At 68.6% G+C, this 112,968-nt stretch carries 105 protein-coding genes, 1 tRNA gene, 1 pseudogene and 2 riboswitches (1 of these 109 only partly in view); of the genes and pseudogenes, 57 read left to right on the top strand and 50 right to left on the bottom strand.

What is annotated here, in order from left to right:
* Both rlmKL and ML342_RS05435 read right to left on the bottom strand, forming a co-directional pair.
* On the bottom strand, positions 1 to 468 hold the 5' portion of the coding sequence (gene rlmKL / locus ML342_RS05440) for a bifunctional 23S rRNA (guanine(2069)-N(7))-methyltransferase RlmK/23S rRNA (guanine(2445)-N(2))-methyltransferase RlmL (RefSeq protein WP_240125976.1). The gene continues 1,692 nt to the left of window position 1, outside the view; the window shows 468 of its 2,160 coding nt (coding positions 1-468); it begins with the start codon at positions 466 to 468; its stop codon lies off the left edge, out of view.
* 4 nt (positions 469 to 472) lie between these two features.
* Positions 473 to 997, bottom strand: a complete 525-nt coding sequence (locus tag ML342_RS05435; protein ID WP_240125975.1) for a hypothetical protein — start codon at positions 995 to 997, stop codon at positions 473 to 475.
* A gap of 22 nt (positions 998 to 1,019) precedes the next feature.
* On the opposite strand from ML342_RS05435, the gene ML342_RS05430 reads away from it, so the two are divergent.
* The 3 genes from ML342_RS05430 to ML342_RS05420 are packed head-to-tail and all read left to right on the top strand — an operon-like array spanning position 1,020 to position 3,284.
* The gene (locus ML342_RS05430) at positions 1,020 to 1,604 is read left to right on the top strand and encodes an N-acetylmuramoyl-L-alanine amidase (RefSeq protein WP_240125973.1); all 585 of its coding nucleotides are present in this window, start codon (positions 1,020 to 1,022) and stop codon (positions 1,602 to 1,604) included.
* A 7-nt stretch (positions 1,605 to 1,611) separates the two neighbouring features.
* On the top strand, positions 1,612 to 2,487 hold the full coding sequence (tesB, locus tag ML342_RS05425; protein WP_240125971.1) for an acyl-CoA thioesterase II: 876 nt from the start codon (positions 1,612 to 1,614) through the stop codon (positions 2,485 to 2,487).
* Complete coding sequence (locus ML342_RS05420) at positions 2,484 to 3,284, top strand: putative signal transducing protein (RefSeq protein WP_240125969.1); 801 nt, start codon at positions 2,484 to 2,486, stop codon at positions 3,282 to 3,284. Before tesB ends, ML342_RS05420 begins: the two co-directional genes overlap by 4 nt.
* A gap of 49 nt (positions 3,285 to 3,333) precedes the next feature.
* Here ML342_RS05420 and ML342_RS05415 read toward each other — a convergent pair whose 3' ends face one another.
* On the bottom strand, positions 3,334 to 3,804 hold the full coding sequence (locus tag ML342_RS05415) for an EF-hand domain-containing protein (protein ID WP_240125967.1): 471 nt from the start codon (positions 3,802 to 3,804) through the stop codon (positions 3,334 to 3,336).
* A gap of 111 nt (positions 3,805 to 3,915) precedes the next feature.
* Between ML342_RS05415 and ML342_RS05410 the strand changes: the two genes are divergently transcribed.
* From ML342_RS05410 to ML342_RS05380, 7 genes are all read left to right on the top strand, one after another.
* Positions 3,916 to 4,638: an arginyltransferase gene (locus tag ML342_RS05410; RefSeq protein WP_240125965.1), complete on the top strand. Its 723-nt coding sequence runs from the start codon at positions 3,916 to 3,918 to the stop codon at positions 4,636 to 4,638.
* Between the two features lie 57 nt (positions 4,639 to 4,695).
* The gene (locus ML342_RS05405; RefSeq protein WP_240125963.1) at positions 4,696 to 5,607 is read left to right on the top strand and encodes a hypothetical protein; all 912 of its coding nucleotides are present in this window, start codon (positions 4,696 to 4,698) and stop codon (positions 5,605 to 5,607) included.
* A gap of 101 nt (positions 5,608 to 5,708) precedes the next feature.
* Positions 5,709 to 6,572: an SPFH domain-containing protein gene (locus ML342_RS05400; RefSeq protein WP_240125961.1), complete on the top strand. Its 864-nt coding sequence runs from the start codon at positions 5,709 to 5,711 to the stop codon at positions 6,570 to 6,572.
* Between the two features lie 18 nt (positions 6,573 to 6,590).
* Positions 6,591 to 6,773 (top strand): type II toxin-antitoxin system antitoxin, encoded by a 183-nt coding sequence (locus tag ML342_RS05395; protein WP_240125959.1) that lies wholly within the window; start codon positions 6,591 to 6,593, stop codon positions 6,771 to 6,773.
* Positions 6,770 to 8,104: an alpha/beta hydrolase gene (locus ML342_RS05390; RefSeq protein WP_240125957.1), complete on the top strand. Its 1,335-nt coding sequence runs from the start codon at positions 6,770 to 6,772 to the stop codon at positions 8,102 to 8,104. The genes ML342_RS05395 and ML342_RS05390 overlap by 4 nt, the downstream gene beginning before the upstream one ends.
* A gap of 2 nt (positions 8,105 to 8,106) precedes the next feature.
* Positions 8,107 to 8,646 (top strand): PH domain-containing protein, encoded by a 540-nt coding sequence (locus tag ML342_RS05385; RefSeq protein WP_240125955.1) that lies wholly within the window; start codon positions 8,107 to 8,109, stop codon positions 8,644 to 8,646.
* A 35-nt stretch (positions 8,647 to 8,681) separates the two neighbouring features.
* The gene (locus ML342_RS05380) at positions 8,682 to 9,500 is read left to right on the top strand and encodes a M15 family metallopeptidase (RefSeq protein ID WP_240125954.1); all 819 of its coding nucleotides are present in this window, start codon (positions 8,682 to 8,684) and stop codon (positions 9,498 to 9,500) included.
* A 5-nt stretch (positions 9,501 to 9,505) separates the two neighbouring features.
* Here ML342_RS05380 and rfbD read toward each other — a convergent pair whose 3' ends face one another.
* The 3 genes and pseudogenes from rfbD to ML342_RS05365 form a co-directional block, all read right to left on the bottom strand.
* On the bottom strand, positions 9,506 to 10,396 hold the full coding sequence (gene rfbD, locus ML342_RS05375) for a dTDP-4-dehydrorhamnose reductase (protein ID WP_240125953.1): 891 nt from the start codon (positions 10,394 to 10,396) through the stop codon (positions 9,506 to 9,508).
* The gene (gene rfbC, locus ML342_RS05370) at positions 10,393 to 10,953 is read right to left on the bottom strand and encodes a dTDP-4-dehydrorhamnose 3,5-epimerase (RefSeq protein WP_240126293.1); all 561 of its coding nucleotides are present in this window, start codon (positions 10,951 to 10,953) and stop codon (positions 10,393 to 10,395) included. The genes rfbD and rfbC overlap by 4 nt, the downstream gene beginning before the upstream one ends.
* A 54-nt stretch (positions 10,954 to 11,007) precedes the next feature.
* Positions 11,008 to 11,163: pseudogene (locus ML342_RS05365) on the bottom strand (transposase); the annotation flags it as partial.
* Positions 11,164 to 11,227: 64 nt separating this feature from the next.
* Between ML342_RS05365 and ML342_RS05360 the strand changes: the two are divergent.
* A complete protein-coding gene (locus ML342_RS05360) occupies positions 11,228 to 12,442 on the top strand; it encodes a phage minor head protein (protein WP_240125951.1) in 1,215 nt (404 codons plus the stop codon).
* A 417-nt stretch (positions 12,443 to 12,859) separates the two neighbouring features.
* The gene (locus ML342_RS05355) at positions 12,860 to 13,000 is read left to right on the top strand and encodes a hypothetical protein (protein WP_240125949.1); all 141 of its coding nucleotides are present in this window, start codon (positions 12,860 to 12,862) and stop codon (positions 12,998 to 13,000) included.
* A gap of 6 nt (positions 13,001 to 13,006) precedes the next feature.
* Here ML342_RS05355 and ML342_RS05350 read toward each other — a convergent pair whose 3' ends face one another.
* Positions 13,007 to 13,219 (bottom strand): hypothetical protein, encoded by a 213-nt coding sequence (locus ML342_RS05350; protein ID WP_240125947.1) that lies wholly within the window; start codon positions 13,217 to 13,219, stop codon positions 13,007 to 13,009.
* Between ML342_RS05350 and ML342_RS05345 the strand changes: the two genes are divergently transcribed.
* Together ML342_RS05345 and ML342_RS05340 are read left to right on the top strand one after the other, a co-directional pair.
* Positions 13,218 to 13,721 carry a hypothetical protein gene (locus tag ML342_RS05345; protein WP_240125946.1) on the top strand — a complete coding sequence of 168 codons (504 nt, stop codon included), beginning with the start codon at positions 13,218 to 13,220 and terminating at the stop codon, positions 13,719 to 13,721. The two genes, ML342_RS05350 and ML342_RS05345, sit on opposite strands and share 2 nt — an antisense overlap.
* Before the next feature lie 131 nt (positions 13,722 to 13,852).
* Complete coding sequence (locus tag ML342_RS05340) at positions 13,853 to 14,911, top strand: hypothetical protein (protein WP_240125944.1); 1,059 nt, start codon at positions 13,853 to 13,855, stop codon at positions 14,909 to 14,911.
* Between the two features lie 26 nt (positions 14,912 to 14,937).
* Here ML342_RS05340 and rlmH read toward each other — a convergent pair whose 3' ends face one another.
* The 6 genes from rlmH to leuS form a co-directional block, all read right to left on the bottom strand.
* The gene (gene rlmH / locus ML342_RS05335; RefSeq protein ID WP_240125943.1) at positions 14,938 to 15,408 is read right to left on the bottom strand and encodes a 23S rRNA (pseudouridine(1915)-N(3))-methyltransferase RlmH; all 471 of its coding nucleotides are present in this window, start codon (positions 15,406 to 15,408) and stop codon (positions 14,938 to 14,940) included.
* Positions 15,409 to 15,492: 84 nt separating this feature from the next.
* The gene (gene rsfS, locus ML342_RS05330; protein ID WP_240125941.1) at positions 15,493 to 15,900 is read right to left on the bottom strand and encodes a ribosome silencing factor; all 408 of its coding nucleotides are present in this window, start codon (positions 15,898 to 15,900) and stop codon (positions 15,493 to 15,495) included.
* A complete protein-coding gene (gene nadD, locus ML342_RS05325) occupies positions 15,897 to 16,589 on the bottom strand; it encodes a nicotinate-nucleotide adenylyltransferase (protein WP_240126292.1) in 693 nt (230 codons plus the stop codon). The genes rsfS and nadD overlap by 4 nt, the downstream gene beginning before the upstream one ends.
* Positions 16,590 to 16,594: 5 nt before the next feature.
* On the bottom strand, positions 16,595 to 17,632 hold the full coding sequence (gene holA / locus ML342_RS05320) for a DNA polymerase III subunit delta (RefSeq protein WP_240126291.1): 1,038 nt from the start codon (positions 17,630 to 17,632) through the stop codon (positions 16,595 to 16,597).
* A 22-nt stretch (positions 17,633 to 17,654) separates the two neighbouring features.
* Positions 17,655 to 18,167 carry an LPS-assembly lipoprotein LptE gene (locus ML342_RS05315; RefSeq protein ID WP_240125940.1) on the bottom strand — a complete coding sequence of 171 codons (513 nt, stop codon included), beginning with the start codon at positions 18,165 to 18,167 and terminating at the stop codon, positions 17,655 to 17,657.
* Between the two features lie 113 nt (positions 18,168 to 18,280).
* Entirely contained in the window at positions 18,281 to 21,013 is a 2,733-nt protein-coding gene (gene leuS / locus ML342_RS05310; protein ID WP_439655163.1) for a leucine--tRNA ligase, read from the bottom strand.
* A gap of 110 nt (positions 21,014 to 21,123) precedes the next feature.
* Between leuS and ML342_RS05305 the strand changes: the two genes are divergently transcribed.
* Both ML342_RS05305 and ML342_RS05300 read left to right on the top strand, forming a co-directional pair.
* Positions 21,124 to 22,428 carry a metal-dependent hydrolase family protein gene (locus ML342_RS05305; RefSeq protein ID WP_240125936.1) on the top strand — a complete coding sequence of 435 codons (1,305 nt, stop codon included), beginning with the start codon at positions 21,124 to 21,126 and terminating at the stop codon, positions 22,426 to 22,428.
* Complete coding sequence (locus tag ML342_RS05300; protein WP_240125935.1) at positions 22,425 to 22,679, top strand: SemiSWEET transporter; 255 nt, start codon at positions 22,425 to 22,427, stop codon at positions 22,677 to 22,679. Before ML342_RS05305 ends, ML342_RS05300 begins: the two co-directional genes overlap by 4 nt.
* Here the strand turns inward: ML342_RS05300 and ML342_RS05295 are convergent.
* A complete protein-coding gene (locus ML342_RS05295; RefSeq protein ID WP_240125933.1) occupies positions 22,660 to 23,250 on the bottom strand; it encodes a DUF998 domain-containing protein in 591 nt (196 codons plus the stop codon). The genes ML342_RS05300 and ML342_RS05295 overlap by 20 nt on opposite strands.
* A gap of 40 nt (positions 23,251 to 23,290) precedes the next feature.
* On the opposite strand from ML342_RS05295, the gene trxA reads away from it, so the two are divergent.
* From trxA to ML342_RS05280, 3 genes are all read left to right on the top strand, one after another.
* Entirely contained in the window at positions 23,291 to 24,160 is an 870-nt protein-coding gene (trxA, locus tag ML342_RS05290; RefSeq protein WP_240125932.1) for a thioredoxin, read from the top strand.
* 3 nt (positions 24,161 to 24,163) lie between these two features.
* Positions 24,164 to 24,613 carry a DUF4442 domain-containing protein gene (locus tag ML342_RS05285; RefSeq protein WP_240125930.1) on the top strand — a complete coding sequence of 150 codons (450 nt, stop codon included), beginning with the start codon at positions 24,164 to 24,166 and terminating at the stop codon, positions 24,611 to 24,613.
* Between the two features lie 94 nt (positions 24,614 to 24,707).
* Positions 24,708 to 26,711 (top strand): serine/threonine-protein kinase, encoded by a 2,004-nt coding sequence (locus ML342_RS05280; RefSeq protein WP_240125928.1) that lies wholly within the window; start codon positions 24,708 to 24,710, stop codon positions 26,709 to 26,711.
* Between the two features lie 6 nt (positions 26,712 to 26,717).
* Here the strand turns inward: ML342_RS05280 and ML342_RS11885 are convergent, their stop codons facing one another.
* Complete coding sequence (locus ML342_RS11885) at positions 26,718 to 28,991, bottom strand: methyl-accepting chemotaxis protein (protein WP_275672394.1); 2,274 nt, start codon at positions 28,989 to 28,991, stop codon at positions 26,718 to 26,720.
* Between the two features lie 93 nt (positions 28,992 to 29,084).
* Here ML342_RS11885 and ML342_RS05265 point away from each other — a divergent pair, with 93 nt between their 5' ends.
* From ML342_RS05265 to dxs, 3 genes are all read left to right on the top strand, one after another.
* A complete protein-coding gene (locus ML342_RS05265; RefSeq protein ID WP_240125927.1) occupies positions 29,085 to 29,753 on the top strand; it encodes a DUF502 domain-containing protein in 669 nt (222 codons plus the stop codon).
* Positions 29,754 to 29,756: 3 nt separating this feature from the next.
* Entirely contained in the window at positions 29,757 to 30,557 is an 801-nt protein-coding gene (locus tag ML342_RS05260) for a queuosine precursor transporter (RefSeq protein ID WP_240125925.1), read from the top strand.
* A gap of 75 nt (positions 30,558 to 30,632) precedes the next feature.
* Positions 30,633 to 32,540: a 1-deoxy-D-xylulose-5-phosphate synthase gene (dxs, locus tag ML342_RS05255; protein WP_240125923.1), complete on the top strand. Its 1,908-nt coding sequence runs from the start codon at positions 30,633 to 30,635 to the stop codon at positions 32,538 to 32,540.
* A gap of 18 nt (positions 32,541 to 32,558) precedes the next feature.
* On the opposite strand, the gene ML342_RS05250 is transcribed toward dxs, so the two are convergent.
* The gene (locus ML342_RS05250) at positions 32,559 to 33,563 is read right to left on the bottom strand and encodes a TraB/GumN family protein (RefSeq protein ID WP_240125921.1); all 1,005 of its coding nucleotides are present in this window, start codon (positions 33,561 to 33,563) and stop codon (positions 32,559 to 32,561) included.
* A gap of 150 nt (positions 33,564 to 33,713) precedes the next feature.
* On the opposite strand from ML342_RS05250, the gene ML342_RS05245 reads away from it, so the two are divergent.
* Positions 33,714 to 34,103, top strand: a complete 390-nt coding sequence (locus ML342_RS05245; RefSeq protein ID WP_240125920.1) for a DUF488 domain-containing protein — start codon at positions 33,714 to 33,716, stop codon at positions 34,101 to 34,103.
* Positions 34,104 to 34,110: 7 nt separating this feature from the next.
* On the opposite strand, the gene ML342_RS05240 is transcribed toward ML342_RS05245, so the two are convergent.
* The 5 genes from ML342_RS05240 to ML342_RS05220 form a co-directional block, all read right to left on the bottom strand.
* Positions 34,111 to 34,785, bottom strand: coding sequence for a DNA-3-methyladenine glycosylase family protein (locus ML342_RS05240; RefSeq protein ID WP_240126289.1), 675 nt, complete (start codon positions 34,783 to 34,785; stop codon positions 34,111 to 34,113).
* An 11-nt stretch (positions 34,786 to 34,796) separates the two neighbouring features.
* A complete protein-coding gene (locus ML342_RS05235) occupies positions 34,797 to 35,180 on the bottom strand; it encodes a DUF423 domain-containing protein (RefSeq protein WP_240125918.1) in 384 nt (127 codons plus the stop codon).
* Between the two features lie 90 nt (positions 35,181 to 35,270).
* Positions 35,271 to 36,332, bottom strand: a complete 1,062-nt coding sequence (locus ML342_RS05230; RefSeq protein ID WP_240125917.1) for a GyrI-like domain-containing protein — start codon at positions 36,330 to 36,332, stop codon at positions 35,271 to 35,273.
* A gap of 153 nt (positions 36,333 to 36,485) precedes the next feature.
* Positions 36,486 to 37,142: a response regulator gene (locus ML342_RS05225; RefSeq protein WP_240125915.1), complete on the bottom strand. Its 657-nt coding sequence runs from the start codon at positions 37,140 to 37,142 to the stop codon at positions 36,486 to 36,488.
* Complete coding sequence (locus ML342_RS05220; RefSeq protein ID WP_240125914.1) at positions 37,139 to 38,341, bottom strand: sensor histidine kinase; 1,203 nt, start codon at positions 38,339 to 38,341, stop codon at positions 37,139 to 37,141. Before ML342_RS05220 ends, ML342_RS05225 begins: the two co-directional genes overlap by 4 nt.
* A gap of 133 nt (positions 38,342 to 38,474) precedes the next feature.
* Between ML342_RS05220 and ML342_RS05215 the strand changes: the two genes are divergently transcribed.
* The 9 genes from ML342_RS05215 (at position 38,475) to ML342_RS05175 (ending at position 47,745) form a co-directional block, all read left to right on the top strand.
* Positions 38,475 to 39,074 carry a GNAT family N-acetyltransferase gene (locus ML342_RS05215; protein WP_240125912.1) on the top strand — a complete coding sequence of 200 codons (600 nt, stop codon included), beginning with the start codon at positions 38,475 to 38,477 and terminating at the stop codon, positions 39,072 to 39,074.
* Complete coding sequence (gene minC, locus ML342_RS05210; protein WP_240125910.1) at positions 39,071 to 39,841, top strand: septum site-determining protein MinC; 771 nt, start codon at positions 39,071 to 39,073, stop codon at positions 39,839 to 39,841. The genes ML342_RS05215 and minC overlap by 4 nt, the downstream gene beginning before the upstream one ends.
* Before the next feature lie 32 nt (positions 39,842 to 39,873).
* Positions 39,874 to 40,686 (top strand): septum site-determining protein MinD, encoded by an 813-nt coding sequence (gene minD, locus ML342_RS05205; RefSeq protein WP_240125909.1) that lies wholly within the window; start codon positions 39,874 to 39,876, stop codon positions 40,684 to 40,686.
* A 3-nt stretch (positions 40,687 to 40,689) separates the two neighbouring features.
* Positions 40,690 to 40,959 carry a cell division topological specificity factor MinE gene (minE, locus tag ML342_RS05200; RefSeq protein ID WP_240125907.1) on the top strand — a complete coding sequence of 90 codons (270 nt, stop codon included), beginning with the start codon at positions 40,690 to 40,692 and terminating at the stop codon, positions 40,957 to 40,959.
* Positions 40,960 to 41,007: 48 nt separating this feature from the next.
* A complete protein-coding gene (locus ML342_RS05195) occupies positions 41,008 to 41,529 on the top strand; it encodes a hypothetical protein (RefSeq protein WP_439655162.1) in 522 nt (173 codons plus the stop codon).
* A 90-nt stretch (positions 41,530 to 41,619) separates the two neighbouring features.
* Positions 41,620 to 42,687: an aromatic ring-hydroxylating oxygenase subunit alpha gene (locus ML342_RS05190; RefSeq protein WP_240125905.1), complete on the top strand. Its 1,068-nt coding sequence runs from the start codon at positions 41,620 to 41,622 to the stop codon at positions 42,685 to 42,687.
* Positions 42,684 to 43,952 (top strand): amino acid permease, encoded by a 1,269-nt coding sequence (locus ML342_RS05185; protein WP_240125904.1) that lies wholly within the window; start codon positions 42,684 to 42,686, stop codon positions 43,950 to 43,952. The genes ML342_RS05190 and ML342_RS05185 overlap by 4 nt, the downstream gene beginning before the upstream one ends.
* Before the next feature lie 123 nt (positions 43,953 to 44,075).
* A riboswitch (glycine riboswitch) is annotated at positions 44,076 to 44,209 on the top strand.
* Positions 44,210 to 44,243: 34 nt separating this feature from the next.
* Entirely contained in the window at positions 44,244 to 47,150 is a 2,907-nt protein-coding gene (gene gcvP, locus ML342_RS05180) for an aminomethyl-transferring glycine dehydrogenase (RefSeq protein WP_240125902.1), read from the top strand.
* Between the two features lie 163 nt (positions 47,151 to 47,313).
* Positions 47,314 to 47,745: a hypothetical protein gene (locus ML342_RS05175; protein ID WP_240125901.1), complete on the top strand. Its 432-nt coding sequence runs from the start codon at positions 47,314 to 47,316 to the stop codon at positions 47,743 to 47,745.
* A 72-nt stretch (positions 47,746 to 47,817) separates the two neighbouring features.
* On the opposite strand, the gene ML342_RS05170 is transcribed toward ML342_RS05175, so the two are convergent.
* Both ML342_RS05170 and trhA read right to left on the bottom strand, forming a co-directional pair.
* Positions 47,818 to 50,475, bottom strand: a complete 2,658-nt coding sequence (locus ML342_RS05170; RefSeq protein WP_240125900.1) for a M1 family metallopeptidase — start codon at positions 50,473 to 50,475, stop codon at positions 47,818 to 47,820.
* Positions 50,476 to 50,562: 87 nt separating this feature from the next.
* Entirely contained in the window at positions 50,563 to 51,219 is a 657-nt protein-coding gene (trhA, locus tag ML342_RS05165) for a PAQR family membrane homeostasis protein TrhA (protein ID WP_240125899.1), read from the bottom strand.
* Positions 51,220 to 51,351: 132 nt separating this feature from the next.
* Between trhA and ML342_RS05160 the strand changes: the two genes are divergently transcribed.
* Complete coding sequence (locus ML342_RS05160; RefSeq protein WP_240125897.1) at positions 51,352 to 51,672, top strand: hypothetical protein; 321 nt, start codon at positions 51,352 to 51,354, stop codon at positions 51,670 to 51,672.
* Between the two features lie 67 nt (positions 51,673 to 51,739).
* Here the strand turns inward: ML342_RS05160 and ML342_RS05155 are convergent, their stop codons facing one another.
* The 3 genes from ML342_RS05155 to ML342_RS05145 form a co-directional block, all read right to left on the bottom strand.
* On the bottom strand, positions 51,740 to 53,032 hold the full coding sequence (locus ML342_RS05155) for an adenylosuccinate synthase (protein WP_240125887.1): 1,293 nt from the start codon (positions 53,030 to 53,032) through the stop codon (positions 51,740 to 51,742).
* A gap of 186 nt (positions 53,033 to 53,218) precedes the next feature.
* The gene (locus ML342_RS05150; RefSeq protein WP_240125886.1) at positions 53,219 to 53,980 is read right to left on the bottom strand and encodes a flagellar brake protein; all 762 of its coding nucleotides are present in this window, start codon (positions 53,978 to 53,980) and stop codon (positions 53,219 to 53,221) included.
* Between the two features lie 44 nt (positions 53,981 to 54,024).
* Positions 54,025 to 55,371: a dicarboxylate/amino acid:cation symporter gene (locus ML342_RS05145; protein ID WP_439655161.1), complete on the bottom strand. Its 1,347-nt coding sequence runs from the start codon at positions 55,369 to 55,371 to the stop codon at positions 54,025 to 54,027.
* A 102-nt stretch (positions 55,372 to 55,473) separates the two neighbouring features.
* Between ML342_RS05145 and ML342_RS05140 the strand changes: the two genes are divergently transcribed.
* Positions 55,474 to 57,249 carry an alkaline phosphatase gene (locus tag ML342_RS05140; protein WP_240125884.1) on the top strand — a complete coding sequence of 592 codons (1,776 nt, stop codon included), beginning with the start codon at positions 55,474 to 55,476 and terminating at the stop codon, positions 57,247 to 57,249.
* A gap of 75 nt (positions 57,250 to 57,324) precedes the next feature.
* Here the strand turns inward: ML342_RS05140 and ML342_RS05135 are convergent, their stop codons facing one another.
* Together ML342_RS05135 and ML342_RS05130 are read right to left on the bottom strand one after the other, a co-directional pair.
* Entirely contained in the window at positions 57,325 to 57,945 is a 621-nt protein-coding gene (locus ML342_RS05135) for a hypothetical protein (RefSeq protein WP_240125882.1), read from the bottom strand.
* A 209-nt stretch (positions 57,946 to 58,154) separates the two neighbouring features.
* The gene (locus ML342_RS05130) at positions 58,155 to 58,574 is read right to left on the bottom strand and encodes a CopD family protein (protein WP_240125881.1); all 420 of its coding nucleotides are present in this window, start codon (positions 58,572 to 58,574) and stop codon (positions 58,155 to 58,157) included.
* Between the two features lie 41 nt (positions 58,575 to 58,615).
* On the opposite strand from ML342_RS05130, the gene ML342_RS05125 reads away from it, so the two are divergent.
* From ML342_RS05125 to ML342_RS05115, 3 genes are all read left to right on the top strand, one after another.
* Positions 58,616 to 59,209, top strand: a complete 594-nt coding sequence (locus ML342_RS05125; protein ID WP_240125880.1) for a class I SAM-dependent methyltransferase — start codon at positions 58,616 to 58,618, stop codon at positions 59,207 to 59,209.
* Between the two features lie 86 nt (positions 59,210 to 59,295).
* Positions 59,296 to 60,636 carry a polyhydroxyalkanoate depolymerase gene (locus ML342_RS05120; protein WP_240126286.1) on the top strand — a complete coding sequence of 447 codons (1,341 nt, stop codon included), beginning with the start codon at positions 59,296 to 59,298 and terminating at the stop codon, positions 60,634 to 60,636.
* A complete protein-coding gene (locus ML342_RS05115; protein WP_240125878.1) occupies positions 60,633 to 61,562 on the top strand; it encodes a peptidylprolyl isomerase in 930 nt (309 codons plus the stop codon). Before ML342_RS05120 ends, ML342_RS05115 begins: the two co-directional genes overlap by 4 nt.
* Positions 61,563 to 61,690: 128 nt before the next feature.
* Here the strand turns inward: ML342_RS05115 and ML342_RS05110 are convergent, their stop codons facing one another.
* Positions 61,691 to 64,246, bottom strand: coding sequence for a TonB-dependent receptor (locus ML342_RS05110; RefSeq protein WP_240125876.1), 2,556 nt, complete (start codon positions 64,244 to 64,246; stop codon positions 61,691 to 61,693).
* Positions 64,247 to 64,317: 71 nt separating this feature from the next.
* Complete coding sequence (locus ML342_RS05105; protein WP_240125874.1) at positions 64,318 to 66,357, bottom strand: tetratricopeptide repeat-containing sulfotransferase family protein; 2,040 nt, start codon at positions 66,355 to 66,357, stop codon at positions 64,318 to 64,320.
* A gap of 136 nt (positions 66,358 to 66,493) precedes the next feature.
* Between ML342_RS05105 and ML342_RS05100 the strand changes: the two genes are divergently transcribed.
* Genes ML342_RS05100 through ML342_RS05090 form a run of 3 tightly spaced genes read left to right on the top strand, consistent with a single transcriptional unit; the run spans position 66,494 to position 70,269 of the window.
* Positions 66,494 to 68,689, top strand: a complete 2,196-nt coding sequence (locus ML342_RS05100) for a M1 family metallopeptidase (RefSeq protein ID WP_240125872.1) — start codon at positions 66,494 to 66,496, stop codon at positions 68,687 to 68,689.
* Between the two features lie 14 nt (positions 68,690 to 68,703).
* Positions 68,704 to 69,594, top strand: coding sequence for a hypothetical protein (locus tag ML342_RS05095; protein ID WP_240125871.1), 891 nt, complete (start codon positions 68,704 to 68,706; stop codon positions 69,592 to 69,594).
* Positions 69,595 to 69,648: 54 nt separating this feature from the next.
* Positions 69,649 to 70,269 carry a response regulator gene (locus ML342_RS05090; RefSeq protein ID WP_439655160.1) on the top strand — a complete coding sequence of 207 codons (621 nt, stop codon included), beginning with the start codon at positions 69,649 to 69,651 and terminating at the stop codon, positions 70,267 to 70,269.
* 88 nt (positions 70,270 to 70,357) lie between these two features.
* Here ML342_RS05090 and ML342_RS05085 read toward each other — a convergent pair whose 3' ends face one another.
* Positions 70,358 to 71,014 (bottom strand): glycine zipper 2TM domain-containing protein, encoded by a 657-nt coding sequence (locus tag ML342_RS05085; protein ID WP_240125869.1) that lies wholly within the window; start codon positions 71,012 to 71,014, stop codon positions 70,358 to 70,360.
* Between the two features lie 272 nt (positions 71,015 to 71,286).
* Between ML342_RS05085 and fusA the strand changes: the two genes are divergently transcribed.
* Complete coding sequence (fusA, locus tag ML342_RS05080; protein WP_240125867.1) at positions 71,287 to 73,335, top strand: elongation factor G; 2,049 nt, start codon at positions 71,287 to 71,289, stop codon at positions 73,333 to 73,335.
* Between the two features lie 35 nt (positions 73,336 to 73,370).
* Here fusA and ML342_RS05075 read toward each other — a convergent pair whose 3' ends face one another.
* Positions 73,371 to 73,838 (bottom strand): SET domain-containing protein, encoded by a 468-nt coding sequence (locus ML342_RS05075; RefSeq protein WP_240125865.1) that lies wholly within the window; start codon positions 73,836 to 73,838, stop codon positions 73,371 to 73,373.
* Between the two features lie 355 nt (positions 73,839 to 74,193).
* On the bottom strand, positions 74,194 to 74,403 hold the full coding sequence (locus ML342_RS05070; RefSeq protein WP_240125864.1) for a hypothetical protein: 210 nt from the start codon (positions 74,401 to 74,403) through the stop codon (positions 74,194 to 74,196).
* 190 nt (positions 74,404 to 74,593) lie between these two features.
* Between ML342_RS05070 and ML342_RS05065 the strand changes: the two genes are divergently transcribed.
* The 6 genes from ML342_RS05065 to pnuC all read left to right on the top strand — a co-directional run bounded on the left by ML342_RS05065 (position 74,594) and on the right by pnuC (position 81,708).
* Positions 74,594 to 75,901: a diguanylate cyclase gene (locus ML342_RS05065; protein WP_439655159.1), complete on the top strand. Its 1,308-nt coding sequence runs from the start codon at positions 74,594 to 74,596 to the stop codon at positions 75,899 to 75,901.
* A gap of 32 nt (positions 75,902 to 75,933) precedes the next feature.
* Positions 75,934 to 76,245 (top strand): penicillin acylase family protein, encoded by a 312-nt coding sequence (locus ML342_RS05060; RefSeq protein WP_240125863.1) that lies wholly within the window; start codon positions 75,934 to 75,936, stop codon positions 76,243 to 76,245.
* A 170-nt stretch (positions 76,246 to 76,415) separates the two neighbouring features.
* The gene (locus ML342_RS05055; RefSeq protein ID WP_240125862.1) at positions 76,416 to 77,378 is read left to right on the top strand and encodes an IS110 family RNA-guided transposase; all 963 of its coding nucleotides are present in this window, start codon (positions 76,416 to 76,418) and stop codon (positions 77,376 to 77,378) included.
* Between the two features lie 280 nt (positions 77,379 to 77,658).
* Positions 77,659 to 78,792, top strand: a complete 1,134-nt coding sequence (locus ML342_RS05045; protein ID WP_240125861.1) for a phosphotransferase enzyme family protein — start codon at positions 77,659 to 77,661, stop codon at positions 78,790 to 78,792.
* A 38-nt stretch (positions 78,793 to 78,830) separates the two neighbouring features.
* A riboswitch (TPP riboswitch) is annotated at positions 78,831 to 78,928 on the top strand.
* Positions 78,929 to 78,982: 54 nt separating this feature from the next.
* The gene (locus ML342_RS05040) at positions 78,983 to 81,139 is read left to right on the top strand and encodes a TonB-dependent siderophore receptor (RefSeq protein ID WP_240125860.1); all 2,157 of its coding nucleotides are present in this window, start codon (positions 78,983 to 78,985) and stop codon (positions 81,137 to 81,139) included.
* Positions 81,136 to 81,708, top strand: a complete 573-nt coding sequence (gene pnuC / locus ML342_RS05035; RefSeq protein WP_338064991.1) for a nicotinamide riboside transporter PnuC — start codon at positions 81,136 to 81,138, stop codon at positions 81,706 to 81,708. Before ML342_RS05040 ends, pnuC begins: the two co-directional genes overlap by 4 nt.
* Before the next feature lie 116 nt (positions 81,709 to 81,824).
* Here the strand turns inward: pnuC and ML342_RS05030 are convergent.
* The 3 genes from ML342_RS05030 to tpiA form a co-directional block, all read right to left on the bottom strand.
* Positions 81,825 to 81,909 (bottom strand) — tRNA-Leu (locus ML342_RS05030).
* Between the two features lie 34 nt (positions 81,910 to 81,943).
* A complete protein-coding gene (gene secG, locus ML342_RS05025; protein WP_240125859.1) occupies positions 81,944 to 82,327 on the bottom strand; it encodes a preprotein translocase subunit SecG in 384 nt (127 codons plus the stop codon).
* 11 nt (positions 82,328 to 82,338) lie between these two features.
* Entirely contained in the window at positions 82,339 to 83,094 is a 756-nt protein-coding gene (gene tpiA / locus ML342_RS05020; protein WP_240125858.1) for a triose-phosphate isomerase, read from the bottom strand.
* 68 nt (positions 83,095 to 83,162) lie between these two features.
* Between tpiA and ML342_RS05015 the strand changes: the two genes are divergently transcribed.
* Positions 83,163 to 83,834 carry a DUF6445 family protein gene (locus ML342_RS05015; RefSeq protein ID WP_240125857.1) on the top strand — a complete coding sequence of 224 codons (672 nt, stop codon included), beginning with the start codon at positions 83,163 to 83,165 and terminating at the stop codon, positions 83,832 to 83,834.
* A gap of 61 nt (positions 83,835 to 83,895) precedes the next feature.
* Here ML342_RS05015 and ML342_RS05010 read toward each other — a convergent pair whose 3' ends face one another.
* The 11 genes from ML342_RS05010 to aroC all read right to left on the bottom strand — a co-directional run bounded on the left by ML342_RS05010 (position 83,896) and on the right by aroC (position 95,878).
* A complete protein-coding gene (locus tag ML342_RS05010; protein ID WP_240125856.1) occupies positions 83,896 to 84,834 on the bottom strand; it encodes an isopenicillin N synthase family dioxygenase in 939 nt (312 codons plus the stop codon).
* Between the two features lie 70 nt (positions 84,835 to 84,904).
* Positions 84,905 to 86,266 carry a phosphoglucosamine mutase gene (gene glmM / locus ML342_RS05005; protein ID WP_240125855.1) on the bottom strand — a complete coding sequence of 454 codons (1,362 nt, stop codon included), beginning with the start codon at positions 86,264 to 86,266 and terminating at the stop codon, positions 84,905 to 84,907.
* Complete coding sequence (gene accD / locus ML342_RS05000; RefSeq protein ID WP_240125853.1) at positions 86,263 to 87,153, bottom strand: acetyl-CoA carboxylase, carboxyltransferase subunit beta; 891 nt, start codon at positions 87,151 to 87,153, stop codon at positions 86,263 to 86,265. Before accD ends, glmM begins: the two co-directional genes overlap by 4 nt.
* Positions 87,154 to 87,283: 130 nt before the next feature.
* Positions 87,284 to 88,096 (bottom strand): tryptophan synthase subunit alpha, encoded by an 813-nt coding sequence (gene trpA / locus ML342_RS04995; protein ID WP_240125852.1) that lies wholly within the window; start codon positions 88,094 to 88,096, stop codon positions 87,284 to 87,286.
* Positions 88,093 to 88,527, bottom strand: coding sequence for a DUF3144 domain-containing protein (locus ML342_RS04990; RefSeq protein ID WP_240125842.1), 435 nt, complete (start codon positions 88,525 to 88,527; stop codon positions 88,093 to 88,095). The genes trpA and ML342_RS04990 overlap by 4 nt, the downstream gene beginning before the upstream one ends.
* 95 nt (positions 88,528 to 88,622) lie before the next feature.
* Positions 88,623 to 89,822 (bottom strand): tryptophan synthase subunit beta, encoded by a 1,200-nt coding sequence (gene trpB / locus ML342_RS04985; RefSeq protein WP_439655172.1) that lies wholly within the window; start codon positions 89,820 to 89,822, stop codon positions 88,623 to 88,625.
* 240 nt (positions 89,823 to 90,062) lie between these two features.
* Positions 90,063 to 90,743: a phosphoribosylanthranilate isomerase gene (locus ML342_RS04980; RefSeq protein ID WP_240125838.1), complete on the bottom strand. Its 681-nt coding sequence runs from the start codon at positions 90,741 to 90,743 to the stop codon at positions 90,063 to 90,065.
* On the bottom strand, positions 90,736 to 91,527 hold the full coding sequence (truA, locus tag ML342_RS04975) for a tRNA pseudouridine(38-40) synthase TruA (protein WP_240125836.1): 792 nt from the start codon (positions 91,525 to 91,527) through the stop codon (positions 90,736 to 90,738). Before truA ends, ML342_RS04980 begins: the two co-directional genes overlap by 8 nt.
* A 17-nt stretch (positions 91,528 to 91,544) precedes the next feature.
* The gene (locus ML342_RS04970) at positions 91,545 to 93,569 is read right to left on the bottom strand and encodes a FimV/HubP family polar landmark protein (RefSeq protein WP_240125835.1); all 2,025 of its coding nucleotides are present in this window, start codon (positions 93,567 to 93,569) and stop codon (positions 91,545 to 91,547) included.
* Positions 93,570 to 93,601: 32 nt separating this feature from the next.
* A complete protein-coding gene (locus ML342_RS04965) occupies positions 93,602 to 94,642 on the bottom strand; it encodes an aspartate-semialdehyde dehydrogenase (protein WP_240125833.1) in 1,041 nt (346 codons plus the stop codon).
* A 108-nt stretch (positions 94,643 to 94,750) separates the two neighbouring features.
* Entirely contained in the window at positions 94,751 to 95,878 is a 1,128-nt protein-coding gene (gene aroC, locus ML342_RS04960; RefSeq protein ID WP_439655171.1) for a chorismate synthase, read from the bottom strand.
* Positions 95,879 to 96,369: 491 nt separating this feature from the next.
* On the opposite strand from aroC, the gene ML342_RS04955 reads away from it, so the two are divergent.
* The gene (locus ML342_RS04955) at positions 96,370 to 96,879 is read left to right on the top strand and encodes a hypothetical protein (RefSeq protein ID WP_240125830.1); all 510 of its coding nucleotides are present in this window, start codon (positions 96,370 to 96,372) and stop codon (positions 96,877 to 96,879) included.
* Positions 96,880 to 97,282: 403 nt separating this feature from the next.
* On the opposite strand, the gene ML342_RS04950 is transcribed toward ML342_RS04955, so the two are convergent.
* On the bottom strand, positions 97,283 to 97,792 hold the full coding sequence (locus tag ML342_RS04950; RefSeq protein ID WP_240125829.1) for a hypothetical protein: 510 nt from the start codon (positions 97,790 to 97,792) through the stop codon (positions 97,283 to 97,285).
* A gap of 89 nt (positions 97,793 to 97,881) precedes the next feature.
* Here ML342_RS04950 and ML342_RS04945 point away from each other — a divergent pair, with 89 nt between their 5' ends.
* The 8 genes from ML342_RS04945 (at position 97,882) to ML342_RS04910 (ending at position 112,166) form a co-directional block, all read left to right on the top strand.
* On the top strand, positions 97,882 to 99,708 hold the full coding sequence (locus ML342_RS04945; protein WP_240125827.1) for an N-6 DNA methylase: 1,827 nt from the start codon (positions 97,882 to 97,884) through the stop codon (positions 99,706 to 99,708).
* Positions 99,705 to 100,991: a restriction endonuclease subunit S gene (locus ML342_RS04940; RefSeq protein WP_240125826.1), complete on the top strand. Its 1,287-nt coding sequence runs from the start codon at positions 99,705 to 99,707 to the stop codon at positions 100,989 to 100,991. The genes ML342_RS04945 and ML342_RS04940 overlap by 4 nt, the downstream gene beginning before the upstream one ends.
* Positions 100,992 to 101,011: 20 nt before the next feature.
* Positions 101,012 to 101,830 carry an NYN domain-containing protein gene (locus ML342_RS04935; protein ID WP_240125825.1) on the top strand — a complete coding sequence of 273 codons (819 nt, stop codon included), beginning with the start codon at positions 101,012 to 101,014 and terminating at the stop codon, positions 101,828 to 101,830.
* On the top strand, positions 101,827 to 104,769 hold the full coding sequence (locus tag ML342_RS04930; RefSeq protein WP_240125824.1) for a type I restriction endonuclease subunit R: 2,943 nt from the start codon (positions 101,827 to 101,829) through the stop codon (positions 104,767 to 104,769). Before ML342_RS04935 ends, ML342_RS04930 begins: the two co-directional genes overlap by 4 nt.
* Complete coding sequence (locus ML342_RS04925; protein WP_240125823.1) at positions 104,766 to 105,068, top strand: M48 metallopeptidase family protein; 303 nt, start codon at positions 104,766 to 104,768, stop codon at positions 105,066 to 105,068. The genes ML342_RS04930 and ML342_RS04925 overlap by 4 nt, the downstream gene beginning before the upstream one ends.
* A gap of 110 nt (positions 105,069 to 105,178) precedes the next feature.
* Positions 105,179 to 108,844, top strand: a complete 3,666-nt coding sequence (locus tag ML342_RS04920; RefSeq protein WP_240125822.1) for a hypothetical protein — start codon at positions 105,179 to 105,181, stop codon at positions 108,842 to 108,844.
* Between the two features lie 11 nt (positions 108,845 to 108,855).
* Positions 108,856 to 110,721, top strand: coding sequence for an SIR2 family protein (locus tag ML342_RS04915; protein ID WP_240125821.1), 1,866 nt, complete (start codon positions 108,856 to 108,858; stop codon positions 110,719 to 110,721).
* Positions 110,718 to 112,166, top strand: coding sequence for an argonaute/piwi family protein (locus ML342_RS04910; RefSeq protein WP_240125820.1), 1,449 nt, complete (start codon positions 110,718 to 110,720; stop codon positions 112,164 to 112,166). The genes ML342_RS04915 and ML342_RS04910 overlap by 4 nt, the downstream gene beginning before the upstream one ends.
* 20 nt (positions 112,167 to 112,186) lie before the next feature.
* On the opposite strand, the gene ML342_RS04905 is transcribed toward ML342_RS04910, so the two are convergent.
* Positions 112,187 to 112,705, bottom strand: coding sequence for a lysozyme (locus ML342_RS04905; protein WP_240125819.1), 519 nt, complete (start codon positions 112,703 to 112,705; stop codon positions 112,187 to 112,189).
* Positions 112,702 to 112,872 (bottom strand): hypothetical protein, encoded by a 171-nt coding sequence (locus tag ML342_RS04900; RefSeq protein ID WP_240125818.1) that lies wholly within the window; start codon positions 112,870 to 112,872, stop codon positions 112,702 to 112,704. Before ML342_RS04900 ends, ML342_RS04905 begins: the two co-directional genes overlap by 4 nt.
* Positions 112,873 to 112,968: the final 96 nt, after the last annotated feature.

The raw sequence follows: 112,968 nt of genomic DNA, 5'->3' as shown, positions 1-112,968 counted from the left end.
CCCGCCGGACAGGTCGATCGACAGCGTGGCGTGCCCCTTGCGCACGACCAGGTGGATGCGGACATCCGGCGATTCCACGTCGACGTCCGGCCGCTGGCCAGTGCGGGCGCGCAGGGTATCGACGATGGCGTCCTTGACCCGCTGCGCGGCGTAGCGCGCATGGGTGAGGCCGCTACCGGAGACGTGCGCGTCGATGGCGATCGTGTGGCCGGGCGAGAGGTGGCCGGACCAGTCCACCGCGGCCGCGCCGGCGTAGAGCGCGTGCTCGTCGGCGCACGCGAACTCGGCGATCGGCCACAGGATGCGGCTGGCCAGCCGCGACCACAGCACCGCGCGCTGGGCATCCAGCAGCGTGCCTTCCACGTTGACGCCGGCCAGCGTGGCGGTGGCGCGCGCGCAGCCGAGCGCGAGCAGTTCGTCGGCCAGCAGATATTCCAGCCCTTTGCCGCAGGAGGCGAAGAACTTCATGGCGCTACAGGGACGCCAGCAGCGCGGCGAATGCCTCGGCGCTGGCCTGCACGTGATCGGACAAACGATGGGAATCGTTCACCAGCAGCAGCCGCGCATCGCGCGCCGCCGCCCAGTCCACCACCTGCGCGGCAGGGATCAGCTCGTCGTGCCAGCCATGCAGGACCGAGGTCGGCACGCGCGCCGCCGGCATCGGCGGTGCGCCCTCCATCACCACCGGCGGCGCCATCAGGAACAGGCCGGCGACCGGCACCTGCATCGATACATGACCGCTGATATAAGCACCGAGGCTGGAGCCGGCCAGCACCAGCGGGCCGCGCGCGGCAGCCGCCTGCGCCAGCCCGAGCAGGCGGGCGATGCGCGCCGGCACGTCGCCCAGCGGGGTCACCTCGCGGCGAGCGTCGAGGTCGGTGTAGTCGGGGCGCTCGTGGGTCCAGCCCATGCGCTCGGCGACCTCGGCCAGCGCGGTCACCTTGGTCGCATCCGGGCCGCTTTCGAACCCGTGGGAGAGAATGCAGTGTCCTTTCATGCGCGAATGCTAGCATCGCCGCATGTCCGCCCCTCCGGTCCATCCGCATCCCCTGCCCTACGTCGGCCTGCTGCAAGCGCGCGCGCTGGAGACGGTGGATACCGTGGTCATCCATTGCACCGAACTGCCCGACCTCGCCACTGCGCGGACCTACGGGGAGCGGGTGCTCTACGACTCCGGCACCGGTAACAGCGGCCACTACTACATCGACCGCGACGGGCGCATCGAGGAATACGTGCCGCCGTGCCGCATCGCTCACCACACCCGCGGCTGGAACGCGCGCAGCGTGGGCATCGAGCTGGTCAACACCGGACGCTTTCCGGACTGGCTGGACTCGCGTCACCAGACAATGCGCGAGCCCTATACCCCCGCCCAGATCGAGGCGCTGATCGCCCTGCTGCACTGGCTGCGCGGACAGCTGCCGCAACTGGCCCAGATCGCCGGGCACGAGGACCTCGACGGCGAGCGCGTTCCCGCCAGCGACGACCCGACCCTTCGCGTGCAACGCAAGCGCGATCCCGGGCCGCTGTTCCCCTGGCCGCAGGTGCTGGCCGCCGTTCCCCTGGCCCGCCTATGCGCCGAGGCGGCGCCAGCCCCGTCCGTATAATCACGGCATGACTTCGCCTGTTTCCGAGCTGATTGAGCTCCTCTCGCTGGAACGCCTGGAGGAGGACCTGTTCCGTGGCCAAAGCCGCGACATCGGCACCAAATACGTGTTCGGCGGGCAGGTGCTGGGGCAGGCGCTGTCGGCCGCGCAGGCCACTCTCACCCAGCCGCGCGCGGCGCATTCGCTGCACGCCTATTTCCTGCGCGCCGGTGACATCGAGGCGCCGATCGTCTATCACGTCGATCGCACCCGCGACGGCGGCAGCTTCTCGGTGCGGCGGGTCACCGCGATCCAGCACGGCAAGGTGATCTTCTTCTGCGCGGCCTCGTTCCAGAAGGAAGAAGCCGGCGCCGAACACCAGCTTTCGATGCCGGAGGTGCCCAAGCCGGAAGACCTGGAGCCGGCGCCCGCACTGCCGCCCGAGCGCCTGGCACAGCTGCCGACCATGGTTCAGCGCTGGCTCAACCGCGCCGGCCCGTTCGAGTCCCGCCACGTCTATCCGCGCGACGAGCTGAATCCTCCCAAGCGCCCGCCCTTCCAGCAGGTGTGGTTTCGCCTGACCGAAAAGGTGGGCGATTCGCCGGAGCTGCACCGCGCGCTGCTGGCCTATGCCAGCGACTTCCACCTGCTCGGCACCGCCACCCTCCCGCACGGCATCAGCTACTACCAGCCGAACGTGCAGATGGCCTCGCTGGATCACGCGCTGTGGTTCCACCGCCCCTTCCGCGCCGACGAATGGCTGCTGTATTCGATCGACAGCCCCAGCGCCCAGGGCGCACGCGGCCTGGCGCGCGGCCAGATCTTCGACCGCAGCGGACGGCTGGTGGCCAGCACCGCGCAGGAAGGCATGATCCGGGTGCTGCCGGATGCGCATACGCCATGAGAAAAGTATTTTCGAGCCCGCGCCTGGAAAACGTGGAGGCGGTGGCGCAGCTGCTGCGCGACGCCGGGATCGAGGTCAAGATCGAACATGGCCGCAGCTATCGCGGCTACCGCCGCGGAAACTTCAGCTATGACGCCCGCAAGGCACCCAAGGAGATACCGGCGGTATGGATCGTGCGCGCCGAGGATCAGCCGCGCGGCCGCCAGATCCTGCGTGAACTCGGCCTGCTGGAAGGCGCGCGCGAAGAACCGCCGAGCTATCTGCCCGCGCCCTCCCGTGACGATGGCAGGGCGGCCCGCGCGACCTTCGGCAAGCGCCTGAAGCTGGCCCTGCTCGCCCTGATCGCAGTGGTCATCGGGCTGGCGGCGCTACGCTCGCACACACCGCCCAAACCGGTTTCGTCGGCGAAGCCGGAAACACGTCCCGCACCGCCGGTGGAAGCGATCACCGACGTCCAGGTGTTCCAGATCGATGTCCCTGCTGCGCTCGCCGCGCACCTGGCCGAGCATGCGCTGCAGCAGCGCAAGCCTGCGCTGGCCTGCCTGAGCGTGGACGGCCACGACCCGAAGCCGGGCGTGCTGGAGGCGATGGCCGTGCCGCCGCGCACCCGCGTGCTGGCTGCTTCGGCCTGCACCGGCAAGGACGGGCTTGCGATCGCGGTGCGCGACTACATGACCGACGGCAGCGGCCGCGGCGAGGTCACGCTTGAGGTGGCCGGGCAACCCGCGCAGATCCTCACGGTGGAACGCCAGGGCCACCGCTGGGACATCCTCGCAACAGCGCAAGGCGCACGCTAGCCAGACCGCGCCAGCACGCGCCCGCAGCCGATGATCGCGCGGTCCGCCGTTACTTTTTCGCCGGCGGCACCGGTGCGGCGGGCGGCGGCGGTGGTGCCGCCGGAGGCATCGGTGGGCGGTGCATGCCGCCATGCAGCGGCCGGCACACCTCGCCCAGCTTGGCGAACTCATCGCGGCTGAGCTGGCCATCCTTGTTGGTGTCGGCCTTGTCGAAGCACTCGGCACGCATCCTCTCCATCGTTTCCTTCCGCTGGGGATCCATCCCGCGACCGCCATCCTCGCCACGGCCGCGCCAGGCCGGCAGCTCGTCCGCGCTCAGCTTGCCGTCCTTGTTCCTATCGAGCTGGTCGAACCTGGCCGCCAGCCGCGGATACTTGGCCGCTTCCTCGCGGCTGATCACGCCATCACCGTTGGCATCGGCCCGCATCATCGGCGAGCCGGGCGGCGGCGCGCTCTGCGCCAAGGCCAGACCAGAGACGGCGGTAGTCGCCAAGACCAGCAAACGCAATGTTGTCTTCATGGGAGTTCCTCCGCCCGGTACCAGTTCCGGGGCGTCCTCTAAAACGCACCATCCGCACAGCGGTTGACTTGCCCGCTGCGCGCGCACGAAGGCCGGCGCTATGCTGAGGGCATGGGCGGCGACGACGACAACCTGCGGCTGTTCCACAGCGCGCCGCATCCCTGCGGCTACTGGCCGGGACGCCAGGCGCGCGACCTGGTGCTGGACCCGCGCGATCCGCGCCTGCCCGCGCTGTATCCGATGGCGCTGCAATGGGGCTTCCGCCGCTCTGGCGACATCCTGTATCGCCCCAGCTGCGACGGCTGCCGCGCCTGCGTGCCGGTACGGATCGCGGTCGCCGCATTCCGCCCGAATCGCAGCCAGCGCCGCTGCCTGGCGCGCAATGCGGACATCGAGGCGCACATCGTGACGCCCGCGTGCAGCGACGAATACCTGCGCCTGTACCAGCGCTACCTGGCGTTCCGCCATCCCGGCGGCGGCATGGACGGCCATGGCGCGCACGAGTTCGAGCAGTTCCTGATCGGCCGCTGGAACGAAAGCCGGTTCCTGGAACTGCGCCAGCGCGACAGCCACCGGCTGCTGGCGGTGGCGGTCACCGATCTGACCGAGGAGGCATTGTCGGCGGTCTATACCTTCTACGACCCCGACCAGGCCGCGCGTGGGCTGGGCACCCTGGGCATCCTGCAGCAGCTGGAGTGGGCGCGCCGCAGCGGCCGCGATCATCTGTACCTGGGCTACTGGATCGCCGGGCACCCCAAGATGGACTACAAGCGCCGCTTCCAGCCGCTGGAGGCGTTCGACGGGCACCGCTGGCAGCCACTGCCCGCCGTCTGAACGTGGCGTGTCGCCCGGGCATCGCGCCATCCCGGGGTGGCGTGCGATCCTGTGCCGATGCCGCGCCTTCTCCCCCATCGGCTGCTGCCGGCCCTGCTGTCGCTGGTTCTGGCCGCCTGCTCGCCGCTGTCGCTGCCGTTCGCACGCCTGGCCGGGCTGGTGACCGATCCGGAGCTGGACGAGATCAGCGGGCTGGCGGCCTCGCACGTACACGAAGGCGTGCTGTGGGTGCACAACGACAGCGGCAACCCGGCGCGGCTGTACGCCATCAACACCCGCGGCCGGCTGCTGGCGCGGTTCAACGTGGCCGGCGCGCGCAACATCGACTGGGAGGACATCGCCAGCTTCACGCTGCGCGGCCGTCACTACCTGCTGCTGGCCGACACCGGCGACAACGGCGGCCACCGCCGCGATTTCGTGCTACACGTGTTCGAGGAGCCCGCGGTGCTGGCCGACGGCACCCTGACCCCGGCCTGGTCGATCCCGGCGCACTGGCCGGACGGCTCGCGCGACTGCGAAGCGGCGGCGGTGGACCCGGTACGCGGCCAGGTGCTGCTGATCTCGAAGAAACGCACGCCACCGGAGCTGTTCAGCCTGCCGCTGGCCAACCCGCACGGGCGGGTGCAGGAAGCGCGTCGGATCGGGCGTCTGGCCGACGTGCCGCAAGTCGGGCCGGAGCTGCGCAGGAAAGATCCGACGCTGGCCGCGCTGTTCTCGCAGGTGACCGCCGCCGACATCTCACCCGACCGCCGCACGCTGGCGGTGCTGACCTACGGCAGCGTGCTGTTCTACCGGCGCGAGGCGGGCGAAGACTGGGCCGCGGCGGTGGCGCGCGCGCCGGAAGCCCACGACGTGCCGCTGATCCCGCAGGCCGAGGCGCTGGGCTGGAGCGCTGGCGGCGCCGGGCTGTACGCCAGCGGTGAATCCCGCCCAGCCCCGCTGTACTACCTCGTCCCGCAGCAACCCTGAGCGCGCCCGCCGCCGGACCCCGGTGACCGTTCGTCGGCAGGATCTTGCATGATTGATATCAAGTTGATATCAATCTACTCAAAACCCCGACGAGCACACCCATGAAAGAGATCCCGCTGCGTTCCCTGCCCGGCATCCCGATGCTGCTGATCCTGCTGCTGGCCACCGGCGCCGGCGGCTGGCTGCTGCTCACCGCCCTGCAGTTCCAGCTGTGGCCGCAGTTCATCGGCGGCGCGCTGCTCTCCGCCGGCGCCTTGCTGTGCCTGGGAGGGCTGTACATGGTCGAACCCAACCAGGCGGCGGTACTCAGCCTGTTCGGCCGCTACGTCGGCACCGTCAAGGACAGCGGCCTGCGCTGGAACAACCCCTTCTACTCGAAGAAGAAAGTGTCCCTGCGCGTGCGCAACTTCGAATCCGGCAAGCTCAAGGTCAACGACCTGGACGGCAGCCCGATCGAGATCGCCGCGGTCATCGTGTGGCAGGTGGTAGACGCCTCGGAGGCGGTCTACAACGTGGACGACTACGAGAGCTTCGTGCACATCCAGTCCGAATCCGCGCTGCGCACGATGGCCACCAGCTATCCGTATGACCAGCACGAGGACGGCCAGATCGCACTGCGCAGCCACGCCGCGGAAGTCTCGCAGCACCTGCGCGACGAGCTCGCCGAGCGCCTGGCCGATGCCGGCGTGCAGGTGCTGGACGCGCGCATCAGCCATCTCGCCTACGCCCCGGAGATCGCCCAGGCCATGCTGCAGCGGCAGCAGGCGAACGCGATCATCGCCGCGCGCACCCGCATCGTCGCCGGCGCGGTGGGCATGGTCGAGATGGCGCTGGCCGAACTGCAGAAGAACGGCGTGGTCGAGCTGGACCAGGAGCGCAAGGCGCAGATGGTCAGCAACCTGCTGGTCGTGCTGTGCGGCGAGCGCGCCACCCAGCCGATCGTCAATGCCGGCACGCTGTACTGATCCGGGCCGCTACGCGCCGTGAGCGAGAAGAAGGCCTATCCGCTGCGCATCAACGCCGAGATCCTGGCGGCGGCGCAGCGCTGGGCCGACGACGAGCTGCGCAGCCTCAACGCGCAGATCGAATACGTGCTGCGCGACGCGCTGCGCAAGGCCGGGCGGCTGCCGTCGCCACGCACTCCCTCCGAGGACGACCCCAAATGAACCGCCCCGCACCTCCCCGCCGCCCCCTCCACCGCGCGCTGCTGGCCGGCGCGCTCGCCCTGGCCGGCGCGGCCCACGCGCAGACCGCCGATCCCGCCGCGCTCGCCCGCCAGGCGCTGGACCTGATGGATGCCGGCGATTACGCCAAGGTCGAAGGGCTGTTCACGCCGCGCATGGCCGAGGCGGTCCCCGCCGACAAACTCAAGGCGGCCTGGGAGTCGCTGCCCGTGCAGATGGGCAAGGCCACCGGGCGCGGCAAAGCCACCACCACCATGCAGGGCAAGGTCGCCGTGGTGCAGGTGCCGCTGCATTTCGAGAAGGCCGAACTGGTGGCGAAGTTCGCCATCGACGCCGACGGCAGGATCGCCGGCTTCCTGGTGCAGCCCGCGCAGGCGGCCCCCGCCCCCGCTCCCGCCGTCGCGGCGGATGCGCCCTACGCCGAGCATGACATGGTGATCGGCGACGGCGCGCGCGCCCTGCCGGCCACCCTGGCCATGCCCAAGGGCGCAGGCCCGTTCCCGGCGGTGGTGCTGGTGCACGGCTCCGGCGCGCACGACCGCGACGAGACCATCGGCCCGAACAAGCCTTTCCTCGACCTCGCCCGCGGCCTCGCCGCGCAGGGCATCGCCGTGCTGCGCTACGAAAAGCGCACCAAGGCGCATCCGCAGGAGTTCGCGGGCGGCGACTTCGGCGTGGACGATGAAACTACCTTCGATGCCGTGCTGGCAGTGGACGCGCTGCGCAAGACCGACGGCATCGACCCCGAGCGCGTGTTCGTGCTCGGCCACAGCCAGGGCGGAATGATGGCACCGCGGATCGCCGCGTTGTCCGGCCACGTCCGCGGCCTGGTGCTGCTGGCGGCGCCGGCGCGCCCGCTGCTGGACATCGTGATCGAACAGAACCGGCGCATGGCGGTGCTGGACGACGGCAAGATCAGCGATACCGAACGCACGGCGATCAACGCGCTGATCGCGCAGGTGCGGCAGACCCGCGACCCCGCCACGCCGGCCACGACCCGCACCGTGATGGGCCAGCCGGCCGGCTACTGGCGCAGCATCGACAGCGTGGATGCGGTGGCCGAGGCGCGCCGGGTAGCACTGCCGATGCTGGTGCTGCAGGGCGGGCGCGACATCCAGGTGGTGGACGCCGACTGGCAGGCCTGGCGCGAGGCGTTCGACGGCGACCCCAAGGTCGCCTTCAAGCTGTATCCCGCGCTCAACCACCTCGGCATCGCCGGCGAAGGCGAAGGCTCGCTGGCCGAATACGCGCAGCCGGGGCATGTCGATCCCAAGCTGATCGATGACGTCGCCGCCTGGGTCAAGGCGCACTGACGATGAAGCCACCGGCTGCCAGGCAGGATTTTCCGCTCGCGCCGATGGCGCCGTGGACATGGCCGGCCCTGCTCGGGTTATGGGCCTTGCTGCTGCTCTTCGCCTTCCTCGGCGGAACGCACGTGCAATCCCCCACGAACCCCGTGCCGTGGTGGCTTATGACACTGTTCGGCACGGCGCTGCTGCCTGCTGGCCTGCTGTCGATGCTTGCGCACCGGCAGATCCGCATCGAACACGACAGGCTGCTGGTCGCCGGGGCGTTGCTGTTCGCGCGGAAAATCGCGATCAGCGATCTCGGGCTCGATAAGGCCCGGATCGTGAACCTCGACGAACACACGGAATACAAGCCGATGCTGCGCCTGCTCGGCTTCAATTTCCCCGGGCTCACCGTGGGCATCTGCCTCCTGCGCAACCGCAGCCGTGCGTTCTGCCTGCTGACGTCGCAACCCCAGGCCTTGCTGCTGCCGCAACGCAACGGCGGCCTGATCCTGGTCAGCCCAGAAAAACCGCAGGCGTTGCTGGACGCCCTGCGCGCGGCGTGATGCCGGCCGCGCGGCGGCTGCGCTACCCTGCGCGCATGCCACGCCTGCCCGCCATCCCGCTGAAGACGGTCCTGCGCAATACCGCGGAGATCGAACTGTGGCCGGCCGCGCTGCTGCAGGCGCGCGGCAATGCCCACGCGCGGTTGCTGGCGCGCGCCCGACACGTACTGCGGCGCAAGCGCGACGGCCGCTACCTGGCGGCTGAACTCGAAGGCGGCCTGCATCCACTGGTGCCCGCGCTGGCGCGCGAACCGGGGCTGGACGCCGCCCGCCGCGCCCTGCGCGCACCGCCGCCGCACGTCCGCAATGGCCTCGAACACCCCGGCGCGCTGCCGCTGCATCGCCTGCACGAACGCCTGCACGCGCTGGGGCTGGATGCGGATGCCTATGCCGCGCGCAGCGGGCTGGCGCTGGTGCCGGAGCCCCGCTGGCTGCTGCTGGCCGGCTTCGACCGCTGGCGCCGGCCGCTATGGCTGCATCCGCAGGCCGCCCACGCCTGGCACCGGATGCAGGCCGCGGCGCGGGCCGACGGCATCGCGCTGGAGGCGATCTCCGGCTACCGCAGCCATGACTACCAGCTGGGCATCTTCGAACGGAAACTGGCGCGCGGCCACTCCGTGGATGCAATCCTCGCGGTCAACGCCGCGCCGGGATTCTCCGAGCACCACTCCGGGCTGGCGCTGGACATCGGCGCGCCCGGCGAGCCGCCGGCCGAGGAGACGTTCGAACGCACGCCCGCCTTCGCCTGGCTGCAGGCGCATGCGCCCGCGCACGGCTTTGCGATGAGCTATCCGCGCGACAACCCGCACGGGATCGTGTACGAGCCCTGGCACTGGCGCTTTGCGCCCGCCTGAGGACTTCAGCGCGCCTTCGCCAGTTCGCGCAGGGTGGCGCGCAGTCCGGCGCGCCAGTCGGGCGGGGCGAGCCCGAACTCCCGCTGCGCTTTCGTGGTGTCCAGAACCGAATAGGCCGGCCTGCGGGCCGGCGTCGGGTAGTCCGCGGTGGCAATCGGCAGGACGCGCGGACGCCGCGCCAGCAGGCCCGCCGCCAATGCCTCGTCCATGATCGCCTCGGCGAACCCGTGCCAGCTGGTCTGGCCGGCGGCGACCAGGTGCCAGGTCCCGGACGCGGCCAATCCGCGCCGCAGGATGTGCGCGGTCGCCTCCGCGATCCAGGCCGCCGGGGTCGGCGTGCCGATCTGGTCGGCCACCACCCGCAGTTCTTCGCGCTCGGCGGCCAGGCGCAGCATGGTGTGCAGGAAGTTCCGGCCGTGCGCGGCGTACACCCAGGCCGTGCGCAGGATCGCGTGGCGCGCGCCGCTTGCGCGGATCGCCTCCTCGCCGGCCAGCTTGCTGGCGCCATACACACCGAGCGGCGCGGTAGCGTCGTCCTCGCGATACGGCCGGGTCCCGCGGCCGTCGAACACATAGTCCGTGGAGTACTGCACCAATAGCGCGCCGGTCACGGCACAGCCGCGGGCCAACGCGGCGGGAGCCTCGGCATTCGCGCGGAAGGCCGCCTCGGGTTCAGCCTCCGCACGATCCACGGCGGTATGCGCGGCGGCATTCACCACCACGTCGGGCGCGATCCGCGCCACCAGCCCCGGCAGCGCCTGCGGTGCGTCGAAATCGGCGACCACGTCGGCATCGGCACCATCGCGGGTCGCCACGACCAACTCACCCAGCGCTGGCAGAGTCCGCCGCAGCGCGCGGCCGACCTGGCCGTTGCCGCCCAGCAGCAAGATCCTCATGGCCGGCAGCGCGGCAGGCGCTCGCGCGGGATCGCGTCGAGGAACGGCGCGGCCGCATCCTTGTCCGACAGCCGCACCTCCGCCAATGGCCAGTCGATCGCCAGCTGCGGGTCGTCCCAGCGCAGCGCATTCTCGCTGGCGCGGTCATAGGGCGCGGTGCACATGTAGCTGACCAGCGCGGTTTCGCTGAGGGCCAAGAAGCCGTGGGCGAAGCCTTCGGGGATCCATAGCTGGCGCCGGTTTTCCGCGCTGAGGATCACCGCCGCGTGCTGGCCGAAGGTCGGTGAATCCCGGCGCAGGTCCACCGCCACGTCGTACACCTCGCCCTCCAGCACCGTCACCAGCTTGCCCTGCGGATGCTCCGGCCACTGGTAGTGCAGGCCGCGCAGGACCCCGCGCCGCGAGCGGCTGACATTATGCTGCACGAACTGCGTGGGCAGCCCGTGCGCGGCGAAGCGCGCGGCATTCCACGCTTCAAAGAAGAAACCGCGCGCATCGGCATGCACGTCCGGCTCGATGGCTACACAGCCAGGAAGACGGGTTTGCAGGATTTTCAAAGGGGGCGTGGGATGTGAAGGTCTGGCGATGATACCCTCCTCGTGAAATGCACGATGCACGCGGCTCTTGATGATCTTGCGCAACCGCGCATGCACGCTCTCGATGGCATTGGCGGTGTAGATGATCCGCCGCGCCTCGGGCGGGAAGGCGAAGAACGGAATCACCCGGCTCCAGACCCGCCGCCAGGCCGCCATGACGCTCGGGCGCGATGCGACACAGCCGTGGGTAGCTCGTAAGCGCGCCGCCATCTTCCGCTAACCCTTCGCCGAGCAAGTGGCGTTCTTCCGCGGCAAGCTGGGCAACCTGGTGCCCACGGCGAAGTGGGACGACCTGTGGAAGAGCCAGCACGACCGCGCCTTCATGGTGGCGGGCGCAGCCAAGGCGGATTTGCTCGCAGACCTGGCCGAAGCAGTGGACAAGGCCATCGCCGAGGGCGAGACCTTGCAGGACTTCCGCAAGCGCTTCGCCGAGATCGTGGACAGGCGCGGCTGGCACGGCTGGACGGGGGAAGCTACGCGCGCCGGCCGCGCCTGGCGCACGCGCATCATCTACCAGACCAATCTGGCCACCAGCTACGCCGCCGGGCGGCTCGCGCAGCTCAAGGAGGCCGGCTTCAAGCTCTGGATCTACCGTCACTCCCGGGCCGAGCACCCGCGCCTGCAGCATCTGGCCTGGGACGGGCTGACGCTGCCTGCCGACCACCCCTTCTGGCAAACGCACTACCCGCCCAGCGGCTGGGGCTGCCGCTGCCGCGTGGTTGGCGCGGATGGGCCCAAGAGCGCGGCGCGGCTGGGCGGCAAGCCCGGCTACACCGCGCCGCCCGCCGGCTGGGACGCCATCGACCCCAAGACCGGCGAGCAGGTCGGGATCGACAAGGGCTGGGGGTACATGCCGGGGGCGACGGTGGTGGACACCGTGCGGGCGCTGGCGCGTAAGACAGTGGCGTGGCCTTACGAGCTGGCCAAGGCGTACATGGGCGGCGTGCCAGAAGACGTGCGCGATGCGCTGGCTTTAGCCGTGCGTAGCCAGCCGGAGACGGGCGAGGCCGTGCGCCGCTACGCCCAGGCCGCGCTCGCCGGGCGCAGCGTCGATCCGTACCGCACCATGGGTCTGCTCACCACTGCAGAGGCCGAGACCATCGCGGCCATGACCGGCGTGGACGCGATCCGGCGGGAAATGTATGACTGGGCGGTTGACGCTTCCACCGTGCGCAAGGTGCGCAAGGATCATGGCGACGATGCCGCCGAGGCCATGCAGGGGCAGACAGGCGTCGTTGTGGAGGACTACGCGCTTCTGCCACGCATCATCGCCGAGGCAGATCGCATCGAGTACGGCGGCATGTCCGACGTTGGGCGGCCCGTCGTGCGCGTGGTCAAACGCATTGGGGAGATGGAATACTGGGCGGTGTTTGAGGTGCGCGGCCGGCGCCGCATGCTGGCCCTGCAAACGATGTGGATACGGGGCCGTCCCCCCATCATACGCCCGTAGCGCTTCGTGGTATGAGCACGACGATGGGATGCACCCGGCCCCGCTTGCACAGTATAGCCTACCCCGCCCGCGCATCGAATCGGGCGGCTTCCTTGACCCGCGCCAACTTTTCGCGCAGCAGTCCGAAGGCGAGAGAATGAGGCCGCGCCGGATCGGCCTCGCGGGGCTGGCGTGGTGGCTCCCCTCCCCACCACGAGGGCCTTGCGGCCCCGGCGGGTCAATGTCCCCGCCAACCTTCGGTGTCCGGCGCACCTTCAGCATCTGCCGGGAGATTTTGCCGCCAGCCCTTGCAATCCAGATATAGCCTACCCCGCCTTTCCCGAAAAGCGGCAGGCGGATCGGACACTGTCGAGCTTCTCGCGCAGCAGGCGAAGAACGCGACGGCGAACGCGTCGCCGCGCGCGCGAAGGAGAGCGCATGATCCAGTCCACCGCCTGGCGTTCGGCGGCGCGGCTGGAGCGCGACCGGATGCTGCAGGCGGCGGTGGCCGCCCGCGCGGCGCAGGCGGATGCGAAGGAGTGGAAGGCGTGGGTCAAGGAGATGTGCCGTGGCGATTGAGCGCCTTCAGCGCGAGTTCGGCCAGAACAGCACGGTGCGAACGCGCTTGGCCCATCGCGCACCAAGCCCTTCGGCCACGCCCAGCACCACGCACAGCACCAGAAAGGCCGCCATCAGCACCAGCCACCATCGCGGCATGAGGAACACTGCCAGCACGGCAGCGAACGCCAGGCCGAGATAGAAGAAGTACCGCACGAAGAGCGCCAGGACGTCCGCCATGACCAGAGACCTCGAAGTCGCGCTGCGCATCACGGCCAAGGATAGCACCCAGGGGGTGCTCGGCAAGACGCGCGCCGGTCTGGAGTCGATCTCGCGTCAGCTGGAGGTGGCGCGGAACGCCTTTGTGGCGTTCCAGGGCGCACTTCAGCTCAGGGCCGGGATCGCCGGCCTGGCGGCGCTGGCCGACCAGGTGCAGCAGGTCAATGCGCGGCTCAAGCTTGCGACCAGTTCCGTTCAGGAGTTTGCCGCCGCGCAGGCACTGGCCTATCGCGTGGCGGCGCAGACGGGCGCCGGCTATGAGGCCGTCTCGACGCTCTATGCCCGCCTGGCGCAGGCGCTGGCCGATGGTCTCGGCCTGCCCCTGGGCCGGCTGCGTGAGCTCGCCGAAGCGGGCTTGCTGACAGGAGTAGCGCCCCAGGCCGGTGGGCTGGCCTACATCGAGGACGAGGCCAAGCTCTCGGCTTACGCGCCCACCGGCTGGAGCGCGTGCGCCGCCGTCTGAAACTGCCTCAAATCAGGCGCACAGATAGTCTCCAGTGCATGCAGCACGCCCAGTCCCTACCCGCCGCAGGCGATTGACGCGCGCGCGACAGGCGGCAACACTCGCCACTGGACAGCAGGAGAGACATCGCGATGGCGCTGACCCTGGGCATCACCGGCATGGAACGCCACACCGAAACCGAAGTCACGGCGGCCTTCAAGGTCGCCAACGCCGAGATCGGCGGCCTCTGGACGCTGACGGACAGCGAGCACGCCGACTACGTCATCATCGACATGGACAGCCTGTACGGGCCGATGAGCTGGCTGCGCCTGCACGCGATGGGGCGCAAGGTGATCGGCCTGACATCGGTGGACCGCCAGCAGACCGACTACCGGCTGCCGCACCCGATCAGCGCCAGCGACCTGGCGGTGCTGCTCAGCGAGATCGCCACCGACACCCCGCTGCTGACGCAAGCGGCCGTCGAGATTCCGTCCACCGCATCCGCCAGCGATGAAGTCGCGCCAGCCGCGCCGACGGTCGCGCCGCCTGCCTCCCCCGCTGCAGAGGCCTCCGAGTCCCTCGACGCCCCCGCGACGCCCGGGCCTGCGCCAACGGCTGGCCAACAGACCACGGAAACTCCCGCTCTGCCAGCAGCGCAAGCACCGCAGGCCAGGCCGCTGCGCGACTGGCTGGCCGCCGGGCGGCCGGCCTACCGGGTCCGCTTGCAGCCTCCCGAAGCGCCAGCGCTGCTGCTGGATCTGCCCAACGGCCAGTGGTACGGCCCATCCGCGCTCAAACCGCTGGCGGCGCATTTCTCGGCGCCGCTTCTGGAATCCGACTTCACCGCCCTGGATGAAGCCGCCTGGGCCGCGGAAAGTGCCCGCCTCGGCCCACCGCAACCAGTGACCCGCCTGCTGTGGCTGGGCGGCCTGCTCTCGGGCGCGCCCGTGGCGGGGCCTTACGTGCTGAAGAAGTGGCCGCAGACCGAGCGCGAATATCCGCGCCATTTCCGCATCGCCACCGTGATGATGAAAGGCCCGGCCGATGCCGACGCGATTGCCGCCGCCGCGGGGGTCTCGCGCGAGGAGGTGGTCGAGTTCATCAACGCCAACCTGGCCACCGGCTACGCTGAACCTGTACGCTCGGCGCCGCCGCCGGAGCCAGCCTCCAGCAAGCCCGCCGGGCTGTTCGGCCGCTTGCGCGGACACTGACCCGCGGCCCCTGCCGCAGCGCGCGGCTACGCGCGGTGGTAGGGATGGTTGGCCAGCATCGCGGCGGCGCGGTAGAGCTGTTCGGCAAGCACCAGCCGCACCAGCATGTGCGGCAGGGTCAGCGGCCCCAGTGACCAGGTTTCGTCGGCGCGCGCCAGCACGTCGGGCGCCTGCCCGTCCGGGCCTCCGATCACGAAAGCGAGGTCGCGCCCCAACCCGCGCCAGTGCTCCAGGCGCTGCGCGAGCTGCTCGGAGGAATGCATCCGACCGCGTCCATCCAGCGCCACCACCTGCGCATTCTTCGGCAGCGCGGCCAGCACCCGCGCGCCCTCGTCGCTGATCGCGCGCGCGGTGTCGCGCCCCTTGCCGCGGATGCCGGGCTCGATCTCCACCAGCTCCAGCGGTAGCCAGTGCGACAGTCGCTTCTGGTATTCGGCGAAGCCCTGCGCCACCCAGCCGGGCGCGCGCTCACCCACCGCGATCAGGCGGCCCTTCATGGCAACGGAATCGCGCGTGGGAACGCGCGCGCGGGGTGAAGGCGCTGCGGCATCGACTCAGGACGCCGGCTCACCCCGTTTCCCTCATTCCTGCGCCTGGGGGCTATCCACAGGCGGCTGGTCGCCCACCGACCACAGGCGCTCCAGCGCGTAGAACTCGCGCACGCGCGGCAGCATGACGTGAACCACCACGTCGCCCAGATCCACCAGTACCCATTCGGCCTCGCGCTCGCCTTCCACTCCCAGCGGGATCACGTCGAGCCGCTTGGCGAACTTGATCACTTCATCGGCGACGGCTTTCACATGCCGGGTGGAGGTGCCAGAGGCCACCACCATGAAATCAAAAACGCTGCTCTTGCCCCGGACATCGATTTCCACCACGTCCCTGGCTTTGAGTTCCTCCAGCCCGGCGTGCACGGCCTTCAGCAAGGCCTCCACGGACGGCGGTGGAGTGGGCAGGCTGGTCTTGATGACGTGGGCAGGAGTGCTCAAGGGCGATCGCTCTGGGAAGGGGTGGTCAGTATAACGGCCGGGTCGCGGTACAGCTGTAGGCGCTCGATCTCCGCCGCCACCGCCGCCGGCACCCAGTCCCGCCAGGGAGCGCCTGCACCGATCCGGCGCCGCAACTCGGTGGAAGACTCCGGGCGCAGCGGCACCAGCGGCAGCAGACACACCGCACCGGCTGGGCTTTCCGTGAGCGCAGCAGGGGGCCGCCAGCGCGGGGCGACCAGCGCCTGCACCTCCGGCGCCGCCGCCGCCAGCGCCGCCGCATCCACGGGCGCTTGCGGACGCGCGACCACCAGTAGATGCGCCAGCGTCGGCAGCTCGCGCCAGCGGTGCCAGGTATGCAGCTGGCGCAGCGAATCGGCGCCGATCAGCCATGCGATCGGCGCCTGCGGGCCGAGCTCGGCGCGCAGTTGCCGCAAGGTCTCCACGGTGTAGGACGGACCAATGCGCCGCAATTCACGCCGGTCCAGATGCAGACCCGGCTGACCGGCGATTGCCAGTTCCAGCAGATGGGCGCGCATTTCGGCGGTCGCGTGGGTGGCCGTTTTGTGCGGCGGATCGCCGGCCGGCAGCAGGAAGACCTCGGCGCCGAGGTGGTCGCGGGCGGCGCAAGCGACCGCCAGATGCCCGTTGTGCACCGGATCGAAGCTGCCACCGTAATAGACCCGCAGCATGGCGCTCACGAGGCCAGCAGGCGATGCGCCTTGGGCTCGGCCACGGCCAGCAGCAGGCGCTCCAGCTGCAGCCAGGCGTCGTGCGACTCCTGCCCGGGCCTCCCCCGGCCTTTGGCGATGCGATCCACCCGACCGGCCTCGGCCAGCAGCCACTGCCAGCGCTCCGGCGGGTGGCGGGCGAGCGCGCGCTTGTAGGTGGCCTGACGCGACTCCCAGATCCCCAGCGCCTTGCACTGGCTGGCAAAGTTGGCTGTCTGCGCCAGCGCCGCGAGGATGCCGAGCTCCCTGACCACCATCCCCATCAGCGCCGGGACCGCCTCGCCTTCCGCGCGTAGCCCAGCCAGCACGCGCGCCACCTGTGCCGGCTGCCCGTTCAATGCGGCCTCCATCAGTCGGAACACGTCGAAGCGCGCGGAATCCGCCACCAGCGCCTGCATCCGCGCGACATCGAGCCTCTCCCCACGCTCCACCAGCAGGGCCAGCTTGTCCACTTCCTGCGCCGCCGCCAGCAGGTTGCCTTCCACCCGCTGCGCCAGCAGCGCCAGCGCCTCCGGCGTCGCCTGCAGGCCGGCCCGACGCAGGCGCGCCCCCAGCCAGCCGGCCAGTTCGTGCGGCTTGACCGGCCAGGCGATGGCCACGTGCCCGACCTTGGCGATGGCCTGGCTCCACTTTCCGGCATGCGCCTTGGACCACTCGCCGGCGACGACCAGCAGGACCACGTCCGCCGGCGGCGCCTCGCAGTAGGCGGCGATGACCTTGGCGCCCTCGGCGCCGGGCTTGCCCGAAGGCAGGCGCACTTCCAGCAGGCGGCGGCTGGCGAACAGGCTGGGCGCGTGCAGGGAGGCCTGCAGCGCGTTCCAGTCGGCCTCGCGCCCGTCCATCTCGTGCACCTCGCGCTCGCCCACGCCCTGCGCGCGTGCGGTCGCGCGCACGGCATCGGCCGCCTCGAGCACCAGCAGCGGCTCGCTGCCGGCGACCAGGTAGGCCGGCCGCAGGGATTCCTTGGCCAGCTGCTCCGCCAGGCGATCGGCACTCAGCTCCATCGCGGCGCCCGCGCCTTGCTTCTCAATGCGCGCCGGCAGGCGCGGAGGCGGCATCCACCCGGCGCAGGATCGAAGCCGCCATGTCCCGCTGCAGCTCGCGCACCAGCAGCTCGCGCTCGCTGGCCTTGCCGATCGAGCCCGCCGCGGGTGCCAGGTAGTCGCGCGAGAGCTCTACCGACTGCTGCGGCACCGCCACGCTGCCATCGGCGCGGCGCAGGCTGAACACCACCGCATAGCGCAGCAGATATTCCAGCGCACGCCCGGACTGGTCGTTGCTGATCGGGGTATCCGCCCAGTTTTCCGAAATCACCTGCAGCGTGGCCACGCCCTCGCTGACGTCGGGCGTGGCCGGCTGCGCGCCGGCGCGGCGCAGGCCGTCGGCCAGCAGGTCGCCCAGCGGACTGTAGGGATCGGCGCTGATCACTCGCACCGGCCCGAGGTTGGCCGGCAAGTTGACCGCGTGACGCAGATGAAAGCCGCAGCCAGACAGCAGCGCGGCGGCGGACAGCACGAGGATGGCGAGGCGGGCGTTCATGCGGGGCAGTCTAGGCGAAAACGACCAGGGTGTCGGCGCCCTCTCCCTGCATTGGGGAGATGAGACAGACCCAAGCCAGGCACGGCCGGCAACGCGCGTTAGCGCCATCACGCTCAAACGACCAGGTTGACGATCTTGCCCGGCACCACGATCACCTTTTTGGGCGTCTGCCCGGCGATGCTCGCGGCGACCGCAGGCGCAGCCAGGGCCGCGGCCTCGATCGCCTCGCGGGTCGCATCCGGGGCGACCTCGATGGTGCCGCGCAGCTTGCCGTTGACCTGCACCGCCAGGGTCACCGAATCGCGCACCAGCGCCTGCGGATCGGCCTGCGGGAAGGGGATGTCCTCGAGCAGGGTCTCCGGGTGCCCCAGCACCTGCCACAGCGCATGACTGATGTGCGGAGTGATCGGATTGAGCAGCAGCACGATCGCCTCGAACGCCTCGTGCCGGACCGCGCGCCCCTGATCGCTCATGTCGGTGAACCTGGCGAGCGCGTTCAGCAGCTCCATCAGCGCGGCGATCGCGGTGTTGAAGCTGTGGCGGCGGCCATAGTCGTCGCCGACCTTGGCAATGGTTTCGTGCACCTGCCGGCGCATCGCTTTCTGTGCGGCATCCAGCGCGCCCGGATCGACCACCGGATGGTCGGGCTGGGCCGCGTGCGCATGCACATCGCGCCACAGCCGGCGCAGGAAGCGCGCCATCCCTTCCACGCCCGCCTCGCTCCATTCCAGCGACTGCTCCGGCGGCGCGGCGAACATCGCGAACAGGCGCACGGTGTCGGCGCCGTACTTGTCCACCAGCACCTGCGGATCGACGCCATTGTTCTTCGATTTCGACATCTTCTCGATGCCGCCGATCTGCACCGGACGCCCATCGGCAATCAGCGTGGCGCCCACGATGCGGCCGCGCTCGTCGCGCTGAAGCGCCACGTCCGCCGGATTGATCCAGTCCCTGCCGCCGTCCTCGCGCTCGCGGTAGAACGTCTCGGCCACCACCATGCCCTGCGTGAGCAGCCGGGTGGCCGGCTCGTCGCACTGCACCAGCCCCGCATCGCGCAGCAGCTTGTGATAGAAGCGGAAGTACATCAGGTGCAGGATCGCGTGTTCGATGCCGCCGATGTACTGGTCCACCGGCAGCCAGTAGTTGGCGCGCGCGTCCACCATGTCGGCGGCGCCCGGCGAGGTGTAGCGCGCGTAATACCAGCTCGACTCCATGAAGGTGTCGAAGGTATCGGTTTCGCGCTCGGCCGCGCCACCGCACTGCGGGCAGGTGGTCTTGCGCCATTCGGGGTCGGTCTTGATCGGCGAATGCACGTTGCCGGACGCAAAGGCATCGGCCACGTCCTCCGGCAGCACCACCGGCAGCTGATCCTCCGGCACTGGCACCGCGCCGCAGGTCGGACAGTAGATCACCGGGATCGGGCAGCCCCAGTAGCGCTGCCGGCTCACGCCCCAATCGCGCAGGCGAAAGTTCACGCGGCGGCGCCCCAGGCCTTCACGCTCCAGTTTCGCCGCCACTGCATCGAATGCCGCCTGGAAGTCGAGCCCGTCGAACTCGCCGGAGTTGATCAGCCAGCCATGCTCGGTATGCGCGCCCTTCTCCTCGATCCGGCGCAGGTAGTCACGCACCACTGCGACCGCGGCATCCACTTCGACCACGTCGATCGCGCCGTGCTGGCCCAGCGCCACTGCCATCGGATCGTCGTGCCCGCGCAGGTGCTGCCCGATCTCGCGCAGGGCGTCGCGGGTGGCCGCATCCACCACCACCGGCTTGACCGGCAGGCCGTAGGCCTGGGCGAACTCCCAGTCGCGCTGATCGTGCGCCGGCACCGCCATCACCGCGCCGGTGCCGTAGCCCATCAGCACGAAGTTGGCGACGTAGATCGGCAGGTCCTCGCCGGTCAGCGGATGGCGGGCCCACAGGCCGGTGGCCATCCCGCGTTTCTCCTGGGTCTCGAGTTCGGCTTCGGAGACGCCGCCTTTCTTCAGTTCGGCCAGGAACGCAGCCAGTTCTGGATTGGCTGCGGCCGCCTTCAGCGCCAGCGGGTGTTCGCCGGCGATGCTGATGAAGGTGACGCCCATCAGGGTGTCGGGGCGGGTGGTGAAGACGGTGAGCGGTTCCTCCTCGCCATCCACCCGGAACTGGATTTCCAGCCCTTCGCTGCGCCCGATCCAGTTGCGCTGCATGGTCTTGACCGACTCCGGCCAGCCTTCCAGCCCGTCCAGCTCGTCCAGCAGCTCCTGCGCGTAGTCGGTGATACGCAGGAACCACTGCGGGATCTCGCGCTTCTCCACCAGCGCGCCGGTGCGCCAGCCGCGACCATCGATCACCTGCTCGTTGGCCAGCACCGTCTGATCGACCGGGTCCCAGTTCACCACCGAATTCTTGCGGTAGGCGATGCCCTTCTTGAGCAGGCGCACGAACATGCGCTGCTCGTGCACGTAATAGTCGGGCTTGCAGGTGGCGAACTCGCGGCTCCAGTCGATCGCATAGCCCAGCGACTTCAGCTGCCTGCGCATGTGCTCGATGTTGGCGTAGGTCCACTTGGCCGGCGCAGTCTTGTGCTTGATCGCGGCGTTCTCGGCCGGCAGGCCGAACGCATCCCAGCCCATCGGCTGCAACACGTTGTAGCCGGTCATGCGCTTGTAGCGGCTGATCACGTCGCCGATGGTGTAGTTGCGCACGTGGCCCACGTGCAGCGCGCCGGACGGGTACGGCAGCATCGACAGGCAGTAGTACTTGGGCTTGTCGCCCTCCTCGCGCACCTGGAAGGCGCAGGTGCGGTCCCAGAAGGATTGGGCGGCGGATTCGACGGCGCGGGGATCGTAAACGGAAGAGTCGGACACGGCGAAGGACACGAAACAACGGGAGGGGAAGCCTACCGCAGCGCAGCATCCCCCGCCATGCATGGCAATATCCCAATCTCACCTCTCTCACCTCACCGCGGAGTCCCGACATGCGCCACCGCCTTCTGCTCGCCGCCGGCCTGCTGGCTGCCGCCGCGCCCGCCCTCGCGGCCGATGCCGTGATCGTCTGCGGCCGCCTGTTCGACAGCCGCAGCGGGGCCCTCCTCGGCCCGCATACCGTGGTGGTCCAGGGCGATCGCATCGCGGCCGTCCACCCGGGCCAGCCAACCACGGCAGAACGCGGCGACCTGATCGACCTCTCTGCCCTGACCTGCCTGCCCGGGCTGATCGACGCCCATACCCACCTGACCAGCCAGACCAGCCCGACCAGCTACAGCGACCAGTTTCGCTGGAACACCGCCGACTACGCGATCCGCTCCACCGTGTACGCCGCACGCACCCTGCAGGCCGGCTTCACCAGCGTGCGCAACCTCGGCGACGGCGATGGCGAATCGATCGCGCTGCGCAACGCAATCGAGGCCGGCGTCGTACCCGGCCCGCGCATCTTCACCGCGGGAACCGCGATCGGCAGCACCGGCGGCCATGCCGACGATACCGACGGCTACCGTAAGGACCTGCAAGGCGACCCTGGCCCGAAGCAGGGCATCATCAACGGCGTGGACGACGCCTGGAAAGCCGTGCGCCAGCATTACAAGGACGGCGCCGACCTGATCAAGATCATGCCCTCGGGTGGGGTGCTGGACGAGAGCGCCAGCGCCGACAACCCGCAGATGACGCTGGAGGAAATCAAGGCCGTGGTCGCCGCCGCGCACGACTACGGCTTCACCGTGGCCGCGCACGCGCACGGCACCGAAGCGATCCGCCGCGCGGTGCTGGGCGGGGTCGATTCGATCGAGCACGGCACCTTCATGGACGAGGCCGACATGCAGCTGATGAAGCAGCGCGGCACCTGGTACGTGCCCACCATCACCGCCGGCAAGTACGTGCAGGAGAAGGCCGAGACGCCCGGCTACTACCCGCCGCAGGTGGCGGCCAAGGCCCGGCTGGTCGGCCCGCGCATCCAGGCCACCGCCGGCAAGGCTTACCGCGCCGGCGTGCGGATCGCCTTCGGCACCGACGCGGCGGTCTATCCGCACGGACAGAACGCGCAGGAGTTCAAGTACATGGTGGAGGCCGGCATCCCCGCCGCCTACGCGCTGCAGGCCGCCACCCGCAACGCCGCCGAGCTGCTCGGTCGCAGCCAAGACCTCGGCGCGCTGGAGCCGGGCAAGTACGCCGACGTGGTCGCGGTCAAGGGCGACCCGTTGGCCGACATCACCCGCATGCAGGCAGTCGAGTTCGTGATGAAGGGCGGCACCGTGTACCGCCGCGACGGCCATCCGGTGGCGCCATGACGAACCTGGAATGGCTGGGCTACGTGGCCGCCAGCTGCACCACGCTCTCGTTCGTGCCGCAGGCGGTCAAGACCATCCGCACCCGCGAGACCCACGGCATCTCGCTGTGGATGTACGTGGTGTTCACCTTCGGCGTGGCCTGCTGGTTCGGCTACGGGCTGTTCCTGCACTCGTGGCCGATGATCGTCTCCAACCTGGTGACGTTCGCGCTGGCGGCGACGATCCTGATCCTCAAGCTGCGCTACGGCTGAACGCGCGCGCCGCCAGCAGCCACCAGCCGAACCAGGCCAGGAACGCCAGCCGCTGCGCCGGCCCCACCCAGGCCCCGATCGGCGCCAGCACCGCCAGCCACGGCACCAGCAGCGCTGCCACCGCCCCGGCGACGGCGAACCCGCGCCCGCCCGCGGCGGCCAGCGCCAGCAGCAGCGCCCCCGGCGCGAACGCGATCCACCACAGCATCCACGCCAGCGCGTGCAGCCGGTTGGCCAGCGCATCCAGCGTGCGCATGTCCAGCGGCAGCAGCCCCTGCGCGGCGAACGCCAGCGCCGATCCCTGCACCAGGGTCAGCCCGATCCGCGCCGCCCAGCCAGCCTGCGCCAGCGCCGGCCGCAGCCCTTGCGCCGCCAGCGCCAGCATCACCCCGGGCAGCACGAAGGCGCCCGCGTTGAACACCCCCGCCCCCGGCAACCCGCTGGCGCCGCGCAGCGCCACGGGATGGATTCGGTGCGAATACTCGGGCACGCCGGTCGCCGCCAGCAGCAGCGCGAGCGCGAACGACACCAGCGCCAGCCAGACCGCGGCGTGCTTGAATGAAGCCCTCATGCCCCCATCTTAAAGCGCATCTCTTCCCCTTTCCCCTGCCATGACCGACGCCACCAAACCCCACGTATTCGATGCCACCGCCGCCAACTTCGAGGAGGCGGTGATCCGCAAGTCGCTGCAGACGCCCGTGCTGGTCGATTTCTGGGCGACCTGGTGCGGGCCGTGCAAGGCCCTGGGGCCGATCCTCGAGAAGCTGGCCGCCGAGTACCACGGCGCGTTCGTGCTGGCCAAGGTGGACGTGGACAAGGAGCAGGAGCTGGCCGCCGCGTTCCAGATCCGCTCGGTGCCCACGGTCATGCTGGTGAAGGGTGGGCAGCTGGTGGACGGCTTCCCGGGCGCGCTGCCTGAAGGCCAGCTGCGTGAGTTCCTCAAGCACCACGGGATCGAGCCGGCCGCACCCCCCGCGGAGGACGCCGCAGCCAGCGCCGCTCCGCTGGACCCGCATGCGGAGGTGATGCGCCTGCGCAAGGCGATCGCCAACGCTCCCGACGATGCCGGGCTCAAGCTCGACCTGGCGCTGGCGCTGCTGCAGACCGGCGCCGTCGCCGAGGCCGAGCAGCTGCTGGACGCCCTGCCCGCCAACCTCGCCACCGATGATCGCGCGGTCAAGGCGCGCGCCCGCCTGGGCTTTGCCGCCCTGCTCAAGGACGCGCCGCCGGCCAGCGTGCTGGAGGCGGCGATCGCCGCCAATCCGGACGACCTGCGCGCGCGCCACCTGCTCGGCGTGCACCGGCTGCTGGAAGGCGATGCCGAAGGCGGCCTGACCCAGTTCATGGAGATGCTGCGCCGCGACCGCCACTTCGACGAGGGCCTCGCGCGCAGGAGCCTGATCGACGCCTTCCGCATCCTCGACGACGAGGACCTGGTCGGCCGCTACCGGCGCCAGATGTCGGCCCTGCTGCTGGCCTGAGCCATGCGCGCAGGCGTCCTGCGCCACGGGCTGAACCTGTGGCCGCCGTTCCTGTTCGCCGGCATCCACGTCACCGCGCTGTCGTCCGACTACCGGCATGCGCGGGTGGAGCTGCGCATGCGCCCGTGGAACCGCAACTATGTCGGCACCCACTTCGGCGGCAGCCTGTTCGCGATGACCGACCCGTTCTGGATGCTGCTGGTGCTGCACCACCTCGGGCGCGAGCACCTGGTCTGGGACAAGGCCGGCGAGATCGAGTTCGTCCGCCCCGGGCGCGGCACCGTGCATACCGAGTTCCATCTGGATGCGAGCGTGCTGGCGACACTGCGCGCCGAGGCGGCCTCCGGCGGCAAGGTGCTGCGCTGGTTCGAGAACGACATCCGCGACCGCGACGGCCAGCTGGTCGCACGGGTGCGCAAGCAGCTGTACGTTCGCCGCAAGCCTGGACGCTGACGCCCCGCGATTCCAACCGCATTCCAACCGCATTCCAAGCGCCCTCGCGATCGTCGTATCCTCACCGCAGGGGTCAAATGCGATGAGGAACGGCGTGACGGAGAAGGGGTTTCCGGAAATCGACGGCTACCGCATCCTGCGGGTGATCGGCCACGGCGGCATGTCCACCGTGTACCTGGCCGAGCAACGCTCGCTGGAGCGCAAGGTAGCGCTGAAGGTGATGCTGGCCGAGGTGCTGACCGACGAGGTCAGCCGCGCGCGCTTCGAGAACGAGGCGCGCATCATCGCGCGGCTGGAGCATCCCAACATCGTCGGCATCTACGAGGTCGGCCGCACCCGCGACGGCCTGCCGTTCTATGCGATGCCCTATCTCTCGCACGGGCATCTGGGGCAGCGCAGGCTGGCCGGCGATCAGCCCAAGGTGGCGTCGATCCTGCGCAGCCTGCTGCAGGCGCTGGATTACGCGCACGTGCGTGGGGTGGTGCATCGCGACGTCAAGGCCGAGAACGTGCTGTTCGACGACAGCGACCGCCCGCTGCTGGCGGATTTCGGCATCGCCCTGCGGCGCGGCAGTAACCCGCGCCTGACCACCGCCGGGCTGGCCGTCGGCAGCACCGCCTACATGCCGCCGGAACAGGCGCGCGGGCAGGACGTGGACCGCCGCGCCGATATCTACAGCATCGGCGTGCTGACCTGGGAAATGCTGGTCGGGCGCCTGCCCTACGCCGCCGGCGACGCCCTCACCATGGCCCTCAAGCACGTACAGGAACCGGTGCCGCGCCTGCCGTCCCCGCTCCGCCACTGGCAGGGCTTCATCGACCGCGCGATGGCCAAGCAGCCAGGCGACCGCTTTGCCAGCGCGCACGAAATGCTGGCGGCGCTGGAGGAGCTGGAACGCCGCGCTGGCAAGGCCTTCGGCGTGGTCGAACTCCCGCCCGAGGTCGCGCATACGGCTGACAGCGCGCCCGCGCGCGCGCGCTGGCGCCTGCCCGTCCTGGCGGGCGCGGCAGCCGCCGGACTGGCGGCGCTGGGCTATGCCGCCTATCTGCGGTACGCGCCGCCGCCAGCGCCCGCGCCTGCGGCCGCCTCCGCCACCCCAGTGCAAGCGCCGCCCGCGAGCGCCACGCCCGCCGCTGCGCCTGCCGCCGCAGCGCCCGCCGCGACGGCGACCGCGCCGACAGAGGACGCGCAGGCGCTGGGGCTGCGCGCCGTGCTGGCCAACGCCGAGCAGCAACTGCGCGCCGGCCAGCTGCTGGCCCCGGCCAATGCCAATGCCTGGTCCAGCCTGGAAGGCGCTTGGCTGATCTCGCCCACCGATCCGGAAACCCTGCGGCTGACCGCGCTGCTGTTCGATGCGCTGAGCCTGAACGCCGAACGCGCGCTGCGACAGGGCGATGTCGCCACCGCCAGGCTCGCCTACCAACGCGCGGTGACCCTCGACAAGCGCCGCGGCGGCACCGGCGAGGCGGTTGCCAAGCTGCAGCAGCGCATGGGCGCGGCGCTGGACGATCGCATCACTCTGCTGCTGGCCAAACCCGCCACCCGCGGCGAGGCCAGCCGCCTGTACGCCGCCGCCACGCCCTGGCTGCAGCTGGAGCCGGCGCGGGCGCGCAGCCTGCAGACCCGGCTGCGGGCGCTGGCCGGCAACGACCGCAATGCGGAGGACGAGCGCAACACGGCCGCCGCGGCCGCGCCTGCGCAGGAAACGACGGGCGAAACCGAACTGATCACCGTCAGCCGCGCCGATTACGCTCGCTTCGCCCGCGCCACCGGACGCGAGGCCGCCGAATGCGGGCGCGGCTTCCTCGGCCGCAAGCTGCGCTGGGACAATCTGCTCGGCGGCGAGCGCCGGCCGGTGGCCTGCGTCTCTGCCGCCGACGCGCTGGCCTACGCCGCCTGGCTAGGATCGCAGGACGGGCACCGCTACCGCCTGCCGAGCGCGGGCGAACTGCAGGGCCAGCCCACGACCCCGGCCAGCTGGGTTTCGCTATGCGCCGATCACGCCTGCAGCCAGCGCATGGTCAGCGGCAAGCCGCAGCCGCTGGACGCCAGCCGCGGCTATGACGACGTCGGCATCCGTCTGGTGCGCAGCCGCTGACGTCGCTCAGCGCAGCCGGAAGCGCGCCACCTGCTGCATCAGCCCATCGGCCTGCTGCGCCAGGGTCTGCGCCGCCGCCGAGGCCTCCTCGACCAGGGCGGCGTTCTGCTGAGTGCCCTCATCCATCTGGGTGATGGCCTGGTTGACCTGCTCGATACCGCTGCTCTGCTCGCGCGAGGCGGCGGCGATCTCGGCGATGATCTCGCTGACCCGCCGCACCGAGGCCACGACCTCCTGCATCGTGCTGCCGGCCTGATGCACCAGGCGCGCGCCGTCGGCCACGTTGCCCACCGAATCCTCGATCAGCTGCTTGATCTCCTTGGCCGCGCCCGCGCTGCGCTGCGCGAGCGCGCGCACCTCGGCGGCCACCACCGCAAAACCGCGGCCCTGCTCGCCGGCGCGTGCGGCCTCGACCGCCGCGTTCAGCGCCAGGATGTTGGTCTGGAAGGCGATGCCATCGATCACGCCGATGATGTCCGCGATCCGGCGCGAGGAGGTTTCGATGGCCTGCATGGTGCTCACTACCTGTTCGACCACCTGGCCGCCCTGGGTGGCGACGCCGGCCGCGCCCTGCGCCAGTTGGTCGGCCTGCTGCGCGTTGTCGGCATTCTGTTTGACGGTGGAGGTGAGCTCTTCCATCGAGGAGGCGGTTTCCTCCAGCGCGGCCGCCTGCTGCTCGGTGCGCGCCGACAGGTCGGAGTTCCCCGAGGCGATTTCGCCGGCCGCCGCCTGGATGGACGCCGCCGCGTCCTGGATCTCGGCGACCATCGCCCCCAGTCGCGCCACCGTCTGGTTGGCGCTCTCCGCCATGCGCCCGAACGCGCCCTGCAGCTGCCGCTGCACCTGGCGGGTGAGGTCGCCCTCCGCCAACGCCTGCAGCACCTGCTCCACTGCCTCCACCGCCTGCGCGATGCCGTCCAGCATCGCGTTCAGCTTGCGCGCCAGATCGCGCTGGAAGCCTTGCTTGCCCTCCTCCGCGATGCGGCCGTGCAGCTCGCCGCGCACCGCCGCTTCCACCACCTGCGCGACCTCGCGCTCGATCGCCAGCTCCGCGGTGCGGTCCTTCCACTCGAACACATGGCCCAGCGTGCGGCCCTCCTCGTCACGCACGGGCGTGATGGTCAGATCGAAGGTGTAGGGCCCCAGTACGAGGGTTTCGGTCTGCGGGCGCTTCAGGGTCGGCAGCAGGCGCTGCCAGTGCGCCGGGTCGGGATGGAACTCGCTGACCGCGCGGCCCATCACTTCACCGGAAGCAAAGCCCGGCAGTGTCGCCAGCTGCGGGGCGATCGCGGCGAAACGCTCGCGCAGGGCGCGGTTGGCGAACACCACCGTGCCTTCGGCATCGGTGACCAGCACGCTGGCGGCCGCCGCCTCCAGCGCCTCGGCGACCCGCTGGGTGCGATCACGCTCGTGCGCCATGCCGTGGATGTGAAAGCCCTGCCGGATCTGCATCTCCTTGATGCCCTGCAGGACGCGGCCGATCTCGTCGCTGCGGGAAATGTCGATCTCGCCGCTGAAATCATCGCCGGCGATCGCGCGCAGCGCCGCGCGCGCCGCCGCAGTGCGGCCGACCAGGTCGCGCGCCAGCCACCACGCCGAGTAGGCCATGAAGGCGGCGCCTGCCGCGATGAGCCACCACGCCAGCGCGCCCCCTCCCGCCAGCAGCGCCAGCGCCGCCAGCGCCGGCCCGAACAGGGCCAGCAGGAACAGGCGGGTGGTGAGGGTCAGCTTCCACAGCGGATTCCAGCGCTCCCAGACCGGCACCTGCACCAGCTCGCCGTTGCGAATCGCCGCGTGCCGGAGCCGGCCCGCCTTGAGCGCGGCATAGTCGCGCTCGGCGCGGGCGATCTGCTCGCGACTGGCCTTGCGCCGCACCGACATGTAGCCGGTCACCTCGCCTGCGGCGTCGCGCATCGGGGTGACGTGGGCGCGCACCCAGTAGTGGTCGCCATTCTTGCAGCGGTTCTTGACCATGCCCACCCACGGCCGCCCCTTCTTCAGGCAGGCCCAGAGGTCGGCAAAGGCCTCCGGCGGCATGTCCGGATGACGGATGATGTTGTGCGGCTGACCGATCAGCTCGGCCTCGGTATAGCCGCTGATCTCGCAGAAATAGGGGTTGACGTAGGTAATGACGCCGCGCAGGTCGGTGCGCGAGACGATCAGCTCCCCGTCGCGAAACGGCACTTCGCGCCCGGTGACCGGGCGCTGGCGCAGCGCTTCGCGCGGCAGCGAGCGCGCGGCGGAGGATGGCAGCGGGGCGGCTTCCGGCACGGCAGGCATGAGGCTCTCCTCGAGATTTTCCAGGACTGGACGCCACCGGGTTATCGGCACCCAGGCCCCACACTTGAGCCGGCAAGCCGCTAAACTGCGCGCATGTCGCGCCCCCCCATCGGTCAACGCCTGCAGCGCCTGTTCCTGACCGGCCTGCTCACCCTGCTGCCGCTCTGGCTGACCTGGGCCGTGCTGAAGTTCGTATTCGGCCTGCTCGGCAGCCTCAGCAAACCGCTGGTGGAGCCGCCCCTGCGCGAGATCGCCTCCGGCAATCCGCATACCTTCGGCTGGCTGGTGGATGCCTGGGTGCAAGATGCGATCGCGCTGGTGGCTACGGTCGCCTTCATCCTGCTGGCCGGCTGGCTGGCGCGGCGGGTGGTGGGCCAGCGCCTGCTGCGCTGGCTGGAGGCGCTGGTAGCCCGTATTCCGCTGGCCAACACCGTGTACGGCAGCGCGCGCAAGCTGCTGGACATCCTGCAGACCAAGCCGGACGGTACCCAGCGGGTGGTGCTGGTGGACTTCCCGCACAACCAGATGAAGTCGATCGGCTTCGTCACCCGGGTCATGCGCGAGCAGGGCAGCGGCCGCGAGCTGGCGGCGGTGTACGTGCCGACCACGCCCAACCCGACCTCCGGCTATCTGGAGATCGTGCCGGTGGAAAAGCTCACGCCGACCGACTGGACGGTCGATCAGGCCATGAGTTTCATCATCAGCGGCGGCGCGGTGGCGCCGGACAGCATCCCGTTCACCCCGCCCGGGCAGGCGCCCTGACCCATGCGCCAGCTCGACGACCGCGCGGTGCGGCTGTTCATCGCGCTGGCCGCGTTCTTCTGCGTGAACGCGGTGCTGGCCGAGTTCATCGGGGTCAAGATCTTCTCGCTGGAAGGCACCCTCGGGATCGCCCCGGTGCATTGGCGGCTGCTGGGCGAGGGCGGCACGTTGGACTTCACTGCCGGCACCGTGATCTGGCCGATCGTGTTCATCATGACCGACACGGTCAACGAGTACTTCGGCAAGCGCGGGGTGCGCCTGATCAGCTACCTGGCGGCCGGGCTGGTGGCGTATGCCTTCCTGTTCGCCTACATCGCCATCCAGCTGGCGCCGGCCAGCTGGTGGGTGGGCAGCGCCCAGGGCCAGGGCGTGCCGGACTACCAGGCCGCGTTCTCCGCGATCTTCGGCCAGGGCATGTGGATCACGGTCGGCTCGCTGACCGCCTTTCTGATCGGCCAGCTGGTGGACATCCAGACCTTTCACCACATCCGTCGCCGCACCGGCGAGCGCCACGCCTGGCTGCGCGCCACCGGCTCCACCGCGATCTCGCAGCTGGTGGACAGCTTCGTGGTGCTGTACATCGCCTTCGTGCTGGGGCCGGCGCACTGGCCGATGTCGCGGTTTTTGGCGGTGGCCAGCCTGAACTACACCTACAAGCTGCTGGCTGCAGTGGCGCTGATCCCGCTGCTGTACCTGGCCCGTGCCGGCATCCACCGCTACCTGGGGGAGGCACGTGCGGCACAGCTGATCCACGCTGCCGCCCACGACCACGCCGCCGCACCGCACCCGTTCCCGGTGGACTGACCCGCCCGCGCTGCACGTTTCGTCGCCGCCCGCGTCAGATTGCCCCCCGGCCCCGGCCGGCGCGACAATAGCCGGATGATTGATGCCTCCCGCTATCCCCTGCTGTCGCGGATCGACCGCCCCGCCGACCTCCGCCAACTCCCGGAATCCCAGCTCCGTGCGGTGGCGGACGAGCTGCGCGCCTACCTGATCGAATCGGTGGGCAAATCCGGCGGGCACTTCGGCGCCGGCCTGGGCGTGGTGGAGCTGACCACCGTACTGCATTACCTGTACCAGACGCCGGATGACCGCATCGTCTGGGACGTCGGCCACCAGTGCTACCCGCACAAGATCCTCACCGGCCGCCGCGACCGCATCCATACGGTCAAGCAGAAGGACGGCGTGGCGCCATTCCCCAAGCGCGAGGAATCCGAGTACGACACCTTCGGGGTGGGCCACTCCTCGACGTCGATCTCAGCCGCCTTGGGCATGGCCATCGCCAATGCCCGCGCCGGCAACCCGCGCCGGGTGGTGGCGGTGATCGGCGATGGCGCGATGACCGCCGGCATGGCCTACGAGGCGCTGGGGCACGCCGGGGGCATGGACGATGAGCCGGACCTGCTGGTGATCCTCAACGACAACCGCATGTCGATCAGCGAGGCAGTGGGCGGCCTGACCCGGATGCTGGGCCGGCTTTCCGGCAACCGCACCCTCAACGCCCTGCGCGAAAGCGGCAAAAAGCTGCTGGGCGACAAACACAGCCCGCCCGCCCGCTTCATCAAGCGCTGGGAGGAACACTGGAAGGGCATGTTCGTGCCCTCCACCCTGTTCGAGGAGATGGGCTTTCATTACACCGGCCCGATCGACGGCCACGACATCGACGCCCTGCTGGCCACCCTGAAGACCCTGCAAGGCCTGAAAGGCCCGCAGTTGCTGCACATCATCACCACCAAGGGCAAGGGCTACCAACCGGCCGAAGGCGACCAGATCGGCTACCACGCGGTGGCCCCGTTCGACCCGGCGGTGGGTGTGGTGCCGGCCCAGGGCAAGCCGAAGAAGCCCACCTACACCGACGTGTTCGGCGACTGGCTGTGCGACATGGCCGCCGCCGAGCCGCGTCTGCTGGCGATCACCCCGGCCATGCGCGAAGGCTCCGGGCTGGTGCGTTTCAGCCAGGAATACCCGGACCGCTATTTCGACGTCGCCATCGCCGAGCAGCATGCGGTGACCCTGGCCGCCGGCATGGCCTGCGAAGGCGCCAAGCCGGTGGTGGCGATCTACTCGACCTTCCTGCAGCGCGCCTATGACCAGCTGGTGCACGACGTAGCCATCCAGAAACTGGACGTGCTTTTTGCAATCGACCGTGCCGGTGTGGTCGGCCCGGACGGCGCCACCCATGCCGGCAACCTCGATCTGTCCTATCTGCGCTGCGTGCCCAACATGGTGGTGATGGCGCCTGCCGACGAGAACGAATGCCGGCAGATGCTGACCACCGGCTTCCACTACCCCGGCCCGGCGGCGGTGCGCTACCCGCGTGGCACCGGCCCCGGCGTTGCCGTGCAACCGTCGCTGGAGACTCTGCCGATCGGCAAGGCGCAACTGCGCCGGCGCGGCGGCCCGCTGGCGCTGCTCGCGTTTGGCGCACTGGTGCCGGTCGCCGAACAGGTGGGCGAAGCGCTTGGCCTGACCGTGGTCAACATGCGCTTCGTCAAGCCGCTGGACCGCGCGCTGATCCTCGAGCTGGCCAAGACCCACGAGGGCCTGGTCACCCTCGAGGACAACGTGGTCGCCGGCGGGGCCGGCAGCGGCGTGGCCGAGCTGCTGGCAGCCGAAGGGGTGGTGGTGCCGATCCTGCACCTCGGCCTGCCCGATGCCTTCCAGCACCATGCCAGCCGCGAGGAGCTGCTGGCCGAGGCCGGGCTCGACGCGGCCGGTATCCGCGCCGCGCTGCTGGCGCGCTGGCCGCAGCTGCGTGCGCCGGCGGTTGCGCAGGCCGCGCCGTAAGCGGCCGCCGCGCGCGGCTCACTCCTCCCCGCCGTCCTCCCCCGGGGCGTCCTCCTCCGGGGCGATCACCGCGTAACCCTTGGCCTGCAGCGCCGCCAGGTAGCCGTTGGCGCCGAGCAGGTCGTTCAGCGGCAGCGCGGCGAAGCTGACCGCATTCTTCTCCAGCGCCGCATCGGCGGCCGCCAGCCACTTGGCGCGCAGCCTGGCGCGGGCATCGCCGAAGCCCAGCCGCTTGCCGATTCCGGCCTCAGTGACGGCGGCGCTGCACGCCTCCCACTGGTAGGCCGGCGGCAGCGCGCGCAGCGCCGGCATGTCGCCGGTGGCCCAGGCGTTGGCGCGCGCGCGCATGACGTCGAGGTCGGTCTCGATCCGGGTCAGGGTGTTGTCGAAGCAGGCCAAATCGTCGAGCGTGGTCTTGGCCCATTCCTGCAGCAGCGGCTTGGGATCCTTGATGACGATGGTTTCCTTCACCACCGTCACCGTCGGGTGATGGTCCTTGATCGCCTTCTCCACCACCGGCCACACCGGATCGCGGGTATCCAGCCCGTTCTTCTTCATCGCCGCGGTGTACAGCTCCTGCGCGGCGAACAGCGGGCGGCGCTTTTCCACCCCACCGTCGCTGCCGATGTAGCGCGCTTTCAGCGCCTGCCAGCGCACATAGGAGGCGGGCGAGACCACCTCGCGCAGGGTCTTGCCGTCCGGGTTGTCGCGCGCAGCCAGCAGCTTGGGCAACAGCAGCAGGCCGCGGAAGAAGCCGATGTCGGCATCGATCTGCACTCCGCGCATGCGGATCACCTCCTGCGCGTTCGCCAGCACCCGCTGCAGCGGCACGGCCTGCCACTGCATCTTCGCCGGCAGCGGGCTCAAGGTGCCGAGCAGGTACAGCTCGTGGCCGCCCTTGCGCACGATCCACATGCCCGGCCCCGGCTGCTCGCCCTGCACCACCACCGGGGCCTCGGTGCGGATGGCGTCCGCCGGCGGCGCCTCCTGGGCGTGGATGGGGAAGGCCATGAGCGCAGACATCACCGCTGCCGCCAGTTGCCGCATCACACTCCGCATCCACGCATCTCCCGGTCGCTGAAGCCGCAAGTGTGCCGGCATCGGCGCTCCGAAGTCCCACCTGCGCCTGAATCGTGGGATGCTCACGCCATCGCCACCGCAGGGGAGCACACCATGGCCGTCCGCATCGTCCGCCTGGGCAGCCCGCGCCTTCCGGGCGAAGGCCTGCGCATCGGCACCGTGCGCCGGCCGCCGCGCGGGGTGCCCAAATCCGAGTATGCGCGCCGCGACTTCTACGACGTCTGGCTGCCCACCTTGGCGCCCAGCCAGGCGACGATGGACATGGCGCATGCGGCGACCACGCCGGCGCAGTGGCGGGCGTTCTTCCGCCGCTACCGCAGCGAGATGAAGCGGCCGGACGCCGCGCACGCGATCGCGCTGCTGGCCGCGCTGTCGCACCAGACGGATTTCAGCGTAGGTTGCTACTGCGAAGACGAGGCGCACTGCCATCGCCATGCGCTGCGGGAACTGCTGCGGGACGCCGGGGCGACGCTCGCCAACTGAAAGCCGCCTATTCCTGCGAGCGCTTCACCGGCTTGGCCGCGCCGGCGGCCGCCTCCGCGATCCGCCACAGGTACAGGCTGGCATAGCTGCGGTACGGCCGCCAGCGCTCGCCGCGCGCGGCGAGTTCCTTCGGGGCCGGCAGCGCCTCCGCCTTGTCTACCGCCTGCACGCCCTTGCGAATGCCGAGGTCGTCCACCGGCAGCACATCGGGCCGACCCAGCCGGAACATCAGCATCATCTCCACCGTCCAGCGCCCGATGCCGCGGATCGGCACCAGCGCGGCGACGACCTCATCGTCGTGCATGCGCGCCATCTGGCCAAGATCCGGGATCTCGCCGGCCTGCTCGCGCCGCGCCAGGTCGCGCAACGCCAGCAGCTTGTTGGCGGACACCCCGCAGCCGCGCAGGGTGGCGTCGTCGATCCGTGAGAGGGTGTCGCAATGGAAGCGGTCGCTGCCGATCGCCGCCTCCACCCGCCCGACGATGGTCGCGGCCGCCTTGCCGCTGAGCTGCTGGTAGAGGATCGCGCGCGCCAGCGCATCCACCGGATCGAACGGCTGGCGCCAGCGCGGATCGGCGGGGATCGGACCGAGCCGACGCATCCACGCGCCCAGCCGGCGATCGCGCCGCGCCAGGTGCGCGAACGCCTGTTCGACATCGAATCCGCGCGCGTAGCTGGCCATGCCCGCCCTGCTCATCCGCGCAGCCGGTCCCAGGCCTGCAGCAGCCAGCCGCCGATCAGCAGCAGGCCACCGGCCGGCGCCAGCACCGTAGGGGCGCCCAGCAGCGCCGCCGCGGCCAGGCTGCCGGCGAACAGCAGCACCCCGGTGAGCAGCAGCAGCTGCGCCCACAGCGCGCCGGCGCGCTGCGCCAGCGGCGCCAGCGCGGCCAGCGCCAGCCCGTGAGCGAAGCCGAAGGCCGCGGCCAGCAGCAGGCGCTCGCGCGCGGCGGGGATCGCGGCATGCATGGCGTAGGCCGACAGCGCCACCGCCAGGGCGGCCAGCAGGCTGCCGGCCGCCGCCAGCCAGCGGCGGGCGGCGACGATGCGGGGGAGGGTCGCGGGAATGCGCGGCTGCATGCCGGGATTGTGCCTGTTCACCCTCTGGAAAATGCAAACGCCGCGGCGATGCGCGGCGTTTGCAAGGGATCAGCGTGCTGACGGGCCGGCTTACTTGATCGGCCAGTACACGTCGAACTGGCCATCGGCGGTGAACGCCCCGGCCACGCCGGACTTGTAGTCCTCGAACGCGCGGTCCTTGACCTCGTAGCCGTGGGTGGCCGCCCACGCGCGCAGGGCATTGCGCACGTTGTCGAGCTCGGCCATATAGCCGGTGTAGGACGCCATCACCGCCTTGCCGGCCGGAATCTGCACATACTGCACCGGGCCCTGGGTTGCGACTTTGCCGACCGCGCCACCGCCCTTGCGACGCACCACCTGGGCGACATCGAAGGTGTAGGTCTCGCGGCCGAGATCGGTGGTGACGATGCGCACCGGGCCCACCGCCTCCAGGCCGTTGGCCTCGATCACGCGCTTGATCCACTCGCTGTTGGCATTGATCGAGGACTGGATCTGCGCATTGCCGCGCTCGACCGCGCCGGCGTTGACGAACAGCACGTCCTCGGCCGGGCGCTCGACCACCTTCGGGGTGGTCATCTTGCTGTCCTTGACCGCGTAATCGACGTTCGGAATCGAAGCCAGCATGGTGGTCAGGCGCGACAGCCCCAGCTTCATGTCGTCGCCGACATGGCGGGCCACGTACAGGCCGGCATAGCGGCCGAGCAGGTTCCAGCCGTAGTCCACGTCGTAGGTCTGGGTGATCTCGACGTTGCGGTTATTGCGGCCGGTAAGCTTGAGGTAGAACGCGGTGCGCTTGTTGTCGCCGCGCTCGATGTTGGTGATGGCAATCGCCACCTTCTCGCGCGGCACGCTCTCGACGATCTCGTAGCTACCGCTGCCCAGGCGCTCGTTCTTGGAGGCGTAATCCAGACGCGCCCCCACGCCTTCTTCCGGACCGGAGAGGGTGATCTGCATGTTCGGATCGCGCAGGAACAGCGGATTCCAGTCCTTGAAGCGACGGAAGCTGTTGAGCGTGTCGAACACGATGGTGAGCTTGCGGTTGGTCTCGATCTTCTCCACCAGGTGGCGGGAAGACGGCAGCAGCAGGCCCACCACCAGGTACAGGGTGAACACGATGGCGAGGGAAATCAGGATCTCGAGCAAGCGAGTCATTCGGGATTCTCCGGAGAAGGCCGTGGCGGCCAGCAGCCGCGCGGATTTCCCATCTTAGCAAACCGGTCTCGCCCCGGGCGAGGACGGCCCATCCAGAAACCGCGACGTGGCGCACCCTTTCGGGCGACCCGCGCCCCGGCCCACACTCCGGTTTCATACCAACTGCAGTTCGAACGCCTTGAGCACCGCCCGGGTGCGGTCGCGCACGCCGAGCTTGGACAGAATGTTGGAGACGTGGTTCTTGATCGTGCCCTCGGCCACGCCCAGGGAGTTGGCGATCTCCTTGTTGGAAAACCCGGAGGCCATCAGGCGCAGGATTTCGGTCTCGCGCTCGGTCAGCGGGTCCGGACGCTCCAGGCTGACGAACTCATTGCGCATGTGCTCCAGCCCCGACAGCAGGCGCTGGGTCACCGCCGGCTGCACCAGTGAACCGCCATCGGCGACGGTCTGGATGGCGCTTACCAGCTGCTCCAGCGACACGTCCTTGAGCAGGTAGCCCTTGGCGCCGGCCTTGATGCCGGCCAGCACCAGCTGGTCATCGTCGAACGTGGTGAGGATGATGGTCGGCGGCAGGGTACCGGCCTTGCCGAGCGCCTGCAGGGCCTCCAGCCCCGACATCACCGGCATGCGCATGTCCATCAGCACCACGTCGGGCGCACTCTGCGGGATCTGCTCCACCGCCTGGCGGCCGTCCGCCGCTTCAGCCACGACCTCTATGCCCTCGGCCAGCGACAACAGGGAGCGAATGCCTTGGCGCACCAGGGTCTGATCATCGACCAGAAACACACGGATGGGACGGGTTCTGCTCATGGGTCGGCTCCTTGCGGGAGAGACAAGGCGGCGCTCGCCGCCACCGGTAAGGTAATGGTGATGCGAAAGCCTTGGCCACGCCGACTGGCGATGTCGGCCCGCCCGCCGTGCATGCGCAGGCGTTCACCCAGCCCGCGCAGCCCGTTGCCGGGCACGATCTGATCGCTACCGCGGCCGTCATCGCGCACCTCCAGCACCACATCCGCGCCCTCACGGCGGGCCGACAGCCACAGCCGGGAGGCCCCCGAATGGCGCACCGCGTTGGTGATGGCTTCCTGCGCACAGCGCAGCAGCACGTGCGCGCGCTCGGGGTCGTCCAGCATCAATGGCTCCTGGATGTCCATCTGGATCTGCAGGCTCGGCACATTCTCGGCGAGCGGCCGCAGCGCGGCGCCGAGATCGATCGCCCCGCCCTCTCGCAGCTGGCTGACCGCCTCGCGCACGTCGGTCAGCAGCAGGCGCGCCAGCGTATGCGCCTGCTGCACGTGCTCCTTGACCCGTCCTTCGGAGAGATGGCCGGCCACCTCCAGGTTGAGGCTCAGCGCGGTCAGGTGGTGGCCCAGCAGGTCGTGCAGCTCGCGCGCGATGCGGGTGCGCTCGTTCACCCGTGCGCTGTCGGCGAGCAGGGCGCGGGTGGCGCGCAGTTCGGCGTTCAGGCGGCGCTGCTCCTCGCGCGCCTGCGCCTGCTGCAGGGCGACCAGGCTGACGATGAACACGAAGCCGGAGAAGCCCGCATACAGCATCGATTGCATCAAGGCTTCCAGCGGCGGAAAGCCCAGCCAGCGAATGAATACCGGCGCCACCGCCAGCTGCCCGGCCAGCAGCCAGGCAATGCCCCACGGCAGCGGCAACCGCCACGGCAGCACGCAGGCGGCCACCATGAGCAGCACGCTGCCCATTCCCGAGGCGCTGTAATAGCTCACCGCCAGCGCGGCCAGGGTCAGCACCAGCAGCAGCGGCAGATCGCCCGGGCTGCGGGAGCGGCTGCCGAGCCCGCGCGTCAGCCAGGCATAGCTGAACCCGAATGCGAGATAGGCCAGCCAGCCCTGCCAGGGCAGTGGCCGCAGGGCCATGTCCTCGCCGCCGTTCGCCAGCATCGGCGCCAGCCACGAGTAGTACAGCAGCGGCAACCCCACCATGGCCCAGGTGAACAGGCCAGCGGCGCGCAGCAGGCGTGTGTGTGAGATACGCACGAGCATGGCGTCTTATACCCCCTCCGGCGGCGCAACGCGCACCTCCAAGGTCATGCTTTACGGTCCGCCGCCCGTGCGATAATCCCGCCCCGATGCGCCACGCTGGGCCACCCGCAGCCGCTACCGGAGTCTGAAAGGAATGACGATTGCCATCCGCGACGTGCGCGAGCATGAGCTGGATTCCGTCCTGGCCCTCAACAATGCCGCCGGGCCTGCGATTCTCCCCCTGGATGCGGCGCGCCTGCGCCGGCTGTACGACCATGCCGAGTACTTCCGGGTGGCAGAGCGCGATGGCACGCTGGCCGGCTTCCTGATCGGCTTTGGCGCCCGCGGCTGCCATGACAGCAGCAACTTCGCCTGGTTCCGCGCGCACTACCCCGATTTCTTCTATATCGACCGCGTGGCGGTGGCCAGCCGCCGCCGCGGCGGCGGCGTCGGGCGCGCGCTCTACGCCGACGTACAGAGCTACGCCGAGCTGCGCTATCCGCAGCTGGCCTGCGAGGTATTCCTGGAGCAGGGCACCGACCACGCGCTGCTGTTCCACGGCAGCTTCGGGTTTCGCGAGGTCGGCCAGAACGTGATGGCCGAACACGGCCTGCGCGCGGCGATGCTGATGAAACCGCTGTGCAGCTATGAGTGGGTGCGTCAGACCTACGGCGATGCCCTGCCGGACGTTCCGTGGCTGCAGCGCCCGCGCCCGCAGGCCACCGGTACCGAAGCCCGCGAGGTCTGCGCATGAGCGCGCAACCCGACCTCGCCCAGGCCGGCGAGCTCAAGTTCGGCCAGGTCGGCATTGCCAACCTGCGCATCCGCCAGCTCGATCCGGCGCGCCTGGCGCAGGAAATGCGCGAGCGCGTGCAGCGCGCCCCCAACCTGTTCGCACGCGCCGCAGTGGTGCTGGATTTCAACAACCTGCTGCACGCCCCCAGCGCCGAACAGGTGCGCGCGCTGATCGCGGCCCTGCGCGAGGCCGGGGTGTTGCCGGTGGCGCTGGCCTACGGCACCCGTGAGATCGACGCCCTGGCGCGCGAGCTCGACCTGCCGCTGCTGGCCAAGTTCCGCGCCCAGTACGAACCGGCCTCCACGCAGGCCGCGCCCGCCGCCAGCGCGAGCCCGCTTCCGGCGCCCGCCCCCGCGCCCCCGGCCATCCCGCCCGCCGCGCGCGGCGGCGACGGCAAGCCCGGCCTGATCCACACCAGCCCGGTGCGCTCAGGGCAGCAGGTCTATGCCGAGCAGCGCGACCTGACCGTGCTGTCCACCGTGGGTGCTGGCGCCGAGGTGCTGGCCGATGGCAGCATCCACATCTACGGAGCCCTGCGCGGCCGCGCCCTGGCCGGCGCGCAGGGGAATACCGAGGCCCGCATCTTCTGCCGCGAGTTCCATGCGGAGCTGGTGGCGGTGGCGGGCCATTACAAAGTGCTGGAAGACATCCCGGCCGACCTGCACGGCAAGCCGGTGCAGGTCTGGCTGGATCACGGACAACTCAAGCTGGCGGCGCTCGACTGAACGCCCGCGAGCCATCGTAAGGAGAACCCAACTTGGCCGAAATCATCGTCATCACCTCGGGCAAGGGCGGCGTGGGCAAGACCACGACCAGCGCCAGCCTCGCCACCGGACTCGCGCGCCGCGGCAAGAAGGTCGCCGTGATCGACTTCGACGTCGGCCTGCGTAACCTCGACCTGATCATGGGCTGCGAACGCCGGGTGGTCTATGACTTCGTCAACGTCATCCATGGCGAGGCCACGCTCAAGCAGGCGCTGATCAAGGACAAGCGCATCGACAACCTGTATGTGCTCGCCGCCAGCCAAACCCGCGACAAGGACGCGCTGACCAAGGACGGCGTGGAGAGAGTGTTGAAAGAGCTGGCCGCCGACGGCTTCGACTACATCCTGTGCGACAGCCCGGCCGGGATCGAAAAGGGCGCCTTTTTGGCGATGTACTTCGCCGACCGCGCGGTGGTGGTGGTGAACCCGGAAGTGTCCTCGGTGCGCGATTCCGACCGCGTGCTCGGCCTGCTGGCCTCCAAGACCCACCGTGCCGAACGCAACGACGGCGAGGTCAGCGCACACCTGCTGCTGACCCGCTACAGCCCGGCGCGGGTGGAGAGCGGCGAGATGCTCTCGATCGCCGACGTGGAGGAAGTGCTGGGCCTGAAGACCATCGGCGTCATCCCCGAATCTGGCGACGTGCTGAACGCGTCCAACAAGGGCGAGCCGGTGATCCTGGATCCCGACTCGATCGCCGGCCAAGCCTATGACGATGCGGTGGCGCGGCTGCTAGGCGAAGATCGCCCGTTGCGCTTCACCACGGTGGAGAAAAAGGGGTTCTTCAGCAAGCTGTTCGGGGGCTGACGCATGTCCATCTTCGACTTCCTCAAGCCCAAGAAGAACACCGCGCAGACCGCCAAGAACCGCCTGCAGATCATCATCGCGCAGGAGCGCAGCTCGGCCAGTGCGCCGGATTACCTGCCGCTGCTGCGGCGCGAGATCCTGGAAGTGATCAGCAAATACGTGGCGGTGGAAGCCGACGCGGTGAAGGTGGACCTGATCAAGGACGGCGAGCACGACGTGCTGGACATCTCGGTGTCGCTGCCCGAGCGCGGCGGCGCTGCCGTGAACGCCTGACTCTGTCGCCCTGACGCCCCGCCGCCCAACCGACCCCCTCCGCCGCCGATGGCCTCGCTGCCCCTTTCGACCGATGCTTCCCCGGCCGCCGACGTGCTGCGCCTGGCCGACATCGGCTTCGACGCGCCGCGCGCGCTGCTGCAGCGCTTCGGCCTGGTGCTCGTGCAGGTGCCCGACGACGCACCGATTCCCGGCAGCTACTGGGGCGAGCCGGAGGCCGGCATCATCGGCGCCACCGTGTATGCGCGCGCCGATACCCCGGTGCACTCGCTGCTGCACGAGGCCGGGCACCTGATCGTGCTGTCGCCGGAACGGCGCGCGGCCGTGCATACCGACGCCACCGACTCGATTCCGGAAGAGGATGCGGTGTGCGTACTGCAGGGCCTGCTCGGCGACGCCCTGCCCGGCGTCGGCCGCGACCGGGTGTGGGCCGACATGGACACCTGGGGCTACACCTTCCGCCTCGGCTCGGCGCGCGCCTACGTCGAGCACGATGCCGAGTCCGCCTGGGCCTGGCTGCGCGCGCACGGCCTGGTGGATGCCGACGGGATGCTGCGGTTCCCCGTCTGAACGCGGGACCGCGAACGGAACACCGGCGCGGCTCCGCGCTGGCCCTCGCCCATCTTCGTTTTTTCCCGCGTTCGGGGCGATACTGCGCACATGGACGCCGATCTTGCCCCGCAGGCCCCCGCCACCGCCACCGCGCTGCCGGCGCGTTTCTACGTCGATCCCGGAATGGTGCAGCGCGACCGTCGCGCCATCTTCGACCGCAGCTGGCAGCTGGTGGCGCACGTCAGCCAGCTGCCGCAGCCGGGCGATCACGTGGTGGCCGACCTGGCCGGGCTGCCGGTGCTGGCGGTGCGCGATCACGACGGCGCGATCCACGTGCTGCACAACGTCTGCCGCCACCGCGCCGGCCCGATCGCACAGTGCGACGGCCGCGGCGCGAAGGCGCTGCGCTGCCGCTACCACGGCTGGACCTACACCCTAGACGGGCGCCTGCGCGCGGCCCCCGAGATGCAGGGCGCGGCGAGCTTCGAGATGGCCGATGTGCGGCTTCCGCAGCTGGCGGTGCGCGTCTGGCAGGGGCTGGTGTTCGCCGCGATCGAAGCAAGTAGCGCGCCGGATTTCGACGCCTTCATCGCCGGCATCGACGCGCGGCTGGGCGCGGAGCGCGATCTGGCCGGCTACGGCGGGCACCACCGGGTGGCCTACGCCATCGCCTGCAACTGGAAGGTGTACGTGGACAACTACCTCGAGGGCTACCACGTCCCGCACGTGCATCCGGGGCTCAACAGGCTGCTGGACTACCGCAGCTACCGCACCGAGCTGTCGCGCTGGCACAGCCTGCAGTGGAGCCCGCTGGAGAGCGACCCGGCGCTGTACGGCAACGGCGATGCGCTGTACTACTGGCTGTGGCCGAACACCATGCTCAACATCCTGCCCGGGCGGCTGCAGACCAATACCGTGATCCCGCTGGGCGTGGACCGCTGCCGGGTACTGTTCGACAGCTACTACGCCGCCGATGCCGATCCCGCGCGACGCGCGGCCGACATCGCCTTCAGCGACCAGGTGCAGCACGAGGACCTCGGCATCTGCGAGGACGTGCAGCGCGGGATGGCCTCCGGCAGCTACCTGCCGGGCCGCCTGAACCCGCTACGCGAGACCGGCGTGCACCACTTCCACGAGCTGCTGCGCGCGGCCTACCGCGCGGATGCAGGCGCGTGAATCCGCCGCGCCCGCTGGGAGTCTGGGCGGCCACCGCGCTGGTGGTGGGCAGCATGATCGGCAGCGGCGTGTTCCTGCTGCCGGCGGCACTGGCGCCGTATGGCGCCGCCAGCCTGCTGGGCTGGGCCGTCGCGCTGGCCGGCGCGCTGCTGCTGGCCGCCACTTTCGCCCGCCTGGCGGTGCAGTGGCCGCACACCGGCGGGCCGTACGCCTATACCCGCCGCGCCTTCGGGGAGGGCGCCGGATTTGCGATCGCGTGGAGCTACTGGGTCTCGATCTGGTCCGGCATGGCGGCGATCGCGGTGGCTTTCGCCGGCAGCCTGGGCGCGCTGTTCCCCGCGCTGACCGCCACCCCGCTGCGCGCGGCGCTGTGCGCGCTGGCGGCGCTGTGGGCGTGCACGCTGGTGAACCTGGCGGGGCTGCGCGAAGCCGGGCGCATGCAGGTGCTGCTGACCGCGCTGAAGCTGCTGCCACTGCTGCTGTTCGGGCTGGTGGCGCTGTGGTGGCTGGAGCCCGGCCGCTACGTGCCGTTCAATCCCAGCGGACAGCCGCTGCCGCAGGTGACCAACACCACCGTGATCCTCACCATGTGGGCGCTGTGCGGGCTGGAAGTGGCGACGGTGCCGGCCGGGGCCATCCGCGACCCCGCGCGCACCATCCCGCGCGCCACCGTGCTCGGCACCCTGCTGGCAGGCGTGGCCACGCTGTTGGCCTGCACGGCGGTGATCGGGCTGGTCCCGGCCGATGTGCTGAAGACCGCGGGCGCGCCGATGGCGGACGCCGCCGCGCGCACCTGGGGCCCCGGTGCCGGCCTCGCGGTCGCGGCGCTGGCGGCGGTGGCCACCTTCGGCGCCATCAACGGCTGGGTGCTGGTCTGCGCGCAGGTATCGCTGGCCGCGGCCGACGACGGCCTGTTCCCGCGCGCCTTCGCACGCCGCGATGCGCGCGGCACCCCGGCATTCGGCCTGCTGGCCGGCAGCAGCCTGGCCACCGTGCTGGTGATCGCCAGCTACAGCCGCTCGCTGGTGGCGCTGTTCACCTTCATCCTGCTGATCTCCACCTCGGCCATCCTGCTGCCGTATGCGGCCAGCAGCGCGGCCTGGCTGCGATGCGGCCGCGGCGGCGGGCGGATCGTCGCGGCGCTGGCGCTGCTGTACAGCCTGTACGCGCTGAGCGGCGCCGGCGCCGAGGCGCTGGCCTGGGGCGCGGTGCTACTGCTGGCCGGCATCCCGGTCTATGCGTGGATGCGCCGCGCCCGCCGCTGACCGCCCGGCCTGTATAGGCCTGTATAATCGCGGCCGCACGGAGGGAGAAGCGCGCGGGCCCCAGGCACGCGGCGCTGCCGAAGGCGCAACCGCCCGGAATCGCTCAGGCCCAAGACCGCCGTGTGACCACACTCTGGAGAGATCGGCACGCCCAATCCACCGGGCGGTGCCGGCGCCGAAGGGGCACGAAGCCGCGCGGGCCACCCTCCCCGCTCGCGCGCTTTAAAACTCTCAGGCAGAAGGACAGAGCGGGCATCCCCTTCCCGCGCGATCGCGCCCCCGGATGCCGCCATGACCCAGCCCTCGCTCCGCTCGCTCGAACACCACGACGCCTTCATCGAACGCCACATCGGCCCCAACGACGCCGAGATCGCGCACATGCTGCGCACGCTCGGCTTCGAGTCGCTGGAGGCGTTCACCGATGCCATCGTCCCGGCCGCCATCAAGTCGGAGGCGCCGCTGGCGCTGCCGGAGGCAATGCCCGAAGTCGAGGCGCTGGCGAAGATCCGCGCGATCGCGCAAAAGAACCAGGTGTTCAAGAGCTTCATCGGCCAGGGCTACTACGGCACCCACACCCCGACGGTGATCCTGCGCAACATCCTCGAGAACCCGGCCTGGTACACCGCCTACACCCCGTACCAGGCGGAGATCTCGCAGGGCCGCATGGAGGCGCTGATCAACTTCCAGACCATGGTCGCCGACCTGACCGGGATGGACATCGCCAACGCCTCGCTGCTCGACGAGGCCACCGCCGCCGCCGAGGCGATGACCCTGGCCAAGCGCTCCGCGAAGTCGAAGTCCGACACCTTCCTGGTCGTCGGCGACACCCACCCGCAGACCATCGAGGTGCTGCAGACCCGCGCCGAGCCGCTGGGCCTGAAGGTGAACGTAGTGCGCGGCACCGATGCGGTGCACGCCGCGATCGCCGAGGGCGACTACTTCGGCGTGCTGGCGCAGTACCCGGCGTCCAGCGGCTGGATCGCCGACTGGGAGAAGGACGCCGAGGCCATCCATGCGCGCGGCGCGCTATTCGTGGTCGCCACCGACCTGCTGGCCCTGACCCTGCTGAAACCGCCGGGCGAGATGGGCGCGGACATCGTGATCGGCAACAGCCAGCGCTTCGGCGTGCCGCTGGGCTTCGGCGGCCCGCACGCCGCATTCCTGGCCTGCCGCGATGCCTTCAAGCGCAGCATGCCGGGCCGCCTGATCGGCGTGTCGATCGACGCCGACGGCAACCCGGCCTACCGCCTCACCCTGCAGACCCGCGAGCAGCACATCCGCCGCGAGAAGGCGACCTCCAACATCTGCACCGCGCAGGTGCTGCTGGCGGTGATGGCCTCGATGTACGCCGTCTACCACGGCCCGGAGGGCCTCAAGCGCATCGCCCGGCGGGTGGCGCGTTACACCGCGATCCTCGCGGCGGGTTTGCGCCAGCTTGGCCATGCACCCGTGCACGCCACCGCATTCGACACCCTGTGCATCGACGCCGGGGCTCAGACTGAGGCGATCCTGGCACGCGCCGCGGCGCGCCGGGTCAACCTGCGCGTGCGCGGCAACGGCTCGATCTGCCTCTCGCTGGACGAAACCACCACCCGCGCCGACCTCGAACTGCTGTGGCGCATCTTCGGCGGCGACGACGCGATCCTGCCGGACATCGACGCGCTGGATGCCAGCGCGCCGTCGCTGATCCCGGCGGAGCTGGAGCGCCAGAGCGCTTTCCTCACCCATCCGGTGTTCAACTCCCACCACAGCGAGCACGAGCTGCTGCGCTACATGCGCACGCTCGCCGACAAGGATCTAGCGCTGGACCGCACCATGATCCCGCTGGGCAGCTGCACCATGAAGCTCAACGCCACCTCCGAAATGATCCCGGTGACCTGGCCTGAGTTCACCAATATCCATCCGCTGGCGCCGGCCGACCAGGTACAGGGCTACCGCGAGCTGATCGAGCAGCTGGAAGCCATGCTGGTGGAAGTCACCGGCTACGACGCGGTCAGCCTGCAGCCCAACTCCGGCGCGCAAGGCGAATACGCCGGCCTGATGGCGATCCGCGCCTACCATGCCGCGCGCGGCGAAGGCCACCGCAACATCTGCCTGATCCCGGAATCCGCGCACGGCACCAACCCCGCCTCGGCGCAGATGGCCGGCATGAAGGTGGTGGTCACCAAGTGCGACGCCAACGGTAACGTGGACATCGAGGACATCCGCGCCAAAGCCGAACAGCACTCGGACAATCTGGCCGCGATCATGATGACCTACCCGTCCACCCACGGCGTGTTCGAGGAAGACGTGGTGCGCATCTGCGAGATCGTCCACCAGCACGGCGGCCAGGTGTACACCGACGGCGCCAACATGAACGCGTTGGTGGGCCTGGCCAAGCCGGGCAAGTGGGGCTCGGACGTCTCCCACCTCAATCTGCACAAGACCTTCTGCATCCCGCATGGCGGCGGCGGCCCTGGCGTCGGCCCGGTGGCGGTCAAGGCACATCTGGCACCATTCCTGCCCAAGGCCTTCAGCGATGATGGCCTGAAGACCGCCGGCACCGGCCGCGGCCCGATGGTCGCAGCCGCCAGCTTCGGCAGCGCCTCGATCCTGCCCATCAGCTGGATGTACATCGCGATGATGGGCCGCGACGGCCTGCGCCGCGCCACCCAGGTGGCCATGCTCAACGCCAACTACATCGCACGTCGCCTGGCGCCGCACTATCGCACCCTGTATACCGGCCGCAACGGGCTGGTGGCGCACGAGTGCATCCTCGACCTGCGCCCGCTGGAGAAGCTGTCCGGCATCAGCGCCGAGGACGTGGCCAAGCGCCTGATCGACTTCGGCTTCCATGCGCCCACGCTGAGCTTCCCGGTCGCCGGCACGCTGATGGTCGAGCCGACCGAATCGGAATCGCTGCACGAGCTGGACCGCTTCATCGACGCCATGATCCAGATCCGCGCCGAGATCCAGGACGTGATCGATGGCAAGCTGGATCGCGCCGACAACCCGCTCAAGCACGCCCCGCACACCGCGATGCGGGTGTCCGCCAGCGAGTGGGCGCACGCCTACCCGCGCGAGCTGGCGGCGTTCCCGCTGCCCAGCCTGAAGCAGGTCAAGTACTGGCCGCCGGTGGCGCGGGTGGACAACGTCCACGGCGACAAGAACGTGTTCTGCGCCTGCATCCCGGTGGACGCCTACAAGGACGAAGCCTGACGGGCGCATCGCCCCAGGCATCTCCGCCCGGGTGCAACGAACAGGCCCCGCATGGCGGGGCCTGTTGGCGTCTTTAGCATGAAAAAAACGCTCACCCCTCACGATTAGATCTTTGCGCACCGCGAAAAGTCGTGCGCGCAAATCCATGACGGAGATCTAGTCCATGTCCTCGATCCGTGAGCAATCCCATCGCATGCTTGGCAAGTGCCGCATGATCACTCCTGTTCTGGCCATTGGTCTGGCGCTGGCACTACCGGCACTTGCCTCCCAGAATCCCACGCAGGCTGGACACCCGGCGCCAACCCATCCGCTGGCAAAACCTCAGCCGGCCGATCCGCAAGGCGGCATCCTCCCCGATAAGGGCGGGATGACGCCCAAGCAAGCATCGCAACGCATGCAGCAGGGGCCTGTCGTGGGGAGGCCAGTCGGCGATACCCCCATCCTCCGCGATCCTCCTACTTGCCCACCGGGAACCGTCTGGGTTCCTGACAGGCACCCGATTGACCCCATTCCGGGTCAACCGATCATCATCCATGGGGAATGCGTCCCCAAGTACAAGCCGGTCCAGCAGCAAGCTGCGAACAAGACACTGTGAAACAACTCACTCTGCCGATTTTGGACAGGCCCCGCATGGCGGGGCCTGTTGCGTGGCGCCGCGCGAACGCGATCAGACCCCGCGCTGCTTCAGCCACGCCTCGATCTGCGGCAGCCGCTGCTGGCGCAGCTTCACCCGCGTCTGGATGGCATTCACCACCCGCTGCGCCTCGCCGCGCGAAGTCGGCGCGATGTATTTCTCCGCGAAGGCGTTGATCTCATCCACCATCGTCAGGTCATCCGCGCCGCTGCCGAGGCCGGGGTAGTAGCGCGCGCGCGAGGTGGAATCGACCAGCGCGTCCACCTGGGTGCGGTGGGCGGTGGCGAAGTCGAAGGCCAGGTGCGGGTGCTCGCGGGCGACGGTGGCGATCATCGAGGCGCTGTTGGTGGCGCCGGGCTCGGCGGTCAGCGCCATGTCCAGCGCGCGCTGGGCCAGCGCCTTGTCCTTGGCCATCGCCAGCAGGCCGTAGTACTGGTCGCGCAGCATCGAGGATTTCTCCGCCTGCGCCAGCGCGTGCAGCTTGTCCCAGGTGGCGGCATCGGCATTGCGCGCGACCATCCCCAGCACCGTCCGGCGCAGGTCGGGGCCGAGCGAGGCCGGATTGGCGAGGAAGGCATCGAAGCGGCGGCGCGCCTCGGCCAGCACCTGGGCATCGCCGAGCATGCCGAGCACGCCGATCAGGCTCTGCCGCAGCTCGCGCACGGCAGCGGGATCATCCGCGCGGTTGTCCCAGCCCAACTGCGCCAGCTTGGGCGCCAGCCTGGCCTGGGCAAACGCACGGAAGGCAGCCTGGCGCTTGGGATCGGCCTTGAGCAGGTCGTCGATCGCGGCCAGCTGGCCGGCCACGTTCTGCCATAGCTCCGGCGCGGCCGACAGCGGCACCTGCATGGCCAGGTCCAGGCTGTCGGCCTCCGGCTGCAGGCCGACCGCGGCCAGCGCCTGCGCGTCCAGCATCACGCCCATCTGGTCCACCACCGGCAGCTTGGCGAAACCGGCGCTGATGGCCTTGAACTGGTCCGGCGCGTACAGGGTGCGGAAGTAGCCCTTCTGGCCCGCGTTCACCAGCACCGGGGCGGTGCAGCCGGGCAGGGTCAGGCGGGCCTGACCGTCCACCAGCACGCGCTGCACCTGGCCGTCGCCGCCGCGCACGCTGACCGGCACGTGCCAGCGCAGCGGCGCCTTGCCGGGGCGGTCCACGGTGTACTCGCCCTGCTCCAGTTGGAGCACGGTGTTGCCGCCGTCGCAGCGCGCGCTGGCCTTGATCAGCGGTACGCCCGGCTGCAGGGTGAAATCATGCGCCACCTGGGTGAACTGCCGGCCCGGCGCCGCGATCTCCATTTCCTTCCACAGATCGTCGGTCACCGCGTTGCCGTACGCGTGCTTGGCGATGTAGCGGCGCACGCCGTCACGCCAGGCCGCTTCGCCCACATAGTCCTCCAGCATGCTGATCACGGCCGCACCTTTGCCATAGGTAATGCCATCGAACGCCTGGCTGGCCTGTTCCACGGTGGCGATGTGCTGCACGATCGGATGGGTGGTGGCATAGCCATCCTGCCCCATCGGGCCACGGCTGGTGAAGGCGGCATCGACATTGTCCACATCCCATTCCGGGTGCAGCTTGCGGGTGGTGCGGCCTTCCATCCAGGTGGCGAAGCCCTCGTTCAGCCACAGGTCGTCCCACCACGCCATCGTCACCAGGTCGCCGAACCACTGGTGGGCGATCTCGTGCGCGGCGGTGGTGAAGATGCGCTGCTTGTCGGACAGGTTGGAGGTGGCGGGGTCGAACAGCAGCGAGGACTCGAAGGTGAAGATCGCGCCCCAGTTCTCCATCGCGCTGAAGAACTGGCTGCGGCCCGGCGCGGCGATGTTGTCGAGCTTGGGCAGCGGATAGGCCACGCCGAAATAGTCGTTGAATTCGCGCAGCACGTCGCGGCTGGCCTCCAGCGCGAAGCGGGCCTGCTCCACTTTGCCCTTCTGGGCGATCACGCCGATCTCCACGCCGTTGTCGGACAGCGTGGTGCGGTCGAAATCGCCCACCGCCAGGAACAGCAGGTAGGTGGACATCTTCGGGGTCGGCGCGAACACGGTCAGGCGGCGGCCATCGCCGAGGTCGTGGGTGCTGGCCGCCGGCATGTTGCTCACGACCATCTGCCCCGCCGGCGCGGTCACCGCCAGGTGGAAGGTGGCCTTCAGGCTGGGCTCGTCCCAGGACGGGATGAAGCGGCGCGCGTCGGAGTTCTCGAACTGGGTGTAGAGCGCGCGCTTGTTGCCGGAAGCGGTCGGGTAGTCGAGCGCGAACAGACCGTTGGCCTGGGTGCCGATCTTGCCGCTGTAGTCGATCGACAGCAGGTAGCGGCCGGGCGCGAGCTCGCGGTCGAAGGTGAAGGTGGCGGTCTGCGCCGCCGCATCGATCGCCACCTTGGGCGCCAGGTCCTGGCCCTGCGCGCGGCCCAGGCGGACGCGGGAGAAGGCCATGTCCACCGCGTTCAGGGTGATGCTGCGGGTGGGCTTGAGCACGTCGAGGTTGATCCGCACCTTGCCGTCGAACGCCAGGCGCTCGGCATGCGGCACGATCTCGACGTCGTAATGGGTCGGGCGCACGTCGCGCGGCAGTTGGGTGGTGGCATCCACCTGCGCAGCGGCGGGCGCTGGCGCGGCCGGACGCGCCAGCGCGGCGGTGGCGGAGGTGGCCAAGGCCAGGGCGATGGCGGTGGTCAGAAGGCGGCGCATGCAAACCTCGGGGGAACGTGGGAGACGGGCGATCTTCCCGCCGCCCCGGAGCCTGGCCCACCCCCGGAAGTCATGCCGCCAGCGTGTTTACAGCAGATGATGCATTACGGAAATGTAATGACAGACGCTGCCGGCGATCACGAACCCGTGCCAGATCGCATGCGACCAGCGCATCCGCGGTCGCAGGTAGAACAGGGTGCCGAGCGTGTAGGCCACCCCGCCGGCCAGCAGCCAGCCCAGCGTGGCCGCATCCAGCGCGCGCAGCAGCGGCCCGGCCGCGACCACCACCAGCCAGCCCATCGCGAGGTAGATCAGGGTCGAGAGGCGGCGGAAGCGCCCGGTGTAGAACAGCTTGAACACCACGCCCGCCAGCGCCAGTACCCAGATCGCGCCGAACAGCCACCAGCCCACCGCGCCGCGCAGGCCGACCAAGGTGAACGGGGTGTAGGTGCCCGCGATCAGCAGGTAGATCGCGCAATGGTCGAACACCTTCAGCCGCCCCTTGGCGACCGGATGCGAGATCGCGTGGTACAGGGTGGACGCGGTGTAGAGCAGCAGCAGCGCCACGCCGAAGACAATGGCCCCGGCCAGCTGCCAGCCGTCGCCGTGGATCGCCACCAAGGTGACCAGCACCGCGCCGCCGGCCAGCGCCGCGGCCGCGCCTACGCCGTGGGTCAGCGCATTGGCGAGCTCCTCGGCGGGATGGACACGAGGGTCAGGACGGACGCGCGCGGTCTGCTGCATTGCAGCAGGATAGCGCGTCCTGCTGCCCATCGGCATGCGGTCCGCCATCGTCGAAACCAGACAAAGGTCTCCTTTTCCCGCTCTATGGAAGCGTAGAGTTGCCGCGTGTTCTATGCAGCGAGGTGGCCCGCCATGGCCCTTACCGGCGTCTCCTCCAACAGTTCCCTATCCGGCATGCAGGCCGCCGCGCTGCGGCTCTCGGCCGCGGCCAGCAATACCGCCAACCGGCAGACCGACGGGTTCCAACGCCGCGACGTGGTCCAGACGGCCTCCCCGGACGGCGGCGTGCAGGCGCGCATCGCCTCCACTGGCGGCCTGCCCAATGACAGCGATGCGGCGATGCTGTCCGACGCGGTGGAGGCACGACAAGCCGCGCTCGCCTTCGCCGCCAATACCGCCGCTTTCCGCGCCCGTGAGGATGCGCTGGGCACCCTGTTCGACGCGTTCGCCTGACGCCCGGGACTGAAACGCAAACGGCCGACTCGCTCGCGCGGGTCGGCGGCGTCTCGTTGCGTCGCGCTCAGGCGAACGGGTCGCGCAGCACCATGGTGTGCTCGCGATCGGGGCCGGTGGAGACGATGCTGATCGGGCAGCCCGCCAGCTCTTCCAGCGCGCGCAGGTAGGCGCGCGCGGCTGGCGGCAGCTTGTCCCACTCGGTGATGCCGTGGGTGCTCTCGCTCCAGCCCGGGAACTCCAGGTACACCGGGGTGATCTCCTCCCAACCCTGGGCGTCCAGCGGCGCGTATTCGGTGCGCTTGCCGCGGTATTCGTAGGCGATGCAGACCTTCAGCTTCTCCATCCCGTCCAGCACGTCGAGCTTGGTGATGCACAGCCCGTTGATGCCGTTGATCGCCACCGCGCGCTTGAGCGCGACGATGTCCATCCAGCCGCAGCGACGCGGGCGCCCGGTGGACGCGCCGTACTCGGCACCACGCTCGCGAATGCCCTGGCCGATGGCGTCATTCAGTTCGGTCGGGAATGGGCCGCCGCCGACGCGGGTCGCATACGCCTTGGCGATACCCAGCACGTAGTCGATCGCATCCGCGCCCACGCCGGTACCGGCGAGCGCGCCGCCGACCGTGGTGTTGGAACTGGTGACGTAGGGATAGGTGCCGTGGTCGATGTCCAGCAGCGCGCCCTGCGCGCCCTCGAACAGCACCCGCTTGCCCTGCCTGCGCAGCTCGTGAAGAATCCCGGCCACGTCGGATTTCATCGGCTCGACGTACTCGCCGAACGCCAGCGCCTCGGCATACACGGCGTCGAAATCCACTGGCTCCACGCCCAGGTACTTGGTCAGCACGAAGTTGTGGTAGTCCAGCGCGGCGCGCAGCTTCTCGGCCAGCTGCTCGGGGTAGTGCAGGTCGGCGATGCGGATGCCGCGGCGCGCGACCTTGTCCTCATACGCCGGGCCGATGCCGCGGCCGGTGGTGCCGATCGCCTTGCCGCCGGCGGCCTTCTCGCGCGCCTGGTCCAGCGCGATGTGGTAGGGCATGATCAGCGGCGCGGCCGGGCTGATCTTCAGGCGCGAGCGCACGTCCACGCCCGCCGCCTCCAGCTCCTCGATCTCCTTGCGCAGCGCGGCCGGCGAGATCACCACGCCGTTGCCGATCAGGCACAGCGCGCCCGCGCGCAGGATGCCGGACGGGATCAGGTGCAGCACCGTCTTCTTGCCGTTGATGACCAGGGTGTGACCGGCGTTGTGGCCGCCCTGGAAGCGCACCACGGCGCCGATGTCCTCGGTGAGCAGATCGACGATCTTGCCCTTGCCCTCGTCGCCCCACTGGGCGCCCAATACCACAACCGACTGGCCCATGGCCGTCACTCCTGCTGCGTGCGGCCATCGGGGCCGCGGGATGGTTGGGTCCGAATACGCCCGCCGCCGAGCCGGAGTGCCATCGGGGCATCCCGGGCGGCGCGCGCCCAGACACGGAAAAAGCCGAGGCGAACCCCGGCTTTCGCGCATTCTACCCGCTTCGGCCGCCCCCTGCGACCGCCGCGCCTACTCCATCCGCCGCCGGCGTGCCAGCAGGTCGCGGTCGAGCTGGAGCAGATAGCGGAACAGCTTGCGCTGCGCACCCGGGGTGAGATTGACGAACTCACATCCGGCCTGGGTGATATCTGGCCCCAGATGGCTACGGGTAAGCACGTGCCGCACCTGCAGACTGACTTCCACCTCGCCCAGCTCCGGCAGGTCGATCCGGCAGTCGCGCAGCAGGTCACCCACCTGCAGATGCAGCTGCGCGCGCGCGGTCACGATCGCCAGCCCGCCGCCACCGATGTCGCGAATGGTGGCCTCGACCTCGCGCTGCCCTTCCTCCAACCGCAGGTGGCAAACCAGGGTGCCGACCGGCGGTTCGCGACGCATGAACTCCCGTCGCTGCAGATACAGCATGCGCTCCGGCAACGGTAGCCGCATCGCCGGCCGATCTTCGAACGTTTCCAGCTGCGCCGGCCCGCACGTGAAGCGGGCGGCAGCGCGGTCGATGCTGCCCTCGAAGCGCAACAGCGGCGCCTCCAGCCAGGCGTCCTGCACCGAGCGGCTGGCGGGCACGTCGATCAACATCCCGTGGGAATCGACCTTGAGCAGCAGCGTGGGAAGCGCCGCATCGGCATGGCTGGCGCGCACGCTGAGCATGCCGCGCTCGCCCGCCAAGCGCTGCAGGTGGTGGCGGATCTCGCCCGCATCGTGGATGTAGAACTTGTCGTAATAGCCTTCCAGGTCGGCCACGTCCGCAGCGGGAAGGTCGGGCAGGTCGTTCATTCTGCCAAGGATAACGGCAGCCGCCGGCGCCTGCTTGATGGTGCTCAGCCGCGCTTGGCATCGGGCTCGGCCCGATCGCCCTCGGCCAGCCCCAGGTTGCTCGGGGCGGCATCGAAGACCGCGCGATCCAGGCGCCCGGTCTCCCGCGCCACCAGCACCGGCACCAGCACCTGGCCGGTGACGTTGGTCATGGTGCGCATCATGTCGAGCACGCGGTCGATTGCGTACAGGTAGCCGATCACCTCCAGCGGCAATCCCGCGGCCGACAGCACCACGGTGGCCATGATCACCGCCGTGCCCGGCACGCCGGCCGTGCCGAAGCTGCCCAGCACCGATGCGAGGGCGATGATCAGGTACTGCGTCAGCGACAGTTCGATCCCGGCGTACTGCGAGATGAACACCGCCGCCAGCGCCGGATAGATCGCGCCGCAGCCGTCCATCTTGATGGTGGCGCCCAACGGCACCGCGAACGCCGCGTAATCGCGATCCACCCCGAGATTGTGGGTGGCGCTACGCAGTGAGGCCGGCAGCGCCGCGAAGCTGCTGGAGGCCACGAATGCCACCTCCATCGCCGGCGCCGCGCCGCGGAAGAACTTCAGCGGGTTCAGGCCGTGCGCCAGCAGCAATCCGCTGTACACCACCACGATGTGAAAGGCGCAGGCCGCGTACAGCGCCAGCACGAAGTTCAGCAGCGGACGCAGCTGCCCGAAGCCGTAGCCACCCACCAGCGCGGCGATCAGCCCGAAGGTACCCAGCGGCGTGAACTCCAGCACGTAGCGGGTGACCTGGATCATCACCTCGCTGGCCTCGCCCACCAGCTTGCGCACGCCGGCCACCCGCTCGCCCAGCTTCACCATCGCAAAGCCGACCAGGCCGGCGAAGAAGATCACCTGCAGCACGGTTCCGCTGCGCGGCACCAGCACCTTGGTGCCGTCGGCCAGCTTGGCAGTGGCGGCCCCGCCCAAGGCCTGAAACGGGTTGGCCGGCACCAGGTTCAGCAGCATATCCAGCGCGCCGGGCACCTGCTTGGGCGAATAGTCGGAGGCGACTTTCAGCGGCCCCACCCCGGTTCCCGGCTGGATGATCCAACCAAACGCCAGCCCCACTCCGACCGCCAGCACCGCGGTGATCGCAAACCACAGGAAGGTGCGCCCGGCCAGCGCCGCGATCGACGCCTTGCCGCTGAGCGAGGCCACCGCGTCGATCACCGCGAAGAACACCAGCGGCACCGCGATCATCGAAATCAGGGTGACGTAGAGATCGCCGATCGGGCCGAACCAGGTCTCGGCATCCTTGCCAAACGCCCACCCGGCCAGTGCGCCCAGCACGAAGCCGAGCAACACGCGCTTCCAGAACTTGATGCGGAACCACCAGTCGAACATGCGGGCCATCCGGACTTGATCGGCCTGCACAATACCCGACCGGCCGGCCGCGCGTCAGTGCGCGACCGGCCCTGCAATCCCGCTGACACCACGACCAGCGATAATGCCGGCATGAAGATTCCGCATACCCCTGCCCGACTCCGTCTGCTGCCGTTGGCCGGCAGCCTGCTGCTGGCCGCCTGCGCCAGCACCAGCCCGCTCCCGCACGCCGCCGCCCCGGCCGGCACCCAGGCCGCCGCGCTGCACGTGGACGTGCCCACCATCCAGCGCCCGCAGAGTGAAACCCCGCAATGGTGGTACCGCGACGGCGCCGCCCAGGCCGCGGAGCGCGGGGCCATGAACGGCCGTGCCAAGAACGTGATCGTATTCCTCGGCGACGGCATGAGCCTGGCCACCGTGGCCGCCGCGCGCATCCTGGAAGGACAGCGCAAGGGCATGTCCGGCGAGGAGAACCGCCTGGCCTGGGAAACCTTCCCGAACACCGCGCTGAGCAAGACCTACAACACCAACTCGCAGACCCCGGACTCGGCCGGCACCATGAGCGCGATCGCCACCGGCGCCAAGACCCGCATCGGCGTGCTCAGCATCGGCCAGAGCGCGCCGCGCGGCGACTGCAAGGCGGCGCTGGCCACCCCGCTGCTGACCCTGTGGGAGCTGGCCGCCTCCACCGGCATGGCCACCGGCGTGGTCACCACCACCCGTGTCACCCACGCCACCCCGGCCGCCACCTTCAGCCACAGCGCCGATCGCAACTGGGAGAGCGATGCCGACCTCCCGCCGGAGGCACGAGCCGCGGGCTGCCTCGACATCGCCCGCCAGATGATCGAATCCCCCTACGGCCACGGCCCCGACGTGCTGATGGGCGGCGGCCGCAGCAACCTGATGCCGGCCACCCAGCGCGATCCGGAATACGACGACAAGGTCGGCGCGCGCCTGGACGGGCGCGACCTGATCGCCGAGTGGCAGCAGCGCCATCCGGGCGGCGCCTACGTCTGGAACGCGGCGCAGCTGCGCGCCGCGCCCGTCGACAAGCCGCTGCTGGGCCTGTTCGAGCCGGACCACATGCACTTCGAGCACGACCGCGCGCAGGACCCCGCCGGCGAACCCTCGCTGGCGGAGATGACCCGCGCCGCGATCACCCGTCTGGCGCGCAATCCCGACGGCTATGTGCTGCTGGTGGAAGGCGGCCGTATCGACCACGCGCACCACGCCGGCAACGCCTTCCGCGCACTGGACGAGACCATCGCCTTCTCCGACGCGGTGCGCGTCGCCAGCGAGATGACCTCGCCGCAGGACACCCTGATCCTGGTGACCGCCGATCACTCGCACACCCTGAGCTTCGCCGGCTACCCGGCGCGCGGCAATCCGATCCTGGGCAAGGTCAAGGGCGGCAGCGGCGAGGACAGCGACCCCAATCAGCTGGCGCGCGACGCCAGCGGTCTGCCCTATACCACACTGAGCTACGCCAACGGCCCCGGCTACACCGGCGCCAGCTCGCGCCAGCCGGAAGGGCCCAAGCGCTACGAACACCTGCTGGAAGACGTGCGCCCGATCCACAACGGCCGTCCCGATCTCACCCAGGTGAACACCGAAGATCCCGACTACATGCAGGAGGCGCTGGTGCCGACCAAGGCCGAGACCCACGGCGGCGACGATGTCGGCGTGTGGGCGCGCGGCCCCGGCAGCGCCGCGGTGCGCGGCTCGCTGGAGGAGAACGCGATCTACCACGTCCTGCTGCAGGCCACCCCGCGCCTGCGCGCGGCGGCTTGCGCGCAGCAACTGTGCGATGGCAACGGAGTTCCGGTGATCCTGCCCGACCCGAAAGCATCCCTTTCCGGATTGTCCAATCAACGTTCAAAAATCACACAAAAAAAGGCCGACCTGTAAGGGTCGGCCTTTCCTTTTCGCTGGGCTCAGCCGCCAGAACCGCGCGGCCTGCAGCAGACATCGCAGGCGCAGCACTCAACCGCCCCGCAGCATGACCGCCCCGCAGCATGTCATGATCCAACCGGAGCCGTCGGTGCAACCTGCGCTGCAGCAGTCAGGATCCTGACGGATCCCCATGATGATGCCGCCAGACTTCTTGGGGCTCGTCGCGAGCGGGGCACCAAGCGCCGGGCACGAATCCGATTTCAGAGATGCCGCACGGTCATCGAATCCTGAAGTTGCGGTCGCAGACACGCTAAAAGCACCAACAGGGCCATTCACATCGACAGACGCCTGCTGGCCGTCGTAGGCAACCATGGACGGCTCACCCAGTACAACCCACGCCCCGGAAATTTGTTCCAAGACAATGAAGTCGAGTCGTACGGTCTTCTTGCCATTGCCTGCCGGCTCGCTTGGCTGTGCGGTCACCTGGATTCGGTAGTTCTCGTCGCCGACGCCTTGCTTGGACATGGTGATCTGAGCGGGCTTCCCGAAAGCGACGCTGATCTTCGGATTAACAACGGCAACGCCGCCCTTCTTGATCGTTACGTCCAATTTGTAGGAGTTGGCGCTGCTCGGGCTTGCAGCATGAGCAGCCGAGCTGACAAGCATTGCCGCCACCGCAATGCGGACTAGGTGCTTGCTCACGATATTCACTGCTTACCTCCAAGCTGCCTTGTGAATGTCAGATTGGCGCCCAAACCCATTTCAGCACCGCATTTACATCGAGTATCCGGTGCCGAGTCAAGCACGTGCTCGGGGTAGTGAAGCGGATGTGGAGCTTCGCCGAGGTGCGCTACCGGGGTCTGAAACCCGAACAGAGCCAGCGCCATGCTGCTCGTCGTTGCTGCTCGATAAGCGTTGCCTTAGAACGGCTTGGCCAGCACCAGATAGACCACCATCACCAGCAGCACCACCGGCACCTCGTTGAACCAACGCAGGGCGCCGGCCGCAGGCAGCGGGTGCCCGGCGGCACTGCGCTTGAGCAGGCGCCCGGCGCCCACGAAATGCGCCAGCAGTAGCGCCACCAGCGCCAGCTTGGCGTGCAGCCAGCCGCCGCCGATGTGGAAATGCAGCCACAGCGCCAGCCCCAGCACGAAGGCGATGCCGAACATCACGTGGCCGAAGCGGTACAGCCGCCGCCCCATCAGCAGCAGCCGCTCGCGCACCGCGGGCGCGTCGCCGGCCTCGGCCAGATTGACCAGGATCCGCGGCAGGTAGAACACCGTGGACATCCAGGCGATCACGAACACCAGATGGAACGTCTTGGTCAGCAGGTAGGCCATCGGGCACTCCGGAAACGGGCGATGCCCGCTAGCATGCCACGATGAGCAAACGCTACGACCGCGCCTATTTCGACCGCTGGTACCGCGACGCCGGGATCGGCCATGCCGCGCGCCTGGCGCGCAAGGTACAGCTGGCGGTGGCCACCGCCGAATACCACCTCGAGCGGCCGATCCGCACGGTGCTGGACATCGGCTGCGGCGAGGGCGCGTGGCGCGCGCCGCTGCTCAGATTGCGTCCGAACGTGCGCTACCTGGGCTTCGATGCCAGCGACTATGCGATCGCCCGCTACGGGCGCACCCGCAACCTGCACAAAGCCCGCTTCGGCGACTTTGCGCATCTGCGCCCGTGCCCGCCGGCGGATCTGCTGGTGTGCAGCGACGTCTTGCACTACCTCGACACCCGCGAACTGGATCGCGGCCTGCCGGCGCTGGCCGAACTGTGCGGCGGGGTGGCCTTCATCGAGGTGTTCGCGCGCGGCGACGATGCGGAAGGCGACTTGCACGACTTCAGGCAGCGGCCGGCGGCGTTTTACCGCAAGCGCCTGCGCGCGCTGGGCCTACGGCCACTGGGCTCGCACTGTTGGCTGTCACCCGCGCTGGCACCCCACGCGACCGCGCTGGAGCTGCCGGACTGAACAAGTCGCGACGGCCGTCACGGTAGGGCGTTCCCGATTCGCTATGCTGCGGTGCCGCAATCGAAGCGACGGACACCATCGCGATGCTGCTCTACGAACTGCACGAACTCTGGCGCGCCGGGATGGCCCCATATGCCTACTGGGCGAATGCCGGGGCCAAGATGTATTCGGCCCCGGACAGCTGGCTGGCGGCCCTGCCGGGCGCACAGCGCACCGCCGCCGCGTTCGAGTTGCTGTACCGGCTGGGCAAGGACTATGAAAAGCCCGCGTTCGGCATTCACCAGATCGAGGTGGACGGCGTGCCGATCCCGGTGGTGGAACGGGTGGAGCTCGAAAAGCCGTTCTGCCGCCTACTGCGCTTCAAGCGCTACCACGACCAGGCCGACGGCCTGGCGCGGATGAAGGACGATCCGACGGTGCTGGTGGTGGCGCCGCTGTCCGGCCATCACGCCACCCTGCTGCGCGACACCGTGCGCACCCTGCTGGCCGACCACAAGGTGTATATCACCGACTGGACCGACGCGCGCATGGTGCCGCACGCGCAGGGGCCGTTCACGCTGGACGATTACGTGGCCTACGTGCAGGACTTCATCCGCCACATCGGCGCCGCCAACCTGCACGTGATCAGCGTGTGCCAGCCGACCGTGCCGGTGCTGGGCGCGGTCTCGCTGATGGCCGCGCGCGGCGAAGCGATCCCGCGCACGCTGACGATGATGGGCGGCCCGATCGACACCCGGCAGTCGCCGACCGCGGTCAACAACCTCGCTACCCGCCAGCCGCTGTGGTGGTTCGAGAACGCGCTCATCCACCGCGTGCCGGCCACCTATCCCGGCGCCGGCCGCCGGGTGTACCCAGGCTTTCTGCAGCACCTGGGGTTCGTGGCGATGAATCCCGAGCGCCACAGCCTGTCGCACTGGGACTTCTACCAGAATCTGGTCAAGGGCGACCTGGAATCGGCCGAGGCGCACCGCCGCTTCTACGACGAATACAACGCGGTGCTGGACATGCCCGCCGAGTACTACCTCGACACCATCCGGGTGGTGTTCCAGCAGCACCTGCTGCCGCGCGGGCGGTGGGACGTGGCCGGCGAGCGGGTCGATCCCGCGAAGATCACCGGCTGCGCGCTGCTGACCGTCGAGGGCGAACTGGACGACATCTCCGGCCAGGGCCAGACCCGCGCCGCGCATGCGCTGTGCACCGGCATTCCGCCAGCGGACCACCGCCACCTCACGGTGGAGGGCGCCGGCCATTACGGCATCTTCAGCGGCCGCCGCTGGCGCACCCAGGTGTACCCGCAGGTGCGCGACTTCATCCGCGCCCACGCCGGCGCGCGCGCCCCGCGGCAGGCGCGCGCCCAAGGTGTAAGGGCGGCCGGCGACGATCGGCGGCGCGCTATGCTGGGCGCTGCGACCACCGGAGCCCGATGATGCGCATCACGCTGCTTGCCACCGCCCTGCTCACCCTGCTGACCGCCGACCTGCACGCCGCGGATGCCGCGCAGCCGCCCAAGCGCAAGTCCGCGCAGGAGATCATCGATGCCGCCCCGGCCAGCGCCTGGCGCGACCTCGATCCGGCCAACACCCTGTACATGGAGCTGCCCGCCGGGCGGGTGGTGATCGAGCTGGCCCCCGGTTTCGCGCCGGAGCACGTGGCGAACATCAAGACGATGGCCCGCGGCGGGTTCTGGGATGGGCTTTCCATCTATCGCGCGCAGGACAACTTCGTGGTGCAGTTCGGCGACCCCGACGGCGAAGATCCGGCCAAGGCCAAGCCCTACCCGCCCGGCACCCGCACCCACCTGCCGGCCGAGTTCACCCGCAGCGACCAGGGCGTGCGCTTCGACCGCCTGCCGGACGCGGACGGCTGGGCGCCGCAGGTCGGCTTCGTGGACGGCTTCCCCGCTGCGCGCGATCCCAAGACCGGCAAGGTCTGGATGGCGCACTGCTACGGCATCGTCGGCGCCGGCCGCAATACGCCGCCGGACAGCAGCATCGGCGCCGAGCTGTACGTGGTGATCGGGCAGGCCCCGCGCGCGCTCGACCACCAGCTGAGCGTGGTCGGCCGGGTGGTGAAGGGCATGGAGCTGCTCAGCGTGATCCCGCGCGGACCGGCGCCGATGGGCTTCTACAACGATCCCAAGCAGCGCACCCCGATCCTGTCGATCAAGCTGGCCAGCGAGGTACCAGAGGCCGAGCGCAGCCACCTGCAGCTGCTACGCACCGACAGCCAGGCGTTCCGCGACGCCACCGAAGCGCGCCGCAACCGGGTGGACGATTTCTACACCCAGCCGGCCGGCCACATCGACCTGTGCAACGTGCCGCTGCCGGTGCGCGAGGCCCCATCCACGCGCTGATCCCCAGCGGCGTGCCTGCACGGCGGCGTGCCTGCACGGCATAGAGGCGCGGACGCGATGACGCGCAAGGCGGCCGGATGGCCGCCTTGCGCATTGCCCGGGATCCTCCCGGGCCCCGGAGCCGCGATTCAGAACTCGCGACTGAAGCGAATGCCCAGAGTGCGCGGCTGCGCGATCACCGTGTACGGCTCATGGCCGCAGGTCAGCGCGGCGCACTCGGCGAACCGCGTCATCTGCGCACGGGTGTTGAACGCGTTCTTCAGGAACACGTCGATCGCCCAGCTGTCCTTGCGCCAGCCGGCCGAGAGATCGACCAGGGTATAGGCATCCAGATAGCCCAGCAGCGCGGTCTCGGCAGCGCGCAGGTCCACCCGGCGCTTGCCCGCGTGCGACAGCGAGGCCTGCCAGTAGGCTTCGCCCGGACCGAGGTCGAAGGTATAGCGCGCGTTGAGGCTGCCCTTGAAGCGCGGGGTGATCGGCAGTTGCGTGCCCTTGGCCGCCTGCGGGCCGCTGACCGCGTTGCCGTTCGGATCCAGCGTGCCGGCCGGACACACGGTTTCTGGCGTGCCATCCGGACGCAGCCAGCCGCAGTAGTTGGCGGCCAGCTTGGCGTCGTACCAGGCAAAGCTGCCGGTGATCTGCAGGTTATAGGTCGCTGCCCAGACCAGGTCGGTCTCCAGGCCGTAGATGCGCGCCTGGTTGGCGTTGCGGATCTCGGTCAGGCCGTTCTGGCCGAGGTAGGAGAACTGGAAGTCTTTCCAGTCCTCGCGGAACACCGCGCCGTTGAAGACCAGGCTGCCATCGGCCCAGGACGTTTTCCAGCCGGCCTCATAGTTGGTCAGGAAGTCCGACTTGTAGGGCGGCAGCGTGCCGCGGCGGTTGATGCCGCCAGGCCGGTAGCCTTCCGACCAGGTGGCATACACCAGCTTGGTATCGCTGAGCTTCCAGGTGAGGTTGGCGCGATAGATCGAATCGTTTTCCTTGACCTGCTTGTCGAACACCAGGCACGGCGCGCCCTTATAGGACTGCCAGTTGGACGGGGCGCCGTACTTGGCGTAGCAGGCCGCCTCGCCATAGCGTGCATCCGGGGGCACGCTAGTCTGCGACGAATAGCCATTGGCGAACCCGAAGAAGCCCTTGAGACTGTTGCGCGCATGGAACCAGCGGCCGCCGATGTTGGCTTCCAGACGGTCGGTGAGGTCATAGCTGAGCTGGCCGAACAGCGCGCGATCCTGGTCGCTGCGATTCTGCCGGGTCAGCCAGATGGTATCCGGCCAGCCGCTGACCGACAGCACGCTGGCCAGCCCGTCGATCTGGTAGTTCTGCAGGATGTCGTGGCTCTGGTTCTGCCAGAACAGGCCGGCCACCAGGCGCAGGCGGTTGTCCTGCGGCGAAGCGAGGCGCAGCTCGTGGCTGGTGCGCTTGTAGCCATCACGGGCGGTGATGTGCTGCGCCGGGTTGATCAGGTTGCCACTGTCGTCGTAGAAGTACGCGCCATAGCCGGCCAGCGCGTCGTACCAGTAGCCGTAGTCGCTGTAGTCGGCGGCGGAATCGACATCGCGCTTGAGGTGCGAGAAGACGTAGGTCAGGTCGAAGTTGCCGACCTTGCCTTCCACCGTCATTGCCGCCTGGTACCAGCGGTCGTCCGAGAACTCCGGATAGAAGTGCTTGACCGCGGTCTTGCCGTAGGAGCTGTCGTAGCCGGCGCTGGCGCTGCCCACCAGCGGGTCGATGCCGGCGCTGCCGTGCGCCTTCATTTTCTGCGCGATCAGCTGCGGGGTGATGGTCCAGCGATCGGCGATGTTGAAGCGCATCGCCGCACGCATGCCGGCAGTGTCGGCAGTGTTGTAGTTGTTCTTGGCGAAGGCGGCGTTGTCCGCGGTGATCACCGAGGTCGGGTAGGTGCGGGTGCCGTGCAGGTTGTCCACCCAGCCGGCGTCGTGCTTCTGCCAGCCCACCAGGCGCACCGCCGCGGTGTTGTTGTTCATCGGCAGGTTGACGAAGCCCTCCAGCACGTGGCCGATGCCGCCGCCGTCGATGGCATTGGCCTCCACCGCGAAGCCCGCCGCATAGCCGGACGGGTCGGGCTTCTTGGTGATGATGCGCACGGTGCCCGCCTGCGAACTGGCGCCGTACAGGGTGCCCTGCGGGCCGGCCAGTGCCTCCACCCGGTCGATGTCGTACATGTGGATGTCGAGCGCGCCCTGGATGGTGGTGATCGGCTGCTCGTCCAGGTACATGCCAACGCTGGGCTGCGAACCGGAGTGGTTGCCGTCACCGCCGCTGGCGACACCGCGCATGTACACCTGCACGAAGCCAGGGCCGGAGAACACGCCGCCGCCGGCGGTGCCGTAGCTCAGGCTGGGAATCAGCTTGGCGTAGTCGCTGAACGACGCCACGTCTTGCTGCTCGAGCTGGGTATTGCCCAGCACCTGCAGGCTGATCGGCACTTTCTGCAGGTTCTCCTCGCGCTTCTGCGCGGTCACCGTCACCGTGGCCAAGGTGCGGGTATCTTTGTCCTTGTTGTCCTTGGCCGGCGCGTCCTGGGCCGCAGCCGGCGGATTGGCGTCCTGCGCCCAGGCCGGCGCCGAAAAGGCCAGGGCCACCGCAACCGCCAGTGGGATCTTGCGGAATACCGGCCCGCGCCGGACGTGGTGCCGCCGAACAGCGTGTTGTGCAGACATGCTTGACTCCCCAAAGTGATGATGCCGGCGCGGTGACAGACAGCCGGAGTGCTGCAAGGTTTAAACCTGTTTTAACCGGTTTTCAACAACTCGTTCCAATCGGCAGGCACTGCCGGGTAAGCCTCCAACACTGGCCCCAGCGCCTGCTTCAGCGGCCCCAGCCACGGCTCGAACCGCCGCCACTGCTCAAGGCCCTCCCGGTAGATCGGCCGCCGCACCTGCTCGGAGCTGGCAGTGCGTACCGCACGCGGGTTCTCGAAGAAGCGCAGGCAGCGCTCGTCGAACTCGAGACCACAATAGGCCAGCAGCGCACGCACCTGGGCTTCGGTGTCCTCCACCATCGCCTCGTGGAACACGCGGTGGATGCGCCCGGGCAGGACCGCGTCGAAATGCGCCATCAGCATCACGTAGTCGGCGTAGTAGTGGCCGAGATCGGCCAGGTCATAGCTGAAGGCCTGGCCGCGCGCGAAGTGCTGCTTGAAGTTGGAAAAACAGCAGGCCAGCGGATGCCGGCGCGCGTCGATGATCTTCGCATTCGGCAGGATCGCGTGGATCAGGCCGACGTGAGCGAAGTTGTTGGGCATCTTGTCGATGAACAGCGGCCGCCCCTCGCGCCGCTGCGGCTGCACCCGGCGCAGGTAGTCGCGCCCGAGCGCCTCCAGCTCCTCGGGCGGAAGCGCGGCCAGCACGTCGTGGTAGGACGTGGTTTCCGGATTGCCGGCACGCTCGCGCAGCTGGCGGGTGATGGCGATGATCGCCGGCAGTTCCATGGTGCCTTCCACCTGCGGATGGCTGGCCAGGATCTGCTCGATCAGGGTGGAGCCGGCGCGCGGCATGCCGACCACGAAGATCGGGTCTGGCGCAGGGCAGCCGGCACCGGCGCGCGCGGCGAAGAACTCGCGGGTGTAGGTGCGGATCGCGCGGCGGGTCCGCTCACGCGCCAGCGCGGCATCGTAAGGCAACTGCATGCGCCGCAGGGCGTTGCCACGCGCGTAGTGGGCGAATGCGTCGGCATCCTCACCCGCATCCTCCAGCGCCTTGCCCAGCGCGAACTCGAAATGCAGCCGCGCATCGTCATCGAGATCCGCGCGCCGCAGCTGCGCGCGCATCGCCTGGATGTCAGCGGCATCGAAGCGCACGGTCTTGAGATTGGCCAGGCTCCACCAGGCGCTGCCGAACCCGGGGTTCAGCGCGATCGCGCGGCGATAGGCGGCGATCGCATCGGCGGTGCGCCCGGCGGTCTTCAGCGCGTGGCCATAGCCCAGCCACACCTGCCATTGCCCGGGCAGGCGCGTCAACACACGCTCATAAGCATTGATCGCGGCGTCGAAATCGCCCAGCTTGCCCAGGATCACCGCGCGCAGATTGTGCAGCGATTGGTTGTCGGGATCGCGCTCCAGCAGGCGATCGACCTCCACCAAGGCCTCGTCGTGGCGGTTTTCGCGATTGAGCAGAGCGGCATAGTTCTGACGCGCCGCGGCGAACCCCGGCGCGCGTGCCAGCGCCTGCTCCAGCAAGACGATGGCCTCCTCGTTGCGGCCCAGGCGCGCGCCGAGTTCGGCCAGCATGCGCAGCGCGGCGACATCGGTGGGATGCCTGGACAGGCGCGCGCGCAGCCGGGTCTCCGCATCCGGCAGGTCGCCGCGCGCCAGCGCATCCGCGGCCAGCATGAGTTCCGGATCCCGCACGCTCTGCCGCACGTGGGCCTGGTAGGCGGCATCGGCGCCGATGGCATCGCCGCTCGCCAGGAGCAGGTCGGCCAGTGCCAGCCAGGCGCCGGGCAGCGCCGGCTGCAGCGCGACCGCACGCTCCATGCAGGCCTGCGCCCTCGCCTGCTCGCCCTGCGCCGCATGTGCGCGCCCCAGCGCCAGCCAGGTCATGGCCGATCCCGGCTGCGCCTGCGCCAGCGCCGACAGGCGCTGAAGCGCCGCGGCATGCTGACCCAGCGCGGTCTCCGCCATGCCGAGGACAAGCTCGCCACCGGGATGGCCAGGCACCGCCTCCAGGATCGCCCGCGCCTGCTCGGCGGCCAGCGCCGGCTGGGCTTCCAGCAAGCGCAAGGCCTGCGCCAGCGCGGCTTCGACTCCCGCCGTCGGCGTCGCCGCGCTCATCGCCCATGCTCCTGTCGCTGCATTCCCATGCGCCTCATTGCCTTTCCCGCTCGACGTGACTACCGGCATGTTGCCACGCCTGTCGGGATGGCACATCGTTGGCGATCTCGCTCATTGGTATGTCGCCGGGGATTTCATGCACAGCCGCCACCGGGCCACGCTTGCCCTGTCCACCCTGCTCTTACTGACACCGGCGCTTTCTGCCGCCAGGCCGCCTGCCGCCAGCGTCGCCGCGCCCACCGGCTGCGCGACCATCCCGCTGGCCGCGCCGAATGCGGCCGCGGTGCGCACGGCCAGCGCGGCCGATGCCTGGGGCGGGCCACGCACGGGCCAGGAAGCCACCCTGTCCGACCGAGTGGTGGAATATTCGATCGACGCCGAGCTCGACCCGGCCAGGCACACCGTCAAAGGCAAGCAGACCCTGACCTGGCGCAACCGCAGTGCGCAGCCGGTGTGCAGCGTGTACCTGCATCTGTACCTCAACGCCTTCTCCGGGCCGGGCAGCACCTTCATGACCGAGCAGCGGGCCAGCAGCAGCGGCTTCCGCAGTAATGTCGCCACCAAGGACGGGGAATACGGCTACATCCGCCTCGACAGGGTGGCGCAGGCCGGACGCGCGGCGAAGTGGACCTTCGTGCAGCCGGACAACGGCCCCAAGACCGATCGCAGCGTGGTCCGCATCGACCTGCCGCAGCCGGTGGCGCCGGGCGCCAGCACCACGCTGGACATCGATTTCTTCGACCAGCTGCCGCGGGTGGTGGCGCGCACCGGCTACTACGGCAGCTTCCACCTGGTCGGCCAGTGGTTCCCCAAGATCGCCGTGCTGGAGCTGCCGGGCGAACGCGGCGCGACCGCGCCGCGCTGGAACGCCCACGAGTTTCACCTGCATAGCGAGTTCTACGCCGACTACGGCCGCTACGACGTGCGCATCACCGTACCGAAGGGCTACACCGTGGGCGCGACCGGGCAGCAGGTGGGCGCCCCGGTGGAGAAGGACGGCAAGACCACCCACCGCTACGTGCAGGACGACGTGCACGATTTCGCGTGGACCGCCGACAAACGCTTCGCCAAGCCACTGGTGAAGACCTGGGCCGGCCCGCGCGGCCCGGTGGAGGTGAAGGTGCTGTACCCGCCGGAATACGCCAGCAACGCCGAGCCGGTGCTGCAGGCCACCATCGATGCGCTGGACTATTTCTCGAAGACGCTGGGCCCCTATCCCTACAAGACCGCCACCGCGGTGGTGCCGCCCTACGGCGCCGAGGAAGCCGGCGGCATGGAGTACCCCACCTTCTTCACCGCCGACCACACCGATACCGTGACCCCTGGCAGCCTGCCGCGCTGGATGCTGGATTTCGTCACCGTGCACGAGTTCGGCCACGGCTACTTCTACGGCATCCTCGGCTCCAACGAGTTCGAGGAACCCATGCTCGACGAGGGCATGAACGAGTACTGGGACCAGCGCATGATGAGCGCGCGCAAGCAGGACCTGGTGCTGCAACTGCCGTGGATGCGCTGGTTCGGGATCGGCACCCGGATCACCCCGTTCGACATGGAGCGCCTGGGCGCCGCGCTGCAGGATCCGGCCGACCCGCTGGGCGCCAACTCCTGGGATCGCCTGTCCAGCGCCAGCTACGGCACCGTGTACTCGCGCACCGCCACCGCCATGCGCCAGATCGAGGCGCTGGTGGGCACCCCCGCGATGGAACGCGCGATGAAGCTGTACTACGAGCGCTGGAAGTTCCGCCATCCGTCGGCCGCCGACCTGCGCGACGCGCTCGCCGAAGGCACCGGCCGTCCCGACATCGTCAATGCCGCCTTCGACGCCTACGTGTACTCCACCGGACGCACCGACGACCGCATCGCCAGCCTGTCCAGCCGCGAAGTGCTGCCGCTGCCGGGCTACCACGCCTACCAGGGCCGCCAGGTGCTGGTGGGCAGCAAGGCCATCGAGGCCGCGATCGCCAAGCGCCGCGAGGCATGGAAGAAGGCGCATCCGGATGCCAAGCCCTGGCAGGGCGCTTTCCCCTACCGCACCGTGGTAGTGGTTCGCCGCGACGCAGTGAAGCCGCCGCAGACCCTGCGCATCCACTTCGCCGACGGCAGCCACCGCGACTACCCGGTCACCGCCCAGGGCAGCTGGCAGCGCTTCGTGGTGGTGGCCCCGGCCAAGGCGGTCGCGGCCCAACTCGACCCGGATGACCGGGTGCGGATGGACGCCAATCGCCTGAACGACGGCCGCACGCTGGAGCCGAAGCCGCAGGCCGCGCGCCGCTGGTTCGGCGAATTCACCGCACTGCTGCACTCCCTGCTGGCCCTGCTGGCCACGGTCTGAAGAGGCGCTACCCGATGACTACCTCGATCCGTCCCCTCCGCGCCCGCGCCGCCGCCCCGCGCGCCCTCGCCGCCGCCCTGCAGTGGCGACTGCTGCTGCTGTGGGTGGCCGCTGGCCTGGCCTGCACCCTGGTCGCCGCGCTGCCGGTGTGGAGCTGGCTGGGCAGCCTGCTGGACTATTCCCCGCAGGCGCCGGCGATCGCCGCCGGCCACGACCCGATGCCGCTGCTCGGCGCGCTGGCCGCGCCCGACGCGCCGATGCCGCTGCTGACCTCACTGCTGCGGGTCTCGGCCCTACTGATGCTGCTGCTGTCGCCGCTGCTGGCCGGCGCCACCCTCGCCGCCGCGCGCAGCCGCAGCGCGCTCGGCTTCGGCGACCTGCTGCGCGGCGGACTGGCCGAATACGGCCCGCTGCTGCGCCTGCTGCTGTGGTCGGTAGTACCACTCGGGCTGGCGCTGGGGATCGGTGCCGCCGCCCTCGGCTTCAATGAAAAGCTGCACGAGCATGCCATCCTCGAATCGACCGTCACCAGCGGCCGCAATATCGCCCTGGCGATCGGCGGCGTGCTGTTCCTGCTGGCGCATGCCAGCCTCGAGGCCGGGCGCGGCTGGCTGGCCGCCGATGCCCGCCTGCGCTCGGCGCTGAAGGCCTGGTGGCGCGGCCTCACGCTGCTGCTGCGGCGGCCGCTGGCGGTGCTCGCCGCCTACCTGCTGCCGACCGCGTGCAGCCTGTTGCTGGCGCTGCTCCTGCTGGCCGTGCGCGGACACGTCGCGCCGGCAAGCGTCGGCGGCTTCGTGCTGGCTTTCCTGCTGGGCCTGGGCATCGCCGGCGCGCTGGCCTGGGGCAAGGTGGCGCGGCTGTTCGCGATGCGCGCGCTGGCCGAGGACGCGCACGCCCGGCGCTGACATCCCCCCGGTTCCGGATAGAATCCCCCCGGTTCGTCACTGGGGAGTTTCGACGTGTCCATTTTCGACCTGTTCAAACGCAAGCGACCGCAGACCAGGCCCACCGTCACGCCGCCAGCGCGGCCCGCTACCGGCTTCACGCCCACGCCTGCCTTCCAGCCTGCTGGCGATACGCATGGCGAAGAGGATTCCCTGCATGCCGGCCCGGAGCGGCGCGAACGCGATCGCCGCAACGCCCGCCCGGGTACCCGCATCCTGGTGATCGACGATTCCCCGACCATCGTCGCCCTGCTCAAGCGCATGCTGCAGCAGAACCACTATGAGGTGCTGGTCGCCTACGACGGCGAGAGCGGGCTGGAGATCGCGCGCCGCGAAGTGCCCGACCTGATCTTCCTCGACATCGTGCTGCCCGGCATCGACGGTTTCAGCGCGCTGCGCACGCTGCGCCGCGACCCGCAGACCAAGGACGTGCCGATCATCATGATGAGCGGCAATGCGCAGGCCACCGAGCAGTTCTACGTGCAGCGCATCGGGGCCGATGATTTCATGAAGAAGCCGTTCTCGCGCCCGGAAGTGTTCAGCCGGATCGAAGCGCTGCTGGACGAAAGCGGCATCCCGCGGCATCTCCCACGTGGCAGCACGCGCACCGCGCCGTCGGTGCCCGCACCGGCGTGAGGGCTCCCTTCCAATGCCCCCAATACGAACGGGGCCATGCGGCCCCGTTCTTTCGTGAGCAGCGTCGTGAACAGCGCAGCCGCGCCGACTACTCGGGCACGACCTCCACCCGCACCCGGATGCGATCGCCCGGGTTGTAGCCCATCCGCCGGGTGTAGCGGTGGCCGTTGTATTCGTAGGTGACGTCATAGCCGCTCACCGCGGCATCGCTTCGATAGCCGCCGTAGCTTCCGTAACCGCCGCGCACCGGCTCGGGATCGCACACGCGAACGGTGCCGGTACGTGAAGCGCGATACTGTTGCGACTGGTCGTAGATCTGGCGCCCGGCGATGCCACCGACCATCGACCCGACCGCCGCCGCCGCGACCTGGCCGCTGCCGCCGCCGACCTTGCTTCCAAGCACCGCGCCGACCACCCCGCCAGCGATGGTAGCCAGGGTACGCCCAGCCTGGCTTCCGCCCTGCCGCCCGTCGTCCCCGCCGCCGTAACGACTTCCATAGCCATAATCGCCATAGTCGCCGTAATACCCGGCCTCTCCGGCATAACTGCCGGGTGTCGTGCTCTCGTAGCAGCGCTGGCGACCGCCATAGGCGCTGGCGAATACTGGATCGACCCGGATCACCCGCGCATAGTCGTAATAGCTGTTGCCGGCCTCGACGCCATAACTCCCGTAAGACTGCGCCGCTACGGAAGCGCTGGCCGTGACCATCGCCAGTGCGAGCAAGCAGCTGATCGAACGCTTCATGGAGGTTCCCCGCGCAAGTGGAGTGGTGGTGCGGCCAACACTGCAAGGCGGTGCTTGACGCGAGGCTGAATACCGCCATCCGCGTTTAGCGCCGCGTCAGTCCGCCCTCCACAGATGGCCTGGCACGCGCCATGTTGCGGCGCACGCACCGCAGGCGGCCCACTGCGCTAAGGTGAAGGCTCGCCATGACCGCCCGCCGAGCGCGACGCTCCGGCGCGCAACGCGGACGCCATGACGCCACGTCCACCCGCACGCGAAGGAGGAACGGGCTCATGTCCTATAGCACCCCGCAGATCCGCAACGTAGCCCTGGCAGGCCACCCCGGCACCGGCAAGACCACCCTGTTCGAAGCCCTGCTGCATGCCGGTGGCGCACTCCAGGCGGCAGGCACGGTCGAGCGCGGCAACACGGTGTCCGACTTCGATCCGATCGAGAAGGAACGCGGGCACTCCATCGACGCTGCCATCGCCAGCCTCGACCGCCCGGGTCTGCACCTGAATCTGATCGACACCCCCGGCTACCCCGACTTCCGCGGCCCGGCGCTGGCGGCGCTGGCGGCTGCGGATACCGTCGCGGTGGTCGTGGATGCCGGCTCCGGCATCGCCCACGGCACCCGTCGGATGCTCGACTACGCCCACCAGCGCGGCCTGTGCCGGATGCTGGTGGTCAACAAGATCGACCAGGCCGGGCACGACCACGGCGCGCTGCTGGCCGCGCTGCGCGAGGCGTTCGGCCCGGAAGTGCTACCGCTGAACCTGCCCGCCGACGGGGGCGCGCGGGTAGTGGACTGCTTCACCCTGCGCGACGGAAGCAGCGACCTCGGCGCGGTCGGCGACTGGCACCAGAAGATCCTCGACCAGGTGGTGGAGATCAACGAAACGGTGATGGAGCACTACCTCGATCTCGGCGAAGGCGGGCTGTCCGGGCAGGAACTGCACGATGCCTTCGAACAATGCCTGCGCGAGGGCCACCTGATCCCGGTGTGCTTCGTCTCCGCGCGCACCGGGGTGGGCGTGCGCGAATGGCTGGATTTGGCCCAGCGCCTGCTACCGCATCCCGGCGAGGTCAATCCGCCGCCGTTCCGCAAGGGGCTCGGTCCCAATGCGGAGCCGGTGCTGGCCAGACCCGATCCCGACGCGCACGTGATCGCGGACGTGTTCAAGATCGTCAACGACCCGTTCGTCGGCAAGCTCGGCATCTTCCGGGTATACCAGGGCACCGTGCGCAAGGACATGCAGCTGTTCGTGGACGATGGCCGAAAGCCGTTCAAGGTGGCCCACCTCTACCGCCTGCAGGGCAAGGAGCACGTGGAGATCGCGCAGGCAGTGCCGGGCGACATCGCGGCCGTGGCCAAGGTGGAGGATCTGCATTTTGATGCGGTGCTGCACGACTCGCACGACGAAGACCACATCCATCTGCAACCCCCGGCGCTGCCACGCCCGATGTTCAGCCTGGCGGTGACGGCCGCCAGCAAAGGCCAGGAACAGAAGCTGGGGCTGGCTTTGCACCGGCTGGCGGAGGAAGACCCGGCATTCGTGGTCGAGCACAGCGCCGAAACCAACGAGACCGTGATCCGCGGCCTGTCCGACCTGCATCTGCGGGTGATGCTACGGCGCCTGCACGAACGCTACGGGGTGGAGGTGGTGACCCATCCACCGCGGATCGCCTACCGCGAAACCATCGCCCAACCGGCCGAGGGACACCACCGGCACAAGAAGCAGACCGGCGGCGCCGGCCAGTTCGGCGAAGTGTTCCTGCGCATCGCGCCGCTGCCGCGCGGGGCCGGGTTCGAGTTCGTGGACGAGGTCAAGGGCGGCACCATCCCCGGGCAGTTCATTCCCGCAGTGGAGAAAGGCGTGCGTCAGGTGCTGGCCAGCGGCGCGATCGCCGGCTATCCGATCCAGGACGTGCGGGTGGTGGTATATGACGGCAAGCATCATCCGGTGGACAGCAAGGAGATCGCGTTCGTCACCGCCGGCAAGCGCGCCTTTCTGGACGCGATCAGCAAGGCGCAGCCGCAGGTGCTGGAACCAATCGTGGAGCTGGAGGTGAGCGCGCCCGAGGCGCACATGGGCGACATCAGCGGCGGGCTGGCCGCCAAGCGCGCGCGCATCACCGGCACCGACTCCCTGCCGGGCGGCGAAATCGTGGTGCGCGCGCAGGTGCCATTGGCGGAACTGGAGGGCTACGCCGCCGAACTGAAATCGGTGACGGCCGGGCGCGGTCGCTACAGCCTGGACTTCAGCCACTACGAGCCGGCTCCGGCGCCAGTCCAGCGCCGCCTGATGGATGCCTTCAAGCCACGCCTGGAGGAAGACTGAACCCGTCGCGCGGGGATCCTCTCCCCAACGCCAGATCAGCGCTTTTTGGGCTTGAGCATGGTCCCGGTGCAGGTCGGAGCGCCGCAGCGGCAGGCCCAGATTTTCTTCAGACGCGGGGTGTGGCGTTCGGCCAGGGTGATGCCGTAGTCGTAGGTCAGCTCCTCGCCCGCCGCGATGTCGCGCAGCGCTTCGATGAACACCTTCGAGCGCTTCGAGTCGTGCGGATGCTCGACGAGCACCGCTTCGCAGTTGGGATCGCAGCTGTGATTGATCCAGCGCGCCGCGTTGCCTTCGAAGTTGGCATCGATCACCCAGTCCTCATTGAGGGTGAACAGGAAGGTATGGCCACTTTCGATGTCCCCGCTGTCGCCGGCATCGACCTCCGCATGCGTGCGGCGGCGCCCTTTGTATTCGATCACGCGCTCCCCCTTGGTGATCGGTCGCGCGGCGAACACACCGTTACCGTGGATGGCGGATTTGCGGACGCGGATTTTCCTCGGCATGAGCAGTGTCGGGTTATAGGCGTGCCCCATTGTCGCGCAGCCTGGTGGCTTGTCCAGCCGATGGCCGCCCACATTCGTGGCCTGCATTGGAGGGCTGGGCACCTTCCGCACGCGTCCCATCACCATGGACATCTCCCACTGGCTCGCATCCCCGTCCCTGCTGGCGCTGATCCTGCTGGTCGGCTGCCAGACCGCATCCGCCCCGCCGTCCGTGGCATCGACCTCGCCACGGTATCGACCGCGTTGCGCCTATGTCACGGCTTCCAGTTCCCAGGAACAACCTCTTGACGACTCACAACCAGTGCTGCCGACAGCGCCTCCCACGGCCGCGGGCTGAGCGCGCGCGGCGACCGCCTCATGTCTTCGCCGCTGCGGACGCAGGGCACTGCGTGAACTTGCCCTTGGCATCCCGGCAACGGCTGTTGGCCTGCTGCGCTTGCTGGGCGCTCGCATTCGGTGTGGAAACCGGCTTGGCCGAGGCGGTGCCGGCGTGGGCCATGGCGAAAGCATTGGCGGCCAGCAACATGGCGGCCGCCAGCGCGACGAGCCTCCGTGCGGTGTTCATGTGACTCTCCCCGTCGTTGGTTGAAGGGTATCCGGATGGACTTTGGCAGCCTATCCCGACGCAGTTTGCGCCTGGATGGCGGCGGCATGAAACGCCGTTCATGCCGCTGGCGCCGCCATCAGGACCGGGCTCGTGGTAAAAAACCTCAACCCCCACATCGATGTCTCACCCGCCACCAGGATCCACGTCGATGTCGACCGCCTCTGCCATGTCTGCGATCGGTTCCGCGCATGCAGCACTCCCCCAGCGCGTGCTCGTGGTCGAAAACTCGCGCGCCTACACCTCGATCCTGCGCGAAGCGATCGAGCAGCAGATCGAGTTGCCGGTCGAAGTCGCCGCCACGCTGGCGGATGCCGCGCGGCTGCTGGACACCAAGGACGACTGGTTCCTGGTGCTGACCGGCATGGTGCTGGCCGATGGCGACCGCGACCAGATCCTGGACTTTTTCACCTCGCGTCGCCTGCCCACCATCGTGGTCAGCGGGGTCTATGACGAGGAGCTGCGTCAGCGCGCGCTGCAACAGCAGATCATCGACTACGTGCTGAAAAGCACGCCCGACAGCCTGGACTATCTGGTGTGGCTGGTACGCCGGCTGGAACGTAACCGCCGGATCGGCGCCCTGGTGGTGGACGACTCGCTGTCCTCACGCTCGTTCATCGCCTCGCTACTGCAAGCGCAGGGCTACCAAGTGGCGCACGTGGCCGACGGCAGCTCCGCGCTGCGCACGGTCGAGGCCGATCCCGGCATCCGCCTGTGCATCGTGGATCAGGAAATGCCGATGATGGACGGCATCGAACTCACCCGCCGCCTGCGCCAGCTGCGCGCGCGCGACCGCATGGCAGTGATCGGCGTCTCCGGCAGCACCGACCCCAACCTGATCCCCCGCTTCCTCAAGAGCGGAGCCAATGACTTCCTGCGCAAGCCGTTCTCGCGCGAGGAGTTCTTCTGCCGGGTCTCGCAGAACATCGACCAGCTGGAACTGATCGGCACCCTGCAAGATTTGGCCACCCGCGACTTTTTGACCGGACTGCCCAACCGACGCAACTTCCTCGAGCACAGCGAGCGCCTGCTGGCCGAGTCGGCGCAGGACCCCATCACCGTGGCGATGATCGACATCGACCACTTCAAACACGTCAACGACAACTACGGCCACGAAGCCGGCGACCAGGCCCTGCGCGCCATGGCGCAGGTGCTGCATGCGCATACCCGCCCCAGCGACTACAGCGGCCGTTTCGGTGGCGAGGAGTTCTGCATGCTCATGCGCGGGCTGGACCGGCACGCGGCGCTCGCCCATCTGGAAACCTTGCGCGCGGCCGTGCAAGCGATCGAGCTCGACATCGACGGCCGTCCGCTGCGCTTCACGATCAGCGTGGGCGCCTGCCAGCGCGACGCGCAGTTCCCGAACCTGCACAAACTGCTCGGCGAAGCCGACCGTCATCTCTATCTGGCCAAAGCCGGCGGGCGCAACCAGGTGCGGGGCTTGGAAGAGGCGACGTAAACATCAGACACTGCCCATCACCACCATCACCTATGCCGTCTGCCGATCCCGTGCCGCCTGCCGCTGCCTCCGCTTACCGTCGCAGACGCTATGTTGCCTACACCCTTGCGGCACTCTTCACCCTTGCGCTTGCTGCCGTCGGATCGGTGGTCTGGCTGCTGGCTGGGAGCCGCGCGCGCCTGACTGGTCAGGCGCACTTGCCCGGCCTGACAGCGCCGGTGACGGTGTCACGCGATGCGTTGGGGGTCGCCACCCTCGACGCATCCAACGCGGCCGACGCCATGCGCGCGCTTGGCTATTTGCACGCTTGTATGTTCATCCCCGACCAGAACGGTAGAGTCTGATCGCCGTTGAGGCGGCCAGACCGGCCCGTGCAGCTTGGTACGCGCTGGGGTCATCGAGCCCGTCTCTGAGTAAAGAGCGCACGGCCGCCGTGCTGGTCTTCCTGAAGCCCGAACGGTTAGGCGCGCCGGCTTGGCCGAGCGCGCATGCACAAGCAAGGGATCCGAAGACCATGTCTGCTTCCTCAGTGGTGGTGGGCATCGACGTGGCCAAGGCGCATGTCGATGTCGCGGTGCTGGGCGCCCAGTTCGATGCCCAGCGGTTCGACAACCATGCCGAGGCTCACCCGGCGTTGACGGCGGCCATCAAGCCGCTGGACGTGGCGCTGGTGGTGATGGAGGCCACCGGCGGCTACGAGACGGCGTTGGCCTGCGCGCTGCAGGCCGCCGGCCTGCCTGTGGCGGTGGTCAACCCGCGTCAGGCACGCGACTTCGCCAAGTCGATGGGGCGTCTGGCCAAGACCGACACGGTGGACGCCCGCATGCTGGCGGAGTTCGCCGCGGTGCTGCTGCGCCGCGACGATCTGGCCCGCTTCCTGCGCCCGCTGGCAGACCCGCAGCAGCAATGGCTGGCCGCGCTGGTCACGCGCCGGCGTCAGCTGCTGGCCATGCTGCTCGCCGAGCGGCAGCGGCTGCAGATCACGCCCAAGGCGCTGCACCCGAGCATCGAGGCCATCATCGCGGCCATCCAGGCCCAGCTCGACGACATCGAGGGCCAGATGGTCGGCCACGTGCGTGAGCACTTCGCCGAGCTCGACCGATTGCTGCAATCGGCCAGCGGCATCGGCCCGGTGGCCAGCGCCACGCTGATCGCCGAGTTGCCCGAACTCGGCCGGCTCAACCGGCGCGAGATCGCCGCGCTGGTGGGCGTGGCCCCGATGGCCAACGATTCCGGCGCAAGCCGGGGCCGACGACGCATCCAGGGCGGACGCTTCGACGTGCGCCGTGTGCTGTACATGGCCGCACTGACCGCCAGTCGCCGCAACCCCGTCATCAAGGCCTTCTACGAGCGCCTGATCGCCGCCGGCAAGCTGCCCAAAGTCGCCTTGGTCGCTTGCATGCGCAAGCTGCTGACCGTGCTCAATGCCATGGTCAGAACCAACAAACCTTGGGATAACGCGCTTCACGGCGCTTGACTCGGAAGACGGTTACTCAGGAGCGCTATTTCGACATGGACCTGGCACGCCGCCTGGCCGCGGCTGTCGCAGCACTACGACGAGCGCTTCCGGCGCATGCGGTGGTTCTACCTCTCGGCCTCCGCCGCTACCTTCCGCACCCGCCGCGACCCGCCGTGGCAGCTGACGCTTTCGGCCAAAGGCGTACCGGGCGGCTACCGGGTGCCGCGCTGACGCGGGCGGCGGCGATCCGGATAATCGCAGTCGCGGCAGCCGCCGCGACCTCCGGCCAGAGCCGCCCATGAGCCACCCTCCCCACCTCGCGCACGGCTGGAACGAGGCGCCGATGGCGCCCGACTGGCCGCCGCTGCGGATCGACGAAGCGGCGGCGGTGTTGGCGCGCTTCCCGTCGCTGTCGCCGCCGCTGACGCTGCGCTGGCACAGCCCGCGGCCGTTCTCGGCGGCGGCGCGGGTGGCCTGCGCGCAAGGCGAGGTCTTCCTCAAGCGCCACCACGTCCGCGTGCGCAGCGCCGCGCAGCTGCAGGAGGAGCACGCCTTCATCGCGCACCTGCGCGCGCGTGGCCTGCCGGTGCCGGAGGTGCTGACGGATGCCGAGGGCAGCAGCGCGATCACGCTGGGCGAATGGACCTACGAGGTGCATGCGCTGGCCACAGGCGTCGACCTGTACCGCGACGCACCCTCGTGGACGCCGCCGCTGTCGGCCGCGCATGCGCGCAGCGCAGGACGCATGCTGGCGCGGCTGCACCTGGCCGCACGCGATTACGCCGCGCCGGCGCGCAGCACCGCGCTGCTGGTGACCGGAGATACCCTGCTGCGCTCCGGCGATCCGCTGGCCGCCATCTCCCAGGCCTGCGCGCGGCGCCCGGGGTTGGCCGCCGCGCTGGCCACGCGCGACTGGCCGCGCGAACTCGCGCCGCTGCTGCCCGCGCTGGGCGCGCTGCAGCCCCGCCTGGCCGCGCAGCCGGTGGCATGGACGCACGGCGACTGGCATGTCTCAAACCTGCTCTGGGAGGGTGCCGGCGCGCAGGCCGAGGTCGCGGCGATCCTCGATTTCGGCCTGTGCGCGCCCACCTTCGCCCTGCTCGACCTGGCCACCGCGATCGAGCGCAATGCGATCGCCTGGCTGCATCCCGATCCGGCCAGCCGTCCGGCGTTCGCGGACATCGCCTGCGCCCTGCTGGCCGGCTATGCCGAGCTGCTGCCCCTGAGCAGGGCCGATACCGATCTGCTGGCCGATCTACTACCACTGGCGCACCTGGATTTCGCGCTGTCGGAACTGGAGTATTTCCACGCCGTGCTGGACCAGCCGGAAATGGCCGAGGTGGCCTGGCGCGATTTCCTGCTGGGCCATTTCGCCTGGTTCGCGCAGCCGCAGGCGCGCGCCCTGCTGCGGGCGATCCGCGCCGCGGGATAGCGCGCTGGCCGACGCAGGCCCGGCTGTGCTTCAATACCGCGCAGAAGCGGGGGTGCCCGGCATGGATCCGGGCTGAGAGAGTCCCTTGGAACCTGATCCGGTTCGCACCGGCGTAGGGAGCTTGATCATGGCGGCGTGCCGATGCAGGCACCCGCCTGCCGTCGCTTCGTCCCTCCAACCGACGACGACGATGAAGCTTTCTCTCTCTCCCCTGCTGCTCGCTCTGCTGCCGCTGCTGGCCCAGGCTGCCACGACGGACGACGCTTCCCCCCAACGCGACCGCATCACCCGCTTGCCGACCGTGCAGGTCCACGGCACCGCAAGCACTGCCGATTCCAGCCTGCAAAGCTGGGGCGCGGCCCGCGCGCAGGACATCCCGGCCAGCCTGGACGTGATCGGCCGCGACCGCCTCGACGCCCGCCAGATCCGCAGCCTGAGCGAACTGGCGCGCGAGGATGCCGCGCTCGGCGACAACTACGCGCCGGTCGGCTACTACCAGAACATCAACATCCGCGGCTATCCGCTGGACCTGGGCAGCGGCTACCGCTTCAACGGCCTGGCCATGACCGGCGAGCAGACCATCGCGCTGGAGGACAAGCAGCAGGTGGAAGTGCTCAAGGGCCTGGCCGGGATCGACGCCGGGGTGCTCGAACCGGGCGGCGTGGTGAACTTCGTCAGCAAGCGCCCGGCCGACGTGCGCACGCTCACGCTCGGCACCGATTCGCACGGCTCGCGCTATGTCGCGCTGGACGCGGGCCAATGGCTGACGCCGGACTTCGGAGTGCGCGCCAACCTGGCCTGGGACGACATGCATGCCTACGTGCGCCATGCCGATGGCCATCGCGCGCTGGCCGCGCTCGCCGCCGACTGGGTGCCGAATGCGGCAACCCGCCTGGAGCTGGACGTGAGCGACCAGCACAGCGCGCAGCGCTCGGCTTCGGGCTACCAGCTGCTGGGCGGCACGCGCCTGCCGCCGCACCCGGATCCGACCCGGATGCTGGGCTATCAACCCTGGCAGCAGCCCGTGCGCATCCATTCGACCAACGCCGCCGCGCGCCTGCGCCATGACCTGGGCGATGCCTGGACGCTGCGCCTGGCCGCCGGCCGCAGCCGCAGCGCCATCGACGACAACGTCGCCTTCGCCTACGGCTGCTACTACGTGGCCGCCTGCGCCAGCCTGCCTGGCAATCATTTCGGGCCGAACGGCGAATACGACATCTACGACTACCGCAGCCCCGACGACACGCGCATCAGCGACAGCGCGCGCGTCAGCCTGGAAGGCCGCTTCGCCACCGGCGCGCTGCAGCACGTGCTGACCCTGGGCGCGGACTGGCGCCACCGCAGCATCACCCGCCGCGCCAGCGTCAACGAGTACGTCGGCAGCGCCAATATCGACGACCTCGACCCGCCGGTGTATGCGCCTTCACCCAAACAGCCCGGCCCGCGCGTGCGGCGGCTGGACAGCCGCCAACGGGCGGTCTTCGCGCTGGACCGGATCGCGCTGGGCGCGTACTGGCAGCTGCTGGCCGGGGTGCAGGCCGCGCATCTGGACGAAACCGCGCGCGACAAGCATGCCGCCGTCACCCGCACCACCCGCCTGCAGCGCACCCTGCCGCAGGTGGCGATGATCTTCCAGCCGCAGGCTGCGCTCAGCCTGTATGCCAGCTACAGCGAAGGGCTGGCGCTGGGCAAGGAAGCGCCGTTCTGGACCAGCAATGACGGCGAAGTGCTGGGCCCGCGCCTGTCGCGGCAGCTCGAAACCGGCGTGAAGTACCGCTGGCAGGATCGCGTGGACCTGCAGGCCGCCCTGTTCCGCATGCGCCAGCCTTACCAGTTCGCCCAGCCGGATGCCAGCAGCGCTGGCTACAGCTTCGTCGAGCGCGGCCAGGAAACCCGTACCGGGATTGAGCTGGCGGCCCACGGAACGCTGACCGAGGCGCTGCGGCTGGATGCCAGCGTGGCGCTGCTGCGCGCACGTGCGAGCGGCACCGGGACCCCGGCTTACGAAGGCCATCAGCTGGCCAACGTACCGGCCTGGCGCAGCAGCGTGCAGCTGGACTATCGGCTGCCGTGGTGGCCGCAGGTCGGCGTTCAGGGCGGCTGGCGGCACGCCGCCAGCAATCCCGCCACCGCCGACGGCAGCGTGCGTGCGCCGGCCTATGACGTGTTCGACGCCGGCCTGCGCTGGCAGGGCCAATGGGGCGCGCATCCGCTCAGCGTGCAGCTGGGCATCGACAACCTGTTCGATCGCCGCTACTGGCGCGACGTCGGCAGCGCCTATGGCGATACCTACCTGTTCCCTGGCGCCCCGCGGCTGGCGCGGCTGAGCCTGCGCGTGGGGCTGTGATACCGCTGCACGAACTCACCGCGGCGGCGCTGAGCGCCGCTGCGGTGTGGCTGACCACCCGCCGCAGTCCGTGGTGTTATCCGGTCGGCCTGACCTCGGTGGCGGTGTATCTGTGGGTGTACCTCGAAGCACGCCTGTATTCGGAAGTGCTGCTGCAGCTGTTCTGGGTGGCGATGCTGATCGCTGGCTGGCGGCGCTGGCTGCGGCATCTGGACGCCGGCGGCCAGGTGCGGATCGCCGCCCTGCCAGCCACCGCGGCATGGCGGCACCTGCTCACCGGGATCGCCGGCGGGCTGGCACTGGGTGCGTTCATGCACACCTATACCAACGCCGCGCTGCCCTGGCTGGATGCGATGCTCACCGCGCTCAGCCTGGTCGGCCAGTTCTGGCAGAACCGCCGCCACGTCGCCGCCTGGTGGATGTGGATCGTGGTGGACGTGGCGTACGTCGGCATGTTCACCAGCAAACACCTGTACATCACCGCCGCGCTGTACGCCGGCTTCGTGCTCCTCGCCGTGCAGGGCCTGCGCGCCTGGCACCAGGCCGCGCGCGCGTCCGCGGCGGATTGATCACCCCGGACCAGCGCCGTCATATCGCCCCGCCCCCTCGCCGCAGGCGCGTCGCACCCATCGCGCCCGCCGCGCGGCGGAAAAAAGAAACCCCGCCGAAGCGGGGTTCCTGGCGTTGGTGCCCAAGGGGGGACTCGAACCCCCACGACTTGCGTCGCTACCACCTCAAGGTAGTGCGTCTACCAATTCCGCCACCTGGGCAATGCGTGGATTCTAGAACCTGCCGCCGCCGGCGTCACTTGCCGGGGGCGGGGGCGGGTGCCTGCTCCGCCGGCGTGGCGGGGATCTGGGCGGCGGGCACCTGCGCAGCCGGCGTGGCCGGGGCGGTGGGCACCGGCTGCTGCGCCATCAGGCCGAGGTCGGGCTTGGCCGGGCCGCCCTTGCCCTGCTTGCTGGCGTACATGGCCATGCCCATGCTCACGGTGAAGAACACGATGGCCAGCCACTTGGTGGTCTTGCTCAGGAAGTTCGACGCGCCGCGCGCGCCGAACACCGTAGCCGAGGCGCCGCCGCCAAAGCCGGAACCGGATTGCGCGCCAGATCCCTGCTGGAGCAGCACGAAGGCGATGATGGCGATGGCCACCAGCACGTAGAGGATGTTGACGAGTTGCAGCAGCATGTCGCGCGTTCTCAGGTGAGGTCGGCCGCCGCCTGCGCGATGGCCAGGAAATCCGCGGCCACCAGCGAGGCGCCGCCGACCAGCCCGCCGTCCACGTCGGCCTGCGCGAACAGGCTGGCCGCGTTGTCGGGCTTGACGCTTCCGCCGTACAGCAGCGGAAGCGAGTTTGCGATTGTAGCATCGAACGCCGCCACTTCACCACGGATGAAGGCGTGCACCGCCTGCGCCTGCTCCGGGCTGGCGGTGCGCCCGGTGCCGATCGCCCAGACCGGTTCATAGGCCACCACCGCGCGCGCGAACGCCGCCGCGCCGGCCCGCTCCAACACCGGCCGCAGCTGCCCGGCCACCACCGCCTCGGTCTGCCCGGCTTCACGCTCCTCCAGGCGCTCGCCCACGCACAGCACCGGGATCAGCCCGGCCGCCTGCGCGGCGACGAACTTCTCGGCCACCAGCGCGCTGCTCTCGGCGTGATACTGGCGGCGCTCGGAATGGCCCACCAGCACATAGCGCGCGCCGACGTCGGCGAGCATCGCAGCGGCCACCTCGCCGGTATAGGCCCCCTTGTCGTGGGCGCTGCAGTCCTGCGCGCCCAGCGCGATGCCCGCCTCCACGCAGGGCGCGGCCAGCGATTGCAGGTATGGATAGGGCGGCAGCACCACCAGTTCCACTCCCTGCGGACGACCGGCAGCAAGCTCTGCCAGCAGCGCCGCCGCGAACGCGCGGCTGCCGTGCAGCTTCCAGTTCCCGGCGACGATCTTGCGGCGCATGCGGTGCTCCCCGTGCGAAGGGGCGCAAGTTTAGCAATTGCGCCCGCCGCCGCCGTATAGTCCGCGGCATGAACCGCCCCGCCCCGATGATGCGCGTCCTGCCCTACCGCAAGCCCACCGAGGGCCGCGACTACTGGGTGTTCGACGACGTGCTGCCCGACGCCATGGCCGTGCGCGAACGCTGCCTGGCCAAGCCCGACTGGGCGCTGGGCTTCCCGCACACCCGGGAAAGCTGGCCCGGCCGGCGCGCGATCCCGGCGCTGGAACCCGACGAGCTGGCGATGGTGGAGCAGCGCGTGCGCGCCGCCACCGGCGCCAAGCGGCTATGGGTGCAGCCGGCACCCGACGGCAAGACCCTGAACCACAACTGCGTGCAGGTGGTGGGCGCGCGCGAGGCGCAGGCGCGGCCGCATACCGACGCGCGTTCGCTGTGCCGCTATGCCGGCGTGCTGTACCTGCTGCCCGACGCCCCCGCGGACTGCGGCACCAGCTTCTATCGCCAGCGCCTGCCGAACGGCCAGCTCGGTGGCAACACCGTCACCAAGCCGCACGACAACCTGGTGGATGCGCTCGGCACCCGTTTCGTGCCGCCCGGCAGCTTCGTCGAGGACGTGCGCGTGCCCAACCGCTTCAATCGCCTGCTGGTGTACACCACCGCGCTGATCCACAGCGCCACCGCCTACCGCGGCAGCGTGCTGGCCGACGAGCGGATGGCCGCCGTGTTCTTCTGGATGGCCTGAGCCAGGCAGGCAAGCCGACGCCGGACGCACGAAGGCCGCCTTGCGGCGGCCTTCATCGTGCTCACTTGAGCTTGATCTCGCGCAGGCGCTCTTCCAGGTAGCCCTGGGCGGTGATCGGCTCTGGATAGCGGCTGGGGTTGTCGGCGCTGACGCAGTTGGGCAGCACGTCGATCACGAAATCCGGATTCGGGTGCAGGAAGAATGGGGTGGAATAGCGCGGCTGGCGGGCTTTCTCACCCGGCGGGTTCACCACCCGGTGGGTGGTGGACGGCAGCACATGGTTGGTCAGCCGCTGCAGCATGTCGCCGATGTTGACCACGATGGTGTCGGCATCCGCGGTGAACGGCACCCACTCCCCCTTGCGCGAGAGCACTTCCAACCCTTCCGCGCTCGCGCCGACCAGCAGGGTGATCAGGTTGATGTCCTCGTGCGCGCCGGCGCGCACGTTCGGGATCTCGTCGGCGGTGATCGGCGGATAGTGGATCGGGCGCAGGATCGAATTGCCGTTGTCGGTCTTGTCCGCGAAGTAGTCCTCGGGCAACCCGAGGTTCAGCGCCAGCGCCGACAGCACCCGCGCACCCAGCGCGTCCAGCGCGTCGTACAGCGCCAGCGCGCGCGCGCGAAACTCCGGCACTTCCGCCGGCCACAGGTTGGGCGGCATCACGTCGGCATATTTCTCGTCGCGCACCTCGCGGCCGACGTGCCAGAACTCTTTCAAGTCGTAGTACTGCGACCCCTTGGCCGTCTCGACGCCGAACGGGGTATAGCCGCGCGCGCCGCCGCCTCCGGGAACGTGGTACTTCATCTTCACGTCCTCAGGCAGGGCAAAAAAGGCGACGAAGGCATCGTAGGCGCCGTCGATCACCTCCTGCGGGATGCCGTGGCCGCGGATGCCGGCGAAGCCCCATTCGCGGTAGGCCTGGCCCAGCTCGGCCACGAAGGCCTCACGGTCGGTGTCGAAGCGGCGGATGTCGAGGGTCGGAATCTGCGGCTGGCTCATGGTATGGACCGAAAAAAATGGAAATGCCGCGCAGTATGCCGTCGCCGGCGCGCGCGGGGTTTGATCGGAATCAGACTGCGGCCGCGCGCACGGCGTCGGCCAGGGCCTGCACGGTGGACTCGACCAGCGCGGGGTCGTCGGCTTCGACCGTCACCCGCACCACCGGCTCGGTGCCGGACGGCCGCAGGAACGCGCGCCCGCGCCCTTCCACCGCGCGCTGCGCCTGCGCCAGCGCGATCTGCACGGATTCCGCCTCGGCCGGCTTGCGGCCCCTCTCGAAGCGCACATTCAGCGTCTTTTGCGGCAGCTTGCGCAGGCCCTGCACCGCCTCGGCCAGGCCGATACCGCGCCGGCGCAGCACCTCCAGCACCTGCAGCGCGCTGACGATGCCATCGCCGGTGCTGGCGCGGTCCAGGCACAGGATGTGGCCGCTGGTTTCGCCGCCGAGCACCCCATCATGCGCCAGCAGCTGCTGGTGCACGTAGCGGTCGCCGACCTTGGCGCGCACGAAGCCGATCCCGCGCGCGGCCAGGGCCTGCTCCAGCCCATAGTTGCTCATCAAGGTGCCTACCACCGGCCCGCGCAGACGCCCGCTGGATTGCCAGTCGCAGGCCAGCACGTACAGCAGGTCGTCACCGTCGCGCACAGTGCCCTGGGCGTCCACGAACAGCACGCGATCGCCGTCGCCGTCGAACGCGATCCCCAGCGCGGCGCCGCTCTCGCGCACCCGCGCCGCCAGCGCCTCGGGATGGGTGGAACCGACGCCGGCATTGATGTTCAGGCCATTCGGCTCGACCGCGATCGCCTCCACCCGCGCACCCAGCTCGCGCAGCACCAACGGCGCCAGCTGGTAAGTCGCCCCGTTGGCGCAGTCCACCACGATGTGCATGCCGCCGAGCTCGAAGCCCTTCGGCACCGAGCTCTTGCAGGCCTCGACGTAGCGCCCGACCGCATCACGGGTGCGCACGGCCTTGCCCAGACATTCGGACGGCACGGTGCGGAACGGCAACTCCAGCGCGGATTCGATCGCCAGCTCGGTGGCGTCGTCCAGCTTCTCGCCCTGGGCCGAGAAAAACTTGATGCCGTTGTCGTGATGCGGGTTGTGCGAAGCGGAGATGACGATGCCGCCGTCGGCGCGCAGCGAGCGGGTGAGATATGCCACCGCCGGAGTCGGCATCGGCCCCACCAGCTGCACGTCCACGCCGGCCGCGACCAGCCCGGCTTCCAGCGCGGCCTCGAACATGTAGTTGGAGATGCGGGTGTCCTTGCCGATCACCACCATCGGCTTGCGCCATTCCTGACGCTCGCGCGCGGCGGCGGCCAGCGCGTGCCCGTAAGCGTTGCCCAGACGCAGCACGAAATCGGCCGAGATCGCGCCCTCGCCCACCCGCCCGCGGATGCCGTCGGTGCCGAAGTAGCGACGCGCGCTCATGCCGCCTCCGGGGCGTCCACCGGCACCGGCTGCTTCATCAGCAGCGCCAGCAGGTGCGCCAGCCGCTGGCGCATCTCGCGACGATCCACGATCTGATCCACGGTGCCGTGCTGGAGCAGGAACTCGCTGCGCTGGAAGCCTTCCGGCAGCTTCTCGCGCACGGTCTGCTCGATCACCCGCTGCCCGGCGAAGCCGATCAGCGCGCCCGGCTCGGCCAGGTTGAGGTCGCCCAGCATGGCGAAGCTGGCGGACACGCCGCCGGTGGTCGGGTGCGTGAGCACCGAGATGTACGGCAGCCCAGCCGCGCGCAGGCGGCCCAGCGCAGCCGCGGTCTTGGCCATCTGCATCAGCGAGAACAGGCTTTCCTGCATGCGCGCGCCGCCGCTGGCGGAGAAGCACACGAACGGGCAGCGCAGCGCCAGCGCGCGTTCGGCCGCCAGCGCGAAGCGTTCGCCCACGACCGAGCCCATCGAGCCGCCCATGAACGCAAACTCGAATGCGGCGGCCACCAGCTCGCGCCCCATCAGCCGGCCTTCCAGCGCCACCAGCGCGTCACGCTCGCCGGTGGACTTCTGCGCGGCCTTGATGCGCTCGGAATACTTCTTCTGATCCTTGAACTTGAGGACGTCGGTCGGGCCGAGCTCGGCCCCGATCTCGCGCCCCTGCCCGCCGTCCAGCAGCGCCGCCAGCCGCACCCGCGCGCGGATCGGCATGTGGAAGGCGCACTTCGGGCAGACTTCGAGGTTCTCCTCCAGCTCCGGCCGGTAGAGTGCGGCGCCGCAGCGCTCGCACTTCTCCCACAGACCCTCGGGCACGCTGCGCTTGCGCTCGCCACTCACCTCGGTGCGAATGCCGGTGCCCGGCATCAGTTTCTTAAGCCAGCTCATTGGTCTCGATCACCGCAAATTGCATTGCAGGCGGGATTGCCCGGCCTGCCCCGGCACCCGCCGGGACGGCCCAGTCTACTCTCCGGGTCCTCCGGTCCGGCCATCTTCCGGCCTCGCCGTGGCCCGGGCCTCAGGCCGCGGCCGCGATCCCGTCCAGCGCCACCCGCAGCGGCCGCAGGAACGCCGCGGCACGCGTAGCCGCTTCCGCCTCCGGGCTGCCATCCAGCGCCGCCACCAGGGCACTGCCGACCACCACCCCGTCGGCGTGCGCGGCCATCGCCGCGGCGCTTTCGGCATCGCGGATGCCGAACCCGGCGAACACCGGGATGCGCGCCATCGCCCGCACCTGCGCCAGATGGCGCGCGGCATCCTCCACGTCGAGCCGGGTAGCGCCGGTGACGCCGGCGTAGCTGACGTAGTACAGATAGCCATCGGCCTGCGCGCACAGCCGCTGCAGGCGCGTCTGCGGGGTGGTCGGCGAGGCCAGCGAGATCAGCGCCAGGCCATGCTGGGCAAGCGCCGCCTGGTACCCCCCCGCCTCTTCCGGCGGCAGGTCCACCAGCAGCACGCCATCCACTCCCGCCTGCGCAGCCTCGGCGGCGAATGCCGCCGCGCCGCGGATTTCGACTGGATTGAGGTAGCCCATCAGCACGACCGGCGTATCCGCATCCGTGGCCCGGAAAGCGCGCACGCAGTCCAGCACGTAGGTCATGCCGGCACCGCGTGCCAACGCACGCTCGGAGCTGCGCTGGATCACCGGGCCATCCGCCATCGGGTCGGAAAACGGCACCCCCAGTTCGATCACGTCCGCGCCGGCCTGCGCCAGCGCATGCATGACCGGCACGGTCGTCGCCAGCGCCGGATCGCCGGCGGTGATGAACGGCACCAGCCCCTTGCGCCCGGAGGCGCGCAGGGCATGCAGCCGCTGCTGCAGGCGGCTCATTCGTTGGCAGCAGCCGCCGTGGTGACGTCGGCGTTCTTCAGCCGGCCGATCTTGACACCGGCGGCCTTGTATTCCTCGGCCAGTTCGGAGTCGCCCACGTCGATGCCGCGCTCCTCGCCCAGCCCATCCAGATGCTCGTTCAGCATGCGCCGGTACAAGGTCGTCATGTAATCGAGGAACGGCTTGCGCTCATTGGCCGCCTCGATCGGCTTGACGCTGGTCAGGAACACGTGCGCGTTGAAGCGCGCGGCGGCGAACAGGGCGGCCAGGCTGATGTTCTTCTCGCCGTACTTCTGGGACTGCTTATGGGTCAGTTCCAGGTACTCGTTGACGCACTCGAAGAACTGCGGCGGGAACGCGGTGCCCGCCTGCGCATTGCCCGTCTGGGCTTCGACCGGATTCTGCGCCTGCGGGATGGTTTCGTCGGCCATGGCCGGACTCCTCATTAGCTGATGTGAAAATGAACGAACGGGTAAGCTGGCCATTTTGGCCCAAACCTGGCCTTCAGACCAAATCTCGCGGGCCGCTACAGCGACAACCCCTCGCGCGCGGCGATGGTATGCACGTCCTTGTCGCCGCGGCCGGACAGGTTGCATAGCACCAGCGCGTCCCTGGGTAGTTCGCGCGCCAGCTTGATCGCCTGCGCCACCGCGTGGCTGGACTCCAGCGCTGGCAGGATGCCTTCGCAGCGGGCCAGGCAATGGAAGGCCTCCAGCGCCTCCGCGTCGGTGACCCCTACGTACTCGGCACGGCCACTGTCCTTGAGGAAGGCATGCTCGGGGCCGACGCCGGGGTAGTCCAGGCCGGCGGAGATCGAGTGGGTCTCGGTGATCTGGCCATCGTCATCGCAGATCACGTAGGTGCGGTTGCCGTGCAGCACGCCCACCCGGCCTGCCGCCAGCGACGCGGCGTGGCGCCCGGTCTCGATGCCGTCGCCCGCCGCCTCGGCGCCGACGATGCGCACCGACGGGTCGTTGAGGAAGGCGTGGAACAGACCGATGGCATTGCTGCCCCCGCCCACGCAGGCGGTGATCGCATCCGGCAGGCGCCCGTACTCGGCCAGCATCTGCGCGCGCGCCTCGCGCCCGACCACCGCGTTGAAGTCGCGCACCATGCGCGGGTATGGGTCGGGACCCGCCACGGTGCCGATGATGTAGAAGGTGTCGCGCACGTTGGTCACCCAGTCGCGCATGGCCTCGTTCAGCGCATCCTTCAGCGTGGCCGAGCCGCTGGTGACCGGCACCACGGTCGCGCCCAGCAGCTTCATCCGGTACACGTTGATCTTCTGGCGCTCGATGTCGGTGGCGCCCATGTACACCACGCACTCCAGCCCGAGGCGGGTGGCCACGGTGGCGGAAGCGACGCCGTGCTGGCCGGCGCCGGTCTCCGCGATGATCCGCTTCTTGCCCATGCGCGCGGCCAGCAGCGCCTGGCCGATGGTGTTGTTGATCTTGTGCGCGCCGGTGTGGTTGAGGTCCTCGCGCTTGAGCAGGATCTGCGCACCGCCGACCTCGCGACTCAGGCGCTCGGCGTGGTAGATCGGGCTGGGGCGGCCGACGTAGTGCTTGAGGTCCTTCTCGAACGCGGCGAGGAAGGCTGGATCGACGCGCGCAGCGTCATAGGCGGCGGCCAGTTCCTGCAGCGGGCCGATCAGGGTCTCGGCGACGAAGCGGCCGCCGTGGCGACCGAAATGGCCGTCGGCATCGGGGAAGGCGTGGAAATCGATGGCCGCCGCAGCGGCCTGAAGGTGGGATGCGTTCACGCAGAAGTCTCCGGAAAGTCGGAATGCGCAGGCGGTCGGGCCTCGACGCGGATCGAAACGGGAAGGCTGGAGCGCCGCAGGGGCGCATCACGCGCGGTGCGCGGACTTATCGGATCGCCGCCGCAGGCACCCGGCGCCAGCGCCGCAGAGAGCGGCCAAAGGGAGCGCGGGGGCGGTTCGAGACATTCATGGCGTGGGCATAGCCTACCCGATTACCGGGTCAGGGTGGCAAGCACGATCCGCCTCGCGCACGGCCTGCACGAACCGCCGCATTTTCTCGCCATCCTTGACCCCGGGCGATCGCTCGATGCCGCCCGCCACGTCCACGCCCCACGGTCGCGCGGCGCGGATCGCGGCGGCCACATTGTCGGGATCCAGCCCCCCGGCCAGCAGCCAAGGGCGATCCAGGCCGGCTGGAATGTCCGCAACGTCCAGCCGCTGGCCACTGCCGCCCGGCTGCCCCGGCGCGTGGCCGTCCAGCACGAATCCGGCGGCGTGCGGCCAGCGCACGCGCAGGCTCGCGCCGTCCACGGCCGCGCCGCCCAGCCCCACTCCTTTGAAATACGGCAACCCGAAGCGGCGGCAGAACGCATCGTCCTCGCTGCCGTGGAACTGCAGCAGGGTCGGCCGCAGCCGCGCGATGGCGGCGCGGATCTCGGCTTCGTCGTTGTCCATGAACAGCGCCACCAGGCTCACCAGCGGCGATAGCGCCGCGCGCAGGGCATCGGCCTGCGCGAGCGTGACCCGCCGACGGCTGCGCGCCGCGAAGATCACCCCCACCGCATCCACGCCCAGCTCGCAGGCCAGGCGCACATCGTCGGCACGGGTGAAACCGCAGAACTTGATACGGGTGCGGAACGGCGCGGCGCGGGCGGAGTCATTCATCGGCGCAGACCTCCTCCGGCAGGCCCCAGCGCCGCGGATATCGAGGACCGAGGAAGAGCAGCCCAGCCGCCGGCGCGGTGGGGCCGGCGACGGTGCGGTCGCGTCCTTCCAGCAGTTCGGCAATCCACTCCACCGGACGCTCGCCGCGGCCCACCATCAGCAGGGAGCCGACGATGTTGCGCACCATGTGGTGCAGGAAGGCGTTGGCCTGCACCTCCACCACCACTTCGTCACCGGCACGGACGACGGAAATCTCCTGCAGATGGCGGCGGGCATGGCTCGCCTGGCACTGCACGCTGCGGAAGGCCGAGAAATCGCGCTCGCCCAGCAGTGCCTGCGCCGCGCGATGCATCGCCTCGGCATCCAGGGGCATGCGTTCCCAGCCCAGGTACTGCCGCTCCAGCCCCGGCCGCGCGCTGCGATTGAGGATGCGGTAGCGATAGCGGCGCGCGACGGCGGAAAAGCGCGCGCTGAAGCCGGCCTCCACCGGCACACACCAGCGCACCGCCATCGTCGGCGGCAGGTTGGCGGTCACCCCCAGCACCCAGCCGCGGGGGTCGCGCACAGCCTCGGTATCGAAGTGCACCACCTGGCAGCGCGCGTGCACGCCGGCATCGGTGCGGCCGGCGCAGATAGTGTCGACGGACGCAGCGGCCACCTTCGACAGCGCGATCTCGAGCGCGGTCTGCAGGCTGCCGTCCGGCTCCAGCGCGCCGGCCGCGCTCAGGCGCTGCCAGCCGGAGAACCCACCGCCGTCGTATTCCAGTCCGAGCGCCAGCCGCATCGCGTGCCTGGGCGCCCTCAGCCCACCAGCTTGCTGAGCATGCGCGCCGCTTCGTCGCTCACCGCAGTGTCCGGATCGTCGAGCATCTCCACCAGCAGCTGTTGCGCGGAGGTCTCATCCCCCATGTCCAGGAATGCGCGCACCAGTTTGAAACGCTGCTCCGGGGTGGCGTGTGCAGGCGTCTCGCCCGCCGACGCAGCCGGAGTCGGCGCGGAGGCGGCCGCTGGCGCATTCGGCCCGGCCTTGACCCAGCCGGAATGCCATTGCGGCGCATCCGCGCGCGGCGCGGCGGGCACTGCCGGCGGCAGGCTGGCCAGATCCACGGTCACCTCGGCCGTATGCGCCGGGGGCTTCGCCTCTACGGGCGCCTCCGCGCCGTCCGCCGGCATCTCCGCATCGGCGGTGGCCGCGTCCCCTGCCTCATCCGCGGGAGCGGCATCGGCAGCCGCCATCGGCGCTGTCTCGGCGGCGGCGGCCGCGGCCATCATGCTGGCCGCCAACGCCTCACTGTCGAACACCCGTCGCCGCGGCGGCGGAGCCGGCTTACGGCGGCGGGCCAGCCACCATGCCAGCACGGCCAACGCCACGACGCCCAGCCCGCCCCAGACATACGGCAACCCGCTGGATTTGTCCTGCGCCGCAGGTGCGCTGGCCGGCTGCACGGCGGCGGGCTTGGCAGCCACCTGAGCCGCCTGCAGTGCGGCCTTGTTGGCCTGCGCCAATCGTGCCTGGGCGGCCGCCAGTTCGCTGTCTTTCAGGGCGATCAACTTTTGCTGATCGTCCTTCAGCTTCTCCAGCGCGGCTACGCGCTCCTTCAATTCGCTGATCTCAGCGCTCTTGGCCGCGATTTCCTCGTCGCGCCGACGCAGTTCCTGCTGCAGCATGCTGCCCTCGCCTCCGGCGCTGGTGCCGGACTGGATGCCTTTGGCCTTGCCCGGCGCCGCCGGCGGCAGGATCTGCAGCCGGGCCTCGCCGCGCGCGGCGGTGGTGGACGTGACTGCCCGCCGAGATGCGGCCGCAGGCTCGGGTTTCGCGGTGCCGGCCGCGTCCGATGCGGCAGCGGCAGCGGCCGTTGCCGGAGCCGCTCCCGCATTCGTCTCCGGCTGGCGCACCGCGCGCCGCGCCTGCGCCCACTGCTGCATCTGCTGGCGCACCACCCGGGCCGCCTCGCCGGGATCGATGGCGGCCACCTCCTCGCGGCTGGGCACGCGCAACACCGCGCCCTGGCGCAAGCGGTTCACGTCATCGCCCAGGAAGGCATCGGGATTGGCGCGCAGCAGCGCCAGCAGGGCCTGGTCGAGACTGCCCGCCTGACGCAGACCCAGCTCGCCGGCGATCTTCGTCAGCGTCTCGCCGGCTTTCACCGGGCCATATTCCGCGGCGGGCGCAGCCTCGGAGCCGGCGCGGGACGTCGCCTTGGCGGGCGTCGGCACGGGCGGCAGCGGAGCCACCTCAATCGCACTGGAGCCCACGGATTCTGAGGCCGGCATCGCCGCGACCGGCGGATTCTGGTTGTCGGGGGCGGCAGGAGCCGGCGCACTGGCGGCGCTCGCCGAGGGTGCGAGCACTGGCGTAGGACGCCGCACCAGACTCTCGGCCGACGGCTGCGGCAGCTGCACCGGCGCCTGCACCACGCTGGCGGCAGCGGCGGGCACGTCGATCAACGCGGAGTACTCGCGCACGAGGCGGCCACTCCCCCAGTCCACCTCGATCAGGAAGTCCAGCGCGTCCTGGTCCACCGGCTTGAGGGTAGTGACCCGGATCACCGGGCGCCCTTTGGCGTCCCGCCCCAGGCTGAACTGCAGGTCGGCGGCGATCCCCGAGGGCGGCGCCAGCCCGACCCGGCGGAAGGTCTCCGGCGACGCCAGCCGCGCCTGCAGCGCGGCCAGCTCACCCGGCGTCGTGGAGATGATCGGGATCTCGGCCAGCAGCGGCTGGTTACGCCGCGACTTGACTTCGATCTGGCCCAGGCCCAATGCCCAGGTCTGCCCTGCGGCCAATAGCAGCGCCACTGCGATCGCAGCTTTCAACGTCCGGTTCACGTGCGCTCCATCCCCATGTCAGCGCTGCGACTCTAGCCGCGCGCCGGCTTGGCCGGCAAGCCCTCGGCCAGCAGCAGCTCGGCGATCTGCACCGCGTTGAGCGCCGCGCCCTTGCGGATGTTGTCGGCCACCACCCACAGATTCAGCCCGCGCGGATGCGACAGATCCTCGCGGATGCGCCCCACGAATACCGGGTCCTTGCCCGAAGCGTGGGTCACCGGAGTCGGATAGCCACCGGCCTTGCGCTCGTCCACCACTTCCACCCCCGGCGCGGTGCGCAGCAGGGCGCGCGCCTCTTCGGCGGTGATCTTCTGCTTCGTCTCGATGTTGACCGCTTCAGAATGGCCGAAGAACACCGGCACCCGCACTGCCGTCGGATTCACCTGGATGGTGTCGTCACCCAGGATCTTGCGGGTCTCCCACACCAGCTTCATTTCTTCCTTGGTATAGCCATTGGGCTGGAACTCGTCGATGTGCGGAATCAGGTTGAAGGCGATCTGCACCGGAAACTTCGCCGGCGCCGGGTCCTGGAAGCTGAGCAAGGCCGCGGTCTGCCGGCCAAGCTCCTCCAGCGCGCTGCGTCCGGCTCCGGATACCGACTGATAGGTGGCCACGTTGATGCGCTCGATGCCGTAGGCCTTGTGGATCGGCGCGAGCACGGGCATCAGCTGCATGGTGGAGCAGTTGGGGTTGGCGATGATGCCGCGCGGGCGGTGGCGCACCGCCTCCGGATTCACTTCGCTCACCACCAGCGGCACGTCGGCGTCGTAGCGGAAGGTGGAGGAGTTGTCGATCACCACTGCGCCGGCAGCGGCGAACTTCGGCGCGTAGTCCTTCGACACCGCGCCGCCCGCAGAGAACAGCGCAATGTCGATGGAGGCCGGATCGAACGTGGCCAGATCCTGCACCACCAGTTCCTCGTCGCCGAACTCCACCACGCTGCCAGCGGAGCGCTCGCTGGCCAACGCCACGACCTCGCGCACCGGGAACCGGCGTTCGGCCAGGATCGCCAGCATCGCCTCACCGACTGCGCCGGTCGCGCCGACCACGGCCACCTTGTACTGATTGCTCATCGTTGTCTGCCTCGAGATTTCGGATGCGTCGCCTCATGGCGCCCGCAAGGAAGGGGGATGCATTCGCGGCGCACTGCTGCCCGTAGGGGCGAAGCCGGCAGCGCGCCGCTATCGTTTGGCGTCGGACGTGGAAGGCGCGCCCGGAATGCGCGGCCGCACCTCGCCCACATCGCCGCACTGCGCGCGGTGGCGCAGCGCCTGGTCCATCAACACCAGCGCCAGCATCGCCTCGCAAATGGGCGTCGCGCGGATGCCCACGCAGGGGTCGTGGCGGCCGGTGGTGACGATGTCCACCACGTGGCCGTCCACGTCCAGGCCCTGCACCGGCAGACGCAGGCTGGAGGTCGGCTTGAACGCCACCGACACCACGATCTGCTGCCCGGTGGAAATACCGCCCAGGATGCCGCCGGCATGGTTGGACAAAAAGCCCTCCGGGGTCATCACGTCGCGGTGGTGGCTGCCCTTCTGCGCCACGGACGCAAAGCCGTCGCCGATCTCCACGCCTTTGACCGCATTGATCGACATCATCGCCGCCGCCAGCTCGGCATCGAGCTTGCCGTAGATCGGCTCGCCCCAGCCCGGCGGCACGCCGTCGGCCACCACCAGCAGTTTCGCGCCTACCGAATCGCCGGATTTGCGCAGCGCGTCCATGTAAGCCTCGAGCTCCGGCACCTGTTCCGCGCAGGGCCAGAAGAACGGGTTGCCTTCGACCGCGCTCCAATCGTGCGCACGCGGCACGATCTCGCCGAGCTGGACCATGCAGCCGCGCACCGTGACCCCACGCTGCGCCAGCCACTTCTTGGCGATGACGGCGGCAGCCACGCGCATCGTCGTCTCGCGTGCGCTCGAACGCCCGCCGCCGCGCGGATCGCGGATGCCGTACTTCTGCCAGTAGGTGTAATCGGCATGCCCAGGACGGAACTGCGATGCGATCTTCGCGTAGTCCTTGCTGCGCGCATCCACGTTGCGGATCAACAGCGCGATCGGGGTGCCGGTGGTGACGCCCTCATACACGCCGGACAGGATTTCGACCGCGTCCGCCTCATGCCGCGCCGAAGTGTGTCGCGTCTTGCCGGTGGCGCGGCGGGAAAGATCATGCGTAAAGTCCTCGGGGGCGATCGCGATCCCCGGCGGGCAGCCGTCGATCACGCAGCCGATCGCCGGCCCGTGCGATTCGCCGAAGGTGGTGACGCGCAGCAGCTGGCCAAAGGTGTTCAAGGAGGATCCGCAATCCAGTTTTCGCAGGTGAAACGGGTTTACCGACTCACTCGCAGAGCAATGCCCCGCCCCGGCAGCCTTACCACCATTACCGGGAGAGCCTGGGGCTAAAGGGTACCTGGGGTTGTCGGGTTTGGATACGGTAGCCGACCCCAAAGGAACCTCTGATCAAATCAGAGGTTCCTGCCGGCCATGGAGGGCCGGCCACGCATCAATCGCACAAGTGATTGATGCGTGTGAGCCGAGTCCGGGCCTGTACCGGACTCGGCGTGGGCTGACAACGCCCGGATGGCGTTGTTCAGACCTTCCCAAACTGCGACGGGCGCGATGCAGCCGCATCGGACGTGACTACATCGAGATGTTCTACAGCCCAATCCACCAGCATGGTTCCACTGGCGGCATGTCATCGTTAGCCCTCGGAAGGCGCTGCGCGCAGAGCGGCGAATAAGTGTCTACGGAACTCGGGTCGTGCCAGTAGGCGCGAACCGTCGCTGCTGGAGCGGGTGCGCGTGGCCGGTAGCAACGTCAGAGTGATTACGCCGAAACCCCGCGAGACGCGCGGCGCGCCCTTCGGCCCGGGCGTGGAGTGGCTGGCGCTGGAGGAGCGCTTCGCCTTCTACGCGGGCGGCATTGCGTTCATCGGCATGCCAGGTGAGCCGCCCGACCCGCAGGCCGGCGATCCCACGACGCCGGTACATGGCCCGTTCTCGGCGGACTTCCGCTGGGTGACCTTGCCCGACTCGCCGCACGGGCCGATCCGGCTGACCGAGGCTCAGGCAGGCGTGTTCCGGGCGCTGTGGTCGTTCAGAGGCGAACCGTGCACGGCCGAACAGATCATGCAGCGCGCCGGGCTCGACAGCGCCAAGCCCATCGACGTGTTCAAGGTCAAGGCGCGCGACAAGGGCAAGCCGGAAGCCGAAGGGCCGCTCTTTGCTTATCGAACGCTCGTGGTCACGCAGAAGCGCGCGGGTCTGTACGTCATGCCCTGTGCTGCAGCGGCGACTGCGGCGCGGGCTTGATGCTTTGCCTATCCAAGCACGATGGACAACCGACGCCCGTGACGCACGCGCAAGTCGTTGATGCGCAAGGCCGTCTGCGTGCGCTTTCGCCGAGACGTTGGCGCGGGTTTTGAGAGAAGAGAGGGCAAGAGAGAGTCGAACTGGGCGACATTCGGGTGGCGCGCCTTCACCCCGTGGCACACGCAAAACGGCCCGCAGCCCCGCGTGGCGCGGGGGAACGCCACAAACGAAAACGCCCAACCTGAGAGGGTCGGGCGTGGAATGGTGGTGGTGGACTACCAGCGAAAACTGAACGCTGATCCACCGCCCTGCGGGATTCAGCGGCTAGATTCCACGGCGTGCGCGCACAAGGGGACTACTCGGGAACCCGCGCAGCCGTGCCGAACCCGCCGGGTTCTTCGAGTCAGCCCGCGGCCCACAGCCCGTCGTCGTCTTGGGTCATCGCCCAGAAGTCATCGAACAGCGCCAACTTCGCCTCGTCCAGGGCGGCATACGTCCGCTGGCCGAACCGGTTGCCGATTCGATATCCCCATCGGCCTGCTTTGGTCTTGTAGACCCCGAGGTTGTGACCCTCGACGTTCAGGAACAGGTTGCCCTTGGCTGAGACACGCCACCTGCGGTCCAACCACCTTGACCGTCGGATGGCTCGATTCCGTAGCCGCCCTTCGCGCCGACGCGGCCCCTGGTAGTCGCCACTCATCTTCTCCGCGCAGACGCAGCCAACCCGGTAAGGCTCGTCGACGTCGGCGTGCGCCATGACATGGACGAACCGGATCTTCTCGTTCCCGCACATCTGGCAGGTCTCGTAGCTGGTCTCGTCGGCGCGCGCGCCGTCGCCGCGCAGATCGACCACGTCGATGCACGCCCATCCCTTGTGGGGTACGCCGGCCACGTCCCATCGGTTCCCGCTCATCGTCTGCTCCTTCGAGGTTCTTGCCGCCGCGTTCGGCTGCGCTGCAGTCCCGCTTGACAATCGCAGAAAATATAGCAAACATAGCAGACATGACACAACAAGCCGACTTCCCCGCGATCCTCCGTGCCACGCGCGCGGCCTTGAACCTTACCCAGGAACAGCTTGCCGAGCGCCTGGGCGTCTCCTTCGCCACGGTCAACCGCTGGGAAGGTGGCGGCAACAAGCCCCAGCGCGCGGCGCAGGAGGCGATCCTTGCGCTGGCTCGCGAGGCGGGGGTCGAAGGCGCCGAAGCCCCCCCGCCCGCTGAAGCGGCCGCTCAGGTGACCCGACGTCGCACGGGCCGGGCAACGGCCGCGACACCCACCACCAAGCCCATGGAGCAGATGCTGTGGGACGCGGCTTGCTCCATCCGCGGCGAGAAAGACGCGGCCAAGTTCAAGGACTACCTGCTGCCGCTACTCTTCCTCAAGCGCCTGTCCGACGTGTTCGACGACGAGATCGAGCGGCTGGCCGAGGAGTACGGCGACCGCGCCACCGCCCTGGAGATCGCCGAGTCGGACCACTCGCTGCTGCGCTTCTACCTGCCGCCGGAAGCCCGCTGGGCGGTGATCAGCGGGCGCGAGTCCTTCGACTGGCCGCTGGATGAGCGCGGCCGCCCGACCGCGCCTCGGGACATCGGCGAGCACCTGACCCGCGCCGTGCGCGCCGTGGTCAAACAAAACCCCTCCCTCTCTGGCGTGATCGACGTGGTGGATTTCGCCGCCGAGCGCAACGGCGAGCGCGACATCAACCCGGCCAAGCTGCGCGGCGTGGTGGAGACCTTCTCCGATCCGCGCTACCGCCTGGGGCTCGCCGACGTGCAGCCGGACTTCCTGGGCCGTGCCTACGAATACCTGCTGCGCAAGTTTGCCGAGGGTTCTGGCCAAAGCGCCGGCGAGTTCTTCACGCCGACCGAGGTGGGCTTTCTGATGGCCCACATCCTGCGGCCCAAGCCCGGCGAGACCTGCCACGACTACGCCTGCGGCTCGGCGGGCCTGTTGATCAAGCTCCAGCTCGTCGCACGGGAGCTGGACCCGACGAGCCGCGTGCCGCTCAAGCTCTCCGGCCAGGAGCTGCAGGCCGAGAGCTACGCCGTGGCGCAGATGAACGCCATCATCCACGACATGGAGGTAGAGCTCGCGCGCGGCGACACCATGATCAACCCCAAGTTCCGCAACGCGGACGGTTCCATCAGGCAGCACGACATCGTCGTCGCCAACCCGATGTGGAACCAGCCCTTTGCGCCGGACATCTTCGCCAACGACCCCTTCGACCGCTTCCGCACTGCCGGCGGCATCACCAGCGGCAAAGGGGACTGGGCCTGGCTGCAGCATACGCTGGCCTGTATGAACGACCACGGCCGCGCCGCAGTGGTGCTGGACACCGGCGCGGTGACGCGCGGCTCCGGCTCCAAGAACGAGGACAAGGAACGCACCATCCGCAAATGGTTCGTCGAGCAGGACCTGATCGACGGTGTGATCCTGCTGCCGGAGAACCTCTTCTACAACACCACGGCCGCCGGCGTCATCGTCGTGCTCTCCAAGCGCAAGAGCGCCGCGCGCAAGGGCAGGATCGTGCTCCTCAACGCCAGCCGCCGCTTCAAGAAGGGACGGCCCAAGAACTACCTGCCCGAGGAGGACATCCGGCCGCTGGCGGCGATGTATCTCAAGGGCGAGCCGGTCGAGGGAGAACTGGCGGTCATCACCACCGAACAGGCGCGGGAGGCGGATTACAACTTGAGTCCGGGCCGGTGGGTTGCACAGGGCAGCGATGCGGATCATCGCCCCATCAAGGCCATCGTCGCAGACATGCTCGCGCTCGACGAAAAGGCTCGCGAAATCGACCAAACCCTTGCCAGATTGCTCGCCCCACTATGACCAATCCGAACTGGACATGGCAGCCGTTGGGCGAGCTGTTCGAAATCGGTGCCGGCAAGACGATGTCGGCGGCTGCGCGAGCAGGAACGGACAAAGTGCCGTTCTTGCGCACGTCGAATGTGCTGTGGGACGACATCGACTTGACGGAAGTCGACGAAATGTCCATCCCCCCCAGTGAGCTGGCTGACAAGAGTCTGAAAGCCGGCGATTTGTTGGTTTGCGAAGGCGGCGAGATTGGGCGGGCGGCCGTCTGGGACGGGCGTGTCCCCATGATGGCCTTCCAGAATCACTTGCATCGTCTGCGTCCCATCCGCGGCGATGTGGAGCCACGGTTCTACGTCTACTTCCTGCAGAGTGCTTTCACGCAGCTCGGCATCTTCGAGGGGGCGGGCAACAAGACGACCATTCCCAATCTCTCGCGCAACCGGCTCGCGAGCTTGGAGGTGCCACACCCCTCCGTGGCAGAGCAGCGGGAGATCGCTCGGGCACTCGCCAAGGTGCGTGAGGCCATCAGAGTTCACGATAAGGCGGCCGCGACGGCGCAGGAACTTAAGCGCGCCGCCATGCGCGAGCTGTTTACGCGCGGCTTGCGCGGCGAGCCGCAGAAGGACACCGAGATCGGGTTGGTGCCGGAGAGTTGGGAGGTCGTGCCGCTTGGCTCACTCGGCAAGATCGGCAACGGCACTACGCCCAACCGACGACATGCCGCCTACTGGCAAGGCGGAACGATTCCGTGGATCACCAGCGGCAAGATGTACGAACGGCAGATCACGGGATCTGAAACGCATGTCACTCGTGCGGCACTGGAGGAGTGCAGTCTACCGCTGCTTCAGCCAGGTGCCGTCCTCATCGCTATCGTTGGACAGGGAAAGACGCTGGGGCACTGTGCGGTTCTTGACGTAGAAGCAACAACCAGCAGACATGTCGGATTCATACAGCCAAAAGCAGAGTCAATTTCCTCCGGCTTCCTCAGGAGCTACTTGGAAAACCAGTACGAATATCTACGGCAACTTGCGTCCGGGAATGGAAGTACAAGGGCAGCACTAACCGGCGCAATCCTCAAGAGTTTGGCCGTTCCTTTGCCCACCCTCGACGAACAGCGCGAAATCGTCGCCATCCTCGACGCCATCGATCACAAGATCGAACTGCACCGCAAGAAGCGTGCGGTGCTGGAAGATCTGTTCAAGGCCCTGCTGCACAAGCTGATGACCGGCGAGATCCGCGTGGCGGACCTCGATCTCTCGGCCCTCGAGCCCCTTCACACGCCCCACGTGGCGGCTTGATAGAAAAGGAGACTTAGGCTATGATCAAGCCGTCATCCGCCCCTGGCAGTAAGCCTTCCCTCACCGATTCAGGGATCGCCGAACCCCGGGGCAATTCTTTTTCCGGCGGCCGCGCCGTCGACCTGCTGCGCCACGTCACCCCCGTCGTCACAGCGGTGATGGTGGATGCCGAGTTCTTCCTCAAGCGCGCTCGTCGCCTGTTCGGCACAACGTCGCCCCGCGACGCTGCCGAAAAGCTCCACAAGCTGGCGCTGGACCACCTCAACGATGCCAAAGGCCGGCGCACGGCCCGCCTGTACCGCATCTTCGTCTACGACGCGCCGCCGGCGGCCTGGAAGGGGCATACGCCACTGGGCAAGAAGTCGCTGGACCTGGCCCAGTCGCCGACGGCGCAGTGGCGGCACGAGTTTCACGAGGTGCTGCGCGGCCTGCGCAAGGTGGCGCTGCGCATGGGCGAAATCCCGACCAGCCAGGTGCGCTGGCAGCTCAAGTTCGAGGTGTTGAAGGATCTCACCAACGGCAAGCGGCGCTGGGAGGACCTCACCGACGACGATTTCCGGTTGGACCTGCGCCAGAAGGGCGTAGACATGCGCCTGGGCCTGGATATCGCTTCCCTGGCCTACAAGCAGCAGGTCAACCAGATCGTGCTGATCTCGGGCGATGCGGACTTCGTGCCGGCCGCCAAGCTTGCGCGTCGCGAGGGCATCGATTTCATCCTGGACCCGATGTGGGCCACGATCCGCCCCGATCTGTACGAGCACATCGACGGCTTGCGCACGGTCTGCCCGCGGCCGGTGAAGAAGCCCGAGGGTGACGCTGCTGCGGAGGGTGCTACATGAGCACCCTCAAGATCTCCGAGGCGGGCACGGTGCAGTTCCCGATGGTGAGGCACGCTGCGGAGATCGGCTGGACGCCGATCACGCCGGAGGCTGCGCTCGCCAAGCGCGGCGGCGAGGCGGGCACCTTCTTCCGCGACGTGCTGGAAGCCAAGCTCGCCGCGTTCAACCCCTGGATGTCTCTCGATGCCGTACGCTCGGTGGTGGAGACGCTGGACGCGCTGCCCGCCACCATCGAGGGCAACCGCGAACTGCTGGCCTGGCTGCGCGGCGAGCGCCAGTGGTACGACGAAGCCGAGAAACGCCACCGGCCGGTGACGGTGATCGACTTCGAGCACGTGGCGGACAACGCGTTCCATGTGACCTGGGAGTGGAAGATCAAGCCCCCCGCGCGCAAGGGCAACCGAGCCGACGTGATGTTCGTCGTCAATGGCGTGCCGGTGGTGATCGTCGAGCACAAGAACCCGAAAGACGGCGACGCCATCGAGCGCGCGATCAAGCAGCTGCGCCGCTACGAGCTGGAAACGCCGGAGCTCTTGGCCTGCCCGCAACTCTTCAACGTCACCCACCTGCTCGACTACTGGTATGGCGTGACCTGGAACGCCAGCCGACGCGACATGGCGCGCTGGAAGCAGGCGCCGGAGGAAACCTACCGCTTCGCGGTGCAAGCCTTTTTCGAGCCGACTGACTTCCTGCGCACCCTGCGGCACTGGATCTTGTTCTACGTGCAGGACGGCGAGACGCGCAAGTCGGTGCTGCGCCAGCACCAGCGGCGCGCCTGTGAGGCCATCCTGAACCGCTGCGCCGACCCGACGAAGACACGTGGCCTGGTCTGGCACACCCAGGGCTCGGGCAAGACCTTCACCCTGCTGACCGCCGCTCGCCTGATCTTGGAAGACAGGGCGCGCTTCGCCAACGCGACGGTGATTCTGGTGGTCGACCGCACCGAGCTGGAAGGTCAGTTGAAGGGCTGGGTCGAGCGCCTGCTCGGCGAGATGCAGCAGCAGGACATCGCAGTCCGGCGGGCCAACAACAAGGCCGAACTCCAGGCGCTGCTGGATGCCGATTTCCGGGGCCTGATCATCTCGATGATCCACAAGTTCGAGGCCGTCCGCAAAGACAGCTGCCTGCGCGACAACGTCTACGTGTTCATCGACGAAGCGCACCGGTCGGTCGCCAAGGACCTCGGCACCTACCTGATGGCTGCCGTGCCCAAGGCCACGATCATCGGCTTCACCGGTACGCCGATTGCGCGCACGTCGCAAGGCGAAGGCACGTTCAAGATCTTCGGCCGGGAGGACGAACAGGGCTATCTCGACAAGTATTCGATCAAGGAGTCCATCGAGGACGAGACCACCCTGCCGATCAAACACGTGATGGCGCCCAGCGAAATGACGGTGCCTGCGGATCGCCTGGACAAGGAGTTTTTCGCCTTGGCCGAGAGCGAAGGCGTCACCGATGTCGAGGAACTGAACAAGGTGCTCGACCGCGCCGTCGGGCTGCGCACCTTCCTGACGGCGGACGACCGCATCGAGAAGGTGTCCGCCTTCATCGCCGAGCACTTCAAGGAGAACGTGCTGCCCTTGGGCTACAAGGCCTTCGTGGTGGCGGTGAACCGAGAGGCCTGCGCCAAGTACAAGAAGGCGCTGGACAGGCTACTGCCGCCGGAGTGGACGGCGCCGGTCTATACCCAGAATGCGGCGGACGCCATCGATCGGCCGCTGGTGGCCGAGTTGCAGCTTTCCGACGAGGCCGAGGAACAGGTGCGTCTGCTGTTCAAGAAGCCCGCCGAGAACCCGAAGATCCTCATCGTCACCGACAAGCTGCTCACCGGCTACGACGCGCCACCTCTGTACTGCCTGTACCTCGACAAGCCGATGCGCGACCACGTGCTGCTGCAGTCGATTGCGCGCGTGAACCGGCCCTACGTGGAGGCCAACGGCGTGGCCAAGCGCGTCGGCCTGGTGGTCGACTTCGTGGGCGTGCTGCGCGAGCTTAAGAAGGCACTGCAGTTCGACTCCTCGGATGTCAGCGACGTGATCGAGGACCTCGACGTGTTGCTGCAGGACTTCCTGCAACGCATCGAGCAGGCCAAGGAGGACTATCTGGAGTCAGATGCAGGCGGTACGCCCGACGAACGGCTGGAACGACTGGTGTTCGGCCGCTTCCTGACGCCCGAGGCGCGCAAGGCCTTCTTCGAGCACTACAAGGACATCGAGGCGCTGTGGGAGATCCTCTCGCCCGACCCACGGCTCCGTGACCACATCGCCACCTACAAGCAGCTTTCCCAGCTCTACGCGGCCGTGCGCAACGCCTACGCCGAGAAGGTCGGTTTCGTGGCCGATCTGGCCTACAAGACGCGCCGGCTTATCGAGGGGAGTGCCGAGCAGCACGGCCTGGGCCGGCTCACCAAGAGCGTGACCTTCGACGTGGCCACGCTCAACGCGCTGCGCGGCGAGAAAGGTCCCGATGAAGGCAAGGTATTCAACCTCGTGCGCGGGTTGCAGCACGAGATCGACGAAGACCCCGCCGCAGCCCCGGTGCTGCAGCCACTGAAAGACCGCGCCGAACGCATCCTCAAGGACCTCGAAGACCGCAAGACGACCGGTCTGGCCGCGATGGACCAACTCGCAGCGCTGGCGGCCGAGAAGGAGACGGCGATGAAGGCGGCGCGCGACAGCGGACTTTCCCCGCGCGCTTTCGCTGTCTACTGGGTGTTGCGCGACGACCCCGCCGTCAAGGCGGCATCGGTCGACGCCATGGCGCTCGCAAAGGATGCCGAAGCGCTCCTGTCGCGCTTCCCGAATGCATCGGTGAACCCCGACGAGCAACGCCGCCTGCGCGCCGCCATGTACAAACCCGTGTTGGCGCTCGGACAGGACGAGCGCGCCCGCGTGGTCGACCTGATCATCCGACTGCTGCTCGCGGAGGGCGAGGCGTGAAGGCGTCCCTCTACCCTGCGCAAGAACTGCGACGACGGGCACTGGCCTGGGCGGTGAAGCTGCGTGTCAACCCGCGCGTCATTCGGGTCCAAGAGATGCGCAGGAAGTGGGGCTCGTGCTCGTCCGCGGGGACGGTCACCCTGGCCGCCGATCTGGTCACGCAGGATGTGCGTTTTCAAGACTATGTCATCGTGCACGAGCTATTGCATCTTCGTTACGCCAGTCACGGTCGCATGTTCAAGGCGCTGATGAGCGCACATGTGCCGGGGTGGCGTGAGATGGAGGTACGGAGAGAATGATCGGCCTAATTCGCGCAGATGTGCTGAACCTATGGGCTGGCCGCGTCACTGCACCGGCGGAACTCCCGCGGTTGGTCCGGCTGCTCATCCGAGCTCTGGCCGGTTCACCCATGCTTATCAACTTTCCGGCCGACGAGGCAATCAGGCTATCGGGATATGACGGCCAGCTTGAGCTTTCTTCGGGTGTTAGCGGCCTACCAGAAGGCCTATCGGTGTGGGAACTTGGCACCAGCCAGGACGTGAAGGGCAAAGCCAATGAGGACTATCAGAAACGCACACAAGATCCGAAGGGCGTTGATCAGAAGAACACTTCTTACGTGTTCCTGACGCCGCGAAAATGGCCTGGCAAAGCGGACTGGGCAAAGGAGCGGTCAGCTGAAGGCCACTGGAAACGAGTGCTGGCGTTTGACGCGGAGGACCTGGTCCAATGGCTCGAGGCTGCACCTGCCGTGGCGCTCTGGTTCGGTCAGCTCACGGGCCAAGTGCCTGAGGGTGCTCGATCGTTGATGGATGTGGTGGCGGAGTACCGCCTCGCGACGAATCCTGAGTTCGATCCGTCCGGAACGTTGGTGGGTCGCGACGCCCAACGCGAGGCTCTTGTCGCGATGTTGAGGGGGCACCCAAGGACCATTGAGCTTGAGGCGCTGACGGACCAGGAGGGGGCTGCATTCGTCGGTGCGTGCATCCAGAGCATGCCCTCAGACCGCCAAGATGGGCTTTGGGCCCGAGCGATATGGTTGGAGGATGCGAGAAGCTTTCGGGCAGTCGCGTCATCTTGTGAAGGCCATCTGCTGGTACTGGCAACGGCTATCAGTACCCTACCCGCTGAGGCACGGCGACATTGGGTAATTCGCATCAACACAGCAGGTGCGGCTGGTCGTGCGGAGATTGTTCTGGGTGAGCAGCCAATGGCTGCGCTCATCGAGTTCGTTGAAAGGCAGGGCGTTGACCGAAACGAAGCCTTCAGGCGCTGCTACGACGCCGCTGCGAGGTTGGAGCGTGTGCGCCGAGGCTTCATGGTGGCGACGCCTTCACCTCCCACGTGGAGCTGTGGCGCCGTCGCCCCTTCGGTAGCGGCCGCTATCCTGATCGGAGCCTGGGATGAGGCGAGTGCGGACGATCAGGCCCTTGTGGCCGAAATCGCCGGTGTGCCGTATGCGCAGTTTGCTAGCGCAATTTCTGCTTGGACCCAAGGCACAGATCCGTTGGTGACACGCGCCGGATCAGAATGGAAGGTGCACGACCGGTTAGGTGCGTGGCGGCGTCTTGAGCCCTATCTGGTCACGCCGCAACTGGAGGCGCTGGCAAAGGCTACAGAAACTGTTCTCCTTGAGCCGGATCCGCGTTTCGATCTCGCGCCAGAGGAGCGATGGCTTGCCAACATGCATGGAAAGCATAGGCGCTTTTCGTCGAGTCTGCGACAAGGGTTGGCTGAAGCGCTTGTGATCATGGCGGTTAAAGGCAATGAACAGCAGCCTTGTCACGCCGGTGTGCGGCCACAAGATTGGGTGAACCGCTGCATTCACTCGATCTTTCAGAAGCAAACTGAAGGTTCGTTCTGGCGTCGCATACGAGGAGAGCTAAAAGAAATCGCGGAGGCGTCGCCGGACATTTTCCTTGATGGGCTGGAGAAGGATCTTTCGGCAGATAGCCCACAGATACTCGATCTCTTCGAAGAGGAGGGCGAGCACGGCGGTTGCCTGCATGCAGACCTGTTATGGGCGCTAGAGACCCTTGCGTGGTCCGCCGCCCATGTGGGACGAGTGGCGCGGGTTCTGGCGTCCCTTGCAGCTAGAGATCCTGGCGGTCGCTACTCCAACAGGCCGGCTAACTCACTGGCCGCGATGTTTGACGCAAGCCAGCCGCAGTGTGCAGCCACGGCGGAGGAGCGGCATGCGCTGATTGCGGCCTTGGCGGAGTCTGAACCCACGGTCGCAGCAGAGCTGTGCGAGCGAATGTTGAGCAGGGATGGTGGTGTCATTCGCCTTGCCCATAGGCCCAAGCTGCGTCAGTGGGCGCCAGCAGAGCGGTTGCGAAAGGTCCTGGTGACGGAATATTGGGCCGATGTGCAAGCGGCGGCGAAGCAACTGCTTGTTATGGCTGACTCGGACCCAGGGCGCTGGGGGACCTTGCTGGCCAACTTGAATCGCCTGGTTCCAGACGTCCGCGAGCTGGTCTTGTCTGAAGTCGAAACTCGTGCAAAGACGATGGAGCTACAAGCAAAACTTTCATTGCGCAACGGGTTGCGCAAACTGCTGCATCGCCACAATCAGTTTCGCGCCCACGGGAAGAAGATCGAGTGGGTGTACGAGGATGAGATCCTCGAACGATTGCAGGCTCTGTACTTGGCCCTGGCCCCCGACGACCTGATTCAACGTAACGCATGGTTGTTCGACTTCCACGTCGAGCGCCCGATGGATGTTAGTCATCATTGGCGGGACGAGCAGGCCAAGGTCGAAAATGATCGTCTGGCCGCAGCCGAACAGCTGGTAGAACTCGGGATTGAATCGATCGTCAGCCGTCTCAAGGAGTTCCAAAACCGCCGTGCTCTTGGATATGCACTAGGGTCAAGTTCTGCGGGGGGCGACCTGGCGGATGCCCTTTTCAGATCGCATGCGGAAACCGAGGTGGTAGAAGTGCAAGAACTCATCCAGGGCTTCGCGGCGGCGCTGTTCGCGAGGGACCCGGGCGCTTTCCTTGCGCGCTGGGTAACGGCTGGTCATGCAAGCGCGTTGTCGGAAAGGGGGACCGCCGTACTGCTTGTTGGCTTGCCTTGCGAGCCGGTAGCCTGGGATGCAGCAGACCAGCGCGGTCCTGAATGTGATCGTCTTTACTGGTCTAATGCGTTCGTTCATTTGTTTGATCGGCCAGCCGAGGGAGAGCGGGCCGCGCGCAAGCTGCTGGCTGCAGACCGGGCGCTGGATGCCATCAACGTGCTTGCCGCGAACGTCAAGACAGACTGGCTTTCGTCTAATGGCGACGTTGGGCTGGCTATAGATGCGCTACGCGCAGGTATCGCGGCATCCAACGCCAATCCCGAGCACGCGCACCGAATCGCCTACGACATCGCGACGGTGCTTAAGCGTCTTAGCAGATGTGGGAAGGTCGACGACGCGACCCTGACGGAGCTGGAGTGGGCGTACTTCAGCGTTTTGGAATATCAGGCCGAACACGAGCTTGTAATCTACCAGAGGCTCATCGCCGATCCATATCTGTTGGTCGACCTATTGGCGCTCATCTACCTGCCGGAGGGCACCTCTAAAGGGACTCGCGGCGAGCCGACCGATGAGGATCAGCGACGTGCATCGCAAGCCTGGAGGGTTCTCAATGGTTGGCGTCCGTTCGAAAAGGTGGGGCCTCAGGAAATGCCAACCTGTGACGTGATGATCGCCTATGCAGAGAAGTTGCGTGCCATTGCCAAAGAGCGCGGTTTCACGACGGCTGCCGATGATCAACTGGGCAAGGCTCTTTCGAGTTGCCCTGCCGGAACAGATGGAATTTGGCCTCATGAGGTCGCGCGTCAGCTGATCGAACGGCTTCAGTCACCGGAATTGTGCGATGGATTCGTGGTGGGCAAACAGAACGCGCGCGGTGTGACCACACGTGGAATTGGCGAAGGTGGCATGCAAGAACGACAGCTTGCGGCCCAGTACCAAGCCTGGCAAAAAGCACTGGCCATCCGGTTTCCAAAGACCTCTGCACTGGTAGGGCAACTTGCAGAGCATTATGAGCGTGACGCGCACTGGATTGATGTTGAGGTCCATCGGCGACACTAGGTGGCGAGAAGATGATAAAGACACTGACAGGGCCGCAGTTTGCAAGCACGTTTTGCTTGAGGCCGCAGCAGTTTGCCTGGTTCCTTGGGGCCGGGGCGTCTGCATCCGCCGGCATTCCAACCGGCTACGCAATGATCCAGGACTTCAAGAAACGGTTGTTCTGTCAGTTGTCTGGGGTTAAACAGCGTGAAGTGGACGCCAATGATCCTATCTGGATAGAGCGGATTAACCTGTTTTTCAGCAGGCGCGCGGTACTCCCCCCTCCCGACGATCCAACGGAGTACGCGGCTGCCTTTGAGGCTGTGTATCCGACCCCAGAGGCTCGCCGCAGTTACATCGAGGATGCGATCAAGAAAGGCACGCCGTCGTTTGCCCATCGGGTACTCGCATCGCTCCTGACCACCCGGCGCGTGCCATGTGTCTTCACTACGAACTTCGATCCCCTTGTCGAGACGGCGACCACATTGACTGATCAGTTAATGGAGGCCAATGACCGTGTGTACATGACAGTGGCGGCGATCGACAACGCCGATCGCGCCGAACTGTGCCTGCGTGAGTCGCGTTGGCCGTTGCTGGCAAAACTCCACGGCGACTTCCAGTCCGTCAAGCTGAAAAATACTACTGATGAACTGAAGGAGCAGGACGCCAAGATGCGGCGAGTCCTGACCGCCGCGTGCGCGCGATTTGGCCTCGTGGTCATTGGCTACAGCGGGCGCGACGCCTCTGTGATGGACGCTTTGACCGAAGCGCTAGCAGCACCAGATGCGTTTCCCGGCGGAATATTCTGGGTGGCCCGATCTGCCCATGCCGTTCTTCCTGCAGTGACCACATTTCTCGAAGCAGCGAGGCAGGCGGGTATATCGGCGACGATTGTCGAGTCGCAGACGTTCGACGAATTGGCCGCCGACATTATCGATGGCATTGCCCTGCCGTCTCAGCTTTTCAACCATGTTTACCAATCTCGGCCGGACCCGGTTCTGCGCGATGTCCCACTTCCCACGCAGGAAAGGCGGCTTTTCCCCGTATTGCAATGCTCAGCGATTCCGATTCTATCGATGCCAACGGTAGCGCGCCGAGTCGAGGTCGATGCGCCCATAACCACTGTCCGCGTCCGCGAACTACTGCGCGAATCAGAGGTGAATGCGCTGGCCGTCAGCAATGGGCGAGACATCGTAGCGTTTGGTGCAGACGAAGATCTAGCGCGTGCCTTTGCATCTGTGGGCGGTCGGTTGGCTGGCACTCACGAGCTGCGTCCCGACAGGGACAGCTGGGCACTGGGTCTGGTCTACGATGCGCTGACCCGCGCAGTGTGCCAGGGACGACCATTGTTCGCGCGCATGCGCCGCAAGGGGCATTTCGTGCTGGTGGCGAACGGCTCGCCGAAGGATAGCAAGGCAAATGCCGATCTCCGGAACGCGCAGTTGTCGCGTCTAAAACAAGCCTATTCCTCAGCCTTAGTTGGCAGGGTACCGAACCACAACCATCCGTTCAACGAAGGAGTGAAACTCCGGTTGGATCAGGCCGCCGGTCGTTGGTGGTGCGTGTTTGAACCGACAACGCATGTCGAGACGCCGCGCCCGGATGGGAAGGAAGGGCTCGCCGATGATGCAACCCCGGACTCTGCGCCAATGTCACTTCGACAAGGAGACCCAGTGATTGACTGGGTACGTGAGCGGTGGGCGACGCGTTACAACCCCGTATGGGCTCGAATAATCTCCGCGTGGGCAGATTTGCTGGCTGGCCAAAATGGCGACACGCTGTGTGCCCTTGGCTTGCAAGATGAGTCGGGGGTAGACGCTGTGTTCCAACTCTCACCGGTAACAGGGTGGAGTCGACCGAGCCATGAACACGACTATTTCCTGCGAGGTGGGCTATGAGCGGCTACAACGCTTCCAAGCTGCCACCGTTCTCATTGCTTGATGAGCCGCAGTTGGCGTTCAGTTCCGACAATATGTCGCTGGACGTGAATCCGTTGCGAGGGCTTGACCGTTATGGTGCCTACAGCAGCGCGACGTTTGCGACCTACACACCCGCACTGCGGTTGGCAAGCCTCGTCCCAGCCGGCGGACGGAGCCGTGTGCGGGACTTGATTGAAACACTGCGGTCGCATCATGCGCCTGGAGACCGCAAGGAGTATGTGCCGGCGTTCCGGGGTTTCGAGAAGGTTTTTGGCGTTCCTCTAGTCGGAGCACAGACCCACTTGGCGCACATCAAGTGGCCTGATGACCTTGACTCCCTTGGCCCTGCCGGTCCGCCCCACGCTCGATTGCTGCACGCATTGCGCGATGGTATGAGTCGTCTGGCGCTAGTGCGCGATCAGTTTGACGTGGCTTTAGTGCATCTACCCGATGCATGGCAAGTCGCTTTCCGGGCGCCCGGCTTTGATGCGCATGATGCTCTCAAAGCGCTTGGTGCTGCCCACAGCATTCCAACGCAGGTCATCAACGACCGAGTCTTCACTTTTGGCTACAAGGCATCGTTGGCCTGGCGCCTGTCGATTGCACTGTACGTAAAGGCGGGAGGGATCCCATGGAAGCTGGCGCCCCTGCCAGGGGTACCCGAGGACACGGCTTACATCGGTCTGGCGTATGCGCTGCGAGGTGATCCGAAGGAGGCGCACTATGTAACCTGCTGCTCGCAGGTCTTCGACGCGGACGGTGGCGGGATGCAGTTCGTGGCGTTTGAGGCCCGTGATCCTGTAAGAGATATCGAGGAAGCTCGGCGCAACCCATTCCTTAGTCGCAACGACATGCGAGCAGTGCTGGCTCGTAGCCTCAATCTTTATCAAAGCCGCAATGGAGGTTTGCTGCCCCGGCGACTGGTCGTTCACAAGACCACCTCATTCAAACCCGAGGAGCTGGAAGGTGCTCTTGATGCCTTGTCCGCCGTCCCCGAGGTTGAATGTGTGGAGGTTGCCAGTAGTCCGGGCTGGCGTGGCGTTTGGCTAAAGGAGAGCCGCATTGAGGGTCAGCGAAGCGAGCCTGACAACTATCCCGTTCCACGCGGGACTGTGCTGTTTCGTTCAGGGACATCCGCCTTGGTTTGGGTTGCCGGTAACGCGCCGCGCGCATCGTTGAGAAATGACTACTACCAAGGCAAGAAGAGCATTCCACGCCCAATCAACATCACGCGGCACGCGGGCGTTGGCCCGATGGAGCTGACCGCCCTCGAGGCGCTGGCTCTAACGAAGATGGACTGGAACAACGATGCGCTCTATGATCCTGTACCGGTCACCATCCGCTACTCGCAACGGCTGGCGAGGACGATCGCCAACGAGCCAACACTTCCGGGCAACACCTACGCTTATCGTCTGTTCATGTGAGTCGCGGCGTGGACCAAGTTTCATCCGTCGTTAGCATGGCGTAGGCATGTTGGACGCCTACCCGCCTTATCTCTTGAAGTGGCTGATGTGACGAGAACGGCCTCCGCCTCTCGTCTTACCACCAACCCCGGCAGAACTCTTCCGCCGCCATACACCCACCGGCGCAGTTCCTTGGCCGCGCGCGGCCAGTCCCGCTGGTTGACCCGCCGCCGCAGGGTCGAGGTCTGCAGCCGCCCGGCGCCGAGGTTGAAGGTGAAGTCCACGATGGCCGCGAGCCGCTCTTCCGGCTCGGTCGCCAGCACAGGGCAGTAGCGCAACGTGGCGGCGAGCGCCACCCTCAGATCCTGGGCGAGGTAGGCCTCGGCTTCTGTTTCGGTGATCGGCGGATGCTTCGGGTCGCAAAGGTGACCGAAGCCAATCGTCCAGTACCCGGCCGGACAGATGTAGGGATAAGCGCGGTTGGGATCCTGCTTCGGCACGCGGTGGAAGCCCTCGAAGCGTTTGGCCAGGTCGATGGCCGCCTGGGGTACCGCGATCACGGCCGCACCCGGTCGAACACCCGGCCCAGGAACCAGAAGTTCAGGACGCCGGCCCACAGGGCCTGGTCGGCCTCGGTCCAGGCCGCCTGGATCGCCGGAATCCACTCGGCACCCGCATCGACGGCACCCACGAAGGCGGCGGTGAGATATGACCGAATCTGGTGCACGCCCCTGAGTTGAGGAGAGGCGGCGTACCGGGTTGGAATGGGCTTGTCACGAGTCCACCCAACCACGAGGTACGCCACCGTGAGCAACGATAACGT

It is taken from the genome of Thermomonas alba (assembly GCF_022419205.1).
GTDB classification, from domain to species: domain Bacteria; phylum Pseudomonadota; class Gammaproteobacteria; order Xanthomonadales; family Xanthomonadaceae; genus Thermomonas; species Thermomonas alba.
Note: the sequence above shows the minus strand (reverse complement) of the source record. Positions and strands in the feature narration are given on the sequence as shown.

Coding starts and splice junctions, on each gene's coding strand:
- ML342_RS05435 (WP_240125975.1), bottom strand. CDS start 997: ATGAAAGGACACTGCATTCTCTCCCACGGGTTCGAAAGCGGCCCGGAT.
- ML342_RS05430 (WP_240125973.1), top strand. CDS start 1,020: ATGTCCGCCCCTCCGGTCCATCCGCATCCCCTGCCCTACGTCGGCCTG.
- tesB (WP_240125971.1), top strand. CDS start 1,612: ATGACTTCGCCTGTTTCCGAGCTGATTGAGCTCCTCTCGCTGGAACGC.
- ML342_RS05420 (WP_240125969.1), top strand. CDS start 2,484: ATGAGAAAAGTATTTTCGAGCCCGCGCCTGGAAAACGTGGAGGCGGTG.
- ML342_RS05415 (WP_240125967.1), bottom strand. CDS start 3,804: ATGAAGACAACATTGCGTTTGCTGGTCTTGGCGACTACCGCCGTCTCT.
- ML342_RS05410 (WP_240125965.1), top strand. CDS start 3,916: ATGGGCGGCGACGACGACAACCTGCGGCTGTTCCACAGCGCGCCGCAT.
- ML342_RS05405 (WP_240125963.1), top strand. CDS start 4,696: ATGCCGCGCCTTCTCCCCCATCGGCTGCTGCCGGCCCTGCTGTCGCTG.
- ML342_RS05400 (WP_240125961.1), top strand. CDS start 5,709: ATGAAAGAGATCCCGCTGCGTTCCCTGCCCGGCATCCCGATGCTGCTG.
- ML342_RS05390 (WP_240125957.1), top strand. CDS start 6,770: ATGAACCGCCCCGCACCTCCCCGCCGCCCCCTCCACCGCGCGCTGCTG.
- ML342_RS05385 (WP_240125955.1), top strand. CDS start 8,107: ATGAAGCCACCGGCTGCCAGGCAGGATTTTCCGCTCGCGCCGATGGCG.
- ML342_RS05380 (WP_240125954.1), top strand. CDS start 8,682: ATGCCACGCCTGCCCGCCATCCCGCTGAAGACGGTCCTGCGCAATACC.
- rfbD (WP_240125953.1), bottom strand. CDS start 10,396: ATGAGGATCTTGCTGCTGGGCGGCAACGGCCAGGTCGGCCGCGCGCTG.
- ML342_RS05355 (WP_240125949.1), top strand. CDS start 12,860: ATGATCCAGTCCACCGCCTGGCGTTCGGCGGCGCGGCTGGAGCGCGAC.
- ML342_RS05345 (WP_240125946.1), top strand. CDS start 13,218: ATGACCAGAGACCTCGAAGTCGCGCTGCGCATCACGGCCAAGGATAGC.
- ML342_RS05350 (WP_240125947.1), bottom strand. CDS start 13,219: ATGGCGGACGTCCTGGCGCTCTTCGTGCGGTACTTCTTCTATCTCGGC.
- ML342_RS05340 (WP_240125944.1), top strand. CDS start 13,853: ATGGCGCTGACCCTGGGCATCACCGGCATGGAACGCCACACCGAAACC.
- rlmH (WP_240125943.1), bottom strand. CDS start 15,408: ATGAAGGGCCGCCTGATCGCGGTGGGTGAGCGCGCGCCCGGCTGGGTG.
- nadD (WP_240126292.1), bottom strand. CDS start 16,589: ATGCTGCGGGTCTATTACGGTGGCAGCTTCGATCCGGTGCACAACGGG.
- holA (WP_240126291.1), bottom strand. CDS start 17,632: ATGGAGCTGAGTGCCGATCGCCTGGCGGAGCAGCTGGCCAAGGAATCC.
- ML342_RS05315 (WP_240125940.1), bottom strand. CDS start 18,167: ATGAACGCCCGCCTCGCCATCCTCGTGCTGTCCGCCGCCGCGCTGCTG.
- ML342_RS05305 (WP_240125936.1), top strand. CDS start 21,124: ATGCGCCACCGCCTTCTGCTCGCCGCCGGCCTGCTGGCTGCCGCCGCG.
- ML342_RS05300 (WP_240125935.1), top strand. CDS start 22,425: ATGACGAACCTGGAATGGCTGGGCTACGTGGCCGCCAGCTGCACCACG.
- ML342_RS05295 (WP_240125933.1), bottom strand. CDS start 23,250: ATGAGGGCTTCATTCAAGCACGCCGCGGTCTGGCTGGCGCTGGTGTCG.
- trxA (WP_240125932.1), top strand. CDS start 23,291: ATGACCGACGCCACCAAACCCCACGTATTCGATGCCACCGCCGCCAAC.
- ML342_RS05285 (WP_240125930.1), top strand. CDS start 24,164: ATGCGCGCAGGCGTCCTGCGCCACGGGCTGAACCTGTGGCCGCCGTTC.
- ML342_RS11885 (WP_275672394.1), bottom strand. CDS start 28,991: ATGCCTGCCGTGCCGGAAGCCGCCCCGCTGCCATCCTCCGCCGCGCGC.
- ML342_RS05265 (WP_240125927.1), top strand. CDS start 29,085: ATGTCGCGCCCCCCCATCGGTCAACGCCTGCAGCGCCTGTTCCTGACC.
- ML342_RS05260 (WP_240125925.1), top strand. CDS start 29,757: ATGCGCCAGCTCGACGACCGCGCGGTGCGGCTGTTCATCGCGCTGGCC.
- dxs (WP_240125923.1), top strand. CDS start 30,633: ATGATTGATGCCTCCCGCTATCCCCTGCTGTCGCGGATCGACCGCCCC.
- ML342_RS05250 (WP_240125921.1), bottom strand. CDS start 33,563: ATGTCTGCGCTCATGGCCTTCCCCATCCACGCCCAGGAGGCGCCGCCG.
- ML342_RS05245 (WP_240125920.1), top strand. CDS start 33,714: ATGGCCGTCCGCATCGTCCGCCTGGGCAGCCCGCGCCTTCCGGGCGAA.
- ML342_RS05240 (WP_240126289.1), bottom strand. CDS start 34,785: ATGGCCAGCTACGCGCGCGGATTCGATGTCGAACAGGCGTTCGCGCAC.
- ML342_RS05235 (WP_240125918.1), bottom strand. CDS start 35,180: ATGCAGCCGCGCATTCCCGCGACCCTCCCCCGCATCGTCGCCGCCCGC.
- ML342_RS05230 (WP_240125917.1), bottom strand. CDS start 36,332: ATGACTCGCTTGCTCGAGATCCTGATTTCCCTCGCCATCGTGTTCACC.
- ML342_RS05225 (WP_240125915.1), bottom strand. CDS start 37,142: ATGAGCAGAACCCGTCCCATCCGTGTGTTTCTGGTCGATGATCAGACC.
- ML342_RS05220 (WP_240125914.1), bottom strand. CDS start 38,341: ATGCTCGTGCGTATCTCACACACACGCCTGCTGCGCGCCGCTGGCCTG.
- ML342_RS05215 (WP_240125912.1), top strand. CDS start 38,475: ATGACGATTGCCATCCGCGACGTGCGCGAGCATGAGCTGGATTCCGTC.
- minC (WP_240125910.1), top strand. CDS start 39,071: ATGAGCGCGCAACCCGACCTCGCCCAGGCCGGCGAGCTCAAGTTCGGC.
- minE (WP_240125907.1), top strand. CDS start 40,690: ATGTCCATCTTCGACTTCCTCAAGCCCAAGAAGAACACCGCGCAGACC.
- ML342_RS05195 (WP_439655162.1), top strand. CDS start 41,008: ATGGCCTCGCTGCCCCTTTCGACCGATGCTTCCCCGGCCGCCGACGTG.
- ML342_RS05190 (WP_240125905.1), top strand. CDS start 41,620: ATGGACGCCGATCTTGCCCCGCAGGCCCCCGCCACCGCCACCGCGCTG.
- gcvP (WP_240125902.1), top strand. CDS start 44,244: ATGACCCAGCCCTCGCTCCGCTCGCTCGAACACCACGACGCCTTCATC.
- ML342_RS05175 (WP_240125901.1), top strand. CDS start 47,314: ATGTCCTCGATCCGTGAGCAATCCCATCGCATGCTTGGCAAGTGCCGC.
- ML342_RS05170 (WP_240125900.1), bottom strand. CDS start 50,475: ATGCGCCGCCTTCTGACCACCGCCATCGCCCTGGCCTTGGCCACCTCC.
- trhA (WP_240125899.1), bottom strand. CDS start 51,219: ATGCAGCAGACCGCGCGCGTCCGTCCTGACCCTCGTGTCCATCCCGCC.
- ML342_RS05160 (WP_240125897.1), top strand. CDS start 51,352: ATGGCCCTTACCGGCGTCTCCTCCAACAGTTCCCTATCCGGCATGCAG.
- ML342_RS05155 (WP_240125887.1), bottom strand. CDS start 53,032: ATGGGCCAGTCGGTTGTGGTATTGGGCGCCCAGTGGGGCGACGAGGGC.
- ML342_RS05150 (WP_240125886.1), bottom strand. CDS start 53,980: ATGAACGACCTGCCCGACCTTCCCGCTGCGGACGTGGCCGACCTGGAA.
- ML342_RS05145 (WP_439655161.1), bottom strand. CDS start 55,371: ATGGCCCGCATGTTCGACTGGTGGTTCCGCATCAAGTTCTGGAAGCGC.
- ML342_RS05140 (WP_240125884.1), top strand. CDS start 55,474: ATGAAGATTCCGCATACCCCTGCCCGACTCCGTCTGCTGCCGTTGGCC.
- ML342_RS05130 (WP_240125881.1), bottom strand. CDS start 58,574: ATGGCCTACCTGCTGACCAAGACGTTCCATCTGGTGTTCGTGATCGCC.
- ML342_RS05125 (WP_240125880.1), top strand. CDS start 58,616: ATGAGCAAACGCTACGACCGCGCCTATTTCGACCGCTGGTACCGCGAC.
- ML342_RS05115 (WP_240125878.1), top strand. CDS start 60,633: ATGATGCGCATCACGCTGCTTGCCACCGCCCTGCTCACCCTGCTGACC.
- ML342_RS05110 (WP_240125876.1), bottom strand. CDS start 64,246: ATGTCTGCACAACACGCTGTTCGGCGGCACCACGTCCGGCGCGGGCCG.
- ML342_RS05105 (WP_240125874.1), bottom strand. CDS start 66,357: ATGAGCGCGGCGACGCCGACGGCGGGAGTCGAAGCCGCGCTGGCGCAG.
- ML342_RS05100 (WP_240125872.1), top strand. CDS start 66,494: ATGCACAGCCGCCACCGGGCCACGCTTGCCCTGTCCACCCTGCTCTTA.
- ML342_RS05095 (WP_240125871.1), top strand. CDS start 68,704: ATGACTACCTCGATCCGTCCCCTCCGCGCCCGCGCCGCCGCCCCGCGC.
- ML342_RS05085 (WP_240125869.1), bottom strand. CDS start 71,014: ATGAAGCGTTCGATCAGCTGCTTGCTCGCACTGGCGATGGTCACGGCC.
- fusA (WP_240125867.1), top strand. CDS start 71,287: ATGTCCTATAGCACCCCGCAGATCCGCAACGTAGCCCTGGCAGGCCAC.
- ML342_RS05075 (WP_240125865.1), bottom strand. CDS start 73,838: ATGCCGAGGAAAATCCGCGTCCGCAAATCCGCCATCCACGGTAACGGT.
- ML342_RS05070 (WP_240125864.1), bottom strand. CDS start 74,403: ATGAACACCGCACGGAGGCTCGTCGCGCTGGCGGCCGCCATGTTGCTG.
- ML342_RS05065 (WP_439655159.1), top strand. CDS start 74,594: ATGTCGACCGCCTCTGCCATGTCTGCGATCGGTTCCGCGCATGCAGCA.
- ML342_RS05060 (WP_240125863.1), top strand. CDS start 75,934: ATGCCGTCTGCCGATCCCGTGCCGCCTGCCGCTGCCTCCGCTTACCGT.
- ML342_RS05055 (WP_240125862.1), top strand. CDS start 76,416: ATGTCTGCTTCCTCAGTGGTGGTGGGCATCGACGTGGCCAAGGCGCAT.
- ML342_RS05045 (WP_240125861.1), top strand. CDS start 77,659: ATGAGCCACCCTCCCCACCTCGCGCACGGCTGGAACGAGGCGCCGATG.
- ML342_RS05040 (WP_240125860.1), top strand. CDS start 78,983: ATGAAGCTTTCTCTCTCTCCCCTGCTGCTCGCTCTGCTGCCGCTGCTG.
- secG (WP_240125859.1), bottom strand. CDS start 82,327: ATGCTGCTGCAACTCGTCAACATCCTCTACGTGCTGGTGGCCATCGCC.
- tpiA (WP_240125858.1), bottom strand. CDS start 83,094: ATGCGCCGCAAGATCGTCGCCGGGAACTGGAAGCTGCACGGCAGCCGC.
- ML342_RS05015 (WP_240125857.1), top strand. CDS start 83,163: ATGAACCGCCCCGCCCCGATGATGCGCGTCCTGCCCTACCGCAAGCCC.
- ML342_RS05010 (WP_240125856.1), bottom strand. CDS start 84,834: ATGAGCCAGCCGCAGATTCCGACCCTCGACATCCGCCGCTTCGACACC.
- glmM (WP_240125855.1), bottom strand. CDS start 86,266: ATGAGCGCGCGTCGCTACTTCGGCACCGACGGCATCCGCGGGCGGGTG.
- accD (WP_240125853.1), bottom strand. CDS start 87,153: ATGAGCTGGCTTAAGAAACTGATGCCGGGCACCGGCATTCGCACCGAG.
- trpA (WP_240125852.1), bottom strand. CDS start 88,096: ATGAGCCGCCTGCAGCAGCGGCTGCATGCCCTGCGCGCCTCCGGGCGC.
- ML342_RS04990 (WP_240125842.1), bottom strand. CDS start 88,527: ATGGCCGACGAAACCATCCCGCAGGCGCAGAATCCGGTCGAAGCCCAG.
- ML342_RS04980 (WP_240125838.1), bottom strand. CDS start 90,743: ATGAATGACTCCGCCCGCGCCGCGCCGTTCCGCACCCGTATCAAGTTC.
- truA (WP_240125836.1), bottom strand. CDS start 91,527: ATGCGGCTGGCGCTCGGACTGGAATACGACGGCGGTGGGTTCTCCGGC.
- ML342_RS04965 (WP_240125833.1), bottom strand. CDS start 94,642: ATGAGCAATCAGTACAAGGTGGCCGTGGTCGGCGCGACCGGCGCAGTC.
- ML342_RS04950 (WP_240125829.1), bottom strand. CDS start 97,792: ATGAGCGGGAACCGATGGGACGTGGCCGGCGTACCCCACAAGGGATGG.
- ML342_RS04945 (WP_240125827.1), top strand. CDS start 97,882: ATGACACAACAAGCCGACTTCCCCGCGATCCTCCGTGCCACGCGCGCG.
- ML342_RS04940 (WP_240125826.1), top strand. CDS start 99,705: ATGACCAATCCGAACTGGACATGGCAGCCGTTGGGCGAGCTGTTCGAA.
- ML342_RS04935 (WP_240125825.1), top strand. CDS start 101,012: ATGATCAAGCCGTCATCCGCCCCTGGCAGTAAGCCTTCCCTCACCGAT.
- ML342_RS04930 (WP_240125824.1), top strand. CDS start 101,827: ATGAGCACCCTCAAGATCTCCGAGGCGGGCACGGTGCAGTTCCCGATG.
- ML342_RS04920 (WP_240125822.1), top strand. CDS start 105,179: ATGCTTATCAACTTTCCGGCCGACGAGGCAATCAGGCTATCGGGATAT.
- ML342_RS04915 (WP_240125821.1), top strand. CDS start 108,856: ATGATAAAGACACTGACAGGGCCGCAGTTTGCAAGCACGTTTTGCTTG.
- ML342_RS04910 (WP_240125820.1), top strand. CDS start 110,718: ATGAGCGGCTACAACGCTTCCAAGCTGCCACCGTTCTCATTGCTTGAT.